This window comes from Brevibacillus brevis (assembly GCF_022026395.1).
Classification (GTDB): Bacteria; Bacillota; Bacilli; order Brevibacillales; family Brevibacillaceae; genus Brevibacillus.
On sequence record NZ_CP041767.1, the window covers coordinates 1,759,330 to 1,874,672 of the forward strand.

The window sequence follows — 115,343 nt, forward strand, 5'->3', positions numbered from 1 at the left end:
GGACCAGATGATTACGGCTCCATGCGAGAAGTCGTTCGGCGACGTTATTCTCGCTTGCTAAAAGAAAACCAGCCAATGCCCGACCTGATTGTGATTGATGGTGGAAAAGGCCAAATCAGTGCGGCTATGGACGTTCTGGAAAACGAGCTCGGTCTTTATATTCCTGTCTGTGGACTCGCGAAAGACGAGAAGCACCGTACTGCTCAGCTCATGTACGGAGATCCGCCAGAGCCTGTGAATCTTAGACGTGACAGCTATGAGTTTTATTTGTTGCAGCGCATCCAAGACGAGGTCCACCGTTTTGTTATTACGTTCCATAGACAATCCCGGACCAAAACGATGCTCTCGTCGCAATTGGATGAGATCCCGGGTATCGGTGAAAAGCGGCGCAAGCTGTTGTTCTCTCATTTTGGCTCTTTGAAGAAAATGCGCGAGGCGACCGTCGAAGACTTCCGCCAATTAGGGATCGGCGACAAGCTGGCAAAAGAAATCATCGGGCATCTGCGCAAGCTCGACACTTAGCAAATGTAACTTTTGGAGTAACCTTTAAAAAGGAATTGATCCATTTTTAGACTCATGATATAATCCGATTCAAACAGAATAGTTAGCCTCACTTCCATTATGGAGTGAGGTAGAGGCGCGAAAACCAAGAGTACCACCCTGAGATCGGGTATCTGTGAAGGGGACGGGAAAGGGGAATTCGCCGAAGTGTGGAGGGAAACCCGCTTTTCTCCATGCTGGGCCTGCGTTGAACAAATGCAGGACTGTCATCTGCACAATGACCAATTGTCAGATGGAGAGCTATCTCACGGTGTGTCAATGTGAGTTTTGATGGTGATAACTGTCAATCTTCGTTGTCCGCGTGTATTGGGAGGGAGGAACCGGTATGTCGAAACAGTAGGCAGCGGCAGGTCTTATTCCTTGTCGGTGCCTTTTTTGTAAAATAAAAATGCAAGACTTTTCCTTATAGAGAAAATAGTGAAAAACCATACGATACGAGATAAATACCAACATTGGATATGAGAAAAAGGGAGAGAAGCCGCATGGGGTTGATCGTGCAGAAATACGGAGGCACCTCTGTAGGTACCATTGAGCGAATTTTACGAGTTGCGGATCGAATTATCAGCTACAAAGAGGAAGGACATGATGTGGTAGTCGTTGTCTCTGCGATGGGGAAATCTACTGACGTATTGGTAGACATGGCCAAGCAGATTAGCGCATACCCATCCGAGCGTGAAATGGATATGCTGCTGACCACGGGGGAGCAAGTATCGATCGCGCTTTTGTCGATGGCCTTGCATACAAAAGGCTACGACGCTATTTCTCTTACGGGCTGGCAAGCTGGAATCACCACGGAGGCGATTCACGGAAGAGCGCGGATCAAGCAGATTGATCCCGAGCGGATTCAATCCGAGCTCGGACGCGGTCGTGTGGTCATCGTGGCAGGATTCCAAGGGATCAGTGACGAAGGTGAAATTACGACGCTCGGCCGCGGTGGATCGGATACATCTGCGGTTACACTTGCAGCGAGCTTGAACGCTGAGAAATGCGAAATCTTTACAGACGTGTCCGGGGTGTATACAGCTGATCCACGAATGGTTCCAGCTGCGAGCAAGCTGGATACGATCTCGTATGATGAGATGCTGGAGCTGGCGAACCTCGGTGCAGGGGTTCTTCATCCTAGGTCAGTAGAGGCTGCGAAAAAATACAAGGTAAGGCTGGTCGTCCGCTCCAGCTTTACTGCCGAAGATGGTACGTACGTTGAGGAGGTTGCCAACATGGAAACAGGTAGAGTAGTAAGTGGAGTTGCACATGATGAAGATGTAGCCAAAATCACGGTTGTCGGCATGCCTGCCAAGGTCGGGACGCTCTCCCGTCTGTTCAATACGCTGGCAGACAACCAGGTGAACGTCGATATTATTATCCAAAGCTCTTATGATGCGACTGTTACGAATATTTCTTTTACAGTTGCAGCGGATGACCTGAAAAAAGCACTGGATACGCTGGACAGAAACAAAAACGAGCTTGGTTTTGAAAAAGTCGATTTCGAGGAAAGCTTGACCAAAGTATCCATTGTTGGCTCCGGAATGATCAACAATCCAGGGGTTGCTGCCGAAATGTTCCGCGTTCTGGCAGAAAAAGAAATTTCTATTAAAATGGTATCTACATCTGATATCAAGGTTTCTTGCGTCATTCCAGCCGCCTTGACGGAGCTGGCTGTTCGCAGTCTGCATTCGGCCTATGGTCTGGATGTTGAGGAAACCGCAGTCGTGCACGGCGTATAAAAAATGGATGCTCCCTCTCCCTTCCTTATAGGTAGAGGGGGCATTTTGTTCATGACGCCACTTGTACGGAGATACGTATGTCAGAAGAGCTTTCCATTTCGATTTTGCTAAACGTTTCTCTTTCTTTCCATTGCTCAATCATACCAGCGATGATCCCGGCTTCAAAGGAAAGACTGCATCCTAGTCTTTCTATAGACTGATAGCTAAAAATGGAATGAGTGAGTGAATAGACGATCGTTTGTTTGGTCTCCTCCACGACGTCTAGCTGGCCTAATCCGAGCCGAATAAAAGGCATAATCGGACCTGTTGCAGATTGAATGGGGATTTGGCGGCCCATATTTTTTCCTATCCAATAGAGAATATGGTTTTCACTATCGCCTAGCAGGGTACTAGTCAGCGTTTCGCGTAGAAGATGATAGCCAAGGTAGGGCATATTCATTCTTTCCGCATAGGGAATGGTCTCTGGCGGCAACAGTGCTGCAAGCTGATCCTTCTCTTTCATATGTGCTTCCCTCCTGTCTGTACTAGATTATGAGAAGGGACTCGCATTCATGACATCGTAAGAGAAAAAATAGCTGGACTAAACAAAGTTATTCTATCAATGTATTTAGTACATTGATTGTCTTGACGCTCTGTGTCGACAAGAGTACAATTGGATTTGGTCAAAGTTTTGCCCAACTTTTTCTCGTATTTTGACACATTCCGACAAATTCATTTGATCTAGTGAACGCAGTCTTTTTGTGAACGGCTTCAAGACGCTGTACATAAAATGATCGTGGCGGTTTTGCTATGTCTAATGGGTGAGGCAATGGGTTAGGATATTGGGGAAAGGTCTATCAAAACGGTCGAAGCCGTTTTGGACCGCTTGCGGTGACGCTTGACGTTTTTCACAGAATTGAGAGTTACATACATTGAAAGGGGGACCATTGTATGGCGAAAGGCCATAGCTTTCTCAGTCACAAGCTCCACTCACTTCTTGGTTTGTTTCCGATCGGGCTCTTCCTGCTGTTTCACTTGACAGCCAACTACCAAGCGACCCGTGGAGCCGAAGCTTTTAATCAAACAGTTGGTTTGATTGAAAATGTTCCATTCGTATTGGTGCTTGAATTTGTTTTTATCTACCTCCCGATCCTGTTTCACGCTGTTTACGGTCTCTACATTGCGTTCCAAGCTAAGCAAAACGTAGGGAACTTCGGTTACTTCCGAAATCAAATGTTCTTGTGGCAACGTGTTACAGGAGTCATTACCCTCATTTTTATTGTTTGGCACGTTTGGGAAACACGTATCCAAAAAGCAATGGGTGCACACGTGGATTTTGACATGATGGCAAACATTTTAAGCAGTCCTGCAATGATCGTATTCTACACAATCGGGATTATTAGCACGACTTTCCACTTCTCCAACGGACTGTGGTCGTTCCTGGTTCACTGGGGAATTACAGTTGGGCCGCGTTCCCAGCGCATTGCAACATTCCTGACTTTGGGCGTATTCGTAGTTGTAACCTTCATCGGCTTGCGTGCGATGTCGGCTTTCATTTTGTAGGGATAGGGGGACAAAACTCATGGCAAAAGGTAAACTGATCATTGTCGGTGGAGGTTTGGCCGGCTTGATGGCTACCATCAAAGCAGCAGAAAAAGGCGTTCCTGTTCAGCTGTTCTCCCTGGTTCCGGTAAAACGTTCCCACTCTGTCTGTGCGCAGGGCGGTATTAACGGTGCGGTAAATACCAAAGGGGAAGGCGACTCCACATGGGAGCACTTCGACGATACAGTATATGGCGGAGATTTCTTGGCAAACCAACCGCCAGTTAAAGCAATGTGCGATGCAGCACCTGGCATCATCTATATGTTGGACCGTATGGGCGTTATGTTTAACCGTACGCCAGAAGGTCTGTTGGACTTCCGTCGTTTCGGGGGAACCAAGCATCACCGTACCGCTTTTGCGGGTGCGACAACTGGACAACAGCTCTTGTACGCATTGGACGAACAAGTACGCCGTTATGAAGCTGAAGGTCTGGTAACCAAGTACGAATATTGGGATTTCCTCGGAGCCGTTTTGGACGATACAGGAACCTGTCGCGGGATTACTGCACAAAACATGCGTTCCGGTGAAATTCAATCCTTCCGTGCGGATGCCGTTATTTTGGCAACAGGCGGACCTGGTATCATCTTCGGTAAATCGACGAACTCGATTATCAATACAGGTACAGCAGCGTCTGCGGCGTATCAACAAGGGGTTATCTACTCCAATGGTGAGATGATCCAAATTCACCCAACTGCAATCCCGGGCGACGACAAGCTTCGTCTGATGTCCGAGTCTGCTCGTGGTGAAGGTGGTCGTGTATGGACGTACAGAGACGGTAAGCCTTGGTACTTCCTGGAAGATAAATACCCTGCATACGGAAACCTGGTTCCGCGTGACATCGCGACTCGCGAAATCTTCTCCGTTTGCGTAGACATGAAGCTGGGTATCAACGGCGAAAACATGGTATACCTCGACCTGTCCCACAAAGATCCAAAAGAACTGGATGTAAAATTGGGCGGTATTATCGAGATTTACGAAAAATTCGTTGGGGATGACCCACGTAAAGTTCCAATGAAGATTTTCCCTGCGGTTCACTACTCCATGGGCGGTATGTGGGTAGACTACAACCAAATGACCAATATCCCTGGTTTGTTTGCAGCAGGTGAGTGCGATTACTCTCAGCACGGTGCAAACCGTTTGGGTGCGAACTCCCTCTTGTCCGCAATCTATGGCGGTATGGTAGCAGGTCCAAAAGCGATCGAGTACATCAAAGGCTTGAACCAATCCTCTGATGATCTGTCTTCCACGCTCTTCGACGGCTTCACAAGCAAAGAGCAAGCGAAATACGACAGCATCCTGAAAATGGACGGAACAGAAAATGCTTACCTGATCCACAAGGAACTGGGTGAGTGGATGACTGACAACGTAACGGTAGTTCGTTACAACGACCGTCTGCAAAAAACGGATGATAAGATCGTTGAACTGATGGAACGCTACAAGAAAATCAACATCAACGATACGAATAAATGGAGCAACTCTGGTGCGGCGTTTACCCGTCATCTGTGGAACATGCTCGTACTGTCCCGCGCGATCACAATCGGTGCGCTCAAGCGTGACGAGAGCCGCGGTGCTCACTACAAGCCTGACTTCCCTGAGCGTGATGACGAAAACTTCATGAAGACGACAATGGCGAAGTTCAATGCTGAAACGACTGCGCCTGAAATCTACTATGAAGACATCGACGTATCCCTGATCGCACCACGTAAACGTGACTATACGTCTGACAAGAAGCATTAAGAGAGGAGGAAACTGATCATGGCAGAAAAATTGATTCATTTGATTATCACTCGTCAAGATAGCCCTGACAGCACTCCGTACAAGGAAGAGTTCAAAATCCCTTACCGTCCTGGTATGAACGTGATCAGTGCTTTGATGGAGATTCAACGTAATCCACTCAACGCACAAGGTCAAAAAACGTCTCCAGTAAACTGGGAATCGAACTGCTTGGAAGAAGTATGCGGTGCGTGCTCGATGGTTATTAACGGAAGACCGCGTCAAGCGTGCTCGGCACTGGTTGATAAACTGGAACAGCCGATTCGTCTTGAGCCAATGAGCACCTTCCCTGTACAGCGTGACTTGTCGATTGACCGCAGCCGCATGTTCGATGCGCTGAAACGCGTAAAAGCGTGGGTTCCAATCGATGGTACGCATGATCTGGGGCCAGGTCCTCGCATGCCGGAAGTTGAGCGTCAATGGGCGTACGAGCTTTCGAAGTGCATGACGTGCGGTGTTTGCTTGGAAGCTTGCCCGAACGTGAATGCGAAGTCTGACTTCATCGGTCCGTTTGCGATTTCGCAGGTTCGTCTGTTCAACCAGCATCCAACGGGTATGATGAACAAGCATGAGCGTCTGGAAGCTCTGATGGAAGATGGCGGTATCGGTGATTGCGGTAACTCGCAAAACTGCGTACAGGCATGTCCAAAAGGCATTCCGCTGACAACTTCGATTGCTCACATGAACAAAGAAACAACCAAACATGCAGTGAAGAAGTTCTTCTTCTCCTAATTGTTTGAAATAGATAAGGCGTGCACCGGTGATCCGGAATGCACGCCTTTTTTCCATGTCGCTGTAGTGGAGAGAAGAATATTTCCAGTCTAGGCTCCAGGCTCCGTCCTGCTGGGGTTGAGACTAGCCGCTCCGAAGGGATTTGCGGGGAAACGCAAAAGTGGTAGCCGCTTCGTCGCGTGGGCACGTTGCGTTTCTGTTGCCCGCAAATCCTTCTCCGCTGGGTGGGACTCCACAAGTCGCTACGTCTGGAAATATTCTTCTCTGTCGTGACTTACTGCATTCTTCAATCTTTTAATGCTTTTAAAACCCGTTAACACGGAAAGTTCGTAGAGGAAACAGGAGAAAAAAGCGAAGATCTTTGGTACACCGACCGAGACGCAATGCAAAAAGCGAAACACGCTCTTAAGCGTCCACCTCTGAGAAGCATCCTGAAAGGATCACTTTGGACGCGGTTTCGCTTTTTGCATGGAGTCGGGCAGTGAATCCGCCAGCGGGTGGGACAAGAATCTGAGCGTTTTCTCCTGTTTTCTCCCCACCACAATATCAACGTGCAAGGAGTTTATTCAATTCGACTCGATAACCGCCGCCACCGCCAGCTTTTCAAAGATGCTGACGAACTGCTGGAGTTCATCCTCGCTGAGGTGAGAAAACATTTTATTTAGTTGTTCTCTCCGATTCTGCTTGGCTACTTGCAAAATTTTTTTGCCAGAATCACGCAAGCTGATATAAACGACTCGGCGATCTTCCTCATCACGATCACGGGCGACGAAGCCGTGTTTATCCAAACGGTCGACCATTGCTGTGATTGCGCTTGGTTTGACCCCCATTGATTCAGCCAACTCTCCAACCGTGCATTGTTCCTTCTGTTCCAACTGATGAAGAATGTAAAATTGTGGGCCAGTTAAACCAGAGACAGGTTCAGCTAATTGCGTTCCCATCGTGCGCATAATGGTACGAAACGCCTCCTGCAAGCGCTCAAGCGTATCTGTAGAAGGGGAGGGCATTGCTCGTATCATCTCCTTATTTGATCTATTTCTTCGTGAGCAAGAATATTTGATATGTAATATTTAATGCACTTAAATATAGGCAGAAAACACATCGTTTGTCAACCTTCGCGAAAAGAAGGGAATACCCAAGCGATTCCTAGTGAAAACTGAAAACATAATGGAATGACTTCCAGCAAGGGGGCAAACGATGAAGAAAAAGGTATGCAGCATTGGATTGATATTGGCTTTGCTTCCCGCAACGACTGTGAGCACAACAGCGTTTGAAGGAACGGCGACCATTCGTACGCAGATTTTACAGGATCTCGCGGATATGCACCAGCCATTACATACAGGCAAGGCGGACAAGGAATATAAAGCGAAAGCAGATGAATGGCAACGACAAGAACTGCTACTGCGAGGTGAGCAATTAAAATCCGCGCCTGTCGATTCGCTGGAAATGATTGAGGCGACTAAGGCTTGGGAGGAAGCGGGGGTAAAAGGGGAAGGGATGCTCGTTTCCGTGATCGATACGGGAGTCAATCCGCGTCACCCTGATTTGCCTGCCCCACATGATAAGCGTTCAGCCATGCAAAAATCAGGCTCTTCCCAGAAGGTGATTCCTGGCTTTAACTGGGCTGACCGTACGCAAACAACGGAAGACGTATCGGAATCCCAGCATGGTATCCATGTGGCGGGAATTATTGGTGCGAACGGAAAAGTAAAAGGGGTTGCTCCCGAAGCACAGCTCATTAGCCAAAAAGTATTTTCCAACTATCAAAGCGAGGTACCTGGGCTAGGTGAATCGATTTTATTTGCAATCAATGATTCCATTACGAAAAAAGCAGATGTCATCAACTTGAGTCTCGGTTCCTCAGCGGGTTATGTGGATGAAACAAATGTAGAGCAAATGGCTGTGAAGCGAGCAGTCGATAATGGGATCGTAGTAGTGGCAGCCGCCGGCAATGATGCGTATTTCGGCAGTGATAAGGTACGAGCACAGAATCCGGATATCGCCATGATCGGTTCTCCAGGCTTGAGTCCTGATGCGTTTTCAGTTGCTTCTGTCAACGCTACAGCACTGGCTGGCTATAGCTTTACGGTGCAAGGAGTACCCGGTATGGAGAAAGTCGTGTATTTATCGGGCTATGTGGAAGGCGGGGGTGCAATAAACCCAGTCATGACGCTGATGAAGCCGTATCCGCTCGTCTATATGGGGAAAGGGAAGAAGGAAGACTACAATGTTTCCGTAAAAGATAAAGTGGTATTGCTCGAGAGAGGGGACATTTCATTTGACGAAAAGCTGCGTCTCGCCAAAGAAGCAGGAGCAGTTGGTGCTGTCATCTACAACAATGAAATGGGACCACTGATTATCAGTGCGGAGCATGCCAAACAAATCCCGGCTGTTTCAATTTTGAAGCACATGGGCGAGCAAATGGCACAAGCGATTAAAAAAGGCAAGAAAGTGACCGTCTCCTTTAACGGTGAATATGGACAAAATCCAATGCCCTACCCAGACGGTGGAACGATCTCTGCTTTTTCATCATGGGGACCAACGCCCGATTTGCAGTTCAAACCGGAGATTGCAGCTCCAGGTGGGGGCATCTTGTCACTCACGCGAGAGTCTGAATATGCCGTGAAAAGTGGTACTTCAATGGCGACGCCACATGTGGCAGGCGGAATGGCTTTGCTGAAGCAAGGCTATCTCAAGCAAGGGCGGAACCTACAAGGCAGATCGCTAGTCGATACGTTAAAGGCTGCGGCTATGAATACAGCAGAGCCGATTATCGATCCGCAAATCAGCGTTGCAGCAGCGGATAAAGAGAAAGCAAAAAAAGTACCTTACAGCCCACGGGTTCAAGGGGCAGGTGTGATGCAAATCGCAAAAGCGATCAAGACCCCAGCCATCGTTGTGACTGCAAAAGGAAAAGCAGGCGTCTCGTTAGGAGAGATCGGGAATTCAACGACCTTTTCTCTGTTTATCAATAACAAGTTTGGCAAAAAGCCGATTACGTATCAACTGCAAAATGAGTTTGGCGTCTTGACCGACTTGCGCAAGAATGGGATCAACATGCTGACCGATACTCTTTTCGAGGGGGCAGAACTGCAATTTTCAGCACCGAAGATTACCGTTGCCCCAGGGAAGTTAGAGGAAGTGAAGGTAACGCTCACGATTCCGCAAGGCTCCGCACGCAATCAATTTGCAGAAGGATTTATTTCCTTTCAACCAGATGATAAGGAGCTGCCTACGTTGCGCACGCCGTTTTATGGCTTCTATGGCGATTGGGATGAACCAAGGATTATGGATCAGCCCGTATGGGAGGCAGAAAGCCAGGAAAAACGCACAGGTGTCAAGACAACCTGGTATCATGATAAACGCAATGACAAGTGGCGCTATCGCGATTATCTAGGAGTTTCAGGTGTTAAAGCCGATGGCGGTGCGAAAGTCGATCCCAATCATATCGCCTTTTCGCCAAACGGGGATGGGCATTATGATGTCGCTGCTCCTTCGATTACGTTTTTGCGGAATGCCCGTCATATTATCGTCGAAGTAACAGACCAGTCAGGCAAGCCGATTCGCACTCTTGTTCGTGATGAAAAGGTGAGCAAGTTCGACCAATCCAAGCTGGGGACCCCATACTATTATACGGAAAAGGAAGCGTGGAGCTGGGACGGAAAGATCTTTTCACCGCAAAAAGGCGCCTATATACAGGCACCTGATGGGCAGTACCAATTCTCCATTAAGGCCAAAATAGACGATCGCAATGCAAATTGGCAATCGATGACACTTCCCATCCGTGTGGATACAAAAGCTCCTGTAATTACAGCTTCTGTGTCAGGAAATCGGGTTCAGTGGAGTAGCCGTGATAAAGATATCCAGGCCTATTTCCTTTATGTAAACGGCAAAAGAGTAGGAGGCCCCTATTCTCCAAAAGTGTCCAGCACACTCATTAATCAGCCGGATAAAAAAATGAGTGTGGTAGCGTATGATTACGCGGGGAATATCAGTGTGGCACATATAAACGGGAAAAGCGACAGCACCCCGCCATTTGTGGAGTTTCCGGATGATTTGTTTCCTTATTTGAAAATATCCAAGCAGCCGGATGTGGCCTTCAGGGGCAAAGTGACAGGCGAGGATATGATGGACAGAGTGCGCTTGTCGATTAACAAAACGCCTGTAAAGCTGGCGACGGATGGATCATTTGAAACCATCCTGCGATTAACGGAAGGCCTCAATTATGTGATGTACAGTGCAATGGATATGTATGGAAACAAGCGCCAATTCACACAGCGGGTCATCGTCGATACGAGTCCTCCGACATTGCAATTGCTAAACGATGGCAGCGAAGACGTACAGTTCGATCCAGCAACCAAGAACATGCTGGTTCCAGTCCGCTTCATGTACAGAGATCAAACCTACAAAGGTCAGGTAAGTATCAACGGGCAAATCGTGTCCTACTTTGAAGAAGAGCAATTGGAAATCCCTGCGCAAAAATACGTAACGCAAATGTTGAGTATGAAGCAGGGAGAAAATCGCATTTTACTCGAAGGAAAAGACGGCGCAGGCAATCAAAGCATGCTAATGGTGTATGCGTATGTGGATGCAAATGCAGGGGCTGTTGTCATAAGCAATGGGGAGCAGCGTATATCCTACAAGGCGCGAACAGTGCCAGCTCCGACGATACAGCTTCCTAACAAACAGCTGGAAGGGCAGGAAGGCGAAACGCTGCCCATCGAAGGGAAAGTGACAGGTGCTGGTGCTGTTAACCTCCAAATCAACTACGGATCAAAGAGCTTTCAGACCAACGCGAATGATCATGGGCTTTTTCGCTTGGTGCTTCATGAGGTAGAGGAAGGCAAGCAAAAACTGACGGTTGTTGCTACCGATGCGCTGGGTAGGGAAGCCCGAGCGGAGATGAACGTCGTCGGAAAGAAAAAATAGGCTAGCTGGCTCGTCAGTAGCAGATAAACGGCTATTGCCGGGCCAAATTTTTTTTTTGGAGGATACTATTTGATGTTTTACCACGGGATCAATTGGGAATATGTTACGAGAGAGTACCCAGTGCTCTCACCGAGAAGGACAGCCAGAAGGAAGCGTGGGGCAGAGCAATTGTTGGATCGCATTCATCTGATCGAACAATTCGGTTTGGAGCCTGTTCATTTGCTTGAGGCCGATGAGCATTACGATGATGTCCGCTGTATACAGGAATGCTTGGAATTTGGGGATACTGTTTTTGCCTTTGATCAAGTCGAGCTACCGATGTGGCAATTGAGTAAGCATGAGGTCGGTGTAGAAATATTAGACTTGCGAACGTGCACGACCATCTATACCATTCGTCATGAGACAAAAGTAGAGGATTATTTTCCCGGTATACCTTGTTTTCGTGACCTTATGCCTATGAAGTTTTCGTAATCCTATTGCATCTGCCAAAAAGCGACATTATGATAGTCCTATACGAGTACAACCTCTAAGAGTGAATTGCCCGGGAAAGGAAGAGAATGCAGATGATAGTCCAGTACCTTGATCCATTTCTTGAATCAGCTTCGTCCGTGATTCAACAAGTATGCAATGTCGACATTTCGCGTGGAGAGTTAGCTGAAAGAGAATGGAGCCATGTAGAAGGCCATACATGGATTCGAATCGGAATGACAGGCCAATTACAAGGTGAGGTCTTTTTCGGTCTGCAAGAGGAATTGGCTTTGCGCATTGTCTCGGCCATGATGGGCGGCTATCCCGTGCAAGAGATGGATGAGCTCGGTAAAAGTGCCATTTCCGAGTTAGGGAACATGATTTCCGGGAATGCGAGCACGCTTTTATCCAATCGAGGTGTTATTGTAGACATTACCCCGCCCTTATTTCTACACCAGCATGACTTGAAAGACATGGCAGGGACAGCATTGACTGCACCGCTCGATCTTCATGACATGGGCAGACTGGATATTCAAATAATTGTGATAAGATAGGGCGGCTAATGGCCGTCTTTTTTGTGAAGGATACGTACCCACGCTTTATCATTCAAAGGAGGGATAAAAAGAGATGGATCATTACTTCTCGATTTGCTCAGCTGAGATGTATTACGAGAAATACATGGCCTTTTTATTGGAAAATTACGACCAGCTTCGCATGCCATATTCCTATCCTGTGGCGCTCAGTTTTCTGGCGAGTCCTGTTTTACTGGAGGGGAAAGCATTTCTTTGCTTCAACGATGACGATGAAGTGATCGGTGCCTTTTCATATATTTACGGGACAGGTGAAAATCAGTACGAAGACAAGCATATCGTTCAAATTCAGGTGGTCTATTTTTTGGAACAGTATCGCAGCAGTCGCCTTTTTTTGCACGCCCTTCAGTATGTAACCGAGTATATTGCCTATATGGAGGAGGACGTGAAGGAGTTTCGATTCTGGGCTTCCTCGGACGACTCTTTACGCAAATTGTTTACCAAGATTGCAGAACGGGTAGCTTCTGTGGAAACGACAAACGGTCCATTGGATGAATATCGCGCATCTTTTTTGGCTTGGCAATCCTATGCAGCACGGTTTCAACATGAACCATTTTTCTAATCCAAGAAGGAGACGTCACGATGCTGTTCGTCATCAAAAACCTGTTTAGCTACATACGCCCCTATAAGCTCCTGAGTTCCCTTTTTTTCCTCACGCTTGCTCTCGATCTGCTTTTTTTATCCTTGGCACCTCTCAGTTTCCAGATGATCATTGATAAAGCGATTGTTCCCAAAGATATGCACGTTTTCACAGTCATCCTGTTAGTATTGGCGATTAGTGGGTTTATCTGTGTCAGCGCTGGAATAGTCAGTGATTATGTGCTGGCAAAACTAAATGCACGTGTGCAAAATGATTTGCGGCAAAAACTGTTTGCACATATGCAGCATTTGCCGGTCAGCTATTTCCACAAAACGCGTTCGGGCGAACTGGTCTCTCACTTTTCAGTGGATTTGCCTGTCATTGACAGATCGTTAGCGATTCTCTTCACGACCGGTATTCAGTCATTGGCGGTCGTGACGATTAGTACGATGGTGTTGTTTTACTTGGAATGGGTGATGGCGCTGTGTATTTTGGTGGGGGCAATCTTGATCTTCTCAGGCCCTTATTTGCTTGGCCGACGTGCCCACGCAGTCAATGCCGCATACAAAGAACAACTCGCGGCTATGACGAATGATGTCCAGGAAAACACGAGAGCGCAAATGGTTATCAAGGGCTTCAATCTGCAAGCTGTCATGATCGATAAATTCAATGAAAGACTCAAATTTTTGTTGGTCAGCAACTACCGCAAAAATTTGATGGCAGCGAAGCTGGAACGAATCCCTGCGCTATGCTTACTACTCATCAACTTTACGATTATCGGCTTCGGTTCCTATTTGGCACTCACCGGGCGAATCTCTGTCGGTTCGCTTGTCGCCTTTTTTACCATGTATACGTCGATGGGGAATGCAGTGTTTAATCTGACCTTTACGCTCCCGCTGATGACAGATGCACAAGTCAGTATGGAGCGTATCCAGAAGGTGCTGAATGAACCTAGTGAAAAAGTCGACCATTCTGCGGAACAATTGGATTTACGTACGACTGAAGTGTCCGTCAAAAATGTTACGTTTGGCTATCAGGAAAATCAGTTGTCCATCAAGCAGGTCAGCATGCAGATTCCGGCTCGGAAAAAAGTGGCAATTGTTGGCTCCAGCGGGTCTGGAAAAAGCACGATCGTTCAGCTGCTACTAGGCTTTTATCAACCTAGTTCTGGTCATATCGAGATAAACGGCACAAAACTAGATGAATGTAATCGGGGAGCCATCCGCAAGCATGTAGGGGTCGTTTTTCAGGATCACTTTCTTTTTCACGGAACAATAGCCGAAAACATCCGGCTCGGCAAACTCGATGCGACCAGCGAGGAATTGAGGATAGCTGCACAGCAAGCGGAGATCCATGACTTTATCATGTCTCTACCTGACCAGTACGAAACACTAGTTTTGGATGGGGGAAGCAACCTCTCAGGGGGACAAAGGCAGCGACTTGCCATTGCTCGAGCGATTGTGCGCAATCCTTCTCTACTCATTCTGGATGAAGCCACTTCTGCTCTCGATCCCATTTCAGAGGCTTCTATTAACAAGACTTTTACAAAGCTTTCCAGAGATCGGACTGTCATTACGGTGACACATCGTTTGTCGACGATAACGGACATGGATCAAATATTTGTGTTGGAGCAGGGGGAACTAGTGGAGCAAGGGACACATGTTCAACTGTTGCAAAAGCGGGGCTATTACAGAAGGCTATGGGACAAGCAAAGTGTTTTGACTGCGACAGAAGGTAATGCGGATGTTTTAGGTGCTGACATGCCTGATATTTTACATCTCTTCCATACCGAGACGTTTACGGCTGGACAGACGATCATTCGGGAAGGAGAAGCAGCAGAGAAGTTTCACCTCCTCGCACGAGGAAAGGTAGACGTATCCCAAGCATCTGCTGAATCTGAGGAGCAGATTCACCTTGCGATCTTGGAGGACGGGGATCACTTTGGAGAAACAGGCTTAGTAGGTGCTTTACAGACAACAACCGTGACAGCTCTCACCTCTTGTGTTGTTATGACCTTACCTTTAAAGGTATACCAGTACTTCACGTCCCAACACTCGACGGTTGGCAAGAACGTCCAACACCCGATACGTTAACCAACAGAAAAAAGAGAGGCAGTGTGCAAAGAATGCATGTCCAATTTAGAAAATGTACCAGTGACCATGATTTTGCTCAATTTACGTTATTCTTTATGCGCAATCGATTGGAATTTAGTCGAATGTTTTCCCTCAGTGATACGCTTGCTCATATTTTGACGTTTCTCCCGGATTCTCATTTGATCCTGATAGAAGGCGAGCGAGGTAAATTGGTCGGATGGGGCCATTATCAATACATGACAGCAGAAAGGCAACCAGACCCAGAGGGCGAAATTTGCTATATCCATTCCGTCATCGTCGAAGAAAAATATCGAAAAAGCAGGGTATTTCTGAAAGGCTTTCGCTATCTTATCAGACAGGTTCAAACAGAAAACGCACAAGTGAAACAGGTGACCTTTTGCGCTGATGCTGAACATGCCTATCTGAACCGGCTCTATTCGAAATTTGCACAGGTTGCAGGGGAGCAGGAGGGCTACTACGGACAAGAAAACATCTACATGTCCGAAATCAATCAGCTCGCTTCCTATCTGGGAATGGACGCAATTGACGTTAAATAAGGAAAAATGCTATTCTTAAGAAGATATTGTCAGAAGGGAGGTCTATCAGATGATTCCAATGGTACCACGTTTGAAAGATGGAGTAAGAAAACCTTTTACTGCTTCGATTCAAAATCTTCTCATGAAAAATGAGCAGCTGCGTGTAGCTACTTCTTCTACGAAGTAATCGATCAGCTATCATCTTTTTCGAATCAACTGTTCCCATGAATGGAGAAGTGGTTGACAGGCTATCCTGCTCAACCACTTTTTTATTTCTGTTTGAATAGAATTAAAAAATAAAATATTTTCTATTGTCTGGATGATTTTTAATAGATAGTGTATTGTTGGAAATAGTAAGGAGGTATGAGAGCTTGACCTATGTAAAACAATTAATTGGGATGTTTTTCCTAGTGATCGTCGTTTGCGGTGGGCCGTTCATGCTATATACGCAAAAGGAAGAAATTGTGTTCGAACCGGGAAATATCGTAGTTCATACGGTGTATCTGATTCAGCAGATTGCAGAAGGCTCTCTCGGAACCTATTATTCGGGGCAAACGGAAAGGAGCATCGCGGAGGATATCCTGCCATTTGCCATTAGCTCCTTTGAACTACTATTCGCAAGTGTTAGTGTCGCAGTCCTAGCTAGTATTATTTTTGGATTGTTATTGCAGCGCTTTCAGATTGTGCGTCAATTTCAAAAGGTTCTGAATCTGCTTGCCACGATTCCTGATTTTATCCTGATTGTTGTCTCGATTGTGGGTGCGGTCGGATTCTACAAGATGACAAACATTCGAATTATCACCCTGTCACCTGTAAGTGACTCGGAGAGTACCTGGTTTCCGATTACGCTACTGTCAATTGGACCGACGATATTCCTTATGAAGGTAGTCAGCCTGAAGTATGCACAAATCGGCGGCGAAGACTACATTAAAACAGCACTTGCCAAGGGGATGGGGATCTGGCATGTTCTCATTCACCACGTCTATAAAAATATCAAACCGTTTCTCATTGCTGATTTAAAGAAGACAATTGCGATTTCGGTAGCCAACTTGTTTATTGTCGAGTACTTATTAAACGTCGTAGGATTGACCCGCTTTATTTTCAGCAAAGATGGCGGTTACGAGTTCAATGCTGCCGTCATGGGACTGTTAGGTATTATTTTGCTATCCATTTTGGTCTATGTATTGATTCGTCTCATTCTGTATGTGATTGAACGCGCGGTTGTGTATAAATAACCCAGACTTCTTTTGGAATGAGTGAGGGTATGGTATGAGGAAACGGTTCAATTGGGCTTTATGGCTAGGCAGTATCTTGGTAGTCATTCTCATGGTTATCGGTGTAACCGGACCCTATTTGGCCCCTTATGACGTCGATTACCAGGTGAAAGTGCGCAATGAGATGGTGAACGGGAAGCAAGTGATTATTTCACCTCCTTTGGCACCCTCAAGCGAGCATCTGTTGGGTACGGATAAATGGGGCTATGATTTACTAACAAAACTGCTCCACGGGGCACCGTACACCATTTTTATTACGCTCATGATTGCGTTATTGCGATTATTGATGGGGGCATGGATCGGACTGTATATTGGAATATTGGACAAGCAGCAGCGCTGGTGGATTGCGATTGAGAACGCCTGGGGATACATGCCTATATTTATTCCTGTCTATTTTTTATTGAAAGGAATCAATATCAATCCCGAATTGCCAACGTTTACGCTCGTATTGTTTTTCATAGTGGTTGTGGCTGTGCTAGGGACGCCTTCGGTAGCTGCGTCCATCCGTCAAAAAACGGAGCAAATCAAGGAATCGCAGTACGTTTTAGCTGCGACTTCGCTGGGGGCCGGGCGGGATCAGATCATCTTTCGACACATCCTACCGCATTTGAAGGAGCATCTGGTCATTGTCCTGGTAACAGAGATGATCGCCACCATGACGTTGATGGGGCTTCTCGGAATATTTGGTCTTTTTGTAGGCGGCACGATTATGTACTATGACCCAGTTGAGTATCACTCGACCACACATGAATGGGCAGGACTGCTCGGGACTTACCGAAACTTTGTCTACACGAATTACACGTGGATTTTCCTGATCCCACTTGCTGCTTATCTGGTTGCAATTGGTTCCTTTAGTCTACTGGCCAAAGGATTGCGTGATAAATTCGAACAGACGTATAGTCGTACCCCATTTATTTAAGCAGCTGGTCAATTTTCAGCATGAGAGATAAGTGAGGTTTTTGAATGAAAAGACGATTCCATTTTTCTTTATGGCTAGGCAGTATTTTCGTGCTCGCTCTGATGGTGATCGCTGTGGTGGGTCCTTACTTGGCTCCCTATGATCTGGAATATCAGGCGAAGATGCGTCAGGAGATTGTGAACGGGAAACAAGTCATGGTCTCTCCACCCTTACCACCGTCAGAGGAACATCTGCTCGGCACGGACAAATGGGGGTATGATTTACTAACCCTCTTGCTCCATGGAGCGCCATACACTGTTTTTATTACCCTTGCGATCGCATTCATTCGCGTGTTACTTGGTACATGGATTGGACTCTATATCAGTATTCAAGATAAAGAGCAGCATTGGTGGATGGCGATTGAAAATGCATGGAGCTATATGCCTGTGTTTATCCCCGTGTATTTTCTTTTGAAAGGGATCAATGTGAACTCCGAGCTGCCGACTTTCACGCTGGTTCTGCTATTCATAGGGCTTGTCTCTGTCCTTGGAACTCCTTCTGTAGCCTCTTCTGTGCGTCAAAAGGCCGAACAAATTAAGGAATCCCAATACGTCTTGGCTGCCATTTCACTGGGAGCTGGACGGAATCAAATCGTCTTTCGCCACATCTTGCCACATTTGAAGGAACAGCTCATTATTATCTTGGTGACAGAAATGATCGCTGTCATGACTTTGATGGGGCTTCTCGGCATATTTGACCTGTTTGTTGGTGGAACCAAAATGACCTTTGACCCGATTTTGTATCATTCTATTACACACGAATGGGCCGGGTTGCTCGGGTCTTATCGAGGCTTTATTTACAGTAACTATACGTGGATTTTTCTCGTACCGCTGGGGGCATTTATGATCGCCATTGGATCGTTTAGCTTGTTGGCAAAAGGGTTGCGTGATAAGTTCGAACAAACGTATAGTCGTACTCCTTTTATTTAAGGTGTGGTGCCCTTGGTTTTTACGAATCAAGGGCACTTTTGGTTGATCCGGTTAAAAATAGTGGAATGGAAGCCGAATTGTAGGGAGCAGTATATGTGTCGGCTGAATAGACTGGAGTGTCGGGGGCGGTGTTGGCCTTGGGTTCCGATGGCAATCTCATCAGGCGAGGCGAACTCGTCGCGATCTGAACGGGGGACAACTGGCGACCATCGTCGTCTCGAACGGAAAAATTCACGGCGGATGTCGAAGAGGTTTCTCAGCGGTGTTCGGAACCCATTGCCCATTTTCTGAATAGGATGTAAGGCAAAAGCCTAAAATCCTTGAAATTCCGGCACCATCACCCACCCCCCATCATAGGATAAGGTGACTCTGTAATCCCTCAACCTTGTTCCTGTAGAGCCCACAAGGAGGGGTGGCACGATTGAAGGGTAGCGACCAAACCAAGCCGTTGTTAACGAATCGCGAAAGAGAAGTGTTTGAACTCTTGGTCCAAGATAAGACAACCAAAGAGATTGCCGGACAACTCTTCATCAGCGAAAAGACTGTGCGCAATCACATTAGTAATGTCATGCAAAAATTAGGTGTCAAAGGTCGATCTCAGGCAGTAGTCGAACTCGTTCGACTTGGTGAACTAGAGATTTGAACCCAGTCCACCCAGCCTCCCTTTTCTTCCCTTGGTTGGAAGGGAGGGTTTTTTTATATTCAACGATTTATCACTAGCTTCATTTGATAAATCGCCCTCCTAGAAACTAATCTTGCAGATGATATATGTACCAGGCGGTTCTTCATCTAATATTCCGAACATGTTGTTACAAACCCGTGAGCTGATGCCGATTGCATTTCGACGTCAGCTCGCGGACTAGATGCATTGCCATGTGCTCTTTGTTTTAGCCAATTTTCCTGATCACTTTCGAATTTCCACCTGAACTGATAATGATCCATCCTTCAGGAACAGGCGAGGCTTGCAGTACCTCAATTTGCGTTCCGTTAGGAGCACTGGAAACCAGAGGTCAATTGTTGCAGCAGGTCTTGCAAAAAAAAGAAGCGACTATCATCCTTTTCACGAAATACCAATATATACCATTTTATCGCAAAAACAATCCTCGCAACTTTAGGGGAAATTGTCGAATAGAGTTAAGATTGACAATATCTCGAGGTGCCACATGGAGGCAGTTGTGCGATTTGGCCAGATGAGAGCATTAAAAGAATAGAAAAGCGCCCAATTTCTCCGAGACGTGTATGGAAGGCTCCAATGCTCCGCTTCCATTCGCGGTAATTAGATTCTCGTCACGGACAGTTTGAGCCTACTTAATGTTGATCTCCTCTGTATTTTGGGGCTCCTTGCTTCTCTGCATTCGGTTATTGTATTGGAAAAAACGGACTGGACTCTTCCAGGATGGTAAGGAATGGAACCAGTTTCCCGGAGCAATTTAACGTAAGAGTAAAAGGGTGAAATAAACAATAAAATAAAAAGAGGCCTCCAGTAGGAAGCCTCTATCAATTAGCGGGATGGTTTATGGAGTGGTGACTTTAACTGATCCGCTGACTTTGCCAACGCCACTGTTGTTTACTCTAATATAGTATTCACCTGGTGGTAATACCTGGGTGCTGGTAAAGCTGAATGCACCTGTTCCTTCAAATCGTTCACTACCATAGGATGTAGCAGTACCGTCATAATGTGGTTTCATTATTTTATAAGAGACCACAGGAGTACCAGTAGCAGCACCATTACCTCGCTGAGTCACATTTAGAGTAATTTTAGTGGGTGTAGTAATGTAAATCCCTTGAAGATCTGCAAAGCTCCTGTTACTTAGTTCTGCAAAGGTACTATCAAGTAATAACGTAGCTGGAGCTACTGTATTCGATGACTGTTGGGAATTGGCGGCTAGTGTATCTGAGGGCAGAAAAAAGGATACAGAAAGTACTGTCACCAAAGCAGCTTTACCAAACCGTTTCAATTCTATCATCTCCTGTCCGCATTTTCTATTAAACATTACCAATATTTACAATTTATTACAATGTTTTTCGTTACGAAATAACTTTGCTTTCAATTGGTACGATGAACCCTAAGGAGTGACTTGAACCCAGTCCACCCAGCTCCCTTTTCTTCCCTTGGTCGGAAGGGAGAGTTTTTTTTGCTCAAGCATTTAATCACAATGTGTAGGGAGGAAAGTGAAAGCCGTCAATCATGAAAAAAGCAATTTGTAGAGGTACCAACATACCCCAATTCCAAGGAGAATCCAAATGAGAATGAAAAGTACGCCAATAATCCAATTTTTCGGTTTACCTTTAGTGAGAAGCTGTTGAGCTTTTTCTCGACAATCACTAATCACTGGTTTAGGTATAAGCTTTAATGCTAGCCATATCCCTAGTGGAACTAAAATGATGTCATCCAAGTACCCCAAAATTGGGATGAAGTCAGGGATTAAATCTATCGGACTAAAGGCATATGCTACAACGAGAATTGCAAATAGTTTTGCATACCAAGAAACTCTGGAGTCCTTATATGCAAAATATAATACATATGCTTCTAATTTTAAGCTTTTGGCTTTTCTTTTTATAGTTTGAAAGAAGGTTGCTTCGGCCAACGATATCACCTCAAGAGTAATGTAACAAACGATATGGTTTCATTCAATTCAACTCCATAAAAAAAGCCTGCAGCAAGATAGGTTTCATCTTGTGCAGGTTAACAGTCGCTTAGGTGAAATTGTTAGAAAGGTCTTCTAATTACCTTAATTCTCCGTGCTCCATTGCGGATAAGCCTTTGCGCTCGTTGACGGCTGATTCTTACAAGTACTGAAATATCGGTGGAGTTTTCCACGTCAAAAACTGAGAAAAACCGACCATTAGCGAACAGTACACCTTTAAATTCAACTTTCAATCCTGGGCAAGCTCGCGGTCGTGTGTTCTGAATTATAGTACGCATTACACCTGCTCTAATGAGCGCCCTCGCTTGTTGGGGCGTCGTACGAACTGCAAAAACAGGGTCAATTTCAACTCCAGGCGCCTTTGCTTCTACTTCAACAATTAGGAAAAATCGGTCTCCAATCTGTGCAATGCTATTTGCCCCGATTGTAATCGGCTGTGTTGCCATGAGAGATATCACCTCCTTGTACCAAAATATGCAGGTGGTCACGAAGGGGACAAGGGCATCACTACAATTTTTCAAAATTGGTATTTGAACTAGACTCAAAAGCGGATGGGAAATAAAGGGCTAGTAGTAAAATACGATGTGCGTAAAGTTGACACTAGTGAGTTGGCAAACACCTGCTTTGTTCTCCGGCCAGAAATAGATGGCGCTGCAGTAGATATCTGGAAGTTACGACCAATGAAATCATGGGTGCATGATGCGTTTTTGGGGGAATTCACCAATGGGATAACAGCTAAGTGAAGAACGTGACACGACACATGATTTTATGGCGGGTGTTGAATGGTTTTACTCGATCCTAAAAGGATCGAGTAATCAAAAAGTCCCTGGCGGTCGGGGATGAGTGCTAACGGGTGGTATCGGTGGGGGATCAGGATGGAGTGGAGGGAGTGGTACAGGAGTTGGTGGGTGTGGATCCAGACTGTGTGGTGGCCAAGGGGCAGGTGGATGAGGGAATGCCCCCGGTGGCGGGAATTGTGGATCGGGTAAGTTACAATCTGGTGGACAATCAGATTTAGGTTTGGGATCGTCATTTGTTTGAATCAAACTGAACTACCTCCTTTCATTGTTTTTAGTATCTAGAAATTGAAAGGGGATTATACGAATTTATCAGATGATCCTTTGGATCGATAGGAACGCTGGTTCGTATTATTTAAAATCGGGATCATGCTTTTCCAATACTCCTTTGGCTTTCAAAAGAACGAAGTACATGTATGTGATTATGGCGGGGATCAAATAGGATAAAAAGGTTCCTCCAATATTCCAACCATTAAAATATTGTACTTTGCCAAAATAATAGGCGATGGATTCTAAAATAGTTTGGGCAACAGAAAAAAATAGGATCCAGAAATATGGATGGATTCTGGTTCGGAGAATGAGATAGTAAGTAAAGCAGGCAATCACGGGGAATATGCCGAGGTTCATTGGCAGCACAGAAGCGGTCTTGACCTCTAAAACAGGTGTCAATATCCAGTAATGGTTATAAATCCCCCAGACATTCACGATGTACGACAAGACTGATGCAAATGGACCAATCGTGAGAACAATTTTAGGTGATTGTAAATACAACCAAATTCCAAAAATCCAAGGAAATACGAAGCCAAGCAAAATGTTTATTAGCATTGCTTTATTTTCTCCCAAAACCTTTTAATGAACATTATTGCCGTAGGATACAAGACTTATGACAATGCTCAATTCGACCTAATTTGAACGTTCATTTCTTCGGCAGTTCCGTAAGTTGCAATCCAACCATGATCCATCAATAAATTTAGTCCGAGCACGTCCTGATAAAAGCATGTAGCTGCGGCGATATCCTGGGTGTCTATATTGGCGACGATTCGTTTGACCTTCAACTCGTACCCTCCAAATTATTTGCGTTTTTAGTAATCCTTTGATTATCTTACATGGAATATAAGAGATTAACAAAAAGGTCAATCGATGAGATCATGACAAAATTGCCGTTGAGATACGTAAAAACGTCAACACACCTCTTAACCCATGTAAGAGGTGTGTCTATTTTCACACTTTGCTAAAATGTAAATTTATTTGTCAAGTAGGGAACCGTCGGGAAATGCATTCTTTAGAGAGTCCGCAAGTACAATAATTTTACTCCAATCAAAATTGTATTTGTTAAAAACAGATGCGCTTGTGATGCCGCGCTTAACAACTCTTCCATTTTCTTCATCTAAGAGATAGACAGTTGCACTGTTTTGGAACTTTATCAGTTGAGCATTTTCACCAATGACTTGCCCATCGGGAATACTGCTAAGAGACGAGTATTCCCTAATACCATCCCAACTATTAAACAATTTAAAGTAAACTTCGGCACTAACAATGCCTCTTTTTTTACCATCCATGACCAAATATACAGTTGCACTGTTAGTTTCTTTCACCCGAAACCCATTCAATAGATGTGGATCTATTGCTTTTGCTTGAATTGACTGATTTGACTTTGAAGATGGAGAGGTGGCAGTCGTCTTATTTGATTCAGCATACGATGGTGTAGCCAACATACTAGCTAAAAGTAATGTAGCAGATAGGCAAGACAAAGCTCGCTTCATAAAAACAACTCCTTAATTGTAATTTTTTTCCAATTCAATATGAATTTCTTTGCTATCAATTGTTTTCCTCTGGATGTATGGAGGGATTTGTTACAAAAGTGTGAATACTTAAATGCACCGACCCACAAGAAAAGGAGCAACGCTAAGAAAACTTTAGATATTAGCAACGGTGTAAATCATCTCCTATATGTGGATAGTGATCCCGGATAGGAATGCTAGTCTTAACATGATCGATATTGTGTGGAAATTAAAAAAGCCACCAATCCTTACGGAAGGTGACTGGAATCCTCATTGGTTATTTTGTGGTAAATAATCAGTAGGATTAACTAGAGTTCTTTGTTTCATAACAGAAAAATGCAGCATATCTCCTGTTTCGGACGAGCCTACTTCTGCTATTTTTTGACCTTTCTTTACGGTATCTCCGGGCTTCACAAGAAATGAACCAAAGAGAATGTGACCATAGAGAGTACTGAATTCGGAATTGTGCTTGATGATGATAGTTTCTCCATAGCCTTGATTGCTACCAGCGAAAAGAACGATACCATCATTTGCTGCAAAGATAGCTGTACCTTTAGCGGTTGCATAGTCTAATCCGTTATGACCTTTTGATTCCTTGGTTTCAGGATCAATTTGCAAGCCAAAATCAGAGGAAATGACATAAGTATCATGGATGGGGGCTTCTAACAAAAAGCTTGTCTCGTTCATTTTACTAGGCTGACTCGAATTACTTGCCTCCGCCGCGAAAGCTGTTGGTGTTAAAGTAACTGCTAAAGTTAATAGACTCAAAATAGCAATGTTTCTGATTTTCATATTTCCTCCCATTTCCTTTAAAGATAGTTTCTTTATGGAATACGAGAAATATGGAAAAACGTAACTGTAAAAAGGAATTATTTTTTAGATGGTTAGGGAGGAAAGAGACGCAGAAACGCTGAGCAGCTGCCAGTTGCTTAACATAAGAGAAAAAAGTATAAGTGTCCTTGCTTGATACAAGGGCACGAACATCTATGATGTGTAGAGCAATGTTTTTACTCATTAGAAAAGCATCCAGTCTAATCAGCCCCCCTTTTCTTCCTTTGGTCGGAAGGGAGGGTTTTTTATGTTCGTTTGTGTTTGGTCACCCTTTTATTACCATTTATGTAAATGTATTAGCATATCGTGATATAAGTCGTAATAAGATGGATTTGTAACAAAATCCATGAAGATCGAGAGGGATACTATGAAATTCGGGAAATGTGTTAGGAATGTGCTAATGGCAAGTGCTCTGCTGGTCACCTCCGTGTTGCCCATGGCGGCACAGGTGGCGCAAGCAGAGGAAAATCAAGCGGAGGCGACAGCGGTATCCAATTACAAAATTATTGGCTACTATCCCTCATGGGGAGCTTATGGACGAAACTACAATGTAACGGATATCGATCCCAATAAAGTAACGCATATTAACTACGCATTTGCGGATATTTGCTGGAATGGCAGACACGGCAACCCAGATCCAACGGGGCCCAATCCACAGACTTGGGCTTGCCAGGATGAAGTAGGCAATATTAATGCCCCGAATGGTACAGTTGTCCTCGGAGATCCATGGATTGATGTGCAAAAATCCTTTCCCGGAGATACGTGGGATCAGCCGATCCGCGGAAATCTGAATCAATTGGCAAAATTAAAGCAAAAAAACCCTCAATTAAAGACATTGATATCAATCGGGGGCTGGACGTGGTCCAATCGCTTCTCTGATGTAGCAGCAGATCCGGCTGCACGCCAAGTATTTGCTCAGTCCTCGGTAGATTTTATTCGGAAATATCAAATGGATGGGGTCGATCTCGATTGGGAGTACCCAGTTGAAGGAGGCTTGCCTGGAAACAGCAAACGTCCAGAAGATAAGCAAAATTACACACTCTTACTACAGGCTGTCAGAGACAAACTCGATGCGGCTGAGGTAACGGATGGCAAACAGTACTATTTGACGATCGCCTCTGGTGCCAGCCCTAGTTATGCAGCAAATACAGAGCTTGGAAATATTGCCCGGGTTGTGGATTGGATCAATATTATGACCTACGACTTCTATGGAGCCTTCCAAAAGCAGACAGGGCATAACGCTCCGTTGGCCTATGATCCGGCAGCAGGAGCAGCAGGTTTGCCAAATGCTCAAACCTTTAATGTCCAAACAGCTGTAGAGGGCCATCTTCGTGACGGTGTTCCTGCCAGCAAGCTCGTTCTCGGACTTCCGTTTTACGGAAGGGGCTGGTCGGGTTGCGGAACGGCTAACAATGGGGAATATCAAAATTGCACAGGGCCTTCAACAGGAACGTGGGAAGCTGGTATGCTTGACTTCACGGATATCCAAAATAATTATGTGAACAAAAATGGCTTCACACGCCACTGGAATGACGCTGCAAAAGTGCCTTACCTCTTCAACCCCGCTTCGAAAACATATATCAGCTATGACGACGTGACTTCAATCGGTCACAAAACCTCTTATATTACATCCAAAGGATTGGCAGGCGCAATGTTCTGGGAATTTAGCGGGGACCGTAACAAGGTTCTGCTAGACAAAGTGAATGGCGATCTTCTGGGCGGGACAGCTCCGGTCGACAACGTACCGCCGACAGCACCAGCTACTCTCCAATCGACGGCAATAACAGCGACAAGTGTGAGCCTGACTTGGGGAGCTGCAACCGACAATGTAGGGGTTATGGGCTATGAGGTATACAATGGCAATCAGCTTGCGAAAACGGTAACCGGTACAAATACGACGATTAGCGGGCTTACACCCGGCACTACGTACCAATTCACAGTGAAGGCGAAAGATGCAGCAGGTAATTCCTCAGCAGCAAGCAATGAGGTAACGGTTACTACGGATACGACTCAACCAGACAATCAACCGCCAAGCACACCTACCAATCTAGTCATTACAGGGAAAACAAGCACGAGTATCAGCTTGAGCTGGGCTGCATCTACAGACAATATCGCGGTGACGAATTACGAGGTTTACAACGGGACAGCATTAGCTGCGGATGTAACGACTACGACGGCAACTGTCACAGGACTCACGCCAAACACCTCTTATACCTTCTCTGTGGTAGCGAAGGATGCAGCAGGTAATTCTTCACAGAAGAGCATTGAGGTCGTAGGTGTGACAGATTCTGCGAATCCGGGAACTCCTGCATGGGCGCCAAATGTAAACTACGTAGCTGGTGACTTGGTCAGCTATCAAGGCAAGGTATACAAATGTCTGCAACCACACACTTCTCTCGTAGGGTGGGAGCCACCAAATGTAGCGGCTCTCTGGCAAGTTCAACAGCAAGCGGCAGTTGAAGGAGTCGAGGGTTATGTAGATGAGCAGATGACGGAAGAAACAGAAGGAAATACAGATACCCAATAAATAGGGAAGGGGCTGTCCCTCCAGTCATGAAAATGACGGAGGAACAGCCCCTAATTGTTCGTTTGGAAATTAAGCAAAGGCTTTTAACAGTTGGAGGACTAATGGAATAAGATCTCCAATAAAAGTAAGAATCGCAATTGCCGTATTCATAGAAGCCCCTCCTTAAAATTCCAAATTCACTATTATTATATTAATGTTCATAATAGTAATCAAGAAATATTTTCCACCTATACTGAAAAAAAGTGACTCATGTGAAAAAGTCATACAATGACTTGATAAAAATAACGATTTGTAAGGCAACCAGTCCAAAAATAATGACAGCCCAGTCTCTGTTCTTTTTCCATTCCAATACGCCTTTCGAGGCACAGATAGCGACTAAGCCTACCATTGCTAATAGCTGAATGAAAGCGACACCTGTCAGTAGTGCTAGAATCCCAATGACAACAACAACCGTCACGGTCGCTTTAAACCAAAAGGGCTGCTCACTCATACTAACGCCCCATTCCTTTTTTTTGTAAATTTTAACATACACACAAAAAAAGCCAAGCCATAAGGCTGTTAGAGACTTATGAAAAGCAAAGGGGGAGCATTCTGAGGAATGTATGTATATGTTACTTTTTTTTAGGAAAATGAAACAAAACAGATTCAGGTTCGAATAATGAGTGCGAGAAAACAAATATGGACAGACGAGAGGAAGAGAAATGATGAAAAAAGTTACGCACGCTGTGTTCCTCCTGATGGCTGCAAGTATTGCGATGTCATCTTCTAGTGGTGCACTGGCAAGGGAGAATACGCTGGAAAAAATAAAAGTAGAGCAAATGACTCCTGAAATAAATAATCTGGTAGAAAAAGGGGTAAAGAAAGCAGCTAGTCTCATCCCTTATTTGAAAGATTATCCTGTTAGAGAAGTAGTAGTGAAAGACACTCCTTATCTGCTCGTGAACAACTACAAGTCAAAAGAAAACAATGCAGAATTCGTTACCTTAGTGCTCGACAAAAATACTGGTGACCTGCTTGAGTTTGGCAAACACGAGCTATATAACCAAAAGAGCCAAACGCTTTACCCGATCGACAAATCGAAAGAAATAGCCGTGTCGTTTATGACAAAGTTGTACGGTGAAGACATGGCAGGATACCAGTTTGATGGGGATGGGGTTGCGAAAGTTTTCGATGGTCAAACAAATACCATTCAGTTTGTACGTATGGTCAACGGAGTTCCTTTCACAGACGACATCGTTCAGATACAAGTTGATCACGAAGGGCAAATCACAGGAAAATCCCTTGGCAAACCAATCGAAAAAATCTCCTTCGCGAAATTGGATCAGATCCTATCCAAAGAAAAAGCTGAGAAACAGCTATCCACCTATATGAAATTACGGTATTCCCTCGATAAAGACGGAAAAACATACAAGCTCCTCTATGTTCCTGCTTTTTCCGGTAAGTTGGATGCCGTGTCCGGCAAAGACAGCTTGAATATGCCTTATCATAGCAAAGTGAATGTGAAACCAAAGGGTGCCAGCCAGCCCGTAGCACAATCCCGTGAAGAAGCACAAGCGTATTTGACTCAGCGTACGGGTTATGATTTTGCAAAAGGGAATGTCTTTTTTGAAGATTTAACTGGTGAAAAACCCGTGATTATCCAATATTTCTGGAAAACAAGGAAATGGGAGGGCCGTACTAATTATTCGTGGAGAACAGACGACGGATGGATTGGGAGCATGCTAATCGAACCGAAGACAGGGTCAATTGTGAGCTATCATGTCATCGATACAAGTGTGTCAAAGACCGCTACCAAAAAATTGACGCAAGAGCAGGCTTTGCAATTGGCCATAAATGAATTAGCAGAGATCACTCCAGCTGGTACAGGCGAGTTGCTGCTACTTCAGCCCGGAGAATATGATGAAAGTACAAATCAATACGACTTCTTTTTTGTGAGGCAAGAGCAAGAGATTCCTGTTGAGGATGGGCTGACGCATATCTCGATCAACGGCAGCAACGGGAAAGTCATGGGGATCGATCTCAATGAAAAGGTCGATGGAGTTATGGCTGATCCGAAGAAGGCAATCTCCCAAGAAGAAGCGGCAGCCGCATTGCTCAAGAAATATCCATTGCAGCTACAGTATAGCTTGCAAGAGGAAGGCAAAGCTTCTCTCGTTTATACGATACCTAGGCTATTCGATGCAAAAATAGATGCGTTGACGGGTGAGTTTTATACGTACGGGTCCACAGAATAAGGAAGAAAGCAAGAAGAACCTCCCTTTCCAACGAATTAAGGGAGGTTCGTTTCTTTATAGGTATTGGCAATCTCCACAAGCCTGGCTATCACATCTTCCTCATAATAAAAATGGTACGTTAGTTCATAGTGGGTGGCGCCGTTTTTCCAGATGAGAGTGGCTAATGGGCCGTTGTAACCGAACTTGGCTGTTCCATTCTTTAGTGAAATGGTGCTCGTTTCTTCGTAGCCTCCTATAAAATCTCCAGAACTATTGGAATCCAAGGTGAGATAGGCGCCTAAAGCGATATGCTCTTCAGGAACATAGGTTTGCTTTAATGCCTCGTCCTGTCACCTCATACAAGTTTTAGTAAATAAAAGTTGATCGAAATCTGAGAAAAAACGAAATTGACACAAAATACAAATTTCAGTATGATCACTTTATAAAGTCATTGGAAAAATAAAGGATGAACGAATACGATGCGCAGAACTGGAGATTTGAAACTAATCCAAGAGCTCAATCGCTTTATTATACTCGATACCATACGCCAGTTTGGGCCCATCTCGCGAAGTGATATCGCCAAAAAGCAGGGCATTAGTCCAACTACAGTCACCTCGGCAGTCAATGAGCTGATCCGTGACGGCATGGTTGCAGAAGATGGAACAGGTGAGTCAAAGGGTGGCCGTAAGCCGATTATGGTTCGCTTCTGTCCAGACGGGAAGTTTTTGATTGGCGTATCTATTACGAATACAGCGATTACGATAGCCGAAATGAATTTGGAAGCGGCTACAAAGCAAAAGAAAATTTATCCCGTAAAAGCTGGGCTGGTGAGTGACCTGATCATCCAGTATGTACTGGATTCGATCCAGGACTTTCTCCAATCGGTGGATGATGTCAGCCGTTGTCTGGGCATTTCCATCATCGCACCAGGGATTGTTGATGCAGCTAGTGGGGTTATCCGCTTCAATTCCAAGTTGCGCTTGCATGATGTTCCGTTAAAGGACATGGCAGAAGACCGTTTTGGGCTAAAGACGTGGCTCGACAACGATGCCAATGCAATTGCCCTGGCGGAAAAAAACTTCGGTGGTGGACTAAATGCCGACAATCTTCTGTTTGTTACCGTAGGAGAAGGGGTTGGTTCGGGACTCGTTGTAAACGGTTCCATCTTCCGTGGAAGCCGAGGTGGAGCAGGCGAATTCGGGCATACGACAGTCGATCGAAGTGGGATGCGCTGTGACTGCGGCAACGTCGGCTGTTTGGAAAACTACGTGGCGTGGCCGGCCATTTATTCAGGCTTGCTGTCCGCTGTTACACGGGGAAAAGAAACGCTCGTCATGGATTTGGCTGAGGGAGATATGACAAGAATCACATTTGATGTCTTCCGCCAAGCACTGCATCAAGGGGATCAAGTATGCCAAGACATCGTCGACGAAATCGCTTCGTATTTATCGATCGGCATTGTGAATTTGGTGAATTTGTTCAATCCGAGCCTGATCATTCTGGGTGGAGAAATGATCCGGGACAACCAAGTATTGTTTGAGCGCATCCAAAAACAAGTGATGGCCCAAGCGATGGGGACGATGGTCGAAGGACTGGAATTCCGTCCAACTGTGTTGGGGGCTGATTTCGAGGTCAAGGCTGCTGCTGCTGTTTTGTTACAAGATGTTTTTCACTTCAGCTTGTAACATCTTTTTATATACTTTATTTGGTCATTGGAAAAAGAAAGTTTCACCATCAAAAATCGTTGAAAGGGGGCGAGTCGAAAAGGGAAGCGTGTTGCGTTTGGCCATATTTTGGGGGTAAAAGAGGAGAACGTAAATCGAGGAGGGATTTCTGATGAAGAAGTTGGTATCGATTGCAATGGCTGCTCTCTTGGTAGCAGTGGCAGGATGTTCAGGTGGCGGGCAGAGCTCCGCACCAGCTGGAACAACTGACAGTGCTGCTTCAGGCGAAAAGGTAACGCTCACATATGCGCTGTGGGACAAAAACCAGATGCCTGCGATGGAGGAAATGGCGAAAAAGTTTAACGAAAAGAACCCGAACGTTGACATCAAGATCGAGCTAACGCCGAACAAGCAATACTGGACAAAGATGGAGGCAGCCGCAACGGGTGGCACCTTGCCGGACATTTTTTGGATTAATGGTCCACGTATCATTAAATACGCAGATAATGACATGCTCTTGCCGATTACTGATCAAATCAAGGCAGATGGCATCGATCTGAACAATTATCCGAAAGCTCTCGTTGATCTCTACACCTATGATGGACAAAACTACGCGCTACCGAAAGATTTCGACACCATTGGCCTTTGGTACAACAAGAAGCTATTTGACGACGCAAAAGTACCGTATCCAGACGAAACCTGGGATTGGAACAAGCTAAAGGAAGTAGCAAAGCAACTGACTGATGAGAAAAAAGGCGTTTGGGGAATTGCAGCACCTCCTTATGGACAGGACGGCTTCTATAACACGATCTATCAAAATGGTGGCTATATCATTTCGGAAGACAAGAAAACGTCCGGCTATGACAAACCTGAAACGATTGAAGGCCTCAAGTTTTGGACAGACCTGATCAACGAAAAAGCATCGCCAACAGCAGCGCAATTGTCCGAAACAGAGGCAACACAGCTGTTTGAATCAGGCAAGATCGCGATGATGTACAACGGATCATGGATGGCATCCGCTTTTCATAAAAATGAGTATACAAAGGACAAAGTGGACGTGACGTATCTTCCAAAAGGAAAAGAGAACACAAGCGTCATTCATGGCTTGGGCAACGTGATTTCGGCTAATACCAAACATCCGAAGGAAGCATGGGAATTCGTAAAATTCTTGGGCTCGAAAGAAGCGGCAGAAATCCTGGCCAAATCGGGTGCTGCGATTCCGGCATTTAACGGAACACAGGATACTTGGGTACAATCCATGCCGAACTTTCAACTGAAAATTTTTATTGATCAGGCAGCAATGGCGAAACCATATCCGATCTCAAAGGACACAGCAAAATGGGCCAAGCTGGAAACAGAGCTCATGACGAAGGCTTGGGCTGGACAAATGAGCGTAGAGGATGCATCCAAAGAGCTGGCGCAAAAAATGAACGAAATGCTTAGCCAAGAATAAAAGGTCCACGATGGATGGCTTCGCATCATGGACGAGGCGAGGCCATCCTTTTTCGAAAAGCTTCTGTAAGGAGGGAATGAATGCGATGAGCAGCCAGTTGCAGCCTGAAATGCACGCCGCCGTCCAGCCAAAAACGAAAAAATCGTTGAATCGCATGAAGAGAAGTGATTGGTTCTGGGCGTATCTCATGATTGCTCCCACACTGATCGGGTTGGGTGTTTTCTACTTATGGCCGATTGTACAAACCATTTATTTGAGCTTTACCAAATGGGGAGGATTCGGAAAGTACAAGTGGGCTGGCTTACATAATTACGAGTTGTTGTTAAAGGATCCTTACTTGTGGATTGCACTGAAAAACACGCTGATTTATACAGTAATCGCAGTTCCAGTAGGTATCGCTATCTCCATTTTTATCGCTGTGCTGCTTAATCAGAAAATTAAGGGGATTACGATTTATCGCACCCTGTACTTCCTGCCCGTTGTGACGATGGCGGCAGCGGTGGCGATGGTGTGGAGATGGTTGTACAACGCTGATTACGGTCTGATCAATTATTTGCTGAGCATGATAGGCATTGAGGGACCACGCTGGATATCTGATCCCGCCATTGCACTGTATGCGGTGATTATCGTTGCCGTTTGGAGCTCCATCGGATACAACATGGTGATTTTTCTGGCCGGACTGCAAGGCATCCCGAGAAGCTATTACGAAGCGGCAGAAATTGATGGCGCGGGACCAGTTCGTATGTTTTTTAAGATTACGTTGCCGCTGTTGACTCCTTCGATCTTTTTCGTCAGTATCACTTCCTTGATTGGGGCTTTTCAAGTATTTGACCTGATTTATTTGATGCTCGGAAGCAAAATGGGCAATCCGGCAACAGAGCAAACACAGACGATGGCGTACTTGTTCTTTACCAATGGATTTGAATCAGGGAACGGTGGCTATGCGGCCGCAGTTGCCGTCGTGCTTCTGGTGATGATTCTGATCGTCACTGCTATTCAAATGAAGTTGCAGAAAAAATGGGTTCACTATGATTAAACAAAGCTGAACAGACGGGAGGGATATGGAATGAGTGTTTATACGAGTCGGAATAAAACAACCAAGAAATTGTTGATTCATCTGCTGTTGATTGCAGGTGCTCTCGTGATGATTGCGCCATTCGTCTGGATGGTTCTCACTTCGCTCAAGTCACTCGGCGAATCGACACAGGTGCCGCCGGTCATTTTGCCGACCAAGTACCAATGGGAAAATTACACCCATATTTTTGAGATGCTGCCGTTCTTGGACTTTTATTGGAATACGGTGATTACAACAGTAGCCAAGGTAGTCGGACAAGTATTCCTTTGCTCGCTTGCAGCTTACGCATTCGCGCGAATTGAATTTCCAGGGCGAAACGCCTTGTTCATCCTGTTCTTGACCGTCTTGATGGTGCCAGGTCAGGTGTTTCTGCTCCCGCAATTTATGATCATGAAAGAGCTTGGCTGGCTGAATACGTTGACAGCATTGATTGTACCGGGATTGTTCAGTGCATTTGGTACGTTTCTTCTGCGCCAATTTTTCATGTCGCTGCCAAAAGAACTGGAAGAAGCGGCGAAGCTCGATGGTTGCAACCATTTTCAGATTTATTGGAGAATTATGCTGCCGCTGGCGAAGCCCGGCTTGATCGCACTCGCCATTTTCGTAGCATTGTGGTCTTGGAATGACCTGATGTGGCCGTTGATTGTCAACAGCACGCCGGATAAAATGCCGCTCTCCGCTGGTTTGGCGTACTTGACGGGCGAGCACACCAATTTGACGAACTACCCGATTTTGATGGCGGGCTCCGTTCTTGCCATTTGGCCGATGATCATCGTCTTTATTTTCATGCAGAAGCATTTTGTCGAGGGAATTACCCTAACTGGGTCCAAATAGTCATTTTTTGAAAAAAGGAGTGAAACCATTATGCATCATGTTCTGGTAATCGGAGCAGGAACCATGGGGACTGTTCACGCGAAATCGTATGCTGCCATGGAAAACGTCAAGCTGGTTGGGATCGTCGATATCCGCAGCGAGAGAGGAAAAGAGCTGGCAGCCGAGACAAAAACGGAATGGTTTGAGAGCTATGAAGAGGCACTAGAAAAACTGGCGCAGGTAGATATCGTAGACGTGTGTTTGCCTACGTATCTCCATAAAACCTATGTGAAAAAGGCTGCGGATGCAGGCAAGCATGTCATTTGCGAAAAGCCGTTGGCACGTGATAAGGAAGAGGCTCGTTTTATCGTTGATTATTGCCGGGAGAAAAACGTCAAGCTGTTCGTCGGTCACGTCCTGCGCTTCTTCCCGGAGTATGAAAAGTCCCGTCAGCTGGTTAATGACGGCGCGATTGGCAACGTTGGTGTGGCACGTACGTTCCGTGGCGGTATCTTCCCGACAGCGTGGAACGATTGGTACGCCGACTACAAAAACAGTGGCAGTCTTGTTTTAGATATGATCATTCACGATTTTGACTTTTTGCGCTGGTGCTTCGGGGATGTGGAGCGTGTGTACGCGAAAGGCTTGCTTGGTCGAGGTTTTGCCCGGATGGATTACGCACTTGTCACGCTTCGCTTCAAGAACGGCATGATTGCACATGTGGAAGGCTCGTGGGCACATGAAGGCTTCGCGATGAAAATGGAGCTGGCAGGCAAGGAAGGCATCATTGCCTACGACAGCTCGAAGGAAAAACCGCTAGTGGCGGTTAATCGCTCGAAGCAAGCAGGCATGAGCGGAGTCGCAGTTCCGGAGAGTCCGTTGCGTGAAAACCCGTATTTCAGAGAACTGAAGCATTTCATCGAATGCATCGACCGTGATCTGGAGCCACTCGTGACGGCAGAAGACGCCGTTAAAGCGGTAGAAATCGCTCGTGCTGCGCTTGTGTCAATCGAAACGGGCAAACCCGTAACTTTGGTGTAGGAGGGGACTGGACATGAAACTCGGAATCATCAGTGTTGCACATATGCATGCATACAGCTATGCAAATGCGGTTGCGAAATTAGATGGAGTTCAATTGGTCGGGGTAGCAGATGAGGATGAAGTGCGTGGAAAGGCGGCGGCTGAGAAGTTTGGCGTTCCGTTTTTCGCTGATTATCATGAGTTGCTCGCAACGGATATCGATGCGGTCATCGTCACTTCGGAAAACGCCAAGCACCAAGAGCATACGTTAGCGGCAGCGAAGGCAGGCAAGCACATCCTGTGCGAAAAACCGCTGGCGACAACAGCCGAGGCTGCTCAAGAGATGATCGACTTTTGCCGCGAACAGGGTGTCATCTTGCAGACGGCATTCCCAGTGCGATTCCATCCGGCTGTTGTTCGTGCAAAGCAATTGGTGGAGCAAGGCAAGGTCGGACGTATCATGGCGATCCGGGGTACGAACCGTGGACAAAATCCGGGTGGTTGGTTCGTCGATCCGGAAAAATCGGGCGGAGGAGCAGTGATCGATCACACGGTTCACGTTGTTGATTTGATGCGCTGGTTCATGGACTCTGAAGTGCGTGAGGTTTATGCCGAGGTAGACAGCAAGTTTTCCGATACGCCGATTGATGATTGCGGCATTTTGACCATGGAATTTGAGAATGGGGTATTTGCCACACTCGATTGCAGCTGGTCTCGGAACAAGGCCTTCCCAACTTGGGGAGATGTGACAATGGAAATTATCGGGACAGAAGGAACGATTTCACTCGATGCTTTTTCTCAAAAGCTGGATGTCTATTCCAATGAAAAAGGTTTGAAGTGGGTCAACTGGGGCGATGACATGGACAGTCAATTGGTCAAGGATTTCGTCACCAGCGTGCGTGAAAAGAAAGCGCCGTCGATTACGGGTGAAGACGGCTTGCGAGCTGTGGAAGTAGCACTCGCCGCTTATCAATCCGCTGAACAGAAGCAACCAGTCGTATTACGGTAGGACGGTGAGGAACGCATGAGTGTACGTGTAGGCATGATCGGCGTAGGTGGAATCGGACAGCATCATCTAAAAGGCTTGTTGACGGACGAGAGGGTAAAGGTCGTTGCAGTGTGCGACGTGAACCAAGAGACGGTAGCAGAGACTGCTGAGCGCATTGGTGCGCATGGCTACACCTCTTGGCGTGAGCTGGTAGAGGCAGAAAAGCTGGATGCTTTGTTTGTATGCGTCCCACCTTTTGCGCATGAAGAGATTGAGGAAACAGCGGCGGCGAAAGGGATTCATCTGTTTGTGGAAAAGCCAATTGGGCTGGATATACAGAAAGTGAACGAAAAGCAAGCAGCGATTGAAAAGGCAGGGATTATCACCGCGACTGGCTATTGCCTGCGCTATCTCGATATCGTGCAGGAAGCGAAAGAGTACTTGGAAGGCAAGTCGATTGCTCTTGTCCGCGGCCATTATTTGACCAAGTTCGTCACGACAACTTGGTGGAGGGAAATGGGCAAGTCAGGTGGACAGCTTGTCGAGCAGGCGACACATACGCTGGACATGATGCGGTATTTGGCTGGAGATATCGAGAAGGTCTATGCGCAGATGGCCTTGCTCGTCTCGCGCGACATTCCAAACATCGATATTCCAGACGTGACTTCCATCAGTATGGTGTTTCAGTCAGGGGCGCTAGGACATTTGGATACGTGCTTCATCCAACCGGATCACCGTACCAATGTAGAAATTTTGGGCAAAGATTTCCGTGTCATGATTGACGGAAAGCAATTAGCGATCATGGATGAGCAGGGAACACGTACAAAAGCGAGCGCAGTGGATATGTACGTGGAGCAAGATCGGGCGTTTATCACCGCGATTTTGACAGGGGATCGCAGCTTGATTCTGTCGCCGTATGAATCAGCGAGAAAGACGCTAGAAGTAACGTTGGCAGCGAATCAATCGGCACAAGAAGGAAAGCCGGTCACCATTTTGAGAAAAGGGGAGTGAGGCGAATGGCTTTTCAAAAGGGAATCAATGCTTGGTGCTTCCCAAAGGAAACGAGCGTACAAGAAATGTTTCGCCAGGCGAAAGCACATGGCTATCAAGGGATAGAATTGAATTTGGACGAGGGAGAGGCTCCCTTTCATTTAGAGATGACAGAACAGGAATTAAAGGGGCTGGCAGACGAGGCTCGTGAGCTCGGATTGGAGCTGCCAAGCGTCTCTACGGCCCTTTTATGGAAATATCCGTTGACACACAATGAGGAAACGATTCGCGAGCAAGGTATTCGTGTTGTCGAGAAAATGATAGAGGCGGCAAGCATTTTTGGCTCACGGACCGTTCTCGTGGTCCCAGGTCTCGTAACGGCAGAAGTGTCGTATGATACGGCCTACGAGCGGGCGTGTGAAGCATTGCGGCGCTTGGCGAAAAAGGCGGAGCAGCATCAGGTATACATCGGGATAGAAAACGTGTGGAACAAGTTTTTGCTCAGTCCACTGGAGATGGCCCGCTTGATCGATGAAGTAGACAGTCCTTGGGTAGGCGCTTACTTTGACGTAGGCAACGTGCTGCAATTCGGTTTTCCTGAGCAATGGATTCGCATTTTGGGCAAGAGAATCCAAGCAATTCACGTCAAAGATTTCAAGACGACGACAGGCAACATCACAGGTTTCGTCCCACTGCTCGCTGGCGATATCCCATGGAACCGCGTGGTGGAAGCATTGCGTGAAATCGGGTACGACGGCTACATCATCCCGGAAATCTCACCTTACAGCCAGTTCCCTGAGCAATTGATCTCGCATACGTCTCAAGCGTTGGAAGCCATTTTTCAATCGTGAATGGACAACAAGGATGTGAAGCGGAAGATGAATCAAGACAAACCATATGCCATCGGGATTGATCTGGGTGGTACAAAGATCATGGCCGCGATCGTCGACCAGCATGGCAACATCCTCAGTCAGGCGAACGCAGCGACCCCAACAGAAGAGGCAGCACAGGCAGTCATCTGCCGTATCGGTGATTTGGTGCAGACGGTACTAGACGAGAGTGGCATCAATCTCTCACGCATTCGCGGGATCGGGATTGCAACTGCCGGAATTATTGATACGCAGCGTCAAATGGTCATTTTTGCGAGCAATCTAAACTGGAGCGATGTGCCGATCGGCGCGATGCTTCAGGAGCGGTTTGGCGTAACCGTGCAATTGATCAATGATGCCAATGCAGCAGCGGTAGCAGAATGGGCGTTTGGAAGTGCACGAGGCACGAAAGACTTGATCTATGTAACGGTCAGTACGGGTGTTGGTGCCGGCATTATTAGTGGAGGACGGCTGGTTACAGGTGTTGGCGACAGTGCCGGGGAGTTCGGGCATATTTCGCTTGATCCAGAAGGACCGCTGTGCGCGTGCGGGAATAGAGGGTGCCTGGAAAATTACACGTCTGGGCTGGCTTTGGCAAGTAGAGCCAGGGAACAGCTTCTACAGGGTGTTACAAGCTCATTGCTTGTTGAAAATGGGAATGACCTGAGCAGGATAACGGCTAGAGAGGTCGGAGAGGCAGCGGTACGTGGTGACTTGCTCAGCATGACCTTGATGAAGGAAGCAGGCTATTATCTAGGGGTCGGACTGACGAATCTGATCCATCTGTTCAATCCGCAGGTGATTGTCATTGGTGGCGGTGTGATGAAGAACGGACAGCTATTGCTTGCAGAAGCGAAGAACGTCATTCGCGAGCGCTCTATCTCTCGGATGGCAAATCAGGCGAGCATCCAGTTGACTACAATCGGAGCGGAAGCAGGCGTGCTCGGTGCTGCAGGCATGTATTATCCGTCCGAGCGTGAAATGGTTGAAGTATAACGGAATGATAGTACGAGAAGCCGATGTTTGGTAGACATCGGCTTTTTTCTGTTTCCTGTGCAGTGCGAGTCATAGGAGCCTAGACCTAGATTCTATCTATTGGTAAAATATTGATTGGAAAAATCTTCACATATCATGATAGAGAGACAGACGGAGGGGTACCATGGCAGAGGCCAAAACAGCAAAAGCAGCGAAGAAGCCCGGATTTTTCAAAGAACTCCTTACTTTTTTATTGGTAATTGCCATCATCCTCGGAATTGCTAGCGGTGCTATTTTCTATTTATCTGGGAAAAACCTTGATGATCTGCTAGGATCGAGACCCGTAGCAAAAAAGGAAACGAATCAGCCTGCACCCGTAAATCCAGTGTCTACAGGTCAGGAAGCGGGCACAAATCAGCAGTCAAATGCTGTAGCTGTATCGTCGGAGGGGAAAAGTACAACGGACGTGGCGATGCCGGCAGCTTATCCGGTTGAAACAGTAGGCCAACAAAATAATGTCGTAGGACAAGTAGCACAACCAGCAATTCCTACCCAAATGGGATCGCTCAAGGGTACGATTACTTGGCAGTATAACGATTTTGTTGGGACGAAGCCGGATGTGAATGCAAGGATTCTACTCATTTCTAAAGGTTATGATAAGAATACGCTCACTGATGATGAAGAGAGTATATTTGCAATAGGTACAGTACCAAAAAAAAACGTGGGATTATTTGCTGCAAAAGCAAATGGATATGGAAATTACGAGGTTGGTAACTTACCGGCTGGAGAATATCACATCTTGGTCGTATCAGCACAAACCACTCGCAATATTAATGAGCCTATTGATGAATATTTCACAAGTATATTGAAACCTTACATCAGAAATTGGGATTCATTTGTAAGGATTAGTCTATTACATTTAAAATATGAACTCTCCACGATTACAATCGAAGAAGGTCAAACACTCGATTTCAGTCACGATTTTGGTAATACGTTCTATTAATCTTGTTTTGGCCTTTAGACTCATAGGGTTTTCCCCCGCGATTCATGTATCATAAAACTATGGCACGTTTTGGCAGGAAAACAGGTCAAACGTAATAGAATTTGTGGGTAAAGGGGTCGCAGCAGCATGAAGGGAAAAAACAAAAGCATCATGATCGTAATGGCTCTGGTCATCGTCGCATTGCTGGGATACGCAGGCTATCGTTTCCTTGGTCCTGTGACACTGGCGGAAGGGTATTTGTACGAAGACGATACACGCATGCTATACACGAGTGTCACGGTAAATAACGAGAAAGTAAACGTAGAAATAGCAGATTCCATCGTCGAAACGGAAGACAGCATCCCCTTTCTGAAAACCGAGTCGATCTTGCTGGAGGGAACGCTGGATGGGGAACAGCTAACACTCAAAAATCCGGCAACTGGTCAGGATATCATCGGCACAGTGAACGGTGACGAGCTCCAATTTAACGGCCTGCTTATGGAAGAAAATAAGGAACAGACGAGTCTTGTTGCCACAAACAAAAGCGCGTACGAAAGCAAATTGGCGTCATTAACCAAGCGCATCAACGAGGAAGCGGAAGTAAAAAAGAAGGAAGTAGCAGAACAAAGAGCCAAAGAAAAAGAGCGTGTCGATTTCGCCAAAAAAGTAGAACAGACAGGAAAGCTGGAAGCTGATCTGATTGAAACGGCAAAGTATTTGGACGAGCTGCAATTTACGGATGAAGCGCAGTTTTCAAACGATCAAATAGCGGAGCTACAAAGACTGTTGGAAGAGATTCGTACCTATTCGACGCAGCCAGGCTTGAGCAAGATGGAATTCGAGGTCATGCAAGGAACGCTGGGCAGTATGAAGGTGTTGGTCGATGGGATGAACACGATGGATGGCTCGATCCAGGATAAAAACAAAAACATGCAGGAAATGATCGCCATCATGGAGACCGACATGAAGGACATCCAAACGATTTGGGCGGAAATCAAAGCGAGCGTACCGGATGCCGAGAAACGGGAAAAAGCAGTCCTCGCGGCTATCAAGACGGCGACTGATTCAATCGCGCAGGCGAAGCAGCGCCAAGGCTCGGTAGACAAAAGCGGACAAGCAAAAGTGAAAGAAACCGCTAACGGTCTGTATCAACAAGCGGTGAATGTACTGAATCAGACAAAAGCAAAGTATGGTTTTTAGACAGGAATAAGGCTCTCCTTCGAGAGCTTTTTCTCATTTAAGCACCCTTATCGTTTTCAGGTCGGAAAAATTGTATTATTCTTATAGTATTACTAAGGGATAATGACATGAAGGCATATTTTCCAGGAGGAATACGATGAGCGTCTACCAGAACATTACCGAATTGATTGGAAACACGCCGATTGTTCAACTGAGGCGCATGGTTCCTGAAGGAGCAGCGGAAGTTTTTGTGAAGCTGGAGAAATTCAATCCGTCCGGGAGTGTGAAGGACCGCGCTGCCTACAATCTGATTTTGACGGCTGAGCAAGCGGGGCTGATCCAACCGGGGGATACGATCATAGAGCCGACGAGCGGAAATACTGGGATCGGCTTGGCGATGAATGCCGCAGCAAAAGGCTATCGCGCGATTTTGGTCATGCCTGACAATATGTCGAAGGAACGGATCAATCTATTGAAAGCGTATGGGGCAGAGGTTGTCTTGACTCCGAGCGAGCTGAGGATGCCAGGGGCGATTGCCAAAGCGCAAGAGCTGCAAAAAGAGATTCCGCGCAGCTTTATTCCCCAGCAATTCGAAAATCAGGCGAACCCTGACATTCATCGAATGACGACAGCTAAGGAAATTTTTGCGCAAATGAATGGTCGACTGGATGCTTTTGTCGCCACAGCTGGGACGGGAGGAACGATTACCGGAACAGGCGAAGCGTTGCGCGAAAAGCTCCCGGAGCTGTATATCGCTGTCGTCGAACCAAAAGGCTCCCCGGTTCTGTCTGGCGGCAAGCCTGGTCCACATAAACTGGTCGGCACGAGCCCTGGTTTTGTTCCACAAATCCTCAATACAAGCATTTATAATGAAATTATTCAAATCGCGGACGAAGACGCCCTACAAAGCATGAGGCAGCTGGCAGCCCTGGAAGGGATTCTCGTCGGCCCTTCATCGGGTGCCTCGGTCTTTGCTGCCATCACGATTGCCAAAAGGTTGGGAGTGGGTAAGCGGGTCGTGTGTATTGCGCCTGACACAGGGGAGCGGTATTTGAGTATGAATCTTTTCTAATGAGGAGAAAAGGCGATGAGCAACGAAAAACACGCGCTGATCATCGGGGTAGGTTTGAGCGGACTCGCATCAGCGCTTGCCTTGAAGCAAAAGAGTTGGCAAGTGACGCTTTATGAGCAGGCAAAAGAGCATAAAGGCATCGGTGCTGGAATCGTGTTGGCTGCCAATGCCATGAAGGCATTGGATAAGCTGGGGGTTGGACAGGAAGTACGCGAGCTGGGAGCAGCTGTCCGCTCAGCACGGATTCGCGACTGGAAGGGAAATTTGTTGGTTGAGCTGCCTGTCGCGGAACAAGCAGAACGGTACGGGGCTGACAGCTACTTGATTCATCGGGCTGATCTACAGCAGGCACTTTTTGCAAAAATCTCGACGCATGAATTGGTTTTAGGCAAGCAGTTCGTCTCTTTTTCTCAAGAAAAGGAAAGGGTTCATGCCGCTTTTGCAGATGGGTCACGTACACATGCGACGATTCTGATCGGAGCGGACGGGATTCACTCCCGTGTACGGAAGAGCTTGTTCGGGGAAGAGTCGATGAGATACTCCGGGTATACGGCGATTCGCGGGATTGCTACTTATCAAGACCCTCGTTATCCATTGGAATCAGGAGGAGGCTTTGAAGCATGGGGCAAGGGAATTCGTTTCGGATTTTCCCATATTGGCAACAATCGAATACATTGGTTTGCCGCCATCAATGCACCTGAGGGAGAAAAAGATGGGCCATCGGGCCGGAAGCAAGAGACGTTGCGCCGACTGGACGGCTGGTATGAGCCAGTACGTGCAGTGATTGAGGCGACAGAGGATGCAGCCATCTTGCGGCATGATATTTACGACCGTACACCACTCAGGAGATGGGGTGAGGGCCGGGTTACATTAGTGGGCGATGCGGCACATCCGATGCTGCCGAATCTGGGGCAAGGGGCGGGGCAGGGAATGGAAGATGCGCTTGTGCTAGCCAGATGCTTGGCAGATGACCACACGGACTCGGCTCGCGCTTTGCGCATGTATGAAGAGATACGGAAGAAGCGGGCGAATGCGATTGTGAAAGGTTCCCGCTTGATGGGGGCTGTCACCCAATGGGAAAATCCGCTGGCCATCGCGGCTCGTCATTTCCTGCTAAAAACGATCCCTGCCCGTATCCAGAGTCGAAGACTGGACTGGATAGTTGGACATGAGGTGTGAATACGGCGGACAAAAATGAAAGGCAAGGAGCATGAGGCCCTTGCCTTTAGACTTTTTCCGCTTATTGCTGGCGTGCCTGATAGGCAAGCAACGCTGCAATGAACAACTGACCAGTTTGAATCATGGAGCGCTCATCGACATCGAATTTGGGATGATGATGCGGATACGTCGCCGAAATCTCCGGGTTGCGTCCACCAACCATGAAGAAGGTAGCGGGGCGCTCTTGGGCAAAGTAAGCAAAATCCTCTCCGCCCATGCCAGGTGGGATTTTCAATACGCGCTCCTCACCAAAAATGCGTTTGGCTTCTGCTGTAAGCAGCGGAGTCTCTGTCTCATCGTTCCAAGTAGCTGGGTAGCCGCGTTGGTACATGATTTCGCAAGTAGCGCCGACAGCCTGGCAGCTGGCTTCCACGATACGTTTAAGAGATTGCTCGACCGCGCCCCTCACTTCCTCGTCATATGTGCGAACAGTCCCCTTGAGCCTCACTTGATCAGGAATGACGTTGAACGCTTCGCCCCCGCCTACGAAGGAGCAAACAGACAGAACGACTTGTTTCAGCGGATCTACCTGCCGGCTGGCAATCTGCTGCAAATTCATAACAACCTGACTGCCCAATACGATTGGATCAACGGAGGTATGAGGATAAGCACCGTGTCCGCCTTTTCCGTACAAGACGATCTCAAAGCTGTCTGCTGCTGCTGTAATGTAGCCATCTCCGATCCCGACAGTGCCTACGGGGAGCTCGGAGGCAACGTGCGCGCCATACACGACATCAACACCTTCGAGGCAACCCGCCTCCACCATGGCTTTGGCGCCACCGGGTGGCAGCTCTTCCGCGAACTGATGCAGGAATACCACATTTCCTGGGAGCTCGTCACGGAACTCGCTCAACACTTGTGCGACTCCCAAAAGTCCGGAGGTATGTATATCGTGACCGCACGCGTGCATGACTCCTGGAATGCGGGACTTATACGGTACTTCTTTTTCATCTTGAATGGGCAAGGCATCGAAGTCAGCGCGCAACGCAACTGTTTTTCCTGGCTTTCCACCCCGCAAGAGACCGACAACACCCATGCCGCCAACACCGGTTTGTACTTCTATACCAAAAGAAGCCAGCTTGTCTGCTACTTTCTTCGCTGTGTTTTCCTCCTGAAAGGAAAGCTCGGGATACATATGCAAATCACGTCTGAATGTAACAAGCTCTGGATAAATCTCCTGTAGCCGGGCAAACAGTTTTTCTTCCATCGAACCCACTCCTTTTTCCTAGGGAAAGAGATTGGTATTTCGTATTCGTCTTATTATAAAAATATTCCGAATCATAATTCAATGTATGATTTCGAGAACTATAATGAAGCGAAATTCATATTATGTAGACATTTCCAGTAGAAATCTCTAAAATATTAGAGAGACATGTTCAAAAAGTCGTGTTTTTAGTATAACTGCGTAATCAAAAGACGACTTTTTGAACAGATGGATTGAGGAGATTATGACGAGTACACACCCGAAAAATCCCAGAGTTCTAGTCATTATGCTCGTTTCTGGCATCCTTGTTTTGATCTTGACTTGTGTAAGCATCGCGATTTCCTATTTCAATACGATTCAATCCGTCCGACTCTCCATTGCGAATCAAAGCATGAAAGCTGCTTCTACAGTAGCAGACAGTCTAGATGTTGACGCGTACCAAGAGTTTTTACGAAATCCGGTAAAAGAGACCCCCGCCTATAAACGAATCGAACAGCAATTGAATCAAGCTCGTGAGCAGTTCGGTTTGCTGTATTTATACACGATTCAAGTCAGCGAAGACAGGCAAAGTGGTCGCACAATGATCGTCGCAAGGCCGCCAAATGCGAAGCAAAATTTTGATATCGGTAATCCTATTGTTCTATCTTCTGAGCACATTCAAACGATTTACGAAGGATCATCAGCGTACTACTCAGAGATTATCAGAGATCCAGATTACGGGGTCTACATGTCTGCGGGCGCGCCGCTTAGAGATAGAGAAGGAAAAATCATCGGAATCATCGGAGTAGATACGGACGTAGCCATCATCGAGGACATTGGAAACGATGTCGTTCGTAGCAGCATTCCTGTTTTTGCGATTCAAGGTTTGTTTGTCGTCGTACTGATCTTTCTGGTTCTTTGCATGGAACGCTGGTACCAACGCGCCATCAAGGCAGCAGTTGGCGAGACGGAAGAAACCTACCAGGAAGAATTGCGCTCAGTCATTTGCTCGATGCGCTCCATACGCCATGATTTCGTCAATCACATGCAAGTGCTCTACGGTTTGATCGAATGCGGATATTATCCAAAAGCACGAGATTACGTGCAGTCGTTGCTGAAAGAAACCAAGCTTTTGGACCTCACGGTGAGATTTGCGAATCCTGCTTTAATGGTATTGCTTCACACCAAATGGGAGCAGGCCAAATCCAAACAAATCGTCATGCAATTTGAAGAATGCTCTGATCCAATCGATAGCATTCCTTCCATTGATCTGATCAAAATTTTATCGAATCTTATTGATAATGCGATTGAAGCGGCTGAGTTAGCGGATGGGGAAAAGCGAGTCAGCATCTATTTTTGCTGTGATGAAGAACACGTTGTTTTCCGAGTGGAAAATACAGGACCGGAAATAACGCCAGAACAACGTGCACGTATTTTCGATAATGGCTATACAACGAAAAGAGAGAAAAAATGTGGTGGGCGCGGAACGGGTCTGACGATCGTAGATGCAGTTGTTCACAAGTACAAGGGGAAAATTGAGGTTTGGTCCGAGCAGGGAATCACGAGATTTACCGTTTGGTTGCCAGTGAAATAGGCTCAAAACGAAAACGATTCTAGGATGATACGAAAAAGCCGTCAAATAGTTGACGGCTTTTTGCTTTTGCGAGGCGCTATGCATGGTGTCCTGGCGCTGGCTGCACCACTTGGCTTTCCTGTGCTGGAACAGGGCGTGAGATCGAGTAGAAGGCAAATCCGAACGAAAGCAGTACGAACACGGCTCCAACCCATGGTGTGTAAATAACGGAGGATCGCTCGACGACGAGACCGCCAGCCAGAGAGCCAAGGGCGATACCTAAATGCTGGGCAGAAGTATTCAGGCTTAATTGAATGTCCGCAGTAGCAGGTGAGCAGGAGATCAAATAGTTTTGCTGTGCTGGCGAAATAGCCCAGCTAAGCGCACTCCAGATGACCATGATCGGCAAGAACAAATAAAGCGAGCCTGTAAAAAACGGCAAGACACACATGATCAAGCCGAACACTGGAATAATCAACAAAATGCTCTTGGTTGCTCCCCACTTGTCAGCAATCCAACCGCCAATACCACCACCTGCAACGGCAGCAATCCCGAACAGGAGATAAATCCAGCTCAGTGTCGTTGCGTCTACATTCATCGTCGTTTGCAAATAAGGGGTAAAGTATGCATACAGCGTCAAGTGACCTGTCAGCATTAACATGACGATAAACAAGGCGCTGAATAGCTTGCCGCTACGGAGGGTAGTCATTTGATCACGCAGCGGAATCGGCGGTGCAGTTTGAACTTTTGGCAAAAACATGAGGATAAAAATCATCGCAACGATACTCAGAGCCGCAATCAGCCAAAACGGGGCACGCCATCCGAAGGCATTCCCCAGAGCCAGTCCGACAGGGACGCCGAGTACAAGCGAACCGCTAATCCCCATGAAAATAACGCCAATGGCGCGACCACGGTAAGCAGGTTCCACAAGACTCGTTGCAATGGTAATCGACAGCACAATCAGGATGGAACTACTTGCTGCACTCAAGATACGTGCTGTCATTAATACGGCGTAGCTCGGACTAAGTGCCGCAAGTACATTGCTCAGGAAAAAGGCTGCTAATGCAAACAAGTATAGCTTTTTGCGCTCGACACGCCTCGTAACATGCAGGAGCAAAGGAGCGGCAACAGCAAAGGCAAGCGAGAAAATGGTGATTAATTGTCCGGCGGCACTAATTGATACCTGAAGGTCACGAGCGATCAGATCGAGCGTACCACCGATAATCAATTCCACCGTACCTACGACAAAGGTAGCAATCGCTAAGATGAAGACACGTGGATTCAAAACAATAGCTCCTCTCAAGAAAAGGTTACTACCATAATAGTAACCTTTTTGGTCGTGTGCAACTAGAAATTTCTCCATATAAATAGAAAAGACTCCGGCCAACTGTAGAATGAAAAACATAGAAAGTTCATTCGATAAATGTCACAAACGGTTTGTCAAATTTAAACCCACTGAAATAACAAAATAGGGAAAGGATATGAAGTGGGAAAACCAAGACACGATCATAGTTTACGAGCACTATTTTAATGAAGAAAAAAATCGCCAAGCTCATGATTAATAAAGCTATAGAAGAGGCACAGAAACGTCCATATAATCTTCCGATAGAGTTTCATTACAACGAACCTGAACGCATTTGAGAATGTCTTTATTTCCGTTTATGGGACAAGCCATCATTTGTCTAGGACCTGTTTCGTGACACGATCCAGCAGTTCTTTTAAGCTGAAATGGATGATCACTTAGGTTAAAACAAGCATAGTTCCGACGGTGACTATACTGGAAATAGTCGAAATGGCTACAGTAAAAAGACGGTGAAAACGAAGTTTGGCAACACAGAGCTTCGTGTGCCTCGCAATCGTAATACACTAAGGAACTCGAGTTTTTTCATATTGCCGGTACCCTTGGTAGTAGCAGCCATTGTTCTCTGGAATACAGTACTTGGAGTGAGCGACAATGTTGGCGTTCGCCCTTAACGTACGATTTTTTCCATTTCGTGAGGTGACCCCAAGCTGGCCGTCTTGCCACGATGGTGCCAGTGGGCAGGTCTTCAAGGCTGATGGAGGGAACAGGAGCTTTTAGCATCTAGAAAAAAAGAAGGAGCTTGTCGCGCCGCGACAGCTCCAAGAAACCCCAATTCTTTACCTTTGGCTCTACGTCCATGATTCTTTCGATTGCAGTAACTCCGCCACTATAATAGCCCTCGTTTCATTTCACCCTGATGCTCCTGCCGCTCACTGCTTTTTCTTCGCGAACAGCAACCAGCTCGCGGACAGGACCGCTAATGCGACAGCACCTAGCATACTGATCAGCACATGTCGGTCTCCCGTTCCCACATACAGCAATCCATTCAAGACAAAAGAAGCGGTGCAAAGCAAAAAGCTCCATTTCAATACTTGTCGCATGATCCTAATCTTCTCCTCCAGTTCTGCTACTTGAGCACATCGACATGCTCGATGTTTCGAATCGACATATACGCGACGGCCGCGCCGAGGAGTGCCAGTCCAATCGGCACTGCAAGAATGGAATATAAGGTGAAGCCGTTGACGTTCTGGCAGACGAGCATCACGACGATGAGTGACGACACGATGGTAGCCGCGCCTGAATGTTTGCGCATGCCGAAATTCAGAGGAATCAGGCTTAAAAAGCTGGTCGCCAGCGCACTCATCACGACCGCAAGCAGCGATTTGGTTGCAACGGACCACGAGAGAGGCTCTGGAACAACGGAGGCGAACAGATTGAATACATAAAAGCCAACACCAACAAACAGGTTCGCCGCAATATCCGCAACGAGCGTAAACAGCACGACGACGAGCAGCTTGGCTGCGATGAGCTTTTTGCGATTGATCGGGTACATGAACAGTACCGTGATCGATTTGTTGCGGAACTCGTTAATGACAAGCCGGGAAATGAGCACTGACGCGAACACAATGTACGTTCCCCGAATGAGTGTATCAATGACGGAGAACGCCATATCGTAGCTCGTAAAAGGCATCTTTTCTGTAATTTTCGAGTCAAGGCTGATAAAGCAAATTAGACTTAAGATCACGACGTTGGCGATCATCGCTGCCCGAATATAAGACCCGATCCGAAACTTGCGCATTTCGAGCTTCATGAGCTTAAACACCGACGCCACCCCCATTCAGAATGGACAGGAAATAATCCTCAAGTGACCCTTTTTTCTTATGAACCGCTTCGATCTTGACATCGTGCAGCACCAAAGTCTTCATCAGCTCGCTTTGCGGAATACGGCTATCGTAAATGCGGATTTGGCCATCGTCGGTGACGCGGACATTGGATATTTGCAAATAGTTTTCAAGCACGTAGGCCGCTTTCCTACTGTCGTTCGTCGTGATTTCGATATACTCCTGTGTTTGCTTGACGATATAGTCCATCGAAACTTCCTGCAGCAGCTTGCCGCCGTTCATGACGGCGATCGTGTCAGCGACCAGCTCCACTTCCCCAAGTATATGGCTAGAAATGAGAATCGTGGTCCCATATTGCTTGCACAGCATTTTGAACAGATCGCGAAGCCCCTTGATTCCTACAGGATCGAGACCATTCGTCGGCTCATCGAGAATCAGCAGCTCCGGCTTGGTCGTGATCGCCCGCGCGATGCCGAGCCGTTGCTTCATCCCCAGCGAAAATTCCTTTACCGCTTTCTTGTCGATCCCTTTCAGATTGACCAGCTCAAGCGCCTCATCAATCGCCTTTGGGTCATGGTAGCCCATATATTCGCAATGCAGCTCCAGGTTTTCACGGGCCGTCAGCTTTTCGTAAAAGATCGGGTTTTCGATGATCGTGCCCATTCGCCCCAGCAGTCGGTACGACGTATCAGTCAGCCGCTCACCGAAAATTTCGATCTCACCTTCCGTCGGCTTCACCAGGTTCGTGATCATTTTCATGACCGTTGTTTTGCCCGCACCGTTTGGACCAAGCATGCCGTATATTTCGCCTTGCTTGATGTTCATATTGACGTTCGAAACAACTTCCTTACCCATGTAAGCACGAGTCAGTTGATTCGTTCTTACGATATACGTCATCGTTCGATGCCCCCTTCGTTCGTTACAAGCTCTATCGTAAGCATCGAATTTTGCTTTTTCCTTACCTGATTCTTACAAATTCCTTAAGCCCCGAATGCGATTCGCTTCAGTCTGACGGTAAACACTGTTTTTTCGTACGGCTTGCTATGGATGCGGATCGTCCCTCCTTGAGCTTCGATCAGCCTTTTCGTAATTGTCAGCCCGAGACCGCTGCCCTGATACGATTTGTTACGGGAGTCCTCCAGCGTGTACATCCGCTCGAACACCCGGTCCTGATGCAGCTCGTGGATCCCTTTGCCCCGATCCCATACGTCCACATATACAAACTCGTCGTCTCCGCGCAATGTTAATCCGACCACCATCGCCTCTCCGCCATGCTGAATCGCATTGGCGATCAAATTGTTCAGGGTGCGGTCCAGCGCTTCCTCGTTCCCCCACGCATACATTGGCTTGTCCGGGATCTCAATCGCGACCTCAAAGCCTTTGACCGTCAGCGTGTCATAAAATGCGAGTATATTTTTTTCGCAAATATCGTTCATGTGGATCCGAGAAAGGGGCATCGGCTCGTCCCCTGACTCCAGTCTCGCCAAATCAAAAAACTGTCGGATGAGCTGCAGCACCTCGTTGGCCTTGGCGTGCACCTTGGACAATAGAACCTTTTGTTTCGCTGCGTCCATGTCCGGATCCAGATTGATCGTTTCGATATAACCAAGTACAACGGTAAGTGGCGTCTTCAAATCGTGCGATATGTTCGAGATCATTTTCCGCATCGACTGCTCCATCTTCAGGAAATTCGCCGCTCTTTGCTGGTTGTGCTCCAGCAAATGATTGATTTCGATCAAGACCGGTATCAATGCGCGATCGTCCGTAAAAACAAGCAGCTTTTCGCTTGTGCCACCCTCGATAATGTCCTTTAATTTGTGGTGAATCAGTTCCAGGCTGGAGCTTCTAGCCCGGTAAGCTCGGTATTGAGTCGCAATCACGACGAGCAAAAGAACGACCAGCACAACTAGCGCGATCACCATGTCATTATCCTTCCCACTTGTAGCCAATGCCCCACAGCGTCTTGATATAACGTGGTGCGGATGGCTGGTCTTCGATTTTTTCCCGCAACCGGCGGATATGGACGTTAATGACGTTTTCGTCCCCATAATATTCGTCATTCCAAATAAAGCCGTACAGCTGCGCCTTCGTGAACACGCGATTTGGATTTGTGGCGAACAGCTTCAGGATTTCGAATTCTTTGGCCGTCAGCTTCAGATCGACATCGTTTTTCGAAACTGAAAAATTTTCCAGATCAATACGCAGGGCTCCGAACATCAGCACCTTGGCAGCTGGAGATGCCTGATCTGCTGAGCCCGCTCCCGCATTCGAATACGTCGTGGCACGACGAATCGCCGCTTTGATCCGAGCCGACACTTCAATGAGAGAAAACGGCTTTGCAATGTAATCGTCGGCACCGAAGCCGAGCCCGATCGCTTTATCGACGTCGTTGTCCTTTGCCGACATGATCAAAATCGGCACCGAGCTGTTTTCTCGGATCCTCTTGATTACCTCGATGCCGTCCAGCTTTGGCATCATGATATCGACAATGACAATATCGAAGTAGCTTTGCCGAAACTGGGCAATTCCGTCCAGTCCATCAAACGCTGCCAAGACGTCGTAGCCTTCTTTGATCAGATGATTCCGAAGCATCTCGACGATTTGGGCATCGTCCTCAATCAGCAGTATGTTGTGTGGCATGGTGTTCTCTCCTTAATCCTATCCTTTTAAAAAAATCTCTTCCGAAACGATCACGATGTTTCCGAATACGCACATAGGAGTAGCGCTAGCAAATCGCGTTTATCTTAACTTATTGTGACCATCATTGTTAAATCAATGGTTGTCACATTGGAGTTAAGATAAACGCGTAATGTAAATGGCTAACATGGTATTTAGTTATTTATATTTATTGGTTATTTTGGATACTTTGTAGTTTTTAATAAAACCAAAAGCCAAAGTCCAGGGATTGTCAGTATCGGAGGCGGATAATCATCTTGCGGATTTCTTCATCGTCAAACAGTTGATCCACGTATTTTTGGGTGATTTTTGTCAGTGCGACATCATGGTAAAAAGAATCGGCAAAAAATTTGACGAACGGTTGACCGCGTGTCTTGATCGCGTGCCACCCTGTTTCCTCCTCGCCTGCAAAAATCATTTCGTCTTGGTCCGCTACAATTAGCTGATAGCGCTCCAAGCCTTGATGCTCTTGCACAGGGATAAAGGAATGAACACAGGAAAGCTTGGTAGTAATCTGCCCGATCACCAATGCTTCGATCTCTACTCCTTCCTTTTCTTTCATTTCCAGTAAGGGTACATACTCTAAAAAATCATCGGACCAGGCGGAGATACGAATAGACCGAGTCGCTCGTTGGATCAATTGTTTGCATTCCGCGCGGATCGATTCGTCAACCTTCAGGCTCCAGACTCGGTCATCACGTACAGTTTTATGGGAAAGGGAGCTGGTCAATTTTTTGACGTCCGTTTGAAATTGGCGGGTCAGCTTTTCTACCAGGCTGTCCAGGGGAAGGGCTGTATACCGCTTTTTCTTTTCCGATACGGTGTCAAGGACCATCCCCTTTTCTACCAGACGATTCAACACCTCGTAAATTTTTGCCTTTGGCACCCCCGAATGCTTCACGACCATTGCTGCATCGAGAGGCTCGCCGCTAGACGCCAACGCTTCATAAACTTTACTCTCATACAGAGAAAAACCAAATGTTTGCAGCATCAAAATCCTCCATGGAAAACACGAGCATTTTTATTCGATCGTACCGATAATCGAGTTGTTTTGCAAGAAAGAGGAGGGGCGAAAGGAATATTTTATCGGAATGTATCGAGCTTTTTCGACAAAATTCGCTAATTTTTCTGTAGGTCTTTAGGCAGTAGACACACCATGCATATATCAAATTGAGACCCTATATATAAATGATTAGCCGAAAATTCGGCACTTGTTCCGAGTAGGTCGATAGCCTTATTGAGCAATTTCTTTTGAACGTGAAGGTTTTTTTGTCGAAGGAAAAAATTTGGCAAAGATTACGTATCACGTAATAATTAAGAATAGTCGGAATTGGGGGTTTAATTTTCCGATGCATCACAAATAGATAGAAAAAGAGGGTGAACCTTAGTGAAGAAAAGCAAAAAGCTCTTATCCGTTTTATTTTCCTCCTCACTCGTGCTCAGTACTTTCGTGGCTGCACCTGCAACGGGTTTGGCCAAACCCAAAGAGGACAAGCATGATCTGCATGTAGATTTGTCCACTGTTAACCTGGAGCGACTGATTAAAGGGTTAATGGAGCAAGGAATCATTGATGAAGACGCCGATCAGGAAGAGATTGACGAAGCGTTGCTCGAGTACTTCGAAGACAAAAAAGTCCCGCACGGCATTGATGAATCGTCCTCTTACGGTAAGGAAGCGAGCAGAGGACAGCAGGCAGCATTGGCTGATGCTGTGCAGAAAGTGGCTGAGATGGAGGACGGCGATGAAGTACGCTCTTCCAAACGACTACATACGGATAACATCGTTGTCGCTCTTATCGAGTTCCCTGACCGGGAGCATAACCAGCTACCAAAAGTGAGTGACTCGCTTTGGACAGAAGACTTCAACGAAAAGCACTATAAAGAGATGCTGTTTGATCAGAAGGGGTATGAAACTCCTGAAGGTATCGGCATGACAACAATGGCGAAATACTTCTATCTGCAATCGGGAAGATCTTGGACGGTTGACGGTGTGGTAACGCCATGGCAAATGGCAGAGAACGGCTACAAGTATTATGGAGGAAACTCCAAAGCCGGTGACGATTCCAATCCGCGCGATCTGGTAATCGAGACCTTGGCGGCAGTTGGGGAATCCATTGCTGGGAAAGAGGAATTGTACGATCAGCGCGACCCATATGACATCGATGGTGATGGAGACCTGATGGAGCCGGATGGCAATCTGGACAACCTCATGCTCGTTCATGCAGGGATCGGAGAAGAGACAGGGGAAGACCCAGATGCAATCTGGTCTCACCGTTGGACCTTGAAAAAACCAGTGGATATTCCAGGTACTAGCCTCAAAGCATTTGATTACATGATCCAGCCAGAAGATGGCGCACCAGGTGTATTCACTCACGAGTACGGACACAATCTCGGTTTGCCAGACTTGTATGACACCTCAAGAGCTGGAAAAGACTCGCCCGTAGGTGCTTGGTCCCTCATGTCGTCTGGTAGCCATACAGGTAAGGTCTTCCAAACAGAACCTACAGGCCTTGATCCTTGGTCCAAAATGGTTCTGCAACAAATGTTTGGCGGCAACTGGATTGCTCCGACTGTTCTGGACTACAAGGATGTAGAAAAACGCAAGAAAACGGTTCCGCTCATTGATGCGAGCAGCACCGAGAAAAGCGGAAAAGTCGTTAAGCTGAATATGCCGAAAGTTGAAAAGAAACCGCCGGTTGAGCCAAAAGATGGTGGCTACGCATACTTCTCGGATGAAGGCAACAAATTGAACACCAAAATGACTTCCGATGTGATCGATTTGACTGGGGTCAGCTCCGCTACGATGAAATTCGACTCATGGAGGAACATTGAGGAAGGCTATGATTACCTATCCGTCAATGTAATCGATGCGGATACAGGTGAGAAAAAAGAAGTGCAAAAATTCGATGATGTAACAAAAGGCTGGGACAAAGAAGAAATCAGCCTGAACGAGTTTGTCGGCAAAAAAGTGCAAGTCGAGTTTAACTATGTGACGGACGTTGCTTACGTGTTGGACGGCTTCTATCTGGATAACTTTGAAGTAGAGGCAGATGGGCAAGTTATCTTCGCGGATGATGCAGAGGGTGAGAAGAAGTTCAAGCTGGATGGCTTCATCCACTTTGATGGAAAAGGTAAAATGTATGATGCGTACTACCTGGTTGAACTGCGCTCTCATGAAGGAATTGACGCTGGACTGAAGTACTTCCGCCGCAACGACTCCTTCTTCACGTATGATCCAGGTATGGTGATCTGGTACTTTGATGGTCGCTACGAAAGAACACGTGATAACAATACGAGCCAGCATCCAGGCTACGGCTTGCTCGGTGTAGTAGATGCCCATCAGGAAGTGCGTTACTGGAACAATGATGAGGGTAACAAAAGCGCAATTGCAGACTCCCGCTATCAGGTGAACGATGCTGCATTTAGCCCGAACAAAACGTCCGGTATGGATCTGGATTACATTTATGGAACGATGAAATACGATCCGTTGAAAGGCGTTAAGGAGTTTGACGACAGTGATGATTACTCGATGCCGGAAGTACCGGAAGTCGGAAAAATTCTGCCGCAAATCGGTTTGCAAATCAAGCTGAAAAGGGTAGACAAAAAGTTCACGGATGCTTCGGTTGAGTTCTCCATTGACAAACATTAATGAATAAGCCAAAAGACGCCACACAGCGCCAAGCTGATGTTTGGCGTCTTTTTCGTTTCCATGATTACTGGTCTAAGCTCGGCTGCATCGAAATAGGCTATAACAATGAACGACAAGCTGCCTGATCTGATTGCGCGTAAGAAAGGCAACCTTTTGTACAGGCATAGGAATCGCGCCCGGCAGCAAGGGGGGATCAATCATGCTGCATATTGTCGCTTGCATTAAGCAGGTGCCGGACACCAAAATCATCAAGATGAATCCGAAGACGAATACGATGGATCGCGCCAGTGCGCCAGCCATTCTCAACCCGTATGATGCACATGCGGTGGAGGAAGCCGTTCGTTTGAAAAATCGATATGGGGGTGTGGTCTCCGTCGTCACCATGGGACCGCCGCCAGCGGTGAAGGCCATTCGGAAGTGCATCGAGATCGGGGCAGACGCAGGCTATCTGGTAACGGATCGTGCATTTGCCGGAGCAGACACATTGGCGACCAGCTATGCAATTACCAAAGCCATTGAGAAGATTGCAGAAAGCCAGCCAGTCGACCTCGTCATTTGCGGGAAGATGACCATCGACGGTGATACGGGACAAGTCGGACCGGGAGTCGCCAGACGGTTGGATATTCCGCCGCTTACGTGTGTGAAAAAAGTAGTGGAGATAAACAAAGAACAAGGTTACGCCATCGTGCATCGAAAGCTGGAGGATGGTTATGAAGTCATTCAGTCGACCTTGCCTTGTTTGTTTTCCGTGGAGAAGGAGATTAACGAGGTCCCTTATTCTCCGCTGCCCAACATGCTTCGAGCTGCCAGATATAATCCTGTTGTCTGGTCCGTCGATGACTTGGGGGATATCGATCGGACGCAGTTAGGCCTGAAGGGCTCTCCTACCATCGTTGCAAAAGTTTGGCCCCCAGAGAAACCAAAGGGTGGCGAAATGCTCGAAGGAAGCGCCAGCGAGCAAATTGCACGCTTGATGGAAATTTTGCACGATAAACAGCGACTGTTTCGGGTGAAGGAGGAGCAGATATGAATCTGGATGATTTTCGTGGCATCTGGGTGTTTTTAGAGGTGAGTGACGGCCGTATCGCCCCTGTATCACTCGAGCTGCTGGGGGCGGGAAGACAAATGGCTGACAAGCGAGATGTGCCGCTTGCTGGTTTGTTAATCGGTGATGGAGTCAAGGAGTTGGCCCACACGGCGTTTCCCTACGGTGCGGACCAAGTGTACGTATACGATCACAAAATTTTTCATGAGTACCGGACAGAATCCTACATGCGAGCTGTCATCGCATGTGTCCAAAAGCACAAGCCGGAAATTATCTTGTACGGGGCAACCTCAACAGGAAAAGATTTGGCGAGCGCTGTTGCGACGGACTTGGAGACAGGACTGACCGCCGATACGACCATGCTCGATGTGAACGCGGAGACAGGTTTGTTGGAGGCGAGCCGTCCAGCGTTTGGTGGTAACATCATGGCGACGATTTTGTGCAAAAAACATCGACCGCAAATGGCGACGGTTCGCCCAAAAGTCATGAAAGCGCTTGAGCCAGATGAGTCACGTACAGGAGAGATCATAGAAGAAAGCTTGAAGCTGCGTGAAGAAGACATTCGCACAAAAGTACTGAAAATTGTCCGGGAGACGAAGGAAAAGGTGCGGCTGGATGAGGCGGATGTGATCGTCGCTGGCGGCAAGGGACTCGGAAGCAAGGAAGGCTTTGCGCTTATACATCGCTTCGCAGAACGAATCGGGGCAACCGTCGGGGCCAGCAGAGATGCGGTGGAAGCTGGCTGGATCGGTCATGAACATCAGGTCGGGCAGACGGGAGTGACGGTCACACCCAAAATTTACTTTGCCATCGGCATATCAGGAGCTATCCAGCATTTGGTCGGCATGCGCAACTCAGGATTGATCATTGCCATCAATAAAGATCCGAATGCACTCATCTTCCAGTCTTGCCACTACGGTATTGTCGGTGATGCGTTTGAAATTGTGCCATTGCTCATTGAAGCTTTCCAAAAGGAGCCGGACAAGGAGGTAACGTATGGCTGAGAAATTTGATGTAATCATTGTCGGAGCAGGTCCGGCTGGAACAGCTTGTGCTTATACACTTGCCAAAGCGGGCGTAAATGTTTTGTTGATGGAACGCGGGGAATATCCGGGTTCCAAAAACGTCATGGGAGGTGTTTTGTATCGCAAAACGATGGAAGACATCATCCCCGAATTTTACAAGGAGGCACCTGTTGAACGACCAATCGTCGAGCAGCGGTTCATGATGCTCGATAAGGAATCAGCTATCAATTTCAGTTATAAAGGCATGGAGTGGGCCCAGGAACCTTATAACAATTTCACGGTGCTGCGGGCGAAATTCGACCAATGGTTTGCAGACAAAGCCGTGCAGCAGGGAGCACTTTTACTCAATGAGACCGTCGCTCTGGAGTGCATTGTTGAAAATGGCAAAGTAGTCGGTGTGAAAACAGATCGACCGGATGGGGATCTATACGCAGATGTTGTCGTTCTGGCAGACGGAGTCAACTCCTTGCTGGCGAAATCGTTAGGTTTCCACAAAGAGTTTCGCCCAGACGAAGTAGCGCTCGCTGTCATGGAAGTACTGAAGCTGGATCGCAAAATAATTGAAGATCGCTTTAACCTCGAGGGTGATCACGGTTGTACGATTGAAATCTTCGGGGATTCGACCAAAGGGATTCTGGGGACGGCTTGGTTGTATACGAATAAGGACAGCTTGAATATTGGGGTAGGGACGATGCTGTCGGGTCTAATCAAAAACAAGATCAAGCCGTATGAGTTGTTGGACTATGTAAAGAATCACCCGATGATTCGGCCGTATATCCAAGGCTGTGAGCAGCAGGAATACTTGGCGCACCTGATTCCCGAGGGGGGATATCGTTCCATTCCCAAAATTGTCGGCAATGGTGTCCTTGTCGTAGGAGATGCTGCCCAGCTCGTCAATGCGATCCATCGAGAGGGATCGAATATGGCAATGGCATCTGGTGTCATGGCGGCGGAAACGATCCTGGCAGCAAGAGAGGCAGGGGACTATTCCGAAAAAATGCTCGACGGATACCGGATCAATCTCTTGAACAGCTTTGTGGGTCAAGATTTGAAAAAGTACAAGGACGCAACGCATCACTTTGAAAAATTCCCGCAGTATTTCGAACAATATATTCCGATGATGAACAAAGCGGCGAGTCAGATGTTCACGGTTGATGGCAGCTCGAAATGGAGCAAGCAGAAGAAAATCTGGAGCGACCTCGGCTCTGCGAAGGACAAATGGAGAATGGCGCGTGATTTGATGAATGCGTGGAGGGTGATGAAGTGATGCAGGATCTACCGAAGGGCCAGTCGATCGAGGAGAGACAGTATCTCGTGCGCTTCAAAGCGGATACGGAGTCACATCTGCATGTTCTCTCCGCTGATGTTTGTGCAACGCAATGCCCTGATAAGCTCTGTACCATCTTCTGTCCTGCGGAAGTATACAAATGGGAAGAAGTAAGGATGCACGTCGGTTACGAAGGGTGTCACGAGTGCGGGAGTTGCCGCATTGGTTGCCCGTATGAAAATATCAAATGGGTGTATCCGAAGGGTGGACACGGAATCATCTTCAGACTCGGGTAATGGGCGGCGATGAGCGGTGATACAAGTCGGCGATCTGGTCGTATATGTAAAGGATGGGGCAAAGGGAGTTGTCATTCATATTGAGGAGGACCGCTTCCAGATAAAATGGGAAGATGATTTTGTCAGCTGGGAGAAAAGGGAATGGCTGCTGCCCAGTTCCTTGGAGCCGGGCGACCATCTAAAACAGAAAGAACAGCGGGAGTAAATTCCCACTGTTCTTTTGTTTTGAGGAATTTGACTACTAGTTACGGACTGTATAAGGATACACCCGAGCAAAAGACCCCTCAATTCGAAAACAGCCGAGAACTGGTTGTGGAGAAGCGAGCGAAACGATGAGATACGCAGCCTCCGGGTAATGACAGTAAGCAATATCTTCAGGTGACGGAATGGGAGGAGCAGTAGGGTGGGAGTGATAGATCCCGACCAAATGCTCCCCGCGAAACGCCATTTTGTGGAAAACGTGTTGAATCTGCTTGGGGTCCATGGCGAAGGCCACGGGGCTTTTCAATGTATTTTCCATTCGCCAAACCGTTTGTGCACTCCCATTTCTACCGGAAAGCAATCCACACGTTTCATTTGGCCTCTTCTCCAGGGAATCTCGGATGATCTCATCATAGACAGCACGGGTCATGGAAAAGGGGGTCTCTAAAAGATTAGCCCTGCCAACGCCTGCCGCAGCATCCTCCACTCGTTCTAGTCTGGACGGACGGTTGAACTCTGTGAACCGGACCGGATTTTGGCAAAGGTGATGGTGGCATTCGACGCTGGGTAGGTTGGACAGGGTGTTGTTGACGCTGTTGGTACAGTGCACGCATTTGTTCAGGTGTCATGGTTTTTTCCTCCCTTTCTAGACTGTACTATGTTGTATTCAGTATGGCTGCACATGGTAACGGCTCTCGCACATTTTACTTATTCAACGAAACGGGTTGAAGGCGTTGGCGTTTGGGGGATACATCGGCATTTTTACTGGTGTGGGAGTTACTTGTTGTGTCGAGGGATCGGAGCTTGGCATAAATGGAGTGGTTTGTTGGAATTGGGTGCCTGGCTGGAATTGAGTATTTTGTTGGAATGAAGCGCTATGCTGGAAATGGCTGAAGGCTTTATTGGATCGAGTTTCTTTTTGCGTGAATTCTTTGATGATTTGTTTGTATTTTTCTTCGTTGTTTTGGAACTCTTTCACCATGTTTTTTAGTCCGGCTATCGTCTTTTTCATCAATTGCTCCTGGGATGTAAACTCTTCAATGGCTTTTTCTTTTTCCGTTAGCAGAGTGTCATATTTTTGAGTTGTTTTCTCTAGCATTTCGTTCCATTTATTTTTTTGAAGAGACACGTTCGCGAGCTTCTCGTCGGTTTCCTTGGCTTGTTGCTGAAAAGCTTTGATGCGATTCTCCGCCTCCGTTAATTGCTGTCGTGCTTCTTTTAACTCCGACTGGAGACTCTTAACGGTGTTTTGTGTTTGTTGGATTTCTTCGTCGCGTTTTTGGATGCTTTGCTGCAATTCTTGCTCATGCAGGGAATGGGATTCGGCCAGCTTTTTATAGTCAGCGACGAGTTGATTTTTCGTTAACCGGGCTGCCTCCAGCTCAAGCAGAGCTTCCGTTAATTGTTGAGAAGTCGCTTCGTGTTTGGCTGTCCAACTCTGTTCGAGATCGATTGCTTTTTGCAACATCTCCTGGCGGGTCGCTTCTAGTTCTTGCGCTTTCGTGTGTAAATCTTGTTTTTGCGCTTCGAGTTCTTGCTCTCGGGTGTATCTATCTTGATTCTGCACTTGCAGCTCCTGCTCCCGGATATGCAAATCTTGCCTTTGAACTTGGATTTCTTGCTCCTGAGAGAGTAGTGCTTGTTCCAGTGTGTGTAGTTCTTGCTCCCGAGTAAGCAACTCCTGTTCACGAGTTTGTAGGGTATGCGCTTGAGCGAGCAGCTCCTGCTCTTGGTTGTGTAGCTCTTGATCTCGCGCGTTCAGCTCTTGTTTCAGCGTGAGTAACTGTTGCTCGTGGGAGTGGATTTCCTGCTCATGAGAGAGAAGCTCCTGTCCGCGAAGCTGCAGCGCTTGCTCTCGGGATTGAAGTCCTTGTTCTTGTACCTGTAGTTCTTGGCTCTGAGTCAAAAGCGTTTGCTCCTGGGAGAGGTTGGCTTGTTCCCAATCCCGAAGCTCCTGTTCATGGGTCTTGAGTTCTTGTTCTTGAACCTGCAACGCCTGCGAATGAGCTTGTAGTTCTTTTCCTTGAGCCTGCAGCTCTTGTTCAAAACCGTTTAATTCTTCTACCCGTACTTGAAGGTCTTTCGTCTGCTCGAGAAGTTCTTGCTCTCTCGCCTGAAGCCCTTGCTCGAAAGCGAGCAGATCTTGTTCTTTTGTCTGGAGGTTTTGATTCTGAGAGTGAAGTTCTTGCCCGCGCGTTTGCAGCTCTTGCTCGAGAATGTAAAGGTCTTGCTCTCGAGCTTGAAGGTATTGCGTCTGTGTGAGAAGGTCTTGCCCTCGAACTTTAAGTCCTTGTTCGAGGATTGTAAGTTCTTGTTCTTTTGTTTGGAGGTTATCTGCTTGTGATTGCAGTTCTAGGCCCTGTGTCTGCAGCTCTTGTTCGAGAACATGAAGGTTCCGCTCCCGTGAATGGAGGTCTTTTGTCAGGGAATGCAGCTCTTGCTCTTTGGAAGTGAGCTGCTGTTCTTTCGTCTCGAGGTTTTGCGCTAGGGATTGAAGTTCATGGCCTTGTGTCTGCAGCTCTTTTTCGAGGACGTGAAGGTCCTGTTCCCGTGAATGGAGGTCCTGCGTCAGGGAATGCAGCTCTAGCTCTTTGGAAGTGAGCTGCTGTTCTTTCGTCTCGAGGTTATGCGCTAGGGATTGAAGTTCATGGCCTTGTGTCTGAAGCTCTTGTTCGAGAACGCGAAGGTCCTGCTCCCGTGAATGGAGGTCCTGCGTCAGGGAATGCAGCTCTAGCTCTTTGGAAGTGAGCTGCTGTTCTTTCGTCTCGAGGTTTTGCGCTAGGGATTGCAGTTCTTGGCCCTGTGTCTGCAGCTCTTGTTCGAGAACATGAAGGTCCTGCTCCCGAGAATGGAGGTCTTGCGTCAGGGAATGCAGCTCTAGTTCTTTGGATTGAAGCTGCTGTTCTTTCGTCTCGAGGTTATGCGCTAAGGAATGAAGTTCATGGCCCTGTGTCTGCAGCTCTTTTTCGAGAACATGAAGGTCCTGTTCCCGTGAGTTGAGGACTTTTGTCAGGGAATGCAGCTCTAGCTCTTTGGAAGTGAGATGTTGTTCTTTCGTCTCGAGGTTTTGGGCCAGGGATTGGAGTTCTTGGCCTTGCGTCTGCAGCTCTTTTTCGAGAACGTGAAGGTCCTGTTCCCGTGAGTTGAGGTCTTGCGTCAGGGAAAGCAGCTCTAGCTCTTTGGAAGTAAGCTGTTGTTCTTTCGTCTCGAGGTTATGCGCTAGGGATTGAAGTTCATGGCCTTGAGTCTGCAGCTCTTTTTCGAGAACGTGAAGGTCCTGTTCCCGTGAGTTGAGGTCTTGCGTCAGGGAAAGCAACTCTAGCTCTTTGGATTGAAGCAGTTGTTCTTTCGTCTCGAGGTTATGCGCTAAGGAATGAAGTTCTTGGCCTTGAGTCTGAAGCTCTTGTTCGAGACCTAGAAGTTTCTGTTCCCGTGAATGGAGGTTTTGCGTCCGGGATTGAAGTTCGAGTCCCTTAGCCTCGAGTTTTTGCTCCAAATCGAGCAAGCCCTGCTCCCGTGAGTTGAGGTCTTGCGCCAGAGAATGCAGCTCAAGCTCTTTGGACTGAAGCAGTTGTTCTTGCGTCTGCAGGTTTTGTTTTAGGGAATGAAGTTCTTGGCCTTGTGCCTGAAGCTCTTGTTCGAGACCTAGAAGTTCCTGCTCCCGTGAATGGAGGTTTTGCGTCAGGGATTGAAGTTCGAGTCCCTTAGCCTCGAGTTTTTGCTCAAAATCGAGCAAGCCCTGCTCCCGAGCGTTGAGGTCTTGTGCCAGGGAATGCAGCTCTAGCTCTTTGGACTGAAGCAGTTGTTCTTTCGTCTGTAGGTTTTGTTTTAGGGAATGAAGTTCTTGGCCTTGTGCCTGAAGCTCTTGTTCGAGACCTAGAAGTTCCTGCTCCCGTGAATGGAGGTTTTGCGTCAGGGATTGAAGTTCGAGTCCCTTAGCCTCGAGTTTTTGCTCAAAATCGAGCAAGCCCTGCTCCCGAGCGTTGAGGTCTTGTGCCAGGGAATGCAGCTCTAGCTCTTTGGACTGAAGCAGTTGTTCTTTCGTCTGTAGGTTTTGTTTTAGGGAATGAAGTTCTTGGCCCTGTGTCTGAAGCTCTTGTTCGTGCTCGAGAAGTTCCTGTTCCCGTGAGTTGAGGTCTTGCGTTTGAGAATGTACCTCTAGCTCTTTGGACTGGAGCTGTTGCTCTTTCGTCTCGAGTTTTTGCTCCAGACCGAGAAGTTCCTGCTTCCTTGCATGAAGGTCTTGTGCCTGAGAGTGCATTTCCAGTCCTTGCGCTTGTAACGCTTGTTCAAGACCGAGAAGTTCCTGCTCCTGTGCTTGAAGCTCTTGTCTCTGAGAATGCAACTCCAGCTCCTTAGCCTGGAGGTCTTGCTCAGTAACAAGCAGTTCTTGTTCTTTGGTCTGCAGGTTATGTTTTAAGGATTGCAGTTCTTGGCTTTGCCCCCGCAACTCTTGCTCAAAACCGAGAAGTTCTTGCTGCCGCGCTTGAAGCTCTTGTGTCTGGGAATGCAGCTCCAGCTCCTTAGTTTGGAGCTTTTGATCTGTGGCAAGCAGCTCTTGTTCTTTCATCTCCAGGTGATCCGCTTGAGAATGTAGTTCTAACCATTGGGTCTGAAGCTCTTGTTCAAGACCGAGCAGCTTCTGTTCCCGTTTTTGTAGGTGTTGCGTCTGAGAATGCAGCTCTTGCTCCTTCGACTGGAGGTCTTGTTGGAGAGCGTGTAGATCCTGCTCGTGCGCCTGGAGACTATGCTCAAATGCGTGGAGGTTTTGCTCTCGCACCTGTAGTTCCTGTTCCCGCACCTCTCCATTTGCGCTTGCTTCTTTAAGCTGCTGTAGGGTAGAGAGTGTCTGCTCTTCCCGTGCCCGTGCGTCCGCCAACTGCTGATTCAACGATTCGATTTTGGATTGTTGCTCGTGCTGCTTCATCTGCGCACTCTCAAACTCTTCATTTGCATGATCCAAAGCTTGCTTCCAGGTAATCTGTTGCTGCTCCAGATGCGCGATCATGTCTAAATGCTGCTGTCGTTCTTGCAGGATTTCCTCGATTTGACTCAGTTGCTGCTGATCTTGCTCGTGTAACGCTTTTTGCCATTGTGACTCTTTTTGCTCGTAGCTTTGTATACGCCGTTGGAGCAATTCAATCTGCTCGCGCAAGTTTGCTTCCTGCGCTTGATGTTTCGACATGATTTCTTCAAGCCGTGGACCTTTTCGTTGCTCTCTGATCTCAGTCTGCAAGCTTTCGATCGAACTCTTTAGTTTTGCCTCTGTTTCCTGGTGGTCGGCTATGGCATTTTCGCGTTGTTTCAAGAGATGCTCGTAGTAGTCGAGCTTGCTTTTCATTTCTTGAAGCATGTCTTGTGAATCGTTCAAGCGCTGTTTCCATTCTGCCCCTTTGCTGTCCAAATCGTGGAGGTTCTGGTTTAATTGCTCAAGCTGGTCTCTGTATGCTTCGTTTTTTTGGGATGTTTCCTCTATCAGCTTTTGTAGGTGCCACACTTCTTTCATGAGTTGGTTTGCTTTGTCTTCGTAGTAGTGTGCTTGTTTTTTTAGCAGGAGGAGCTTCTCATTTTCTTTCGGCTTGTTCGCATTGGAGATTCTCCTTTTGTACACAGTGTTGTCCTCCTTTTTCCGTCTGGCATTCCCATATAGTCATATGTACGGGGTGGGAATTGGTGCCTGTATTGTAGTGACTGTTTTCCATAGAAAAAACGGGAGAAGTGATGGTCTTCTCCCGCCTGATTGGTAATCATCTTTTTTGTTTTGCTTACGGAGAAGTGATGACAATATCTCCGAAAGTGATGCAATCGGCAACCAGCAATTGTTCGTCTGGCACAACGGTGACGGTTGCGGAGAAAATGAGGACACCGGCAGAGTTCGTGAGTGTCAGGATGATGACATCAGGCAGGCCGAGACCTGTTTCCGCCAAAGTGAGGGAGTAGGTTACGGTCTCCTGTGCCCCTGTTGCGGTAAATGTCTGAACGCCGGTACCTGTTACGACGAGACCTGTCACGATAGGAAGGATCGGCAAGACGGTAATGCAGGTCGGAGAGCTGATAGTCGTAGGCGAGAAGCTGAAGCTTTGATCGCCTGGGAGTACATCAGGCAAGACATTATCAAAGAAGTTAAAGGTAAACGAGCTGCTGGACGGATCGCAGCTTGGGCAGATATCTGCGATAAGTTGAATGGTTCCGGCCGCGAGTACGAGCGGGATACCGAGCGATACGGAAATGTTCGGTACCAATGCGTTGACGGACGCCTGGCAATCGCAGTTGCGTACTGGGAAGATTGGCGGGCATTGTGGCGGGAATGTGATCGGCGGGCAACGGAAAGATGGCGTTGGCGATGGAATTGGAATGTTGTTTGGACGCGGCGCGCAGAATTTCGCCAATACTTCCAGTTTGACTTCAGCTTCTACCTGGATTTCTACGCAGACAATGACGTCGAGTTGAACCATGCCACCGAGGAGAACGGTACCGGTCGGTGAGCACTCAAAAGCACTGATTCGGCACAAAATATTGTCCTCATCAAGTGGTTCTGGCAGGCAGAGAACGACTTCCTGATCGAATTGCACGGTTGTTGTGAATTCGCAGAGAGGTGTTCCGTCTGCAAATACACGAACCAGCACAGTGGCTCCGAACACGAAGCGAACGACCCCGACCCGAACGGTGGTTCCACCGACTGTAATGTTCTCGCGGCGAATACTGACGACTCTGCAAGTAGGACCAGGAGTAACTGGCTCAACGCAGGAGAGCGTGATATCTTGCCCTGCACGAATGGCAGCGTCTACCAGAGCTTGACAATCGTCGGGAAGGGCAATCTTGTTTCGGTAGCTGTTCGCTAATACTACCCAGTCATACACCTTGTTGACGCGAATGCACTCTTCCTGCAGGTTGTTCGATATAGGAGGAGTTGCTGTAGGCGTCGGTGTAGGGAGCTGGCGACCCATAATGGGCTTCACGTGATGTTTCACCGTAAGAATCCTTCCTTTCCTAGGGAGTTTGCTTTGCAGTTACATACTATGTGGGCAACGGGAGTTTGGCATGTTGAGCATGCGCCTATTTTTTAGGTCACTATCTTTTGTTAGAACGGAATTTGGAATTTTTGGAAGAACCAATTGTCGTCGAATTTTCTTTGGGCAGCATATCGAACACGCTGAGCGGCCGCCCCGCAAGTCAGCACATCATCCGCAATTTCACTCGCATTTGCGTAGAGTACAAGTTTTTTCGCTGCCTCAATCCGCTGCTCGTTAAAATGGCTGTACGCCATTCGAAGCATATTGTAATAAATGTGCTCATGTGCAACTGTGTAAGGGTGAACTTGCCTAAACAAATGCAAGATTTTTACGGATGGCTGTACCATACACGTATATCCAAAGAGCCACATCTTAATGGAAAACTCGATATCCTCAAATCCCCATATGCGAAAACCACGGTCAAAGCCCCCGACTTTCACAAAAGCTTCTCTGGTGACCAGGAAGCATCCCCCTGGCAATATCGCAACCGGTGCAGGGCCCATTGGTTTTGGATACCAGGTAATCTCGAGCTTCTGATTCAGATTTTGCCCATATCCAATTTTATGTGGCTCTGTCATGGAAGCGATTCCGGGAGCAACGCCATCTGCCTTTTTTGTCAGAATGAGCTCCATCATACGATCGATCCAAAAGTTTTCAAAAGACAGATGGGCATCGCAAAAAATGAAGTAGTTGCCACGGGCATGATTCACGCCCAAATTTCGTGCTGCTGCAGCACCAATGCCTTCTGTCGTGATTAATTTTATTTTTTCATTTTGCCCTTGGCCTTGTAAAAAGTGACAACCGTTATCAGTTGAGGCATCATCAACTACGATCACTTCATACGGATACGTGGTTCTTGTATTCAAAAGGGAAGTGATGGTAGAACGCACATTGTCCCCCTCATTTTTTACAGGAATGATAATGGAGATCAGGGGCATTTGTGAGGTGGGCATATAACCACTCCTTTCTGTAGCCATCGTATGCGCAAAGCGCTTCTTCGGAACAGTCATCGCCAAAAATGTTCACTTTGGACACTGGGCATTCATACAATATCGCGGACTGAAGGAAAGTGTCGTAAGGAGAGATGGGAATGGATGTTGAGGTATATTACAGTGGTCAACGTGGCGGGACCATGCCGTACGCGGCTCTGCCAGCGTTCCGTTTATTTTGCAAGCAAAATGGCTTTCAATTGAAGTGGGATTTGACGAATAAAAGAGTTGACCTGGATTCGGGGTTGAAAGGAAAAGTTTGCGTTCTTTTTACAGGCATATCTTCAGGAGGGACTGCCTATGAGTGGGAGGTATTGGGGAACGTTCAAAAATTTCTTTCTGATAGTGGGATGGAGGTTGTCTTAAGTCAAAACAATCCGTCTCTGGCGAAAAATACAGATGTCGCCATACGTTTCAGCTTGAAGGAAATGAGAGTCCTGGAAAAGCCGAGACTGATTTTCTTTCAGTCAGAGGATGAAAAGCGGCAAGATCTGATCAAGTGTTTACGTACAGAGATGCAGCAGTCAGGAATCCCGTGTCACTATAAAGTAACCAAAAATCAAAAGCAACCATCGATCGTTCACATCCAGTTGCAGCTGCCCCTTTTTACGGAAGTGAGCAAACGTAAACTGTATTCGGAAAAAATTGCGCTGCACTTAGCATCAGGGGTTTTGGAGTATTTCCAAAATGGATTGCACATTCAACCAATGGCTTTTTTGCCACCCAATATTTTAAAACTGTTTTATTCCACGATGCTCTTTACCTCTGACAAGGAAAGTCAGCAGGGAGAAGACGAAAAGCCATTGGCAGAAGAACAAAACACGATTCAGGAAAATGACCAGCCGAGTGCTGAGGTCATTGACTTAAATAGAGAAGTAAACAGCGAGTCAGAAAGTGAACGGGAAGAGCTGTTGATCCTGGCAGAAGAAGAACTGCTGGAACAGGTAGTGACCATTCATCCAGTTGAAGAAGTGCCTGAACAGGTCGAATTGCGTACAACGGCCGAAGTGTATTTTGATTACACGTTGATTCACTCTGAATCAGTGGAGAAGCCGTACCTGTTGATTGGGACGCTTCAGGTGAAAAATACGGGGAATGTTGAACTGAAAAATCCAATCGTTTGCCTGCGTGTCTCACCCGTCGATTCAATCAAAATGGGAGGGCAGGTATTGCCGCCGAAGCTCGTGGAAACGATGGCCGTGCAAGGTACATCGGGCTTAAAAGGCTGGAGATACTTGGAAGACGATTGGTTTGCCCAAGCGATGGAGAGAGGGGAATACTGGATAGCGCCGATCCAGCCTGTAACCATTGTGCCAGAATCGACGGAATCCTTCCAAAACTTTCAGATTTCTTTTATGAAACAAGAAGCGGGGAAGGGAATCGTGGTCGAGGGTGTCGTGCTGTGCAACGATCAGACCGTACACTTTTCCGCCAATAACCGGATCGCCGTGTCTTTCTAATAGGGAAGAAAAGCCACCATTTCAGTAGAAATGATGGCTTTTCCGTTCCGCGTCTCTATTTTTTCAAGAACATTTGTACGAACGTTTTCCCGTACGGACCGCCATTTACAACAGCAATGGCAACGTAGTCGTATGTTGGACTCATGATATTGGCTTTGTGCCCGGAGGAATTCATGAACATTTGATGAGCGCTGCTTACGGAATAGTTTTGGGCAATATTTTCAGCAGCAGCAATATAGCGAATACCAAAAGTGTCCATCATTTGAAACGGTGAGCCGTAAGTGGGAGACGTGTGGCTAAAGTACCCTTTGTTTACCATATCTTGGGCTTTTACACGTGCAACGTTCTCCAACTGCATGTCCACTTGATAAGGAGCGAGTCCGTGGCTGGTGCGCTCTTGATTCACGAGCTGAACCATTTCTTTTTCCTCAGCCGTCAAACCAGCGGGTAGAGGAACTTGCGTGCCAGCACCAGGGTTTTGCGGTTGCTCAGGCTTGCTTGGTGTTACGGGAGTCGTTGGATTTGTTGGAGTAGTTGGCTTCGTATCTTGCCCGGGCTGCACTGGATTGTTCTTGTATTGCGTTTGAATGGCTGTATAAGTTTTGGCATCTGCTTCACCAGTCAACGGTTGTTTATTGCGCGACTGGAATAGCATGACGGCAAAGCGCGTAGATTCATCGTAATAACCGGAGGCAGTTACTTTGTATCCGAGGCCAGCGAGCATCTTTTGCAATTCCTTCACGTTTTCACCGCTAGCACCCAATTTCAGCGTAACGTAATCGTTGGATTCAGCAGGCTTGCCAGGCTTGGACGGTGTGCTCGGCTGTGTCGGTTGCTCTTGATTGCGTGCTTGGTACGCGCTCTTCAGTTTATCGTAAGTTGCTTTGTTTACAATTCCTGTTTGCTTGAGCTTGTATTTTTTCTGGAACGCTTTGACGTTATAAACTGTGTAGCTGTTGTATGTCTTGTCCACTACCAGCTTGTAGTCGTAATGGAGTGCATCGAGCATTTTTTCCACTTCAAGCACACGCGAGCTTTTCATTCCTTTTTTCAAAGAAGTAAAGCTAGTTTTCGCAAATGCAGGTTGTCCGATCATGGTTACGAGGACGGACAGGGAAAGGATCGTTGCCATTTTCTTCATGTTGCGATTCATCTCATCACGCCTTTCTCTGGTTTGTCGCACCACAATGGTACTAAATGTGGAACAAATGAGAAAAGCACAAAATATTGGAAAGAGGTGGAGGTGGAATGTTTGACCTCTCATGGATTGACCTAATCATTCTCGTGCTGGCAAGCTTTCGTCTCACGCATTTGATTGTTTTTGATGAGATTACGTCTTTTCTGCGAAACCCATTTTACCAGGTGTTATATGTACCTGATGAGTCGGGGCAAATGGTTCGGGACTTTCAATTTAAAGGTGGTAGGGTGCGCCAATGGATAGGCAGACTGTTGAGCTGCCATTGGTGTGTGGGAATATGGGTAGGCGCTTTGATCGTTGGGTTGTATATGTATGTGCCAGCCGCCTATCCGTTGCTGCTCCTGCTTGCCATAGCCGGAGCGGCGGCTGTCATTGAAACGAAGCTATATACGAGTTGAATGGTTAACTCCTTGAAAAAGTTCTGTACACGATCACTTCGTCATACGAAAGAGGAATAATTTCTTCGGCCATGTATCCCCCCACGATTCTTTGCTGGACTTGCGGAGTGCTCGGTACACCGACACTGGAAGAAGCGATGTCCACACGAAGTGTTGTGGCATTCGGATCGAGTGGAATTTCGAGGGCAAAGGTGGGTTTATCAACGGTGTAACTTTTTACGTTGACGCCATTCACGAGCGCAGTCAAAACTATGGGCTTCGGCAATTTTGCAGGGGAGCCAGGGACTTTGCCCTTCAGTAACAACATTTGAGCCGGTGCTGATGGATCTGATTCTACAATCGCACGCAGGACTGGAGGCGCCCACAAGTCCATCCCCCGATTCATGCTTGTAATTCTGGTTGTATTGGATGGAAAGGACTTATAGATCCTCAAGAGGTCGAGTACACCCATGCCTTTGTAGTGTGGAACGTACGATATCCAATGGCTGGGGATAGACGAATAATTTTTCGCAAGTGATCGTAATACTTCAGGTACGCCGACAGAATGCCATTGTGTAGCTGATTTGCAGGTCGTGTGGATTCGGGCGTTTCCTAAGTAGTGAGGCACATAACCGATGGGATAAAATTTGGCGATGCGCATCCACAGGTCGTAATCCATGCAAAATTGCAGCTTTTCATCTACGCCCCCCATATGCCTGAAAACGTGGGTCCTGATGAAAGCGGAAGGCTGGCAAATCACGCAGCTCTGATACAACTTCTTGGAATCAGCCTGTTCTGACGGATAGGTGGAAGATACTTGACCGTACTCGTTCATCACTTGGCAATTGCCGTGAAGCATTCCCCAGCTCGGGTTGTTCGCAAAAGCGTGAACAGCCAGCATGATGGCGCCGGGTACATAGGTGTCGTCTGAATTCAGCCAGCCAATGATTTCCCCTCTTGCCATTGCCAGACCTTTGTTAAGCGCGTGAGACTGTCCGCGATCCGGTTCGGAAATATAACGGAAGCGCGGATCTTTTTGTGCATATTCTTGCAGGATGGAGAGCGTATCGTCAGTCGAGCCTCCATCTACCACGATATGCTCAAGGTTTGCATAATCCTGGGTCAATATGCTATTTATCGTCTCACGAATAAACCGGCCTTGGTTGTAAGAGGGGGTAATGATACTCACTAATGGTTGCTGTGAGTGGGACACGAGATTCACTCCCATCTTTCCATCATAAAAAATGCATGCACTACCTTCAGACTATGAAAAAATGGAAAATCGGGTACACAAGCATCGTCGATCTTGTGCACCCGATTTCAAATTCTCCGGATATTACAGGTAGTCCGGAATGATCCCTGGATTGCGGAATATACGGAGCAACTCCGCGTGACAGTTATGGTCGATTGCGCTACCAGGAATGGCTCTTGCCACGAGGCTGATGCGACCTGCATCGTAATTGTTGATTTTGCCGGAGGGGATGGTCCGAACGGATTCAGGAAGAACTTCAAACAACGTGCCTTTCAGCATCTCCTCAATGCAAAGCACGGATGGCAACCACCAAGTCGTATCGTCCTTATAAATCCGGTTCATTTGTCCAGGAGCTCCGTTGTAGACCATGATGGATTGATTCGTATCCAAAATACAGGCAGTTTCCAACAAGAGGTGCCCGCCGGGTTTAATCACGCTTCGGCATTGCGACAATGTCCACATTGGATCGCGCAGATGATAGAGCAGACCAAGATGCTGGACGATATCAAATTGATTGTGCCGAATTTGATGGGGGAATGGCAGTGGTTCTGTAAAATCGTCCATCAGCAATACCTGTAGCCCCTCCCAAAGTTTATAAGGGCTGGTATTGTACAACGGCAAAACTTTGCTTTGCAGGATGTTCTTGCAAAACTCAAAATTCAAATAGAGTGGCTGCATACAGTCCGTAGCCACGACAAGACTTGCCCCTCTCTGCTCCGCTTCAAAAGCCCACATCCCGTCAAAACTAGCGAGATCAAGGACGCGTTTCCCCGAATATTGGATGTATTCTCGGGATTGTCTCGTCATATTCCATATACCTTCCAGAAGCGAAATCCCGGGTGTGACAATCCCGGGTCGCAGTGCGATTTTATGGTACCATCGTCGTTTGTTGATCTCATCGAGGATTTCCTGATCTGTCCAAAATCTTCCCATCGACATGTCCCCCTTCATTGCAGAGTGCTTGCCCTATACGATATGTTCGGACCATGCTGGGGGAAATGATATAAATGCATTAATTTCGTCCTATTCATGTCTAAAGTTGCTTGGTTACAAGCAGGTTTTCGGAAAAAAGGCATATGCCCGTTTCTCGTTGTCCGTCACCTACATAAAGTATGGGGAGAAAAAGGAGGTGGAAAGAGTATGCCCTTGCCCATCGTGATCATCCATCGCGGGGACGATGATTATCTCACATACAGCTTGCAGCAAGCGAAAAGAAGCAACCCCCATTCGCCCGTCTATCTGATAGGGAATGGAGGGAATAGGAGGCATGCTACGAACGGCATCCTTTACGAGATGATAGACGATTACATGCATGCTGCAGCCGACATGACGAGAGTTTATAAACATATTCATTTCATGCCCTATGAGTACAATTTGTTTTGTTTTCAGAGATGGTTTATTTTGTTGGCGTTTATGGAAAGGCATCAGATTCCGAAATGCTGTTATATCGATACGGATGTCTTGCTGTTTACCGATGTGAACCATCCGCGCTTTGGCAACTTTACGATGGAATTCGTATGGACAAATTTCGTAGATAGGCAGAAGTTGGAACTATATTGCGAGTTCATGAAATCTCATTTTGCCAATCCGATTGCATTCGCGCAAGTCGTTCAATACACCATGCAAAGAAAGGAACATGTACGATTCAATCAGCCTCTCATTACGGATATGGTGCTGGCCTTGCTATTTCTTGAGCGGTTCAAGGATTACCAAATCACGAATGGCTTGTTTCATGATGGCATAATTGATGGGAATATTCAGCAGGCTACATCAATGGAAAATTTGTACGGCTATAAGAAAGTGTACTCGATAAATGGTGTCTTGTGCTGCAAGGATAAGGCAACGGGGCGATATCTGCCGTTGTTTTCTCTTCATTTTCAAGGATACACGAAGCACTTTATGAGGTTTTTCATGGCTCCCTATCTTCCACAAGCAGGTTCTTACATTTTCGATTATATCTCCAATCGATGGATTCAGTTTTTATAGGCTTCTATCATCCCTCGTGTTATTTGACCATTTTCATTGGATCATAGAGCATCGACTGCGACAAACGCATAAGATGGTGCATACAACCACGATAAACGGATAGAGGTGGCCTGGGTGAAACTGATATTGCTATCGGGTGGTTCAGGGAAAAGGCTGTGGCCGCTCTCCAATGATGTCAGGTCCAAACAGTTCTTGAAGTTGATAGGCAATGCACATGCCCAACCAGAGGCGATGGTTCAACGAGTGTGGAGACAACTGGCCTCCCGCAATTGGTCGGAGCCTGTTTATATTTCAACAGGCCGCTCGCATGTTGATTTGCTTCAAAGCCAACTAGGTGAAGGCGTTCCTTTGATCGTGGAGCCGGAAAAAAGGGATACCTTCCCTGCCATTGCTTTAGCGGTGACCTATTTGTACTCTGCTTTGACAATGGACCCGAATGAAGTCATCACCATCATGCCTGTAGATCCATTCGTTGAGGACCGCTTCATGGACAGGATCAAGGAGTTGGAGAACGTCATCCTCAAATCAGGCGCGAATCTCGCATTAATCGGAGTGAAACCAACGTATCCATCTACCAAATACGGCTACATTGTCCCCCAGTTAGAAGCAGAATCGAATGAGAGTAAAAGGCCACATGCCTATCAAAAAGTAAAAAGCTTCAAAGAAAAGCCGTCCCTTGAGCAAGCGCAGGATTTAGTAGAAAAGAAAGCCCTGTGGAATTGTGGAATTTTTGCTTTTCGATTGGGTTATCTGATTCGCGAATTGGAGCAAAAAGGATTGCCTACTGAATATAACCGCATGCTTGAGCAATATAGCCAAATGCCTGCTATCAGCTTTGATTATGAGATCGTAGAAAAGGCAGAGAAAGTAGTCGTTCTCCCGTATGACGGAGCCTGGAAGGACTTAGGGACGTGGAATACGCTCACGGAAGAAATGAGCGCGAATGCAATCGGTAAGGTTTTGCTAGATGAGAATTGCACCAATACGCACGTTATCAACGAATTGGACATACCTATTGTGTCCATCGGTCTATCGGATATGATCGTGGCGGCAAGCCCGGATGGCATCCTCGTTTCTTCCAAGGAACAAAGCCATATGGTCAAAAATTTGGCTTTGGATTGGACAAAGCGCCCAATGTATGAAGAGCGGCGCTGGGGATGGTATCAGGTTATGCATTTTCAGAAGAATGAAGACGATTTGGAGGTATTAACGAAAAGAATCCATGTATACGCCGGGAAAAATTTGAGCTATCAGTACCACCACCACCGTAGTGAAGTATGGATCATCGTAGAGGGCTGCGGCGAGTTCATTTTAGATGATCTGCTGAGAGAGGTTGGACCAGGTGACGTTTTGCAAATCCCGGTCGGAGCCAAACATGCAATCAAAGCTACGACCGAGCTGGAATTCATCGAGGTACAGATGGGCAGTCAGCTGGTAGAAGAAGATATCGTTCGACTTGGGATGGCGTGGTCAGCGATTCTGGAGCAGATAAGGAAGCACGGTGATCGCAATGATTGATCCTGCGTTCTGGCGAGACAAAAAAGTGTTGATCACAGGTCATACAGGCTTCAAAGGCGCATGGCTGTGCTTATGGCTGCATGACTTGGGGGCGAAGGTAACAGGGTATGCGCTTTCGCCTCCAACAAACCCGAGTATTTTTGAGTGTGCCCAAATCAGCTCATTGGTTGATTCCATCATTGATGATGTCAGATCAAAGGAAAGTGTTCAAAAAGCGATCAACCAAGCAGAACCAGATATCATCTTTCACATGGCTGCTCAGCCGTTGGTGCGCCTGTCGTATCAATATCCGGCGGAAACCTACGAAATCAACGTCATGGGTACGGTGAATGTACTCGAAGCGGCGAGATTGGCTGTTCAGAATGGAATGAAAATCAAAGCGATCATTAATGTTACGACGGATAAGGTTTACGAAAATCGGGAGTGGGTGTGGGGATACCGTGAGCAGGATGTGTTGGGTGGCTATGACCCGTATTCCAACAGCAAGGCATGCTCGGAGCAAGTGACTGCCTCCTATCGCAATGCTTTCTTTCACCCCGACCAGTATGACCAGCATGGCGTAGCCGTTGCTTCAGCGCGAGCAGGCAATGTAATCGGCGGCGGTGATTGGGCTCTTGATCGCTTGATACCGGATTGCCTTCGTGCCTTGATAAAGGGAGAGACAATCACTATCCGAAATCCAAAAGCAATCCGGCCGTGGCAGCATGTCCTGGAGCCCTTGAAGGGGTACTTGATGCTCGCTGAAAAAATGTGGGCGAATGGCAAGGATTACTCTCAGAGCTGGAATTTTGGTCCGAATGAGGAAGATGCCAGATCGGTAGAGTGGATCGTCCATCAATTGTGTGAGCGATGGGGGGCTGGTGCCTGCTTTGAAGCAGAGCGAACCGATCCACAATGGCACGAAGCCCAATATTTAAAGCTGGACTGTTCCAAAGCCAAAAGCGTAATCGGTTGGAAGCCCAACTGGTCGCTCGAACAGACCTTGGACAGTATCATTTCTTGGCAGAAGGCTTATCAACAAAAGCAAGACGTAAGAGAAATTTGTTTGGCCCAAATCGCAGCGTATACAAATAAGGCCCAATGAACAACAGAGGAAGGAGGGCAGCCAATGAAAGTCGTCATCCTGGCAGGAGGGTATGGTACGCGCATTGGAGAAGAAACCCATCTTCGTCCGAAGCCGCTCATTGAGATCGGTGATTGGCCCATCATTTGTCATATCATGTCCATTTATTCCAAGTACGGTTTCCATGATTTCATCATCTGTCTCGGGTACAAAGGCTATATGATCAAGGAGTACTTTGCGCACTACTTCCTCCATCATTCTGATGTGACGTTTGATTTTCGTAATGACAATCAGGTCACTTTTCACAACCACAATGCTGCTCCGTGGCGAGTCACATTGATTGATACGGGGAAAGACACAGGGACAGGTGGAAGGGTGAAGCGCATTCAGAAGTATGTGGGAGAAGAAACATTCATGCTGACGTATGGAGATGGCTTATCCGACATCGATATTGAACAGTTGGTAAATTTTCATCGTACGCATAAAAAACTCGCAACGATCACCACGACTCAACCGCCAGGCAGATTCGGAGCATTGGATATTGCGGAAGGGAATACCGTAACAGGATTCCAGGAGAAGCCAAAGGGGGACGGCGGGTGGATCAATGCTGGTTTTTTTGTCATGGAGCCGGGTGTATTTGATTATATTGCGGGTGATGAGACGGTCTTGGAAAAAGAGCCGTTGGAGGGATTGACCAAGGCGAATCAACTGATGGCCTTCAAACATACCGGTTTTTGGCAGCCAATGGATACGCTTCGAGATAAAAACTACTTGGAAAAACTGTGGAAATCCGGAAAGGCAGCATGGGCAACCAGCCGAATATAAGGAGGAAGCAGGAGTGGGCGGATTAAACGAGAACAGTGAAGAAGTTTTTTCTCCGATCGGATACGGGGACATAACGATCGATTGTGGAGCGAATTATGGGGTTATTTCACAAAAAATGGCGGATAAAGGCGCCCTCGTCTTTGCTTTTGAACCGAATCCATACGTATTTGAGGAATTGAAAAAAAGGGTTGGTTCCTATCCCAATGTCGTATGTATAAACAAAGCGGTATGGCATAAAAACGACAAGCTGCGCTTGCATTTGCATGATCTTTACCATACCGATCCGGCAGGGTCTGCGTATGCCTCTTCTCTTTTGACGAATCATCCTGTTACGAATCCCGATAAGTATGTAGAGGTTGAGGTAATCGATTTGACACAGTTCATCCAGATGCTCAATCGGCCGATCAAATTAATCAAAATAGATATCGAGGGAGCAGAATTTGAACTGTTGGAAAAAATCGTAGAACAAAATTTACACCTGCAAGTAGAAAAAATCGTTGTAGAAAATCATGAATGGCTGATCGAAGGCTTGAAAGCGAAAGCCGATCACTTTCGGAGGGTCATGCAAGAAAAACAAATTCACAACATCGACTTGAACTGGATATAAGAAGAGTGCATAGCAGGTGAAGGGGAGAGATCCCAAATGAAGATACTTGTGACCGGCGCGACAGGCTTTCTCGGAAGCCAGCTCGTAAAAGCGCTGCTATTGGACGGACATACCCTCATCCTTTTAAAAAGGAGCACTTCCGATTGCTCGCGTATCCAGGACATACTGCCTGATTTGATTACGTATGATACAGATCGCGGTCAATGGGAAGCTCCTTTTTTCAAGCAGGGGAAAATCGATGCGATCATCCATACGGCAACCTGTTATGGACGCAACAACGAGAGCAATGCCACAATGGTAGATGCCAATGTGACCTTTCCGCTTAAACTGCTGGATATGGCTATGCGCATTGGTACCCCTGTTTTTCTAAATACAGATACGTTTTCCAGTGCGCCCACCCGATTATCCAATCATCTACAACCATATAATTTGACGAAGCGTCAATTTCGAGAATGGGGAAAATGCTTAGCAGATACATCTTCCTTGCAATTCATCAACGTCCGGCTGGAGCATGTGTATGGTCCTTATGACAATACGAATAAGTTTGTCCCTTCTGTCATCAAAAGCTGTCTCGAAAATCAACCAGAACTAAGGCTAACAGAAGGAAAGCAAGCCAGGGACTTTATTTATGTGGAGGATGTCGTTTCTGCCTACCGCGTGCTTTTGGCCCATGCTGCCCGTCTACCCGCAGGCTTTACGGAATACCAGGTAGGGACAGGTACTGCTACCTCGATCCGGGAGTTTGTAGAACTGGTTCATCAGATGACGCATTCTAGGACAGTCCTGAAGTTCGGATCGATTACGTATTCAGATAGGGAAATCATGCATTCACAAGCAGATACCCGATCGCTGCAAGCACTAGGGTGGAAACATCGAGTGAAGCTGGAGGATGGATTGAGAAAGGTAATGGCCACTTTCAAATAGCAACGCAACAAAAAACATGGCGAGCCAACAGCCATGTTTTTATTATGTGCGCTTAATCGAGGAAAGTCTTGTTTGTGCAGAAAAGATCAGCGTGGAAAGGTTTCATTTCGTCTAATAAATGGTTGTAGTTCTTCACTTTTACCACCGTATTGTCCCGCTTGAAAATATAAATATGGGTAAACAATTTCTCCAGCAGTGTGTATAGCACGAGTGGATGTCTGCCGAAGTTTTCCCTGATGCTTTCTGGGTTGAATTCAATGATTACATCCGGGTCCCACTGCTTAAGCGTTCGCATGGCACTTTCCAAGACGACGACCTCCGAGCCTTCCACGTCAATTTTAATGAGGTCGATGCGCGAGATCATATTTTGCTCTACCCAGTCATCCAGCCTGACACATGATATGAATTGCGTGGATTTCCCCACGTCTTCTGGCTCATGCGGGATATAAGACCATCCGCCTCCACGTGGATCGTCATTAAAATGAATGTTCCCGTTGCGGTCCGCTATTCCGAGCTGAAGTGGCTCGACATTGGTGATGTGATTCTCGGCCAGGTTCCGCAGGAGATAAGGATAATTGGCATCGGAGGGTTCGAATGCGTACACCCTGCCTAGAGGTGCGAGATAGCTCAGGGCGAGCGAGATCGGACCGATGTTTGCTCCGATGTCTAGGCAAACATGGTCAGGTTGTACGATTTTTTTCAGAGGAAGGATAACGTAGTCTTCATAATATCCTTTGTAATACTCCATAAAGTACAGGACGCTTTGATCGGAGTCGTCCCCATAGACGGTAAAGGTTCGATTGTCAAACGGCAGGTGAAAGTCAACTTTCTTCATCGAATTTGTTGCTCCTTCAAGTGGATTGTAGATCATGATGATGTCATTTCCTACGACAAATAGGAGGTCAGGACGAAGAGAATGAACGAATTCTCGTAGTTCCTGGATAGTGGGATAATCTTTCAACAATGGATTGGGACCAATAAAGCAGCGAGCATCATCAATCAAAATGACGTGATTTTGAACAGAATGCTGCAGAATGGCAGCTAACTCATGCAAGATAGGGGTGTCCAGGTCTCCCTTGGCTGCCTCCGTTGAGCGCGGGATGTAATGACCGTCCAGCCAAAACAGGCAGGGTGTTGTAACAGAGTGCATCAGGTTGGTCAATACTTCTCCACTGTCACCGTGGAGGATATGGATGTGGCTGTCACCTGAGAATCTCTCTTTTGCCGCTATAAACAATGCTTCATCCAGCTCAATGGAAACGAGCAGGTCGAAATGGTTTTTCATCGCTTCCAACATGTCGCCCTTAAACGTGCCTGTCTCGATCAAGGTGCGGATGCCCATCGTTTTCGCTATATGCTTGATCTTCGACTTTTTCAAATCGTTTGTCGGTGCTTCCAACAGCCAAAAATCCCAAGTTTCTTGTTCTGTTAACGGAAACGGGATTCGGCGCTCCTTCCTCCACGTCTCCCGAATTTGCTGCATGCGAGACATACAAAGATGACCTCCTTTCAATGACATTAGCGTGCGACGGAAGAAAAGACAGCCAATGTTTCGCGTGCGCATTTCTCCCACGAAAAATGCTTGGCTTGATGGATGCCTTTGGCAACCAGGTCTGCTCTTGCCTCAGGTGTCAAATAAAGATGGGCGAGCTTCACCGCGATATCATCGGAAATATTCGGATCGAAGGTGAGAGCAGCGTCACCCACCACCTCAGGAATGCTCCCTGCATTGGAGCATACGATGGGAATGTTGGACTTCATGGCCTCTACCAGCGGAATGCCAAAGCCTTCGAAGAGGGAAGGGAAGCAAAGGAACTGAGCATTCCGATACAAGTAAGGCATCTCTTCCTGCGGTACGTAATGGAGCCATTTGACTTGGTCCCACAGCTGGTTATTTGTGATGTAATTCATGACGTTTTGATGGGCCTCTTGAGCAAAACCGGTGAAAACCATGGGAATTCGTATTTGGTGTTTATCCCGCAAAGTGACAAGTGCTTTGAATACATTCAGGTGATTTTTGTGGTGCCATGTATTCGCAGGGAAAAAGCCGTATTCGCTGGGCAACTTATACTTTTGTATGACCTGTTGGTTGAGTGCCTCATTATGCGGCAAGGAAAATTCCCGCGAGGCATCCAGGTGGATTGCGTGTACTTTATGCGGAGGAAGCCCGAATTTTTGGAGGATCGTTTGCTTGGAAAACTCCGACAGCGTCAGCACGGCACTGCAACGCTCTGCAGACGATTTGTAGTTGTCCAGTCGCCAGCGTAAGGAATGAGCATCGAAAAACTCCGGGTAATACTCGTGCTGGATATCTGGAATGTTGATCACAGAAGGGATTGTGACATCGGTTGGATTTAAGACGAGCAGCGGACAAAACCACAAATTCAACTGTAGGGAGTTAATCCAGTAATGAAGCATTGCGTGTGCATTACCATGGTCGGGGACCATGAATTTGCGAACATTTTTTTGCGCCTCGAAGGTATGGAAGTTGTGTGAGGATAAAAAAAGAAACCACTGATGACCGTCCCCAGCATTCATCGAGTAGGCCAGCAAGTTCCTGACATACTGTTCCATCCCGCCGATTTTGCCAGGAATCACTGACATCAGGTTTATTCCGACTCTCATGTTGGGATCCTCCCTTGCACGTGAGGATGTGCCATGTACCATGCGATCGTTTTCTCCAATCCAGCGAGTAAAGACGTTTGAGCCACGAAGCCGAACCGTTCTTTTGCTTTGGTTATATCTAAAAGGCGGCGCGGTTGTCCGTCTGGCTTGGTATTATCCCATTCGATCTCTCCCTGGAAGCCGCTTAGCTGTTTAATTGTTTCTGCTAAGCTTTTGATGGAGATTTCATGACCAGAACCGATATTGACCGGTTCAGATTGATCATAGCTCACAGTTGCAGCGATAATCGCCTGTGCAGCATCTTCGACATATATGAACTCGCGTGTGACGCTGCCTGTTCCCCAGAGAACGATCTTCTTCTCGTCATTGCGAATTGCATCCACACATTTTCGAATGATGGCAGGGATGACGTGTGAGGTTTCCAAATCAAAATTGTCGCCCGGGCCGTACAAATTGACAGGAAGCAAATAAATGGAATTGAACCCGTATTGCTCGCGATAGGCTTGCGATTGCACCAGCATCATTTTCTTGGCTAAGCCATACGGAGCATTGGTTTCTTCAGGATAGCCATTCCATATATCTTCTTCCTTAAACGGTACGGGCGCATGTTTGGGATAGGAGCAAATGGTTCCGATGGCTACGAATTTTTCAATACCGAATAAGCGGGATTGCTCCATGAGCTGAGTCCCCATGATCAAATTATCGTAAAAATATTTACCGGGATTTTTTTGATTCGCGCCAATTCCGCCGACCACGGCAGCCAAGTGAAGAATGATATCGGGACGGAAATCTTGCAACATCCTATTCACATCATGTTCTTTGCGAAGATCGTATTCATGGCTTCTAGGGATGAAGATGTCCGTACAGTCCAGCTTGCGCAATTGATGAACGACGTGGCTTCCTAGAAATCCTGATCCACCAGTCACCACAATCCGTTTTTTCGCCAGATTCAATTCGTGTCAACCTGCCTTTCTCGTCCGCATTCAAATTCGAGGCGAAGGGACTCTGCGATTTACCCAATTTTCGATATGGGCCTTGCCTTTGGTAAATTCCTGATAAAATTGGTACTCCTCATAGGAAAGCGGGAGGACTTCTTCCAAATGGTAGCTGACAGATCGTTTGACTTCAGGATTGTTGGGGTGGCTCTGAAGGATCTGTTGGCTGCAAAAAATACTCACTTCACATCGCTGTCCCTCGGAGGCAATGGGAATCGCGACTTGAAAACGCTCCTGGGTAACTTGGAATTTGTGTACGAGTTTCCCATTCCTCATGACATGAAAATGCAGGAGAGGGGCGGTATTTTGGTTGCTTCCTTTGAAAAGCAAAGCGTGCATCGGTCCATGGCTGGCTTCGATGGTCATTCTCAGGTTTTGGGGAGCCCATGCGTCCGGGTAGCGGTTGGATGCAATGATTTGGGGAGAGGGTCCGAATGCATGATACGCTTTCAGCTTGTTTAGAAACCAAAATGCTCCTTGCTTGTAATGCTTCTGCGTGTAGTGATAGAGCCATTCATTCGAGATGGTGCCATGATGCTTCACGCTTGTTTTCAAAATTTCGGAAAATCCTGGCTCCAATTCATAGACAAACGTTTTGCATGCGTCATATAAGCGTGAGTTAGCCAAGAATTCCGGTATCGTCCCAATCGGATAATGCAGGGAAATCCGGTTCCACAAATCGTAATCCATGCACCAGTCGTGTTCTTCATTTACACCACCAACTGCTTCAAAGGCATGCTTGCGCAGGAAAGCAGCGGGTTGGCAAATGAGGTTGAAATTAAACAATTTTTTTCTGTCAAACTCTACCCAAATGTACGGATACTTAACTTTGTCGTTCTCATCAATGTGGAGCCCTTTTCCGTAAACAACGCCCCAATTGGGATTTTGCTGCAAGGCAGTCACTGCTTTTCGAATGGCACCGGGAAAATACGTATCATCCGAATTGAGCCAACCGATAATCTCGCCTCGTGCCATTTGTAATCCTTTATTGACGGCATGGGATTGGCCGCGATCTGGCTCGGAAACGAAGCGGAAGCGGTCCCCAAGATGGCTGTATTGCTGCAAAATATTCTGCGTACCGTCAGTTGAAGCGCCATCGACCACAATATGCTCAATATGGGGATAGTCCTGTGTTAGTACACTATCGATCGTTCGTTTGATAAATTTTGCCTGATTGTACGAAGGGGTGATGACACTTACGAGAGGAAGGGATTGCATGGACATAAGAAGTTCCCTCCTGATTTTTTCTACTCATCCACTCGACGTTTTTAAGAGCTGTTAGGCTTGCGTAGCACAGAGCGCCAGTAATTCAATACATCTTCCATCGTTTTCTGGAACGAGATCTCGGGCTCCCATCCCGTCTTTTCTCGAAACAAAGAAGAGTCTCCCAATACAATGTCTACATCAGAGGGGCGCAACCGATTGGTGTCTACATGTATTTCTACCTGCACATCAGTTAGAGCGAGCAGCGTCTTCAACATGTCCTCGATGGTATAGCGAGTACCTGCGGATATATTGTAGACATCACCTGGCTCACCTCGCGTAATCGCCAACCAATACGCCTTGACAATATCCCGTACATCCGTGAAGTCGCGAATGGCCCCAAGATTGCCGACATGTACTTTTGGCTCTTGCAGGCCAAGCTCAATCTGGGCAATTTGTTTGGCAAAATTAGAGGTTACATAGCTTTCGCCTCTTCTCGGACCTGTATGGTGAAAGGTACGTGTACGGATGATCGCCAGACCGTAACTGTGGTGATATTGATACCCGAGGTAATCCTGGGCAATTTTACTGACCGCGTACGGATTGAGAGGACGGAGGGGATTGGTCTCCTTAATAGGGATTTCCTCCGGATAAACCAAACCGTATTCCTCACTGGAGCAAGCAATTTGAATTTTGCAAGCAACAGCATGGTTGCGTACCGCCTCGAACAAATTTAACTGTGGGACAATATTGTTTACCATCGTATCTGCAGGAGACGACACCGAGGTGGGGACAAAGCTTTGAGCAGCCAGATGAAAAATGAGATCGGGCTTTATTCTCTGGATGAGTTCATTTACAGATTGGGGATCTCTTAATTCACAGTTTTCCATATGCACGCGGTCCATCAGATGCCCCAGCTGCTCTTTTTTGGTAAGGGACCGGAATGTGCCGTAAACATCTACATCTCCCCGCGACAGTAGATACTCAGCCAAGTGACTGCCGGCAAATCCCGTTACTCCGGTAATCAATGCCTTCATGAGTCGAATCCCCCCTGTCTATGATGCTCATAGCGAAGGATGAACAGCTTAACATATTATGAATATGGAAAAACGTGAAAAAATGGCACGGCGCACAGCTCGTTTCCAGAGGGAATTTTATTGGGTTCAGGGTTCGGCTGGCACCCATTTGCAGGTTGGATAGTCGAAATACATGAAATCATCTGTGTTCGGGATGTCCTGTGAGCGAAAGTAGGGGATATATGCTTTTGCATGTCCTTGAAAATGTAAGGAATGAGCGCTAAGGTAGTCAGTCGTCCCGGTTATTTTGCAATAGAGTGCGCCATTCTTTTGATAAATCTGCTTCTTCCCATCTTGGCTGTCAGCCTGCGGGCAGGATGGGGCAAAAGGACAGTTGAGATTATGATCAAAAAAGCCGTTGGCGACTATGCCATACGTAGCTTTACGGCGAAGCGCGTAATTGTGAAACAGAATAAACAATACCATGTCAGAAATGGGGGCATCTCCGATTTCTTTTGCGAATTGAAGCAGAGTCTGATAGTGAAGAGGGTCGCGAAAAAATTTGGTCGCGTAATCGCAAAATTGATTGAGTTTTTCCAGGTCGCATACGGTCGTCCAGGTGTACTCAAATGTAAAGTCATCGAAATCCTCATTGTCTCGGATGTTGATATCAGTGTATAGCATTACGTCCGAGTCCAGGTAACAACAACGTTCTATCCCTTGACTCCTCATAAAATCGCGTAAAATAAACCAGCGTTGGAAACAAAACAGATTGTATTCGTAGGTGTTGGAAGTGGAGTGCTTGTAAACATTAGAGAAAGCTTGGGCGCTTTGGTAGAAATGACTCAACAGGAAGTGCTCTGTATTTTCTGTAGAAAGATACTTGTTTTCTGGGCTTCCGATAAGAATGACACGAGAAGAGGGGTTGCTGTATTTCGCCTGTTGCATGCATAATCCTACATGATCTTCAGCTGTTCTGTGAATAAACACGATGGGCAAGCTCACAATTATACATCTCCTCTGTCTGACAAAATGCCTGATAGGCTCCTATTGATAAACTTTATCCTAATATATTGTCCCGAGGAGGGCCTTGAAACGGCTGGCGCCTCTTACGTGGAACATTTTGTATGAGATGCGTGCAAATAGCCTGTTTTGCAGCCTGTTCATTGAATGACCAATCGTATCCGCAAAAAGATAAATAAGATACGTAAGACGGACGTTGTAAATGGAGGCATGGGGAGGATGAATGTGTTAAACCGATATGAAAAGCGAGTGTATTCCCAAAATGGAGAAGACGGCATCATTGAAGAAATATTTTCGCGAATCGGAACTACGAATCGCTATTGTGTAGAGTTTGGAGTGGGAGATGGCTCGGAATGCTTGATAAAAAATCTCGTCACGCAGCATGGATGGAGCGGATTGGCAATGGAAGGCGACCTGAACAGTTGCAATAAAATGTCTGCCGATTATGTTGCCTATCCCCAGCTCATCATCAAGAATGAGTTGATCACGAGAGAAAATATTGCCCAGTTATTCGCAGACAATGGTGTTCCCAAGGAATTTGATCTGCTCTCCATCGACATTGACGGCAATGATTACTGGGTATGGCAAGCTCTTTTTGCGTACAGCCCGCGACTCATTGTCATTGAATACAATGCGGCTTACCCTCCTCCACAAAAAATGGTGATTGCGTATCAGGCTGATTTTAAATGGGGTGGCACTAGCTACTTTGGTGCGAGCTTGAGTTCCTTGGCTATATTGGGAAGAAGATTGGGGTACGCATTGTTGGGAACAGATTCAAAGGGCGTCAACGCTTTTTTCCTGAGACGAGACCTGCTTCACCAATCGGGTTTCCCTGAATTAACACCAGAGCAGGCTTATCATGCTCCTCGGTACGGAGCAAACGAGGGGGGACATCCTCATCAGTCCGGTCCTTATTTGGAAATCTAGTCCTTACTAGAAACCGAGCATTTGCAAGACAGCTTGCTTCAAGGTGAAGAGCCTTTCTTGGCTATCCTGACTACTCGTTCCTTTCACGCCTAAATAGATTTTGATTTTGGGCTCCGTACCTGAGGGTCTGACACAAAACCACGAATGATCGTGGAAAAAGTATTTGATGGTATCTGATACAGGCAAGGTGAGCGGCGTGGTTGTACCTGTTTGACAATCTGTGCGGATTCGGTTGGCATAATCTTCGATGGCTATGACGGGGTGGGAGGCGATTTGGGAAAGGGGCTGATTGCGCAGGGAAGACATCGTTGCCGATATTTTTTGCATGCCATCTCCTCCTTTGCACGTGAAAGAAATCAGCTCTTCCGCATAATGACCGTAACGGTTGAATAAGTCACTCAGTGTGGCAGCGAGGCTTTTGTCCTGAGATTTGTAATACGCGCACATGTCAGCAAGCAACAAAGCTGTTTGTACGGCATCCTTATCACGGACAAAATCGCCGATTAAGTATCCGTAGCTTTCTTCGTAACCAAATTGGAAGACGTACGCTCCACTCTTTTCGTAGGCATCGATTTTTTCGCCAATATATTTGAAGCCTGTCAAAGTGTCTTCTGTTGATATGCCGAAGTCTGTCGCGATGGCCCTGCCCATTTCAGATGTGACGATCGTTTTCAATACGATGCCGTTTTTGGGGAGCTTCCCCTTTTTTTGTTTGGTTTCCAGCAGGTAATGAAGAAGCAAGGCTCCCAACTGATTCCCGGTCAGGACGCTGTAGTCTCCTGCCTGATTTTTGACGAGCACGCCGAGACGATCTCCATCAGGGTCCGTCCCCATGATCATGTCGGCATCGACTTGTTCGGCGTACGAAATCGCTAATCGAAAGGCCTCAGGCTCTTCGGGATTAGGCGAGTCTACCGTCGAAAAGTTAGGATCGGGGACAGCTTGCTCTGGAACGACACTTACTTGTGTATACCCGAACAATTTCAATCCACGCGTGATGGAGTCATGCGTCGTGCCGTGCAGGGGAGTAAAGACAATCTTCATTTGCTCCCGGATGGCAGGAGATAAGTCTGGATGGACGCGCAATTGCTTTACTTTTTCCAAATACGTATCTAAGAGAGAATCGTCAATATAGTGGAGCAGTCCATTTTTGCACAGCTCTTGCTCATCTGCTGGAGTGATTTCGAGTTCATTTCCGGCTGCAACGATATGGTCCATAAGTCGCTCGGCTGTGGCGAGCGTAATTTGTCCCCCGTCTGCGCCATAAATTTTGTAGCCATTATATTCGGGCGGGTTATGGCTTGCTGTAATGACAATGCCAGCACACGCGCAAAAGTGACGGACAGCAAAGGAAAGCAGAGGGGTAGGAGTCAGCTGATTGAATATACATGTAGTAATCCCGTACTGACCGAGAACTTTGGCAGTTTCCTTGGCAAACAACTGTGAGTGTTTCCGTGAATCATAGGCAATGACGACTTTTTTGACGGCCAGATCCGGATATGTTTCGCGCAAATAAAGAGCCAGCCCCGCGCTTGCTTTGCGAATCGTGTATAAGTTGATGCGGTTTATTCCCGGCTCCATGACCCCACGCATGCCTCCGGTTCCAAATGCAATCGGGGCAGAGAAGCAATCCGCAAGCTGCTTTTCATCAGCGTGCATGGCGGTCAACTGCTGACGAAGCTCTGAATCGAGGGATTCACACTCGTTCCAGCGTGTGTAGTGTGTGTACCAGTTTGCATTCATATAGAATTCACTCCCGCGTGTAGAGTACGACATCATTTACTAGGGTATTAACAGAATGGTAAGTGGTGAGTGGATGTGATGAAGACGGGAGGATGTGAGTCTAACATGAAGGTGGATTGGCTGATCGTCGGAGCTGGGTTTACAGGTGCTACACTCGCAGAGCGGATTGCCAATCAGCTTGATCAGAAAGTGTTGGTGGTAGAGGGGCGCAATCATATCGGAGGAAATGCTTATGATTGCTATGATGAGCAGGGGGTACTGATTCACAAATACGGTTCGCACACCTTTCATACGAATTCCAAGCTGGTTTGGGACTATTTGTCGCGTTTTACCCAGTGGCGGCCGTACTTCCATGAGGTGCGTGCCTATGTCGATGGCATAAAAATACCGCTGCCTTTCAATCTAAATGCATTGTCCGCATTGTTTTCCCCGCAATATGCACAGAAATTGGAGAGCTTGCTGATCCGTCAATATGGATTCGGGGCGAAGATTCCGATTCTGAAGCTTCGGGAAAGTACGCATGAAGAGCTTGGCTTTTTGGCTGAGTTCATTTATCAAAAAGTATTTCATCGGTATACCATCAAGCAATGGGATTTGAAGCCGGAGGAGCTGGATCCGTCTGTTTCCGCAAGGGTTCCTGTATATGTCAGCAGGGACAATCGGTTTTTTCAGGACACGTATCAGGGAATTCCGTTGCATGGCTTTACAGCAATGTTTCATCGTATGCTCGACCATCCGAATATTAAGGTGCTCCTCAATACGGACTATCAAGAAATCGCGGATGAAATTAGGTATAAACGTATGATTTACACAGGCCCGATCGATTCATTTTTTGGCAATAAGCATGGACAATTGCCTTATCGAAGCCTGCGCTTTCATTTTGAAACGCATCAAAAGGCATGGTACCAAGAAGTGGGGACGGTCAATTATCCCAATGAGTATGATTTCACCAGAATCCTCGAACAAAAGCACCTCACAGGTCAAGTCGTTCCTCACACAACCATATCTTTCGTATATCCACAGCCGTATTCACCTGGCAAAAACGAGCCATATTATCCAATTCCCCGCAAGGAAAACAGCCAACGGTACAGCCTCTATAAACAAGAAGCGGAGCAAATACGCGATCGGGTGCTTTTTGCGGGCAGGCTTGCGGACTATCAATACTACAACATGGATCAAGCAGTGGCGCGGGCATTGACCTTGTTTAAGCAGATTGTCGCAGAATAGTTAAGAAGGCTTCCTTTTTGGAATGAGCTTGCTCACATAGATCCAGCCCTCCGGTGTGTACACAAAAACAGGCTCGTATTCGTCTCCCCACAGTTTCAAGATTTTCGTTAGAATGTATTTTCTTGCTTTTGTCCATTGCGGCCAGTTTTTTATGTGGGAATTGTTGCTCTCGTGAATCAAATAATGATAGAGGTTCGCATCGACCCAGTGAATATTACCTGTTCCGATCAATTTTAATAACATGTACTTGTCATGAGAAAACCTTCCCTGCATTGGATCGTCACATTCAAATCCGCCGACATCACGAACCGCTTGTGTCCGATAAAAACGAGGCCAGACCATCGGAGCTTCCAGGTAATCATACTTATCTTCATAGATTGGAGGCCGCATGATTTCAGATAGTTCTCGCGTGTCACCCACTTCCCTCCAAAAAACGGTGTTGGAGAACACGACGTTCGTGGTTTCGGGTTGGCGCTCCATCTCATCCAACAAAATTTCTAAGGTTTTTCCGTCGAACCAGTCGTCCGAGTCAAGTGAGACAAAATAGGGCGTATTAATTCGTTCCAGAGCAGCAGCCATTGTTTTGCCGATCCCTGAATTTTCAGGGAGAAGTACGTAGTGAATGCGGGGATCACCGAGGTACTTTTCGACGATGGCCTGTGTGTGATCAGTAGAGGCGTCATCTACAATGAGGAGCTTCCAATCCTTGTGCGTTTGGTTCAACACACTTTCGATGGCTGCGGGGAGATACTTCGCCCGATTATAGGTTGGAATTACGACAGTAATGAGCGACATGGGGGTCGAAACACCTCTTTTGGTCATTTTGAAATATCTGCCGGCTGCCTACCTCCTTATTGAATTCTGACAACGGCTTGCTTTCATTAGTGTATTACGGACTTCTATTCTTGACTCTTACTCTGACAACTGAACGTATGAACATGATCCGGCATAAGCTTAAGAGATGCTTAAAGGGAACTTACCGGAATGAACATTACGGCACAGCCTGAAGAAGGGGAGTAGAAGCGGATGAAAACAGCTTTCCTCACAGGAATTACAGGTCAGGACGGCGCCTATCTGGCAAAATTTCTGCTGGAGAAGGGGTACCATGTGGTGGGACTGGTTCCACGCCGGAGCTCAGTGGACAGGTGGCGGCTGGAGTATTTGAACATCGCAGATCAGGTGGAGTACAAGGACGGCGATCTATTGGATGTGTCGTCGTTGACGCGTGCACTAAAGGCATGTAAACCAGCAGAAGTGTATCATTTAGGTGCACAGAGCTTTGTCGGTTCGTCATGGGAACAGCCTATTTTGACCGCGCAAGTAACAGGAATGGGTGTTCTGCATGTTCTGGAGGCGATTCGGGAAACAGACCCCTCCATCAAAATGTATCAGGCTTCGTCAAGTGAGCTGTACGGGCTAATCCAGGAGCCACAGCAATCGGAGCAAACGCCTTTTTACCCAAGGAGCCCATATGCAGTCTCCAAGCTGTTTGGCTACTGGATGACCAAAAACTATCGGGAAAGCTTTCAAATGTTTAGCACCAACGGCATTTTATTCAATCATGAATCACCTTTGCGTGGGCTGGAATTCGTTACGAGGAAAGTGACACATGCTGTCGCAAGAATTGCCGCGAACCAGCAAAAAGAACTGCGGCTGGGGAATATTCAGGCGAAGCGGGATTGGGGCTTTGCTGGAGATTTCGTAGAAGCGATGTGGCTGATGCTTCAGCAGGATAAGCCGGATGATTATGTCATAGCGACAGGAAAAACATCGACAGTGGAAGAGATGTGCAAAATCGCTTTCGATTATGTTGGGTTGAACTACCTGGATTACGTCGTGATCGACCCGGAATTGTATCGGCCAGCAGAAGTGGACATTTTGTTGGGCAATCCGGAAAAAGCGAAAAGAGAGCTCGACTGGACACCGAAAACGAAGTTGGAAGAGCTCATTCACATGATGGTCGAAGCGGATATGCAGCGGGTTGCCAAACAATAAGTGAAGCCTATTCAGGACACCCTATTTCCGATTGCGGGATAGAAAGGGGTGTTTTTCTTTTATTTGACCATGAAGGTAGCCTGATCATACAAAAGGACAACCTATTTATATTTATAGGGTGACTTATTTATCGTGTGGACTGTTATTTTTGTCCCACTACTCATGCGTAAAATAGCAGAAAATTCAATATTAACTGTCACATCAATGCGTTGGCACGCTAATTGCTTGAAGTAAAAAAGTACAATCATTCTACTATTCACACTCAAAGGAGACTTGCTATGAACGTCGTTGCCAACGTATACCGGGGAGAACAGGTAGAGAGCTCACATCTTGGTCATATCGCAGTCGTTGATTCGCAGGGGACATTGCTCTATTCGTACGGGGACCCGCATCGCCTCACATATGCACGCTCCAGTATGAAGCCGTTGCAGACGATTCCGGTAATCGAGACGGGGACGGCAGACCGGTATGGTTTTGAGCCAGCTGATCTCTCGCTCTGTTGCGCTTCTCACAGTGGAGAGCCACGCCATCGGACGCGGGCGCTCTCGATGCTTGCGCGAGCAGGTCAGCCAGAAGCAGCATTGCAATGCGGGACACATGTGCCACGGCATGAGGAGAGCTACAAACAGCTGATTCGGGAGGGCAAGCCGCTTACACCTGTATTCTCGAATTGCTCCGGCAAGCACTCCGGCATGATTGCCACGGCGACACATATGGGGGAGGACGTAACTACTTATCATTTGCCTACGCATCCGGTGCAACAACGGATTCTCGAAGTAGTCGAGGACATAACAGGCTACCCCAAAGACAAAATCAACCTCGGGACAGATGGCTGTGGGGTTCCCGTCCATCAATTGCCGCTCGCCCATTACGCGTGGGCATTCGCCAAGCTGGCGAGACCAGAGGTAATCGAGAATTCCGAGCGACGAAAAGCGGTTCAGCGAATTACGGATGCCATGACCGCTCATCCCGAAATGGTCGGAGGCGAGAATCGATATTGCACAGACCTCATGTCAGCCTTTGGCGGTCGTATCGTAGGGAAGGCAGGCGCTGAGTCCGTGTATTGCTTGGGGGATAGAGAAACAGGATTGGGCATTGCTATCAAAATCGAGGATGGAGGACCACGGGCGATCAACCCGGTCGTCAATGAAGTGCTTCGTCAACTGGGAATTGGCCTAGATGGTGCTTTGGATAGGCTCGCCGAATATACCAACCCGCCCATTACAAACATGAGTGGTAACGTTGTTGGACGGATCGAGACGTCCTTCCATCTAGCCAAGACAGATTTTTCTTTACGTGTATAAATGGCATTCCCAGCAGTGCCGTTTATTCATAAAGCAACAAAGGCTACATGTTGTTTAAAAAGAAAAGGGGGTCACATGCAATGAACATGCGAAAAGGATGGAAGCTGCTTAGTACCGCTGCACTTGTCACTGTCCTTGCCATTACAGGTTGTAGTCAGTCGGCAACGCCGACACAGCCAGGAGGGGGAGGTACAGCAGGTCAAGCGTCCTCAGATTCAGGTGGACAAGCCAATGCCGCTGCAAAACTCAAGCTCAACCTGAAGACCGAACCACCTTCGCTCGATCCGCCAAAGGGCTTTGACAGTACTTCCAACGAAGTGTTGAATGCCACAATGGAAGGCTTAGTTCGACTGGACAAGGATCACAAGCCGCAAGCAGCCATGGCTGAGAAATGGGCAGTGAGTGAGGATGGAAAAACGTACACCTTTACCCTACGCGATAGCAAATGGTCGAATGGTGAACCAGTCACAGCGCAGGATTTCGAGTTTGCGTTTAAGCGCATTGTCGATCCGAACAATGCATTCCCGTCTGCTTTTCTCGCCTATTACATCGATGGAGCAGAAGCGTTCAACAAAGGAACAGGAAATGCAGACGGCGTACAGGTAAAAGCCGTTGACGAGAAGACGTTTGAAGTAAAGCTGAAGGCACCAACAGGTTATTTCCTCCACATCCTGACGCAGCCGACCTTCTTCCCCGTGAATAAAAAAGTAGTGGAGAGCAATCCGAAATGGGCGGAAGGCGCCGCAAGCATCGTAACCAATGGACCATTCAAAATGGAAGACTGGGTTCATGACCAATCCGTGAAGCTGGTGAAAAACGACGGCTACTGGGATCGTGATTCAATCAAATATGCGGGAATCGAGTTTGTCATGGTCAACGATGAAAATACGCAATTCCAAATGTACAAAACAGGTCAGCTCGACATGATCCAGACCGTTCCCAATGATATGAAGAAACAGTTGATCGATTCCGGAGAAGCGAAGGTGGAGACAGAAGCGTCCATCTACTACTACCGGATGAACACCACCATGCCTCCATTCACGAACGCCAACATTCGGAAAGCATTTGCACTGGCCATCGATCGCAAAACCTTGATCGACAATGTTGTGCAAGGGAAACAAACACCTGCCATGGCTCATGTACCATTGGGCTTCCCGGAGCCAGACGGAGCGGATTTCCGCACAAAGGGCGGGGATTTCTTCAAGGATAACGATGTTGAGCAAGCAAAAGCATTGCTGAAAAAAGGGATGGAAGAAGAAGGCTGGACAACCCTCCCGCCTGTCACCATGACGTATAACACGAGTGATGCGCACAAGGCCATTGCGCAAGTTTTGCAGGAAATGTACAAGAAAAATCTCGGAGTAGATGTGAAGCTGGAAAACAAGGAGTGGAAAGTATTCTTGGCAGAACAGCGTGCCCGCACTCTTCAATTCTCCCGCTCGACGATCCCTGCCGACTACGGAGACCCGGTCAATTACCTGGAGCTGTTCGTGACTGACCATCCTGGAAACCGTATCAATTACAGCAACAAAGAGTATGACGCACTGGTCGAGAAGATTCGCAACACTGCTGACGAACCCGAGCGCTTCAAGCTCATGCATGACGCGGAGAAAATTTTCATGGATGAAATGCCACTCGTACCTATCTATTTCGGCACAAAAGTATTTATGGAGCAGCCAAATATTAAAGGCATTGTTCGCCATCCAGTCGGCACGATTGACTACAAATGGGTAGAAATCGGCAATAAGTAATAAGTAAAATAAGCGAAGACAAGAGCGAATATTCGAATCGTTCTTGTCTTCACTTTACATCTTGGAGCGGCTGATATGGACAAAAAATCGATTATATTTATTGCGAGAATGGATGAGTTTCTGCAGTCCGTCGTTAGTCAATATCATGAATTGGGAATCGGCGATGATATCCATGTCGAGGCGATGCGAGTCGACCAGCTTCCGTTACGCCCGATCACGCCTGGTGCTCTCGTTATTGTATCCACGAAAAGCATCGTCCCCCTTGTACAACCGTATGTGCCGAAAGAATCCAGCATCATCGTTGCCAAGCGAATGCTGCCATACCATAATTTGCGCGGCATGCTGGAAATCCCGAAAGGCGTGAAAGTGCTTCTCGTCAGTGACACCAAGGAAACTGCTGAAGAAAATGTGGAATTGCTGCGTGCGTCAGGGATGGATTTTGAACTATATCCTTATTATCCAGGTGCTGACTATCCGCCTGACATCGAGATTGCAGTAACGCCAGGGGAGGCAGAGCATGTCCCCCCGCACATTCGCAAAGTTGTCGATATCGGGTATCGGATCATCGATTTATCTACATGGCTTGCCATCTACTCTCATTTTAAAAACGGCAATTTTCAAAAGGTGACCGCACGCGCCATGCAATCGTTGGTCGATATTACCAAAGAGCTAAACAACGAGATTCAGCATGCGCATCTCTTGAGCAAATATTTGGAGGCCATCGTCAATCGAATCGAAGACGCAGTGATTGCCATGGACGAAAAAGAAAACATCCGTTTTGTCAATCAGAAAGCGATCGATACGTTGCAGATGGAAGGGAATGAAGTCGTCGGTGAGCGGGCGTCCAATTGCTTGCCTGCGAGTTTCTATCAGTTGATCCGGCAGTGTGAAGAGAATAAGGATGTTTTGGTAGATTGGGCGAACAAAACCTACTTTTTCCGCAAAATGCATATCGTCATGGAAGGAAGCTTTCTCGGGAGTCTGCTTTTGTTTCGTCAGGCGGCAGAAATTGAAAAGCTGGAGCATGATTATCGCATGCGTCTTTACAGCAAAGGATTGGTAGCCAAATACCAATTTGATGATTTTTATGGGGAGAGTACCCCTGTACAAAAAATCATTCAGATTGCCCGCAAAATCGCAAGAAGCAACTCCACCGTACTGTTGTTGGGAGAGACAGGGACAGGGAAGGAATTGCTCGCCCAGGCTATCCACAATGCTTCGCCACGCAGAAGAGAGCCGTTTGTTGGGGTCAACTTCGCTGCCATATCGGAATCTCTTTTGGAAAGCGAGCTGTTCGGCTATGAAGAAGGAGCTTTTACCGGAGCGCGTAAAGGTGGACATATCGGTTGGTTTGAATTGGCCCACAAAGGGACCATTTTTCTCGATGAGATCGGAGATGCCAGCACCGCTATTCAAAACCGACTGCTGCGTGTTTTGCAAGAACGACAGATTATGCGCGTAGGTGGCAGCAAGATCATCCCGACAGATATTCGCGTCATCGCAGCAACGAATCAAGATTTGCAGCGGATGATTGCGGAAGGGGCCTTCCGTGCTGATTTGTATTATCGTCTGAATATCTTGCCGATTCATTTGCCGCCCCTGCGGAACAGACGGGAGGATATCCCGTGGTTGGCCCATCAATTTATGAAAAAATATTCCTATGATTTGCGCCGTCCGCCGTTTACGTTGACCAATGAAGCGATGCGGGCGCTCCATGAGTACGATTGGCCTGGAAATATTCGCGAGCTCGAAAATGTAATCGAGTATTTAGCGCATGTCGTGGAGGATGAAGCGTATCCGTATCATTTACCATTTCTACGGGAAATACCGGAAGCGCCGTTGCCTGTAGATGGTCTACACAACGAATGTGAAAGTATCGTCACCGAATATAAAAAACGGGGATTTCTGGATGAAATCACGGCTATTTTGCAGGAGCTGGCGCACGGAAGCGGCGGACGCTATACGCTACTTGGGCAGTTGCAAGAACAAGGTCACTCGGTTACCTTGCAACAGCTGCGCTATCGCCTGAAGCTTTTGCAGCAGGATGAGCTGATTCAAGTGGGAAAAGGAAGACAAGGAAGTCAGATTTCCTCGAAAGGTGAATCGTTTCTTGCCTATCTACATCGGATGAAAGCAGGGGAACGCATATGAGCGATTACTGGCGGCAGCAAGCGCTTTTGCAAAGAGAGCAGTACCTGGATGATTTGAAATCTTTTCTTTCCATTAACAGCATCGAAGACATGACGACGGCAAAAGAAGGAAAGCCATTTGGTGAAGGTGTTGCCGCTGCGCTTGAAGCCATGCTCGAACGCGGTGAACTGGATGGCTTCCAGATCAAAAACCTGGATGGTTACGCGGGGACAATCGAGTTCGGCAGTGGGGAAGAAGAGATCGGCGTGCTCGTTCATATCGATGTCGTCACTGTGGGAGAAGGTTGGACGACCCCGCCTTTTGAACCGAGCATTCGCGACGGTCGCATCTATGCACGGGGAGCGATTGATGACAAAGGCCCAGCGATGGCTGCGTACTATGCGCTAAAGCTGGTCAAGGATTCAGGCTTGCCACTGACAAAACGCGTGCGAATGATCATCGGAACAGATGAAGAGAGCGGCTGGCTGTGCATGAAGCATTTTGCCCAGCGTGATCGCATCCCGCCGATTGGCTTTTCACCTGATTCCTCCTTTCCGATGACACATGCCGAGAAGGGACAGATCAACCCAACGTTGACGATTCCAGCGATGGAAACAATCGTACCAAATGGTGTGTGGCAACTAGCTTCCTTTGTCTCCGGTGACCAAGGCAACAGTGTTCCCGAAAAAGCAGTCGCTCTTGTACGGCTGGACTCTCAGGCGCGGCAGGAGGTCGTCCTTTCTCGATTGGCAGAAGACTGGGAGATGTTTCTGAATGAAAATCACACAACTGGTCGTATGGAACTGGTAGGGCTGGGACAGTTGCAATTCACGCTCGCAGGAAAGCCAGCTCATGGGATGGCGCCATTCCAAGGTGTGAATGCGGGAACCTTGTTGGCTACTTTTTTACGCTCGTATCCGTTTGGTGGCTCCAGTTTGTCTTTTCTTACGATGTTGGCTGATATTCTGCATGAAGATTATTTTGCTCACCAGCTGCATATGGCTTGTGAGGATGAAGTGTCAGGCAAGCTGACGGTCAATGCGGGGATATTGCATTACGATTCCAGCGAAGGGGGCACAGTTCGGCTCAATATACGCTATCCGGCGACTGTCTCCTGTGAAGAATACGTAGAGAAATTGAAGCAAAGGACTGCAGAGCTGGGCTGGACGATTTCCGCTTTGCGGACATCCAAGTCGCATTATGTACCCAAAGATCATCCTGTGATAAGTACTTTGTCGCGGGTGTACGAGGAGCACACGGGAGAGCCGGCGACCCTTCTTTCCTCAGGTGGAGCAACTTACGCCAAAATCATGCCGTATGGTGTTGCTTTCGGCCCGCTCTTTCCAGGCAAAGAATCCATGGCCCATCTGACTGATGAATATGCCGAGATTGACGACCTGCTGCGTGCCATGGCGATTTACGCGCATGCCATTTACGAGCTGGCTAAGTAAACGAGGAGGACTTCCATGTCAAACTATCTGGTAAAACGTATTTTGATGATGTTCGTCACCCTGTGGATTATCGTGACGCTGACGTTTGCCTTGATGCATGCCATTCCGGGGAACCCGTTTGCCTCCGAGTCGGATCAACTGCCAGAGCAAATTCTCAATAATTTACGTGCCAAATACAACTTGGACGAACCATTACCTGTTCAATACGTTTTATATCTGAAAAATCTGTTAATGCTTGACTTGGGCCCATCCATCAAATCAGACTCTCGTGGAGTCAATGACATGATTTCCGATGGCTTTGCAGCATCTGCGTGGTTGGGTGTGCAAGCGATTGGGATCGCACTCCTTTTCGGAATTTCGTTGGGCATCATCGCAGCGCTCAATCGCAACAAATGGCTGGACTACGTTGCCATGGCGCTTGCCGTATTGGGGGTAGCCATTCCGAGCTTCATTATGGCACCGCTTCTGATCAATTTCTTCGCGATCAAGTTGCCGCTCTTTCCCGTTGCGACATGGGGTACGTGGATGCATACGATACTGCCTTCATTGGCGCTCGCCTTTGGTCCAGTTGCGGTCATTACCCGCTACATGCGTGCCAGCATGATTGAGGTCATGAACCAGAACTACATTCGAACAGCAGAGGCAAAGGGGATTCCCATGCTTATCATTGTCGTCAGACATGGAATTCGCAATGCGATTCTGCCTGTGGTCACCTTTCTTGGTCCTTTGATTGCCAGTTTGATAACGGGAACCTTTGTCGTGGAAAAAATCTTTGCAATCCCGGGCATTGGCAAGTACTTCGTAGACGGCATTTTCAACCGTGACTATCCGGTCATTTTGGGTACGACGATTTTTTACAGTGCGATTCTGATTTTTACCATTTTCCTGATTGATATGGCATACACCCTGATTGACCCACGGATCAAGCTGACCAACAAGGAGAGATAAACTGTGGCGATGGAGCACAAAGTGGACCCGTTGTTTCGCCCGTTGGCGAAAAATATACAGGCGAATGTCATTGCACGACCCAGTCTCAGCAATGGGCAGCAGGTCGTTCGGAAGCTGCTGAAAAACAAGCTGGCTATGCTGGGCCTTTTCATTATTCTCGCTTTGGTTGGCATGGCGATCATTGGACCGAATCTCGTGCCGTATAGTTATTCCGACCAGAGCTTGCTGACCAAAAATCAGGAAATTTCCGCAGAGCATTGGTTCGGGACGGATGAGCTGGGACGTGACATGTTTGCCCGTACGTGGTATGGGGCGAGGATTTCTTTGACGATTGGCATTGTCGCGGCATTCATCGACCTGGTTATCGGAGTGACAGTCGGGGGAATTGCGGGTTATATGGCAGGGCGAGGCAAACGAGGGGATCGCATCGATACGATCATCATGCGTATTATCGAGGTTTTGTATGGGCTGCCGTATTTGCTGGTCGTCATTTTGCTCATGGTCGTGATGGAGCCGGGAATGCTGACGATTATTATTGCCCTGTCTGCTACGGGCTGGGTCGGCATGGCGCGGTTGGTCCGCGGACAAATCCTGCAATTGAAAAATCAAGAGTTCATTCTGGCTGCCCAAGTACTGGGGGCGAAGTTTTCACGAATTTTGCTCAAGCATCTGATTCCCAACACATTTGGCGTCATTATCGTCAATCTGACCTTTACGATTCCATCGGCCATTTTTGCGGAATCTTTTCTCAGCTTTCTTGGACTCGGTGTACAAGCTCCCGTCGCCAGTTGGGGGACGATGACAAACGATGGCTTGGGCGTTATTTTGACGGGTGATTGGTGGCGACTGTTTTTCCCGGCATTGATGATCTCGCTGACGATGTTCGCCTTTAACGTATTCGGCGACGGTTTGCAGGATGCGCTTGATCCGCGTCTACGCGATTAGAGACGACAGGGGGGATGAGGATGAATCAGCATTTGCTGACAATCGATAACTTGCGGGTGAATTTCAAGACATATGGTGGCGAGGTACAAGCTGTGCGCGGTGTGTCCTTTTACGTGGATAAAGGGGAGACTGTTGCCATCGTAGGGGAGAGTGGATGTGGCAAGAGCGTTACAGCTCAAGCGATTATGGGATTAATCCCTAACCCACCTGGAAAAATCGTCGGGGGCAAGGTTGTATTTGAAGGAACGGAGATCAGTCACTTGCCCAAAAAAGAGCTGCTCGGTATTCGCGGAACGCAGATCGGCATGGTGTTTCAAGACCCGATGACGGCGCTCAATCCGACGATGAAGGTAGGGGCACAAATCGTAGAGGGGTTCGTTCGCAGTCATCAAGTATCGAGAGAGGAAGCGAGAAAGCGAGCGATTGAGATGCTTTCACTCGTAGGAATACCCGATCCGGAAAAGCGAATCGATCAGTACCCGCACCAATTCAGCGGAGGGATGCGTCAGCGTGTGGTCATTGCGATTGCTCTTGCTTGCCAACCCAAGCTGGTGATTGCTGATGAGCCGACGACAGCACTGGATGTGACGATTCAGGCGCAGATTTTGGATTTGCTCAAGCGATTGCAAGAGGAACAGGAGTTATCTGTTGTGATTATTACGCATGATTTGGGAGTCGTAGCGGAGATTGCTCATCGCATGGTTGTCATGTATGCGGGGATAGTTGTAGAGACGGGTACGGTTGAGGACGTTTTTGCAAGTCCTCGTCACCCGTATACATGGGGACTCATGCGTTCTCTTCCACGGCTGGATGAAGGCGAAAAGCAACGGCTGATTCCCATCGAAGGCAGTCCTCCAGATTTGTTCAATCCCCCAGTCGGCTGTCCGTTTGCTGCACGTTGTGATTTTGCGATGGAGATATGCGAACAGCAGATGCCCGTAACGAGCGAATTCGGTCGTGGACATCAGGCTGCTTGTTGGCTTCACGATCCACGGGCACCGCGAATAGAGGAGCTGGTGGCAGCAGGGAGGCAGGGAGTATGACAGAGGCTTTGCTTGATGTTCGCGATTTGAAAAAGTATTTTTCACTTGGAACGGGATTTGATTTGAAAGCAGTTGATGGTGTTTCGTTTACGATCAACAAAGGGGAGACTTTCGGTCTGGTCGGCGAAAGTGGCTGCGGGAAGTCTACACTAGGCCGGACGATTATTCGCCTGTATGACCATACAGATGGCGAAGTGCTGTTCAAAGGGAAGAATGTTCATCAGCTTCGGGGAAAAGAAGCGGGGCAGTTCAACCGGGATGCCCAGATGATTTTCCAGGACCCGCAAGCAAGTCTGAACCCGCGTATGACCGTGGAGGATATTATTGCAGAGGGCTTGGACATCCACCATCTGAATCGCGGAATGAGACGAGAGCGTGTGGCGGAACTGCTCCATCTAGTGGGTTTGCATAAGGACCATGCGCAGCGTTTTCCGCATGAATTCAGTGGGGGACAGCGCCAACGGATCGGAATCGCGCGGGCGTTGGCAGTAGAGCCGGAATTTATTATTGCCGACGAGCCGATCTCTGCACTCGACGTCTCGATTCAAGCACAAGTCGTCAATTTATTGGAGGATTTGCAGCATGATCGCGGATTGACCTATTTGTTCATCGCGCATGATCTGTCCATGGTCAAACATATTTCCAACCGGATTGGCGTCATGTATTTGGGCAAAATGGTCGAGCTGGCGTCGAGCTATGAGCTGTACGCTCGTCCGTTGCACCCGTATACGCAGGCTTTGCTCTCTTCTGTGCCAGTGCCGGACCCGACGGTAAAGCGAGAGCGTATCGTTTTGCAGGGAGATTTGCCAAGTCCAGCCAACAAGCCGAGTGGCTGCGGTTTTCGTACACGCTGCCCACTCGTACAACCTCGTTGTGCGGAAGAAGTGCCGAGGTGGCAGGAGGCACAACCCGGGCATTGGGTGGCTTGTCATTTGATAGAGTCGTAAGAGAGGAAGAAGGGCTGTTCCCGCTCGGTGGGACAGCCCTTTTTTGAGATTAAAGATAGTAGAAACAGGTTAGAACGATCGAGAAGACAATCAGCCCAGTGCCCGACGTGAGAAAAAGCGAGGTTCCGATTCGTACGAACGACTCTTTTTTTTCCTCGAAAGCAAGGTCGTTAGCTTGAACGATATCACTGTCCATCATGCGAGGTTTGCGGAAAAACATCCCTTTCAGTTGCTTGAAGCCACGCAGAAAAATCGTGAAAAATCCAGAACGTGTCACGACGGCAATACTCCCTGCGATCAACAGGAAAAGCCCGATTAAAAAGCTCTGGTTAATCAATGGCACCAACGTATCGGCTTGTATGGTAATCCCTAAAATCACACTGCAGATCACGGAGAGAGCGAGTAGGAGAATGAGCCATTTTTTCAACGAAGAAGCACGTCCTTTTTATAGTGTGGGTGCAATGCTCTCTGCTTCCCGCAAAAAGGCTTGAACGGCAGGTGGGGCTTCACGAAGCGAACGTACAGCCAAGCCGATTTGCCGAGAGAGAGGCGGCGTGATTGGTATGACAGCGACATCGGGTAGTTGCGCTGGTAGAGTCAGTGACGGAACGACTGTCACCCCAACACCGCTTTCTACCATGGCCAAGATCGTTGTATTATCAGCGACTTCATAGGAAACATTTGGTGTAAGCCCAGCCTTGGCAAATTCCGCGCCAATCAACAAGTGACAGCCCGCCATGGGCATGAGAAACGATTCGCGGGCTAATTGCTCCAAGGTCAGCGCGGGCTCTTTTGCCAGGGGATGATTGGCTGGCACGACAGCCTGCAGGGCGTCTGTCGTTAGCAAAATTCCCTCCAGCTCGTCATCGGGCCACACATGAAAACCGACATCGACAACCCCCGAGACAATCCATTCTTTTATTTCTTGATAGCTTCCTTCATATAGCTTTGTTTGCATATGCGGATAGTGACTTTCTACCGACTTTAGCAATTTTGGCAGGATCTGAGCAGTTATGCTGGGAAAAGAAGCAATCCGGAGCGTTGCCTCCACATGCTCGTTTGATTCGGCAGCCACCTGTTTAATCAGTGAGACGTTTTCCAATATCGTCCGGGCAGAGGCGACGATTTTTTCGCCAGCTGCGGTCAGCTTAACACCGCTGCGATTGCGGGTGAACAAGGATATGCCGAGCTCTTTCTCCAGTGCGCCGATCGTATGACTGACACCCGACTGGCTTAAACCGATTTGCTCTCCTGCTCGTGTGAAGTTGCCAGTGTTGGTGACAGCCACAAGGACTTCCATTTGAAACAAAGTCATGGAGCTCTCCTTTCATGAAGTTTTTATCATGGTTGGTATGCGAAAGCTTCATTTTACAGCGCGGTTGCCTCATTTTATGATGAAAAGCAAGAGAAGCATTCGTTTAAGAAAAGGAGAGAAACAACCATGAATCATGTGAGCGTATATCATGTGGACGCGTTTACGAAAGAGCCGTTTGCAGGCAATCCCGCGGGCGTCATCCCGGAAGCAGGTACTTTGACTTTACAACAAATGCAGAAAATTGCCAATGAGTTGAATCTTCCTGAGTCTGCCTTTTTGATGCCATCCGACCATCCAGGAGCAGATTTTCGCATTCGCTACTTTTCTCCTTCGGTTGAGATCGATTTCTGCGGCCATGCGACAGTGGGTTCTGCTTGGATATTGGCGACAGAACGCGGATGGTTGGAAAAGGGTAGCCGTATCGTGTTTGAGACAAACGTCGGTTTGATTCCTGTTCAATTGGTGAAGGAGGATGGCCAGTTACAGCGAGTGGAAATGACCCAAATCAAGCCTTCTGTGCAGGAGATTGAATTAGACAGCGAAGAGGTAGCGAGGCTGGTTGGCATAACATTGCCCGATCTGGATGATCGCTATCCGATGAAGCTCGCTTCCACTGGCAATAGGCATCTGCTCGTTCCGGTTCGCACTCGTCAGGCAATCGATGCAGCGCAGCCATTGCTTTCTTCGCTGGCAGAAATGAACAGGGAACACGGCATCACAACCACCCATTTGTTTACGTGGGATGCTCCTGAAGGCTATGACTTGTATACGAGGGATTTTGCGCCTGCGATTGGGATTGCGGAAGATCCGGTAACAGGTGCTGCAAACGGGGCACTGGCTGGCTATCTGGCATTGGAAGAGTTGATTCCTGCTGGCAAAGTAACGCAACTCGTCATAGGGCAAGGACATGCGATTGGTCGGCCAGGAAAGCTGTATGTAACGGTTGATCGATCTGGAGAGGAGCCTGTTATTCGTGTAGCGGGTGAGGCGCATTTGACGATTGCGGGACAGATGAGGGGATAAATAAGGAAAAGAGAAAGGCGTTCTTGTCTAAGAACGTCTTTTTTTGTCTTTATTTCCTGTTGATCCAATATAAGGAATTCATTATAATTCAAATTGTGTGTTTAAGGAATATTTCAATAATTTTACCTGTACTTATTTTCTTGCGGTTTTGAATCGGTATGGGGGAGGGAGTCTTAGAGATGAACAGTACATTCATCCGTTCCATTAGTATTTGTAACGTATTTATCCTACTCTCTTTACTGTTTTTGCAAATGGTTCCTGAGCAGGTGCGTGCAACGGAAAAAAGCAAAACATACTTGATTGGTTTCAAAGACAGTAAACGAACAAAAAGGAGCGCTATTCAAGGAACATCTGTGCAACAACTCAGCTCCAAAATTATGGTAGCTACCTTAACTGAAAGCGAGAGGGAGGAATTATCTCAAGATCCAAATGTAGCGTACATGGAGGAAGATAGTGACACTGAGTTGGCAGAGATCGACCTGGCAGAAAAACAGGAGATCCCTTGGGGAGTCGAGCACGTAGGAGCACTTCAGGCCCATAGCAAAAATTACGTAGGTAAAAATGTGAAGATAGGAATTTTGGATACAGGCATTTCTCGTCATGAAGATTTGAAAGTGAGTGGCGGCATTTCCTATGTAGAAGGTGAACCTGATTATGATGATGCCCACGGTCATGGTACCGCTGTGGCTGGGGTGATTGCCGGTAAAGACAATCATCTTGGAATTGTAGGAGTCGCACCCGAAGCGGAAATCTATTCGATTAAAGTTCTTGATGAAAATGGTCATGGCAAGTATTCGAGTATGATTCAGGGAATAGAATGGGCCATCCAAAATGGCATGAATATCGTCTCGATCAGTGCGGGTGGGGCCGTGGACAGTCGCGCATTGCATGACCAGATAAAAAGAGCAAATGAGCATGGAATTCTGGTCATTGCAGCAGCGGGCAACCGAGGTCTTGGGGAGGATACCCAATTGTTCCCGGCACAATATCCCGAAACGTTGTCGGTAGGTTCCGTTGATCGGGATAACCAGCGTGCTGATACCTCCAGTGTAGGAGCGGGTTTGGACCTGATGGCTCCGGGCGTGGACATTTTAAGCACTTCCCTTCACAAAGGATATGAATTGCGCTCGGGTACTTCTTTAGCTGCTCCTCACGTGGCTGGTGCCGCAGCCGTCATTTGGTCGAAGAAGGGAAAGGCAACCAACGATGAAGTCCGGGATATTTTGGTCGAGAGTGCAACACCTCTTGGGGAGCCACGTTTTTATGGCAAAGGGCTGGTGAACCTGGAAAAAGCTTTGGAGTTAGGGAATACAGATACTCTCGGGATTCAGGCGATTGAATCTTCTCCTAACGAGCTGGCTATTTCCGTAGGGCAAAGCTATCCATTGAAGATCAAGGCGAAGCTGACAGATGACACGACCAAAGACATTACCGAGGAAGCGAAATATGTCAGTAACGATGAAAAAATCGCGACAGTAAAGCCAACAGGACTGGTGACTGCGACTGGCATTGGTGAGACGCGATTGGTCGTAACGTTTGAAGACAAGACGATCGAAATCCCGGTAGTGGTTAGTGAAAATGTAGCTTTGACCCCACGTGGCGGTCTTGATAAGCCAGAAAATGGTGAATTAATTGTCGGTGCGTATGAGCTGAAGGGATGGTACCTAAATCCCGCAGGCGTGTCCCAAATCAGTATCATGGTTGATGGCATAAAGGTTGGGGAGGCAACCTATGGTGACCCCAGACCCGATATTGAGGCCAAGTATCCAGCGTATCAAAATGGAAACGCAGGTTTTCATTTTAACCTGGATACGAGAGAAATGAGTGTAGGTTTGCATACAATTACGCTTGCCATTCAAAACAAGAATGGTGAGCAGACAGTTATCGAAGGAAATACGTTCTATATTGGCAATAAACAGCCGGTAGAGGGCCTTCATGCAGATGTTTCCAAGCTGGAACTAACGGCCGAGAATACGCATCAGCTCGTTGTTTCTACGATTCTCGAAGATAAAACGCTAAAAGATGTAACGATGCTGGCTGAATACACTTCTTCGGATGAAAATATCGTAACGGTATCTCCAACTGGTTTCGTAAAAGCAACAGGAATGGGAACAGCGAGTGTGACGATTCGCTATGAAGGACAAACCATCACGATTCCTGTCACGATCCAGGAAAAAATCGCGCTCATACCGCGTTGGGAAGTAGAGAGTCCAGCCGATCACTCTACAATGACGGGAGCCTCTCTCATTAAAGGCTGGTATTTAGATCCGGCAGGTGTAGCAAAGATCGAGGTTCATGCAGATGGGAAATTGGTCGGGGAAGCTCTTTACGGGCAATCGCGACCGGATATCGCGAAGGCGTACCCGGCTTATCAAAATGCTAGTTCTGGTTTTCAGTATTTTTTGGATACAGCCCAAATGACGGAAGGGCAGCACACCATTACGGTGATGGCTGTTAATCAGGAAGGCAAAGAGCAAGTCCTGGCAGAACGTCCCGTGTCTATCGAGCGTGCACAACCAGCCAAGAGTATAGCTGCAAATGTAAGCAAGGTCGAACTATCACAAGGGAATACACAGCAGCTTACCGTTTCGGCTGTTTTGGAAAATGACCAAATCAGAGATGTAACTAGAGAAGTGAAGTACACCCTCGAGGATTCTACAGTTGCCAGCATCTCCAATCACGGAATACTCACGGGTCTTCGGATCGGACAGACCACGGTGATTGTCGACTACCAGGGACAAGTGCTGACGATACCGATCTCGGTAAAAGCTGCTGCTGGAGTGTCCCAAGGGGGATTGGACAGTCCTCTCGACAATGCGACGATTAGCGGAGTCTACCCTGTAATAGGCTGGTTTATCGCCTCAAGCGGCGTCTCGAGCATTGAGGTGTTGGTGGATGGCGTTGTAATCGGGGAAGCCACGTATGGAGTTCCGCGTCCCGAAATCGAGATTACGGATATTTCTTTACCGGGTAGCAACGTTGGATTTCATTACAGCCTCGACACAGGCCTTTTCCAGAAAGGAAAGCATACTATTTCTGTTCGCGGAACAGCCAAGGATGGCAATCAAACGATGCTGGGGTCAAGAACCGTACAGATGGTTGAATTACTCCCGGCCATCGGATTGCACGTAGATATCACCGAGTTGCAGCTTTCTCAAGGAAAGACACATCCACTCACTGTCAAAGCAGAATTGGAGGATCAGAGCAAGCAGGATGTGACCAGGCTAGCCATATATACCGTAGAAGATCCATCTGTTGCAAAAGTGAGTCCAGACGGCGTAGTTACGGCTCTGGCGCAGGGCAATACGAGTCTTACGATCAAATACGGAAATCAGAATATCAAGATACCAATCGTCATTACAGCAGCAGAAGTACGAAAGGCAATCGGCGAAATAGAAACGCCAGCAAATGACGCGATTATCAATGGAACGTATACGATAGCGGGCTGGTTTTTGCATCCTTCTACGCCTACTCGTTATCAGGTCGTCCTTGATGGAAAAGAAGTCGGACAAGCCAATTCAGGAATAGCACGACCTGACATTGCCCTGCTGCATCCAGACTATAAGAATACGCATGCTGGATTCAGCTATACGGTGGATTTGTCCGAGTTGCAATCCGGCCATCACACGGTGACTGTTGTAGTGACGGATAGCGAAGGAAAACAGTACCCGTTGCCAGAGAAAAGCTTCGTGGTTGGAGAAGTAGCTGCGGCGGATAGTTTGAAGCATACGGAATCGGGCATTAGCTTGGCAAAATCGTCGATGCAGAAGCTACAAATTACCGCAACTACCGCTGGTCAAAGTCCAAGAGATGTGACTGCGCATGCCATATATTCGTACGAGAATGCCAATGTGATCCACGTGAGTCCACTGGGGATCGTCACAGGACTCGAAGTAGGAATGACCAAGATTGTTGTCAGTTATGGAGGTCAGACCCTAACCATTCCAGTGGTTGTGACGGAAACAGATTCTGGCCCACTGGTTGCAAAAGGACAGATCGACATTCCGATAGACAAAGCAGAAATTGGAGGAACCACAACGATTCAGGGATGGCTGCTTGATCCCGATGGTGTAGCCAAAATAGAAGTGTTGGTGGATGGGCAGCTACAAGGAACAGCCGTATATGGCGGACCTCGTCCTGACATTTTCGCCCTGTATCCACGCTATGAGAATCCAAATGCAGGATTTCAGTATCTGCTCCATACAATGAGCTTCAATGAAGGCGAGCACAAAATAACTGTACGAGTAACCAACAAAAAGGGAGTAGAAAGTCTCGTCTTCGATAAAGAAGTAACAGTTGGCCCCGTAACAGGGATTACTACCAATCTCCCCAAAATTGATCTTGAGAAAGAAAAGACCGTTTCTCTCACTGTGGTTGCCTCTTATCGGGACAAGAGTACGAAGGACGTAACAGGCGCAGTCACCTACGCGATTCAAGACCCAGCCATTGCAAAAGTAGACGCTACTGGTGTGATAACGGGTCTAGCGCCAGGGAATACCGTTCTGTCCGTCACTTATGCTGGCATTGTTCAGCAAGTGCCTGTTCATGTGAAGGGCGGCGCTTTGATGGCGACAGGTGCGATTGATGCTCCAGGAGAGAATGAACAGATTAGTGGAAGCTATAACCTAACAGGCTGGTTCATGACCTCCGGTGAAGTGGAAAAAATCGAAGTGTTAATGGATGGCGTTGCGTTGGGTGAGGCGAAATATGGACTGGATCGCCCGGATATTTTGCGAATGTACCCAGAGGCACCTCCTGTAAAACCAGGTTTTTCGTATCTTTTGGAAGTGAATGATCTGGACTTGGGACAGCATCAGCTGACTGTAGTGGTTACGGAAAAAGACGGGAAACAGACCAGCATGGAAAAGGCGATCACGATTGTGAAGCCGATTCACGACAAATACACCTATTGGCTGCAATTTTCAGATCAGCAGGGCAAGGACAATTGGTCTTACCAAGAGGTGTCAGGGGATCGTCATGCTGATTTGACGTGGAACAAGCAAACAGAAGAATGGAAGAGTCATCACGATACGGCCATCGGGAATACATGGATAAGAGTTGGCAGCTCAAACCCTGTCATCAAATGGGAAGCGCCACGATCAGGAAAAATACAGGTTAGCGGTTGGATTTCCAAAATTCAAATCGATGAGGGCGATGGGGTAAACGTCCGATTGCTGAAAAACGATGAACAAATTTGGCCGTCCACTGGCTGGCAATCTATCGAATTCAACGATGAAATTGGTGTGGAAATTCAAGAAGAACTTGAGGTAGAGCAAGGAGATGCGCTCTTGTTTCAAGTGGATCAAAAAGAAAGCAGCCTCGGGGATTTACTTAAATGGACACCTGAAATTACGTACGTGAGCAACGCCGTTAACGATAATGCGTCTCCCCAAATTTATTTGACCTCTCCCGCTGTGGGAGCAGCAGTCTCTATCGTTGATGGCAAAGATGTTGTCGCGATATCAGGTTTTGCCATGGACCCGAATATAGGAGATCAGGTAAACATTTGGTACCAGCTGGATGATGAAGATCCACAAGAGTTGACGAGATTTACGGCTTCGGAAAAGCACCAACCATTTTTGTTCAACCTACCCACCCATCACCTAAAGCCGGATGTTTTGTATTCTCTTCGGGTCTGGGCAGTCGATCAAAAATCAGGAAGATCACTCAGTGAAAAAGTAGACTTCACTTTGGACATGAGAGCGCAAGCCGAAAAGGAAGACATTGTGGTTGTCGCAAAGTGGACATCTCCGAAGGATGGAACCGAAATTTCAAAAGGAGAAAAGGTTTCACTGACTTGGGATTACGCAAGCTACGGTGGGCACTCCAGTAAAATCGAATCGCAAGAATTGCTCATTTATATTAGCGAAGGTGGGCATGTCACCTCAACGATCCGCGAAAAATTGACAGGCACAGCACGTTCCTACGTTTTTGATACAAGTGTGATAGAGAAAAATGCCCGAGTGGAAGCACGAATTCGCTCGATTATGCCGAAGACGCCTGCTTATGTTTATGGCGGCACTGCGAAGTTGAATTTCAGTGTTCTGGCTGCCAATCAAGCACCGGTCGTATCCAGTACGGAGTTTGTCACCTTGGACAGAGGGCTTACAGGAACCATCAACTATACACTCAATGAAAATGATGTCACGGACAAAATCGTTTCGACAAAATTACGAGTAGGTTTCACACCAGGTGGAAACGAGCTTGGTGAAAAAGAGGAGCTGATCCCGGAGGCTTCCCAGAACAGACAAGTTGTGAGCAGGTACTCCTTCCCCCTTGCAAAAGAGATGCTGCACCAGACCATTTACTGGACAGTGCAGGCGCAGGATAACCGGGGAGCTTGGACACCAGCGGTTAACTATTCCGTTCGACTGGAAGAAGCACTTCCGAAAATCGTGATCTACACGCCGGTTGCCAAGAGAGTGATGGACCTTGATGACATCTTTATATTGGATGGAACATACACGAAGCTTACTTCTGGAGAAACGATTGAAGCCAAAGTGTCCTCCTCTCATTCCGCCAAAAAATTCACAACAACAGGAACAACCGGTCAGTGGGAGCTGAATTGGACGGGGAGGGAAATCGGATCGGGCACGTATGAAAATATCCAGGTGACAGATCCGACTGTAGTCTATTACTACGGAAGCTTAACGGTGGAAGACAAGCCGGATGCACCAAGCATCGTTAACGCAGAGGCAGAAACCAATTCACTCAAAATCTATTGGAGTCCGTCTGTAGGTGCCATTGACTACGGCATCCAGATCGATGGCGGTGGTATCAAAAAAGTGGGCGATGTTACCAGCCATACGATCACGGGCCTTCAGCCTGCGCGTGTGTATACCATCAAACTTTGGGCGTATACTTCAGCCGGGATTAGCAGTTACAGCAGTTCGATTACGGTTGAAACGAAACCAGCAGAAAGCAATTTTAATGGAATGGTCGAGAACAGCCCGGTGCGGATGTATTTCCCTGCAAATGAGGCGAAATACATGATAATCGTTGCCGGAACAAATGGAGCGTATTCATTCACGTTAAACAACGATTCGGGTTTACCAGCAAATGCAACTATCTCCGTCTATAAAGCGGCCAGCTTGCAGGCACATGAGGAGATTGCGGCGGGAGCGAATGGAAGAGTCAACCCCGTGTTTGTTGCAGGAAAAACCTATTATGTAAAAATTGTCGCTAATGATTCTATTTACGCTACGCTTCTGGCAAAGCCAGGGGGAGAGGCTTTTACCTTCAACCAACCAAAGGAAATTACGCTTCAGCCCGGTCAAACAGTAGAGATGATCATGAATACAACCATTCCTGGCAAGTATCGTATGATGACACAATTGAAAAACCAAACAAATAAATATCCGGTTGTCACGGTACTGTCCAATGGAAATGCCGTAACACCAAAAGAAACGCCAACTCCTTCAGAAATCAATTATGAGCTGGGGATGGGCAGCTACACGATCAAATTGAGCAATACCGAGAGTGATCCAGTGAGTGTTTCCTTTACCGTTTTTGCTCCCCTCCCTGGTGGGACTCTTTATGAGTACGTTTACGATCAAAACAATCGGATTAAGGCGATTAAAGAAAATGGCGTAGAATCCGTCACCTTCATTCATGATGAAAATGGAAACATGTTAAAAAGTGTCAAGCATGCAGTGACGCTTCCACCAAAAGGAACCGTACTACATGTGGATCAGGAGAAGGTGGAGGTACGAGCTGGTAGCACGCGACCGATTAAGGTCACAGCAACACTGGAGGACGGCAGTACGCTGGATGTAACAACACAAGGCCTTTACTCGGTAGTAGATTCTCGGGTTGGATTTATCGTGAAAGGTGTTGTGCATGGGATGAATCCTGGAACAACAGAGGCCAGGGTGTTTTACGGCGGACAGTTTAAAATAATAACGATTACGGTTGTACCCTAATCCATGTTCATGCAGTCCCCCCGTCGCATCATGGGGGGACGAATATCTCTAACGGAGGCATTATGAAACATTTTTCCATAAAATCACTCATGATCGTTGTGCTTTGCCTTGCATTATGCACGACAATGTTGCCGCTTGGAACGACGTTCGCAAATGAATCCTCCCCCGTGTCCATCTCTCATGTAACCTCAGGTGAGAAAGCAGTAACACCAGACACGGCAATCGAAGAGATTCAACAATCCATGGGCGAGTCAATCACCAATGACAAAGGAGAAGTAAAAAATCCAATCGAGTACACGGAAACGGATATTTCTTCGCTTACATGGACGCAGCTAGAGACTGACACTGTTTTTGACATTCATCGCAGTTTTGACAGAGCATTGTTAAAATTCGCAGCCTATTTCTATTCCGAGCTGCTGCAATTACTAACAGCAGAAGAACAAGAAGAAGTCAAACGTCTTTCCTCTGAGCAGATTATCACCCAATTCGAGAATCTGAGTCAGGAAAGCAAAGACCTCTTGCAGCGGTTAACTCCTCTCGTTTTATCTAAAATCAATGAATTGAAACAACTGGAAGAACAGATGGAGGTCCAATCCACTACTCCACCCCCGGTAAAATACACCGAAAAGGATCAGGAGTTTCGTTTTGCTCGTTCAAAAACAGAGCAATCCGTCGATGATCTATACCGTGCTGCGAACCTGGTCGAGCAAGATCTCTACTTGCCAGGAAAGCATGGACTGGATCTGGACATAAAACGCAGATACCACTCCCTGAGCAGTAAAATCAGTGCGCCAAGCTGGGATGAGGACTTTTCCAAGAATGAAGCACTGAAGTCCAATGAGAAATTTGCAACCGGCTGGGATTTTAATATGCCCAGATTGGATATTGTCACCCGGGAGCAGGCCGTAACGGTAAGGGACGACCCCTATAATCCAGGTCAACAAATTTACTCTACCAAAGTAGACAAAGATCCATCGAGTAATCGGTATTACATTACTTTAGAGGACGGCACATCTTTAGAATACCGGTTCAACAAGTTTGTGAATTATCCGTATCAAGACATCTTCTTCACGATTGACGATGTGAATCGGAAGTACACGCTGCATTACCGCAATTTGAAGTACGAGTTTGATGTCACGTTGGGAACGGTCGTCAAATCCAATATTTATGGGGACACGATCAAGTACAACCTGAATAGCGATGGAGAGCCGGTGAGCATAGAAGACAGTGTCGGCCGTTATGTGGTGCTGAAACGAAAGCAAAACGACACCACGCAGGATTTGATTGTCTACAAAGACAAGACAGAGACCACCGTACTCAAGCACATTCGCTACCATTTTGAACGAAAGCTCGCATTGAGCGGTTACCATCAGCTTGTTCGCGTAGAAGTCCTGCCGACAGCAGGGAGCGGAAGCAGCGCATATACAGTGGCCCGGTATGCCTATCATGATCCCAAAACAAAGGGCATTGCCTATTTCAATTTAAACAAAAACTATACGCTGGAAAAGCTGCCTACAGATCAAGCCCTACAGGATTCAGCGAAGTTCTGGGAGTCCGATGTAGCGAAACGCTCGGAAATCGATTACTTGCTCATGCAAGAAGCGTTTTATCCCTTGCAGGGCTTAAAAATCAATTACGATTACCGCCCCTATCAATTAGGTCAAACTACCTTCAATGACGGACTCGTACGAATTTTTCAAGACAAGCATGCCTTGAGCTATGTATCCTACCATCCTGTCAATAAAGTATCGTACAGCTATACACAGAAAACACCGAGCGGTACAAATACGTATAAGCTGGAAAAGAGCTATACAGATAACGGCAATTTCCGTGAGGTATGGAAGGTGCCAAAGGAAAAGCTGCCCAGATTGAAGAATTTTGCGGATCGACATGGGGATACCATTCATGTCACCGAATCAGAGGCATCCCGTTACACGAAGAATTCCATTTACAAGGTCAATCAAGACGGAAATCCTTTGCTGAGAAGTGAGAAAACGACAGGCATTAGTAAAGGCGGAACAAATGTATCTGGCGCGAAGTACCGGGTCGAGTATAATCCCACTACCTACACGACCTACGCCTACTCCGGGCGGAATACAAAGCCGACGTATCAGTACGTTTTTCTCGAACCGACTTCGTCCGTTAGCGATCTGGATGTGTACAATCACTACCTGAAAGACCCGAATGTTTCCAAGCGTGCTCAGTATGCTGCCAAGATCAACAATTACGCACAAGAGACGTATTTGGAATACAACCATTATGGACAACTGATCAAGCAGATTGCGCCAGACGGGATTATGAGTACATGGACATATGATGAGGTGGCGCTGAATCCATGGGGCTTCCGGACCTTCTCCGTATTGAAGGCAGCCCGAACGCAATCTACGACAGCATCCGGTGATCCTTACTATTCGAATACCACCTTTGAGTACAACGATCAATATTTGCTTCGGAAGGAAACGGAGATCAACTCGTTCCCTGCCAATTTAATCAATACACCCAAGAGTCAATCGGTTGAACGGACCTACGAGTACACAAACAAACAGCTTTATTCGATAACGGAGAACTTTGGCGGAGGAAAAACACGGACGCAGACCTTTACCGCTTATGATCAATACGGAATTCAGCCTACGCAGATCGCACTCGCCGGAGTGGAGCTGGAAAGCGGAAAATCGGATGTGCTGAATTTTTCCTACGAAATCGATGACAAAGGCC

General features: G+C 47.3%; 95 protein-coding genes, 2 pseudogenes and 1 riboswitch (2 of these 98 only partly in view). Of the genes and pseudogenes, 61 read left to right on the forward strand and 36 right to left on the reverse strand.

The genetic code is table 11. The features are described 5' to 3' along the window. Both uvrC and FO446_RS08820 read left to right on the forward strand, forming a co-directional pair. Nucleotides 1-522, forward strand: the 3' end of a protein-coding gene (uvrC, locus tag FO446_RS08815; protein ID WP_048031978.1) for an excinuclease ABC subunit UvrC. 1,260 nt of this gene lie to the left of the window's left edge; only the last 522 of its 1,782 coding nucleotides appear in the window; the start codon falls outside the window, past its left edge; its stop codon occupies nucleotides 520-522. Between the two features lie 102 nt (nucleotides 523-624). Further along, a riboswitch (Lysine riboswitch) is annotated at nucleotides 625-812 on the forward strand. 231 nt (nucleotides 813-1,043) lie between these two features. Beyond that, complete coding sequence (locus FO446_RS08820) at nucleotides 1,044-2,285, forward strand: aspartate kinase (protein WP_172140745.1); 1,242 nt, start codon at nucleotides 1,044-1,046, stop codon at nucleotides 2,283-2,285. Between the two features lie 49 nt (nucleotides 2,286-2,334). Here FO446_RS08820 and FO446_RS08825 read toward each other — a convergent pair whose 3' ends face one another. Further along, nucleotides 2,335-2,787, reverse strand: a complete 453-nt coding sequence (locus FO446_RS08825; protein ID WP_173608608.1) for a YslB family protein — start codon at nucleotides 2,785-2,787, stop codon at nucleotides 2,335-2,337. A 428-nt stretch (nucleotides 2,788-3,215) separates the two neighbouring features. On the opposite strand from FO446_RS08825, the gene FO446_RS08830 reads away from it, so the two are divergent. From FO446_RS08830 to sdhB, 3 genes are read left to right on the forward strand one after another with little or no spacing between them, the layout of a single operon-like run. After that, nucleotides 3,216-3,827, forward strand: a complete 612-nt coding sequence (locus FO446_RS08830) for a succinate dehydrogenase cytochrome b558 subunit (protein WP_173608607.1) — start codon at nucleotides 3,216-3,218, stop codon at nucleotides 3,825-3,827. Between the two features lie 19 nt (nucleotides 3,828-3,846). Next, nucleotides 3,847-5,604, forward strand: coding sequence for a succinate dehydrogenase flavoprotein subunit (gene sdhA, locus FO446_RS08835; RefSeq protein WP_173608606.1), 1,758 nt, complete (start codon nucleotides 3,847-3,849; stop codon nucleotides 5,602-5,604). An 18-nt stretch (nucleotides 5,605-5,622) separates the two neighbouring features. Continuing rightward, the gene (gene sdhB, locus FO446_RS08840; protein ID WP_012685406.1) at nucleotides 5,623-6,372 is read left to right on the forward strand and encodes a succinate dehydrogenase iron-sulfur subunit; all 750 of its coding nucleotides are present in this window, start codon (nucleotides 5,623-5,625) and stop codon (nucleotides 6,370-6,372) included. A 566-nt stretch (nucleotides 6,373-6,938) separates the two neighbouring features. Here sdhB and FO446_RS08845 read toward each other — a convergent pair. Further along, nucleotides 6,939-7,379: a MarR family winged helix-turn-helix transcriptional regulator gene (locus tag FO446_RS08845; RefSeq protein WP_173608605.1), complete on the reverse strand. Its 441-nt coding sequence runs from the start codon at nucleotides 7,377-7,379 to the stop codon at nucleotides 6,939-6,941. 190 nt (nucleotides 7,380-7,569) lie between these two features. Between FO446_RS08845 and FO446_RS29015 the strand changes: the two genes are divergently transcribed. From FO446_RS29015 to FO446_RS08900, 10 genes are all read left to right on the forward strand, one after another. Beyond that, nucleotides 7,570-11,301, forward strand: a complete 3,732-nt coding sequence (locus FO446_RS29015; protein WP_221867749.1) for a S8 family serine peptidase — start codon at nucleotides 7,570-7,572, stop codon at nucleotides 11,299-11,301. Nucleotides 11,302-11,373: 72 nt separating this feature from the next. Then, the gene (locus FO446_RS08860; RefSeq protein ID WP_221867750.1) at nucleotides 11,374-11,772 is read left to right on the forward strand and encodes a hypothetical protein; all 399 of its coding nucleotides are present in this window, start codon (nucleotides 11,374-11,376) and stop codon (nucleotides 11,770-11,772) included. A gap of 92 nt (nucleotides 11,773-11,864) precedes the next feature. Continuing rightward, nucleotides 11,865-12,323: a chemotaxis protein CheX gene (locus FO446_RS08865; RefSeq protein ID WP_056497752.1), complete on the forward strand. Its 459-nt coding sequence runs from the start codon at nucleotides 11,865-11,867 to the stop codon at nucleotides 12,321-12,323. Nucleotides 12,324-12,396: 73 nt separating this feature from the next. Further along, nucleotides 12,397-12,921: a hypothetical protein gene (locus FO446_RS08870; protein ID WP_173608603.1), complete on the forward strand. Its 525-nt coding sequence runs from the start codon at nucleotides 12,397-12,399 to the stop codon at nucleotides 12,919-12,921. Nucleotides 12,922-12,941: 20 nt separating this feature from the next. Beyond that, nucleotides 12,942-15,032, forward strand: coding sequence for an ABC transporter transmembrane domain-containing protein (locus tag FO446_RS08875; protein WP_237900411.1), 2,091 nt, complete (start codon nucleotides 12,942-12,944; stop codon nucleotides 15,030-15,032). 32 nt (nucleotides 15,033-15,064) lie between these two features. After that, nucleotides 15,065-15,589, forward strand: coding sequence for a GNAT family N-acetyltransferase (locus FO446_RS08880; protein WP_173609130.1), 525 nt, complete (start codon nucleotides 15,065-15,067; stop codon nucleotides 15,587-15,589). A 350-nt stretch (nucleotides 15,590-15,939) separates the two neighbouring features. Further along, a complete protein-coding gene (locus tag FO446_RS08885; protein ID WP_173608601.1) occupies nucleotides 15,940-16,803 on the forward strand; it encodes an ABC transporter permease subunit in 864 nt (287 codons plus the stop codon). 34 nt (nucleotides 16,804-16,837) lie between these two features. Beyond that, complete coding sequence (locus FO446_RS08890; protein ID WP_237900413.1) at nucleotides 16,838-17,761, forward strand: ABC transporter permease; 924 nt, start codon at nucleotides 16,838-16,840, stop codon at nucleotides 17,759-17,761. Between the two features lie 44 nt (nucleotides 17,762-17,805). Continuing rightward, a complete protein-coding gene (locus FO446_RS08895) occupies nucleotides 17,806-18,729 on the forward strand; it encodes an ABC transporter permease (RefSeq protein ID WP_173608599.1) in 924 nt (307 codons plus the stop codon). A gap of 421 nt (nucleotides 18,730-19,150) precedes the next feature. Next, nucleotides 19,151-19,372 (forward strand): helix-turn-helix domain-containing protein, encoded by a 222-nt coding sequence (locus tag FO446_RS08900; protein ID WP_003387736.1) that lies wholly within the window; start codon nucleotides 19,151-19,153, stop codon nucleotides 19,370-19,372. An 871-nt stretch (nucleotides 19,373-20,243) separates the two neighbouring features. Here FO446_RS08900 and FO446_RS08905 read toward each other — a convergent pair. From FO446_RS08905 to FO446_RS08915, 3 genes are all read right to left on the reverse strand, one after another. Next, nucleotides 20,244-20,687, reverse strand: coding sequence for a hypothetical protein (locus FO446_RS08905; RefSeq protein ID WP_173608598.1), 444 nt, complete (start codon nucleotides 20,685-20,687; stop codon nucleotides 20,244-20,246). 228 nt (nucleotides 20,688-20,915) lie between these two features. Next, on the reverse strand, nucleotides 20,916-21,317 hold the full coding sequence (locus tag FO446_RS08910) for a YkvA family protein (protein WP_173608597.1): 402 nt from the start codon (nucleotides 21,315-21,317) through the stop codon (nucleotides 20,916-20,918). A gap of 122 nt (nucleotides 21,318-21,439) precedes the next feature. Beyond that, on the reverse strand, nucleotides 21,440-21,823 hold the full coding sequence (locus tag FO446_RS08915) for a hypothetical protein (RefSeq protein WP_237900415.1): 384 nt from the start codon (nucleotides 21,821-21,823) through the stop codon (nucleotides 21,440-21,442). Nucleotides 21,824-22,239: 416 nt separating this feature from the next. On the opposite strand from FO446_RS08915, the gene FO446_RS08920 reads away from it, so the two are divergent. Then, nucleotides 22,240-22,395 (forward strand): hypothetical protein, encoded by a 156-nt coding sequence (locus FO446_RS08920; protein ID WP_229087990.1) that lies wholly within the window; start codon nucleotides 22,240-22,242, stop codon nucleotides 22,393-22,395. 130 nt (nucleotides 22,396-22,525) lie between these two features. On the opposite strand, the gene FO446_RS08925 is transcribed toward FO446_RS08920, so the two are convergent. From FO446_RS08925 to FO446_RS08940, 4 genes and pseudogenes are all read right to left on the reverse strand, one after another. Then, nucleotides 22,526-22,999 (reverse strand): hypothetical protein, encoded by a 474-nt coding sequence (locus FO446_RS08925; RefSeq protein WP_173608595.1) that lies wholly within the window; start codon nucleotides 22,997-22,999, stop codon nucleotides 22,526-22,528. An 80-nt stretch (nucleotides 23,000-23,079) separates the two neighbouring features. Next, nucleotides 23,080-23,229, reverse strand: a pseudogene (locus FO446_RS08930) (glyoxalase); the annotation flags it as partial. 189 nt (nucleotides 23,230-23,418) lie between these two features. Continuing rightward, nucleotides 23,419-23,937: a hypothetical protein gene (locus FO446_RS08935; RefSeq protein WP_173608593.1), complete on the reverse strand. Its 519-nt coding sequence runs from the start codon at nucleotides 23,935-23,937 to the stop codon at nucleotides 23,419-23,421. A 288-nt stretch (nucleotides 23,938-24,225) separates the two neighbouring features. Continuing rightward, nucleotides 24,226-24,747: a M23 family metallopeptidase gene (locus FO446_RS08940; RefSeq protein WP_173608592.1), complete on the reverse strand. Its 522-nt coding sequence runs from the start codon at nucleotides 24,745-24,747 to the stop codon at nucleotides 24,226-24,228. A gap of 385 nt (nucleotides 24,748-25,132) precedes the next feature. Here FO446_RS08940 and FO446_RS08945 point away from each other — a divergent pair, with 385 nt between their 5' ends. Then, entirely contained in the window at nucleotides 25,133-27,313 is a 2,181-nt protein-coding gene (locus FO446_RS08945; RefSeq protein ID WP_237900418.1) for a glycosyl hydrolase family 18 protein, read from the forward strand. 247 nt (nucleotides 27,314-27,560) lie between these two features. Here the strand turns inward: FO446_RS08945 and FO446_RS08950 are convergent, their stop codons facing one another. Then, nucleotides 27,561-27,803, reverse strand: coding sequence for a hypothetical protein (locus tag FO446_RS08950; protein ID WP_173608590.1), 243 nt, complete (start codon nucleotides 27,801-27,803; stop codon nucleotides 27,561-27,563). A 211-nt stretch (nucleotides 27,804-28,014) separates the two neighbouring features. On the opposite strand from FO446_RS08950, the gene FO446_RS08955 reads away from it, so the two are divergent. From FO446_RS08955 to FO446_RS09020, 14 genes are all read left to right on the forward strand, one after another. Then, complete coding sequence (locus tag FO446_RS08955) at nucleotides 28,015-29,547, forward strand: DUF4901 domain-containing protein (protein ID WP_237900419.1); 1,533 nt, start codon at nucleotides 28,015-28,017, stop codon at nucleotides 29,545-29,547. A 458-nt stretch (nucleotides 29,548-30,005) separates the two neighbouring features. After that, complete coding sequence (locus tag FO446_RS08960; RefSeq protein WP_173608587.1) at nucleotides 30,006-31,211, forward strand: ROK family transcriptional regulator; 1,206 nt, start codon at nucleotides 30,006-30,008, stop codon at nucleotides 31,209-31,211. 151 nt (nucleotides 31,212-31,362) lie between these two features. Then, nucleotides 31,363-32,643, forward strand: coding sequence for an ABC transporter substrate-binding protein (locus FO446_RS08965; protein WP_221867760.1), 1,281 nt, complete (start codon nucleotides 31,363-31,365; stop codon nucleotides 32,641-32,643). A 76-nt stretch (nucleotides 32,644-32,719) separates the two neighbouring features. Further along, nucleotides 32,720-33,679: a carbohydrate ABC transporter permease gene (locus tag FO446_RS08970; RefSeq protein ID WP_173608585.1), complete on the forward strand. Its 960-nt coding sequence runs from the start codon at nucleotides 32,720-32,722 to the stop codon at nucleotides 33,677-33,679. 30 nt (nucleotides 33,680-33,709) lie between these two features. Further along, on the forward strand, nucleotides 33,710-34,552 hold the full coding sequence (locus tag FO446_RS08975) for a carbohydrate ABC transporter permease (RefSeq protein WP_173608584.1): 843 nt from the start codon (nucleotides 33,710-33,712) through the stop codon (nucleotides 34,550-34,552). A 30-nt stretch (nucleotides 34,553-34,582) separates the two neighbouring features. Beyond that, the gene (locus FO446_RS08980) at nucleotides 34,583-35,572 is read left to right on the forward strand and encodes a Gfo/Idh/MocA family protein (protein ID WP_173608583.1); all 990 of its coding nucleotides are present in this window, start codon (nucleotides 34,583-34,585) and stop codon (nucleotides 35,570-35,572) included. Between the two features lie 13 nt (nucleotides 35,573-35,585). Continuing rightward, nucleotides 35,586-36,560, forward strand: coding sequence for a Gfo/Idh/MocA family protein (locus FO446_RS08985; protein ID WP_232774264.1), 975 nt, complete (start codon nucleotides 35,586-35,588; stop codon nucleotides 36,558-36,560). 15 nt (nucleotides 36,561-36,575) lie between these two features. Further along, the gene (locus FO446_RS08990; RefSeq protein ID WP_237900421.1) at nucleotides 36,576-37,550 is read left to right on the forward strand and encodes a Gfo/Idh/MocA family protein; all 975 of its coding nucleotides are present in this window, start codon (nucleotides 36,576-36,578) and stop codon (nucleotides 37,548-37,550) included. A 5-nt stretch (nucleotides 37,551-37,555) separates the two neighbouring features. Beyond that, nucleotides 37,556-38,380: a sugar phosphate isomerase/epimerase family protein gene (locus FO446_RS08995; RefSeq protein ID WP_237900424.1), complete on the forward strand. Its 825-nt coding sequence runs from the start codon at nucleotides 37,556-37,558 to the stop codon at nucleotides 38,378-38,380. Nucleotides 38,381-38,407: 27 nt separating this feature from the next. Next, the gene (locus FO446_RS09000) at nucleotides 38,408-39,394 is read left to right on the forward strand and encodes an ROK family protein (RefSeq protein WP_173608579.1); all 987 of its coding nucleotides are present in this window, start codon (nucleotides 38,408-38,410) and stop codon (nucleotides 39,392-39,394) included. A 163-nt stretch (nucleotides 39,395-39,557) separates the two neighbouring features. After that, nucleotides 39,558-40,376 carry a hypothetical protein gene (locus tag FO446_RS09005; protein ID WP_237900426.1) on the forward strand — a complete coding sequence of 273 codons (819 nt, stop codon included), beginning with the start codon at nucleotides 39,558-39,560 and terminating at the stop codon, nucleotides 40,374-40,376. A 126-nt stretch (nucleotides 40,377-40,502) separates the two neighbouring features. Beyond that, nucleotides 40,503-41,555 (forward strand): hypothetical protein, encoded by a 1,053-nt coding sequence (locus tag FO446_RS09010; protein WP_173608577.1) that lies wholly within the window; start codon nucleotides 40,503-40,505, stop codon nucleotides 41,553-41,555. 136 nt (nucleotides 41,556-41,691) lie between these two features. Continuing rightward, the gene (gene cysK / locus FO446_RS09015; protein WP_173608576.1) at nucleotides 41,692-42,606 is read left to right on the forward strand and encodes a cysteine synthase A; all 915 of its coding nucleotides are present in this window, start codon (nucleotides 41,692-41,694) and stop codon (nucleotides 42,604-42,606) included. Nucleotides 42,607-42,621: 15 nt separating this feature from the next. Beyond that, nucleotides 42,622-43,785 (forward strand): FAD-dependent monooxygenase, encoded by a 1,164-nt coding sequence (locus FO446_RS09020; RefSeq protein ID WP_237900428.1) that lies wholly within the window; start codon nucleotides 42,622-42,624, stop codon nucleotides 43,783-43,785. 61 nt (nucleotides 43,786-43,846) lie between these two features. Here FO446_RS09020 and FO446_RS09025 read toward each other — a convergent pair whose 3' ends face one another. Further along, nucleotides 43,847-45,031: an amidohydrolase gene (locus FO446_RS09025; RefSeq protein ID WP_173608574.1), complete on the reverse strand. Its 1,185-nt coding sequence runs from the start codon at nucleotides 45,029-45,031 to the stop codon at nucleotides 43,847-43,849. A 241-nt stretch (nucleotides 45,032-45,272) separates the two neighbouring features. Between FO446_RS09025 and FO446_RS09030 the strand changes: the two genes are divergently transcribed. Then, complete coding sequence (locus FO446_RS09030) at nucleotides 45,273-46,601, forward strand: ATP-binding protein (protein ID WP_173608573.1); 1,329 nt, start codon at nucleotides 45,273-45,275, stop codon at nucleotides 46,599-46,601. 76 nt (nucleotides 46,602-46,677) lie between these two features. Here the strand turns inward: FO446_RS09030 and FO446_RS09035 are convergent, their stop codons facing one another. Then, entirely contained in the window at nucleotides 46,678-47,865 is a 1,188-nt protein-coding gene (locus tag FO446_RS09035; RefSeq protein ID WP_237900430.1) for an MFS transporter, read from the reverse strand. Between the two features lie 401 nt (nucleotides 47,866-48,266). On the opposite strand from FO446_RS09035, the pseudogene FO446_RS09040 reads away from it, so the two are divergent. Further along, nucleotides 48,267-48,443, forward strand: a pseudogene (locus FO446_RS09040) (transposase); the annotation flags it as partial. 369 nt (nucleotides 48,444-48,812) lie between these two features. Here the strand turns inward: FO446_RS09040 and FO446_RS09045 are convergent. From FO446_RS09045 to FO446_RS09070, 6 genes are all read right to left on the reverse strand, one after another. Continuing rightward, entirely contained in the window at nucleotides 48,813-48,983 is a 171-nt protein-coding gene (locus tag FO446_RS09045; RefSeq protein ID WP_221867764.1) for an LPXTG cell wall anchor domain-containing protein, read from the reverse strand. Between the two features lie 26 nt (nucleotides 48,984-49,009). Further along, a complete protein-coding gene (locus tag FO446_RS09050) occupies nucleotides 49,010-49,705 on the reverse strand; it encodes an ABC transporter permease (protein WP_229087991.1) in 696 nt (231 codons plus the stop codon). Beyond that, nucleotides 49,698-50,621 (reverse strand): ABC transporter ATP-binding protein, encoded by a 924-nt coding sequence (locus tag FO446_RS09055; RefSeq protein ID WP_237900432.1) that lies wholly within the window; start codon nucleotides 50,619-50,621, stop codon nucleotides 49,698-49,700. The genes FO446_RS09050 and FO446_RS09055 overlap by 8 nt, the downstream gene beginning before the upstream one ends. 83 nt (nucleotides 50,622-50,704) lie before the next feature. After that, entirely contained in the window at nucleotides 50,705-51,646 is a 942-nt protein-coding gene (locus FO446_RS09060; RefSeq protein ID WP_173608569.1) for a sensor histidine kinase, read from the reverse strand. Nucleotides 51,647-51,650: 4 nt separating this feature from the next. Continuing rightward, a complete protein-coding gene (locus tag FO446_RS09065) occupies nucleotides 51,651-52,364 on the reverse strand; it encodes a response regulator transcription factor (protein ID WP_304502558.1) in 714 nt (237 codons plus the stop codon). 268 nt (nucleotides 52,365-52,632) lie between these two features. Continuing rightward, nucleotides 52,633-53,391, reverse strand: a complete 759-nt coding sequence (locus FO446_RS09070; protein WP_173608568.1) for a TrmB family transcriptional regulator — start codon at nucleotides 53,389-53,391, stop codon at nucleotides 52,633-52,635. A gap of 396 nt (nucleotides 53,392-53,787) precedes the next feature. On the opposite strand from FO446_RS09070, the gene FO446_RS09075 reads away from it, so the two are divergent. The 6 genes from FO446_RS09075 to FO446_RS09100 all read left to right on the forward strand — a co-directional run bounded on the left by FO446_RS09075 (nucleotide 53,788) and on the right by FO446_RS09100 (nucleotide 59,887). Continuing rightward, nucleotides 53,788-56,049: an immune inhibitor A domain-containing protein gene (locus FO446_RS09075; protein WP_237900435.1), complete on the forward strand. Its 2,262-nt coding sequence runs from the start codon at nucleotides 53,788-53,790 to the stop codon at nucleotides 56,047-56,049. Between the two features lie 199 nt (nucleotides 56,050-56,248). After that, the gene (locus FO446_RS09080) at nucleotides 56,249-57,079 is read left to right on the forward strand and encodes an electron transfer flavoprotein subunit beta/FixA family protein (protein ID WP_047071129.1); all 831 of its coding nucleotides are present in this window, start codon (nucleotides 56,249-56,251) and stop codon (nucleotides 57,077-57,079) included. Further along, on the forward strand, nucleotides 57,076-58,098 hold the full coding sequence (locus FO446_RS09085) for an electron transfer flavoprotein subunit alpha/FixB family protein (RefSeq protein WP_173608565.1): 1,023 nt from the start codon (nucleotides 57,076-57,078) through the stop codon (nucleotides 58,096-58,098). The genes FO446_RS09080 and FO446_RS09085 overlap by 4 nt, the downstream gene beginning before the upstream one ends. After that, nucleotides 58,091-59,386, forward strand: a complete 1,296-nt coding sequence (locus FO446_RS09090; protein ID WP_173608564.1) for an FAD-dependent oxidoreductase — start codon at nucleotides 58,091-58,093, stop codon at nucleotides 59,384-59,386. The genes FO446_RS09085 and FO446_RS09090 overlap by 8 nt, the downstream gene beginning before the upstream one ends. Beyond that, nucleotides 59,386-59,682 (forward strand): ferredoxin family protein, encoded by a 297-nt coding sequence (locus FO446_RS09095; protein WP_237901052.1) that lies wholly within the window; start codon nucleotides 59,386-59,388, stop codon nucleotides 59,680-59,682. Before FO446_RS09090 ends, FO446_RS09095 begins: the two co-directional genes overlap by 1 nt. A gap of 16 nt (nucleotides 59,683-59,698) precedes the next feature. Continuing rightward, nucleotides 59,699-59,887 (forward strand): hypothetical protein, encoded by a 189-nt coding sequence (locus FO446_RS09100; protein WP_173608563.1) that lies wholly within the window; start codon nucleotides 59,699-59,701, stop codon nucleotides 59,885-59,887. A gap of 36 nt (nucleotides 59,888-59,923) precedes the next feature. Here FO446_RS09100 and FO446_RS09105 read toward each other — a convergent pair whose 3' ends face one another. The 5 genes from FO446_RS09105 to FO446_RS09125 form a co-directional block, all read right to left on the reverse strand. Further along, complete coding sequence (locus FO446_RS09105; protein ID WP_217366942.1) at nucleotides 59,924-60,313, reverse strand: M67 family metallopeptidase; 390 nt, start codon at nucleotides 60,311-60,313, stop codon at nucleotides 59,924-59,926. A gap of 22 nt (nucleotides 60,314-60,335) precedes the next feature. Further along, entirely contained in the window at nucleotides 60,336-60,512 is a 177-nt protein-coding gene (locus tag FO446_RS09110) for a hypothetical protein (RefSeq protein WP_217366941.1), read from the reverse strand. 83 nt (nucleotides 60,513-60,595) lie between these two features. Beyond that, a complete protein-coding gene (locus tag FO446_RS09115; protein ID WP_237900437.1) occupies nucleotides 60,596-65,494 on the reverse strand; it encodes a coiled-coil domain-containing protein in 4,899 nt (1,632 codons plus the stop codon). Nucleotides 65,495-65,648: 154 nt separating this feature from the next. After that, complete coding sequence (locus FO446_RS09120) at nucleotides 65,649-66,854, reverse strand: BMQ_0737 family morphogenetic spore coat protein (RefSeq protein ID WP_173608560.1); 1,206 nt, start codon at nucleotides 66,852-66,854, stop codon at nucleotides 65,649-65,651. 110 nt (nucleotides 66,855-66,964) lie between these two features. After that, nucleotides 66,965-67,849: a glycosyltransferase family 2 protein gene (locus FO446_RS09125; protein WP_173608559.1), complete on the reverse strand. Its 885-nt coding sequence runs from the start codon at nucleotides 67,847-67,849 to the stop codon at nucleotides 66,965-66,967. A gap of 137 nt (nucleotides 67,850-67,986) precedes the next feature. Between FO446_RS09125 and FO446_RS09130 the strand changes: the two genes are divergently transcribed. Then, entirely contained in the window at nucleotides 67,987-69,345 is a 1,359-nt protein-coding gene (locus tag FO446_RS09130; protein ID WP_173608558.1) for a hypothetical protein, read from the forward strand. 55 nt (nucleotides 69,346-69,400) lie between these two features. On the opposite strand, the gene FO446_RS09135 is transcribed toward FO446_RS09130, so the two are convergent. After that, a complete protein-coding gene (locus FO446_RS09135) occupies nucleotides 69,401-70,498 on the reverse strand; it encodes a peptidoglycan-binding protein (RefSeq protein ID WP_221869230.1) in 1,098 nt (365 codons plus the stop codon). A 95-nt stretch (nucleotides 70,499-70,593) separates the two neighbouring features. Between FO446_RS09135 and FO446_RS09140 the strand changes: the two genes are divergently transcribed. After that, entirely contained in the window at nucleotides 70,594-70,941 is a 348-nt protein-coding gene (locus tag FO446_RS09140; protein ID WP_137029958.1) for a DUF1360 domain-containing protein, read from the forward strand. A 4-nt stretch (nucleotides 70,942-70,945) separates the two neighbouring features. Here FO446_RS09140 and FO446_RS09145 read toward each other — a convergent pair whose 3' ends face one another. Both FO446_RS09145 and FO446_RS09150 read right to left on the reverse strand, forming a co-directional pair. Next, entirely contained in the window at nucleotides 70,946-72,133 is a 1,188-nt protein-coding gene (locus tag FO446_RS09145; protein WP_173608556.1) for a glycosyltransferase family 2 protein, read from the reverse strand. A gap of 123 nt (nucleotides 72,134-72,256) precedes the next feature. Continuing rightward, nucleotides 72,257-73,105, reverse strand: a complete 849-nt coding sequence (locus tag FO446_RS09150) for a DUF1698 domain-containing protein (protein ID WP_173608555.1) — start codon at nucleotides 73,103-73,105, stop codon at nucleotides 72,257-72,259. Between the two features lie 207 nt (nucleotides 73,106-73,312). Between FO446_RS09150 and FO446_RS09155 the strand changes: the two genes are divergently transcribed. From FO446_RS09155 to FO446_RS09180, 6 genes are all read left to right on the forward strand, one after another. After that, entirely contained in the window at nucleotides 73,313-74,158 is an 846-nt protein-coding gene (locus FO446_RS09155) for a hypothetical protein (RefSeq protein WP_173608554.1), read from the forward strand. Between the two features lie 114 nt (nucleotides 74,159-74,272). After that, nucleotides 74,273-75,676: a sugar phosphate nucleotidyltransferase gene (locus tag FO446_RS09160; protein ID WP_237900439.1), complete on the forward strand. Its 1,404-nt coding sequence runs from the start codon at nucleotides 74,273-74,275 to the stop codon at nucleotides 75,674-75,676. After that, the gene (gene rfbG, locus FO446_RS09165) at nucleotides 75,669-76,760 is read left to right on the forward strand and encodes a CDP-glucose 4,6-dehydratase (RefSeq protein WP_237901053.1); all 1,092 of its coding nucleotides are present in this window, start codon (nucleotides 75,669-75,671) and stop codon (nucleotides 76,758-76,760) included. The genes FO446_RS09160 and rfbG overlap by 8 nt, the downstream gene beginning before the upstream one ends. Before the next feature lie 24 nt (nucleotides 76,761-76,784). Continuing rightward, on the forward strand, nucleotides 76,785-77,564 hold the full coding sequence (gene rfbF / locus FO446_RS09170) for a glucose-1-phosphate cytidylyltransferase (protein ID WP_173608552.1): 780 nt from the start codon (nucleotides 76,785-76,787) through the stop codon (nucleotides 77,562-77,564). Between the two features lie 13 nt (nucleotides 77,565-77,577). Then, nucleotides 77,578-78,171 carry an FkbM family methyltransferase gene (locus tag FO446_RS09175; protein WP_173608551.1) on the forward strand — a complete coding sequence of 198 codons (594 nt, stop codon included), beginning with the start codon at nucleotides 77,578-77,580 and terminating at the stop codon, nucleotides 78,169-78,171. Between the two features lie 36 nt (nucleotides 78,172-78,207). Further along, nucleotides 78,208-79,095 carry an NAD-dependent epimerase/dehydratase family protein gene (locus FO446_RS09180; RefSeq protein WP_237900441.1) on the forward strand — a complete coding sequence of 296 codons (888 nt, stop codon included), beginning with the start codon at nucleotides 78,208-78,210 and terminating at the stop codon, nucleotides 79,093-79,095. A gap of 52 nt (nucleotides 79,096-79,147) precedes the next feature. On the opposite strand, the gene FO446_RS09185 is transcribed toward FO446_RS09180, so the two are convergent. The 6 genes from FO446_RS09185 to FO446_RS09210 form a co-directional block, all read right to left on the reverse strand. Next, on the reverse strand, nucleotides 79,148-80,587 hold the full coding sequence (locus tag FO446_RS09185; RefSeq protein ID WP_173608549.1) for an FkbM family methyltransferase: 1,440 nt from the start codon (nucleotides 80,585-80,587) through the stop codon (nucleotides 79,148-79,150). Nucleotides 80,588-80,613: 26 nt separating this feature from the next. Continuing rightward, the gene (locus FO446_RS09190) at nucleotides 80,614-81,720 is read right to left on the reverse strand and encodes a glycosyltransferase family 4 protein (protein ID WP_173608548.1); all 1,107 of its coding nucleotides are present in this window, start codon (nucleotides 81,718-81,720) and stop codon (nucleotides 80,614-80,616) included. Beyond that, a complete protein-coding gene (locus tag FO446_RS09195; RefSeq protein ID WP_173608547.1) occupies nucleotides 81,717-82,673 on the reverse strand; it encodes a GDP-L-fucose synthase family protein in 957 nt (318 codons plus the stop codon). The genes FO446_RS09190 and FO446_RS09195 overlap by 4 nt, the downstream gene beginning before the upstream one ends. A 30-nt stretch (nucleotides 82,674-82,703) precedes the next feature. Further along, the gene (locus FO446_RS09200) at nucleotides 82,704-83,939 is read right to left on the reverse strand and encodes a glycosyltransferase family 2 protein (protein WP_237900444.1); all 1,236 of its coding nucleotides are present in this window, start codon (nucleotides 83,937-83,939) and stop codon (nucleotides 82,704-82,706) included. Between the two features lie 44 nt (nucleotides 83,940-83,983). Then, the gene (locus tag FO446_RS09205; RefSeq protein WP_173608545.1) at nucleotides 83,984-84,955 is read right to left on the reverse strand and encodes a GDP-mannose 4,6-dehydratase; all 972 of its coding nucleotides are present in this window, start codon (nucleotides 84,953-84,955) and stop codon (nucleotides 83,984-83,986) included. A gap of 126 nt (nucleotides 84,956-85,081) precedes the next feature. Continuing rightward, a complete protein-coding gene (locus FO446_RS09210; RefSeq protein WP_237900446.1) occupies nucleotides 85,082-85,939 on the reverse strand; it encodes a hypothetical protein in 858 nt (285 codons plus the stop codon). A 237-nt stretch (nucleotides 85,940-86,176) separates the two neighbouring features. Between FO446_RS09210 and FO446_RS09215 the strand changes: the two genes are divergently transcribed. Continuing rightward, a complete protein-coding gene (locus FO446_RS09215) occupies nucleotides 86,177-86,884 on the forward strand; it encodes a hypothetical protein (RefSeq protein ID WP_237900448.1) in 708 nt (235 codons plus the stop codon). A 6-nt stretch (nucleotides 86,885-86,890) separates the two neighbouring features. On the opposite strand, the gene FO446_RS09220 is transcribed toward FO446_RS09215, so the two are convergent. After that, on the reverse strand, nucleotides 86,891-88,627 hold the full coding sequence (locus FO446_RS09220; protein ID WP_237900451.1) for a phospho-sugar mutase: 1,737 nt from the start codon (nucleotides 88,625-88,627) through the stop codon (nucleotides 86,891-86,893). Between the two features lie 105 nt (nucleotides 88,628-88,732). On the opposite strand from FO446_RS09220, the gene glf reads away from it, so the two are divergent. Beyond that, nucleotides 88,733-89,854: a UDP-galactopyranose mutase gene (glf, locus tag FO446_RS09225; protein ID WP_237900453.1), complete on the forward strand. Its 1,122-nt coding sequence runs from the start codon at nucleotides 88,733-88,735 to the stop codon at nucleotides 89,852-89,854. Here the strand turns inward: glf and FO446_RS09230 are convergent, their stop codons facing one another. After that, entirely contained in the window at nucleotides 89,855-90,649 is a 795-nt protein-coding gene (locus FO446_RS09230; protein WP_237900455.1) for a glycosyltransferase family 2 protein, read from the reverse strand. 231 nt (nucleotides 90,650-90,880) lie between these two features. Here FO446_RS09230 and gmd point away from each other — a divergent pair, with 231 nt between their 5' ends. The 9 genes from gmd to FO446_RS09275 all read left to right on the forward strand — a co-directional run bounded on the left by gmd (nucleotide 90,881) and on the right by FO446_RS09275 (nucleotide 102,368). Beyond that, on the forward strand, nucleotides 90,881-91,849 hold the full coding sequence (gene gmd, locus FO446_RS09235; RefSeq protein WP_173608539.1) for a GDP-mannose 4,6-dehydratase: 969 nt from the start codon (nucleotides 90,881-90,883) through the stop codon (nucleotides 91,847-91,849). Between the two features lie 278 nt (nucleotides 91,850-92,127). After that, complete coding sequence (locus tag FO446_RS09240; RefSeq protein ID WP_237900457.1) at nucleotides 92,128-93,153, forward strand: asparaginase; 1,026 nt, start codon at nucleotides 92,128-92,130, stop codon at nucleotides 93,151-93,153. Nucleotides 93,154-93,233: 80 nt separating this feature from the next. Then, complete coding sequence (locus tag FO446_RS09245) at nucleotides 93,234-94,904, forward strand: peptide ABC transporter substrate-binding protein (protein WP_173608537.1); 1,671 nt, start codon at nucleotides 93,234-93,236, stop codon at nucleotides 94,902-94,904. Nucleotides 94,905-94,979: 75 nt separating this feature from the next. Further along, on the forward strand, nucleotides 94,980-97,055 hold the full coding sequence (locus FO446_RS09250; protein ID WP_237900459.1) for a sigma-54 interaction domain-containing protein: 2,076 nt from the start codon (nucleotides 94,980-94,982) through the stop codon (nucleotides 97,053-97,055). Then, nucleotides 97,052-98,485 carry a dipeptidase PepV gene (pepV, locus tag FO446_RS09255; RefSeq protein WP_232774661.1) on the forward strand — a complete coding sequence of 478 codons (1,434 nt, stop codon included), beginning with the start codon at nucleotides 97,052-97,054 and terminating at the stop codon, nucleotides 98,483-98,485. Before FO446_RS09250 ends, pepV begins: the two co-directional genes overlap by 4 nt. A gap of 15 nt (nucleotides 98,486-98,500) precedes the next feature. Next, the gene (locus FO446_RS09260) at nucleotides 98,501-99,433 is read left to right on the forward strand and encodes an ABC transporter permease (protein WP_173608534.1); all 933 of its coding nucleotides are present in this window, start codon (nucleotides 98,501-98,503) and stop codon (nucleotides 99,431-99,433) included. A 9-nt stretch (nucleotides 99,434-99,442) separates the two neighbouring features. After that, a complete protein-coding gene (locus FO446_RS09265; protein WP_173609126.1) occupies nucleotides 99,443-100,378 on the forward strand; it encodes an ABC transporter permease in 936 nt (311 codons plus the stop codon). 20 nt (nucleotides 100,379-100,398) lie between these two features. Further along, a complete protein-coding gene (locus FO446_RS09270; RefSeq protein WP_237900461.1) occupies nucleotides 100,399-101,421 on the forward strand; it encodes an ABC transporter ATP-binding protein in 1,023 nt (340 codons plus the stop codon). Next, entirely contained in the window at nucleotides 101,418-102,368 is a 951-nt protein-coding gene (locus FO446_RS09275; protein WP_173608532.1) for an ABC transporter ATP-binding protein, read from the forward strand. The genes FO446_RS09270 and FO446_RS09275 overlap by 4 nt, the downstream gene beginning before the upstream one ends. 49 nt (nucleotides 102,369-102,417) lie before the next feature. Here FO446_RS09275 and FO446_RS09280 read toward each other — a convergent pair whose 3' ends face one another. Together FO446_RS09280 and FO446_RS09285 are read right to left on the reverse strand one after the other, a co-directional pair. Further along, nucleotides 102,418-102,795 (reverse strand): DUF3899 domain-containing protein, encoded by a 378-nt coding sequence (locus FO446_RS09280; protein ID WP_173608531.1) that lies wholly within the window; start codon nucleotides 102,793-102,795, stop codon nucleotides 102,418-102,420. Between the two features lie 18 nt (nucleotides 102,796-102,813). After that, nucleotides 102,814-103,683, reverse strand: a complete 870-nt coding sequence (locus FO446_RS09285) for a LysR family transcriptional regulator (RefSeq protein WP_237900463.1) — start codon at nucleotides 103,681-103,683, stop codon at nucleotides 102,814-102,816. A 126-nt stretch (nucleotides 103,684-103,809) separates the two neighbouring features. Here FO446_RS09285 and FO446_RS09290 point away from each other — a divergent pair, with 126 nt between their 5' ends. The 3 genes from FO446_RS09290 to FO446_RS09300 form a co-directional block, all read left to right on the forward strand. Further along, nucleotides 103,810-104,706, forward strand: coding sequence for a PhzF family phenazine biosynthesis protein (locus tag FO446_RS09290; RefSeq protein ID WP_173608529.1), 897 nt, complete (start codon nucleotides 103,810-103,812; stop codon nucleotides 104,704-104,706). A gap of 179 nt (nucleotides 104,707-104,885) precedes the next feature. Then, nucleotides 104,886-112,628 (forward strand): S8 family serine peptidase, encoded by a 7,743-nt coding sequence (locus FO446_RS09295; RefSeq protein ID WP_237900465.1) that lies wholly within the window; start codon nucleotides 104,886-104,888, stop codon nucleotides 112,626-112,628. A gap of 62 nt (nucleotides 112,629-112,690) precedes the next feature. Beyond that, nucleotides 112,691-115,343, forward strand: the start of a protein-coding gene (locus FO446_RS09300; RefSeq protein WP_237900467.1) for an RHS repeat-associated core domain-containing protein. The gene runs 2,750 nt beyond the window's last position; the window shows 2,653 of its 5,403 coding nt (coding positions 1-2,653); the start codon lies at nucleotides 112,691-112,693; the stop codon falls past the right edge of the window.

Bases quoted from the DNA above. Each gene is read 5' to 3' on its own strand.
- FO446_RS09150 (WP_173608555.1), bottom strand. From the start codon at position 73,105: ATGGGAAGATTTTGGACAGATCAGGAAATCCTCGATGAGATCAACAAA.
- FO446_RS09190 (WP_173608548.1), bottom strand. From the start codon at position 81,720: ATGAGAGTCGGAATAAACCTGATGTCAGTGATTCCTGGCAAAATCGGC.
- FO446_RS09285 (WP_237900463.1), bottom strand. From the start codon at position 103,683: ATGACTTTGTTTCAAATGGAAGTCCTTGTGGCTGTCACCAACACTGGC.
- sdhA (WP_173608606.1), top strand. From the start codon at position 3,847: ATGGCAAAAGGTAAACTGATCATTGTCGGTGGAGGTTTGGCCGGCTTG.
- FO446_RS09090 (WP_173608564.1), top strand. From the start codon at position 58,091: ATGGCTGAGAAATTTGATGTAATCATTGTCGGAGCAGGTCCGGCTGGA.
- FO446_RS09240 (WP_237900457.1), top strand. From the start codon at position 92,128: ATGAACGTCGTTGCCAACGTATACCGGGGAGAACAGGTAGAGAGCTCA.
- FO446_RS08895 (WP_173608599.1), top strand. From the start codon at position 17,806: ATGAAAAGACGATTCCATTTTTCTTTATGGCTAGGCAGTATTTTCGTG.
- FO446_RS09270 (WP_237900461.1), top strand. From the start codon at position 100,399: ATGAATCAGCATTTGCTGACAATCGATAACTTGCGGGTGAATTTCAAG.
- FO446_RS08875 (WP_237900411.1), top strand. From the start codon at position 12,942: ATGCTGTTCGTCATCAAAAACCTGTTTAGCTACATACGCCCCTATAAG.
- FO446_RS08890 (WP_237900413.1), top strand. From the start codon at position 16,838: ATGAGGAAACGGTTCAATTGGGCTTTATGGCTAGGCAGTATCTTGGTA.
- cysK (WP_173608576.1), top strand. From the start codon at position 41,692: ATGAGCGTCTACCAGAACATTACCGAATTGATTGGAAACACGCCGATT.
- FO446_RS09290 (WP_173608529.1), top strand. From the start codon at position 103,810: ATGAATCATGTGAGCGTATATCATGTGGACGCGTTTACGAAAGAGCCG.
- FO446_RS09105 (WP_217366942.1), bottom strand. From the start codon at position 60,313: ATGACCCGTGCTGTCTATGATGAGATCATCCGAGATTCCCTGGAGAAG.
- FO446_RS09000 (WP_173608579.1), top strand. From the start codon at position 38,408: ATGAATCAAGACAAACCATATGCCATCGGGATTGATCTGGGTGGTACA.
- FO446_RS08845 (WP_173608605.1), bottom strand. From the start codon at position 7,379: ATGCCCTCCCCTTCTACAGATACGCTTGAGCGCTTGCAGGAGGCGTTT.
- rfbF (WP_173608552.1), top strand. From the start codon at position 76,785: ATGAAAGTCGTCATCCTGGCAGGAGGGTATGGTACGCGCATTGGAGAA.
- FO446_RS09010 (WP_173608577.1), top strand. From the start codon at position 40,503: ATGAAGGGAAAAAACAAAAGCATCATGATCGTAATGGCTCTGGTCATC.
- FO446_RS08990 (WP_237900421.1), top strand. From the start codon at position 36,576: ATGAGTGTACGTGTAGGCATGATCGGCGTAGGTGGAATCGGACAGCAT.
- FO446_RS09060 (WP_173608569.1), bottom strand. From the start codon at position 51,646: ATGGTGATCGCGCTAGTTGTGCTGGTCGTTCTTTTGCTCGTCGTGATT.
- FO446_RS08975 (WP_173608584.1), top strand. From the start codon at position 33,710: ATGAGTGTTTATACGAGTCGGAATAAAACAACCAAGAAATTGTTGATT.
- FO446_RS09025 (WP_173608574.1), bottom strand. From the start codon at position 45,031: ATGGAAGAAAAACTGTTTGCCCGGCTACAGGAGATTTATCCAGAGCTT.
- FO446_RS09275 (WP_173608532.1), top strand. From the start codon at position 101,418: ATGACAGAGGCTTTGCTTGATGTTCGCGATTTGAAAAAGTATTTTTCA.
- FO446_RS09130 (WP_173608558.1), top strand. From the start codon at position 67,987: ATGGATGTTGAGGTATATTACAGTGGTCAACGTGGCGGGACCATGCCG.
- FO446_RS09080 (WP_047071129.1), top strand. From the start codon at position 56,249: ATGCTGCATATTGTCGCTTGCATTAAGCAGGTGCCGGACACCAAAATC.
- FO446_RS09205 (WP_173608545.1), bottom strand. From the start codon at position 84,955: ATGAAGGCATTGATTACCGGAGTAACGGGATTTGCCGGCAGTCACTTG.
- FO446_RS09110 (WP_217366941.1), bottom strand. From the start codon at position 60,512: ATGACACCTGAACAAATGCGTGCACTGTACCAACAGCGTCAACAACAC.
- FO446_RS09265 (WP_173609126.1), top strand. From the start codon at position 99,443: ATGGAGCACAAAGTGGACCCGTTGTTTCGCCCGTTGGCGAAAAATATA.
- FO446_RS08985 (WP_232774264.1), top strand. From the start codon at position 35,586: ATGAAACTCGGAATCATCAGTGTTGCACATATGCATGCATACAGCTAT.
- FO446_RS09245 (WP_173608537.1), top strand. From the start codon at position 93,234: ATGAACATGCGAAAAGGATGGAAGCTGCTTAGTACCGCTGCACTTGTC.
- FO446_RS08935 (WP_173608593.1), bottom strand. From the start codon at position 23,937: ATGAAGCGAGCTTTGTCTTGCCTATCTGCTACATTACTTTTAGCTAGT.
- FO446_RS09185 (WP_173608549.1), bottom strand. From the start codon at position 80,587: ATGTCTCGCATGCAGCAAATTCGGGAGACGTGGAGGAAGGAGCGCCGA.
- FO446_RS08970 (WP_173608585.1), top strand. From the start codon at position 32,720: ATGAATGCGATGAGCAGCCAGTTGCAGCCTGAAATGCACGCCGCCGTC.
- FO446_RS08955 (WP_237900419.1), top strand. From the start codon at position 28,015: ATGATGAAAAAAGTTACGCACGCTGTGTTCCTCCTGATGGCTGCAAGT.
- FO446_RS09055 (WP_237900432.1), bottom strand. From the start codon at position 50,621: ATGACGTATATCGTAAGAACGAATCAACTGACTCGTGCTTACATGGGT.
- FO446_RS08820 (WP_172140745.1), top strand. From the start codon at position 1,044: ATGGGGTTGATCGTGCAGAAATACGGAGGCACCTCTGTAGGTACCATT.
- FO446_RS08965 (WP_221867760.1), top strand. From the start codon at position 31,363: ATGAAGAAGTTGGTATCGATTGCAATGGCTGCTCTCTTGGTAGCAGTG.
- rfbG (WP_237901053.1), top strand. From the start codon at position 75,669: ATGATTGATCCTGCGTTCTGGCGAGACAAAAAAGTGTTGATCACAGGT.
- gmd (WP_173608539.1), top strand. From the start codon at position 90,881: ATGAAAACAGCTTTCCTCACAGGAATTACAGGTCAGGACGGCGCCTAT.
- FO446_RS09005 (WP_237900426.1), top strand. From the start codon at position 39,558: ATGGCAGAGGCCAAAACAGCAAAAGCAGCGAAGAAGCCCGGATTTTTC.
- FO446_RS08880 (WP_173609130.1), top strand. From the start codon at position 15,065: ATGCATGTCCAATTTAGAAAATGTACCAGTGACCATGATTTTGCTCAA.
- FO446_RS09180 (WP_237900441.1), top strand. From the start codon at position 78,208: ATGAAGATACTTGTGACCGGCGCGACAGGCTTTCTCGGAAGCCAGCTC.
- FO446_RS08940 (WP_173608592.1), bottom strand. From the start codon at position 24,747: ATGAAAATCAGAAACATTGCTATTTTGAGTCTATTAACTTTAGCAGTT.
- FO446_RS09030 (WP_173608573.1), top strand. From the start codon at position 45,273: ATGACGAGTACACACCCGAAAAATCCCAGAGTTCTAGTCATTATGCTC.
- FO446_RS09295 (WP_237900465.1), top strand. From the start codon at position 104,886: ATGAACAGTACATTCATCCGTTCCATTAGTATTTGTAACGTATTTATC.
- FO446_RS08825 (WP_173608608.1), bottom strand. From the start codon at position 2,787: ATGAAAGAGAAGGATCAGCTTGCAGCACTGTTGCCGCCAGAGACCATT.
- FO446_RS09220 (WP_237900451.1), bottom strand. From the start codon at position 88,627: ATGAATGCAAACTGGTACACACACTACACACGCTGGAACGAGTGTGAA.
- FO446_RS29015 (WP_221867749.1), top strand. From the start codon at position 7,570: ATGAAGAAAAAGGTATGCAGCATTGGATTGATATTGGCTTTGCTTCCC.
- FO446_RS08865 (WP_056497752.1), top strand. From the start codon at position 11,865: ATGATAGTCCAGTACCTTGATCCATTTCTTGAATCAGCTTCGTCCGTG.
- FO446_RS09140 (WP_137029958.1), top strand. From the start codon at position 70,594: ATGTTTGACCTCTCATGGATTGACCTAATCATTCTCGTGCTGGCAAGC.
- FO446_RS09065 (WP_304502558.1), bottom strand. From the start codon at position 52,364: ATGCCACACAACATACTGCTGATTGAGGACGATGCCCAAATCGTCGAG.
- FO446_RS09250 (WP_237900459.1), top strand. From the start codon at position 94,980: ATGGACAAAAAATCGATTATATTTATTGCGAGAATGGATGAGTTTCTG.
- FO446_RS09215 (WP_237900448.1), top strand. From the start codon at position 86,177: ATGAATGTGTTAAACCGATATGAAAAGCGAGTGTATTCCCAAAATGGA.
- FO446_RS08915 (WP_237900415.1), bottom strand. From the start codon at position 21,823: ATGGCAACACAGCCGATTACAATCGGGGCAAATAGCATTGCACAGATT.
- FO446_RS09045 (WP_221867764.1), bottom strand. From the start codon at position 48,983: ATGCGACAAGTATTGAAATGGAGCTTTTTGCTTTGCACCGCTTCTTTT.
- glf (WP_237900453.1), top strand. From the start codon at position 88,733: ATGAAGGTGGATTGGCTGATCGTCGGAGCTGGGTTTACAGGTGCTACA.
- FO446_RS09020 (WP_237900428.1), top strand. From the start codon at position 42,622: ATGAGCAACGAAAAACACGCGCTGATCATCGGGGTAGGTTTGAGCGGA.
- FO446_RS09085 (WP_173608565.1), top strand. From the start codon at position 57,076: ATGAATCTGGATGATTTTCGTGGCATCTGGGTGTTTTTAGAGGTGAGT.
- FO446_RS09200 (WP_237900444.1), bottom strand. From the start codon at position 83,939: ATGTCCATGCAATCCCTTCCTCTCGTAAGTGTCATCACCCCTTCGTAC.
- FO446_RS08860 (WP_221867750.1), top strand. From the start codon at position 11,374: ATGTTTTACCACGGGATCAATTGGGAATATGTTACGAGAGAGTACCCA.
- pepV (WP_232774661.1), top strand. From the start codon at position 97,052: ATGAGCGATTACTGGCGGCAGCAAGCGCTTTTGCAAAGAGAGCAGTAC.
- FO446_RS08830 (WP_173608607.1), top strand. From the start codon at position 3,216: ATGGCGAAAGGCCATAGCTTTCTCAGTCACAAGCTCCACTCACTTCTT.
- FO446_RS09135 (WP_221869230.1), bottom strand. From the start codon at position 70,498: ATGAATCGCAACATGAAGAAAATGGCAACGATCCTTTCCCTGTCCGTC.
- FO446_RS09230 (WP_237900455.1), bottom strand. From the start codon at position 90,649: ATGTCGCTCATTACTGTCGTAATTCCAACCTATAATCGGGCGAAGTAT.
- FO446_RS09125 (WP_173608559.1), bottom strand. From the start codon at position 67,849: ATGCCCACCTCACAAATGCCCCTGATCTCCATTATCATTCCTGTAAAA.
- FO446_RS09155 (WP_173608554.1), top strand. From the start codon at position 73,313: ATGCCCTTGCCCATCGTGATCATCCATCGCGGGGACGATGATTATCTC.
- FO446_RS09095 (WP_237901052.1), top strand. From the start codon at position 59,386: ATGCAGGATCTACCGAAGGGCCAGTCGATCGAGGAGAGACAGTATCTC.
- sdhB (WP_012685406.1), top strand. From the start codon at position 5,623: ATGGCAGAAAAATTGATTCATTTGATTATCACTCGTCAAGATAGCCCT.
- FO446_RS08945 (WP_237900418.1), top strand. From the start codon at position 25,133: ATGAAGATCGAGAGGGATACTATGAAATTCGGGAAATGTGTTAGGAAT.
- FO446_RS09260 (WP_173608534.1), top strand. From the start codon at position 98,501: ATGTCAAACTATCTGGTAAAACGTATTTTGATGATGTTCGTCACCCTG.
- FO446_RS08960 (WP_173608587.1), top strand. From the start codon at position 30,006: ATGCGCAGAACTGGAGATTTGAAACTAATCCAAGAGCTCAATCGCTTT.
- FO446_RS09070 (WP_173608568.1), bottom strand. From the start codon at position 53,391: ATGCTGCAAACATTTGGTTTTTCTCTGTATGAGAGTAAAGTTTATGAA.
- FO446_RS08980 (WP_173608583.1), top strand. From the start codon at position 34,583: ATGCATCATGTTCTGGTAATCGGAGCAGGAACCATGGGGACTGTTCAC.
- FO446_RS08925 (WP_173608595.1), bottom strand. From the start codon at position 22,999: ATGCTAATAAACATTTTGCTTGGCTTCGTATTTCCTTGGATTTTTGGA.
- FO446_RS08995 (WP_237900424.1), top strand. From the start codon at position 37,556: ATGGCTTTTCAAAAGGGAATCAATGCTTGGTGCTTCCCAAAGGAAACG.
- FO446_RS08870 (WP_173608603.1), top strand. From the start codon at position 12,397: ATGGATCATTACTTCTCGATTTGCTCAGCTGAGATGTATTACGAGAAA.
- FO446_RS08950 (WP_173608590.1), bottom strand. From the start codon at position 27,803: ATGAGTGAGCAGCCCTTTTGGTTTAAAGCGACCGTGACGGTTGTTGTT.